The following is a 115,343-nucleotide window of genomic DNA, read 5'->3' on the forward strand; positions in this document are numbered from 1 at the left end:
TGCAAAAGCATCATTGGCCCTAAAAAAGTTGCTTTTGACTTTAAAAAATCACTTCAAAAATCAATTTTTTGAAATATCACTACCAAAAACCTGCTTTAAGTCTAATTCATTTTTTGTAACATTAAATGCCATTTAAAAACTGATAAAAAAAAGCTGCCCTCTTTTAGGACAGCTTCTTTTATTTTTGATATTCAATTCTTTACTTCTTAAAATGTGAAATAATGATTTGCGCCATCTCCTCGCCGATGCGTTCCTGGGCTTCGACGGTAGATGCTCCAATGTGGGGTGTAAGCGATACAGCGGGATGCATCAGCACGCGCATGGCCGGTGTAGGTTCGTTTTTAAATACGTCAAGCCCGGCATAGGCGAGCTTACCGCTGTCTAAGGCTTCGAGCAGCGCTTCCTCATCCACTATCCCACCGCGTGCAGCATTTACGATGGCAGCTTTGTCTTTCATTTTGGCTATTTGCTCGCGTCCTATAATGGGTTTATCAGCCGCCGGCACGTGAAGGCTGACGAAGTCGCTCTGAGCCAACAAACTGTCCATATCCACGATAGGCACTTTGATTGTAACTGACTGTCCGTCGCAGAAGTCCAACTTTATATCAACTGACTCAGTGTAATATGGATCTGAGGCAATCACTTTCATACCTACCCCAAGTGCAAGGCGTGCAAGTGACTGCCCAATGCGGCCAATTCCGATAATGCCCAATGTCTTACCGCGCAATTCACGGCCGTCGGAGTACTTCTTTTTCAACTCGTTAAAGCGGGTTTCTCCTTCGAGGGGCATCAGGCGGTTGCTGTCGTGTAGAAAGCGCACCATGCCATACAGATGCGCCATCACCAGTTCAGCCACTGAGTCGCTCGATGAGGCCGGCGTATTCACCACGGCAATGCCTTTGCTACGGGCATATTCCACATCGATATTGTCCATGCCCACGCCACCGCGGCCGATGAGCTTTAAACCAGGGCAGGCATCGATCAGGTCTTTGCGCACCTTGGTGGCTGAGCGCACTAGCAAGATTTCGATCTTATTTTCATTGATAAATTTTGGCAATGCCTCTTGGGCCACTTTATTGGTGATTACTTCAAAGCCGGCTGCTTCGAGCATGCGTATGCCGGCGGGATTCAATCCATCGTTTGCTAATATCTTCATACTTATCCTTTTACGCGTTCAAATTCTTTCATTACATCTACGAGCACTTGTACACTCTCCAGCGGCAGTGCGTTGTACATGCTCGCGCGATAGCCGCCTACGCTGCGATGGCCTCTGATGCCTGAGATACCAGCCTCCTTCCACATCTTGTCAAATTCGGGCTCCAGCTTTGGGTCGTGCAGTAAGAAGCAGGCATTCATCCAGCTGCGGTCTTCCTTAGCCACTGTGCCGTAAAAGAGCGGATTACGGTCGATCTCGCCGTACATCAGTTCAGCTTTTTTGCGGTTGAGTTCTTCAATCCAGGCCAAGCCGCCGTTGTTGATCAACCACTCCAAGGTGAGCATGCTCACATACACGGCAAACACCGGCGGGGTGTTGTACATGCTGTCTTTGCTGATGTGGGTGCGATAGTCCATCATGGCCGGTATGGCACGACCGGTTTTACCGAGGATTTCATCTTTAACCACCACCAGGGTTGTACCCGCAGGCCCCATGTTCTTCTGCGCTCCGGCATAAATGAGCGAAAACTTTGAAAAATCAATCCGTCGGCTGAAAATGTCAGACGACATATCGCACACCATCGGCACCGGGGAGTCGGGAAATTCCTTCATTTGGGTACCGTAGATAGTGTTGTTTGAGGTGCAGTGGAAGTAATCGGCATCTTCAGGTATGGTGTAGTCTTTGGGAATAAAGGTGTAGTTCTGTGCTTTTGAGCTGGCGATTACATCCACCTGACCAAAGAGTTTTGCTTCTTTGATGGCATTCGATGCCCAGGTGCCGGTATCGGTGTAAGCTGCCTTGCCGCCCTCGCGCAGCAGATTCTGCGCCACCATTACAAATTGCAGACTGGCTCCGCCTTGCAAAAAGAGAACAGAATACCCATCGGGCAGCTGCATCAGCTCTTTTACCAGCTGGCGCGCACGCTCCATTACGGCTTCAAAATTTTTACTTCGGTGTGAAATTTCGATGAGAGAGAGGTTGAGATTGTCAAAATTCAAAATTGCCTCCGATGCTTTCTGCAGCACCTCCTGGGGTAAAATGCTCGGACCGGCAGAGAAGTTGTGTACCTTAGCCATGTTACGTGTGTTTGAATGGGCTGTAAAAGTACTTTAATCTGTCAAACCTGTATTTTGAAATCATTAATCTTTTTCTCTTCAGCTGAAAAGTTTTATAACGATAGTACTTTTAACAGCCAATCATAAAAAATTTTCTTTTACATAAAAATTGTTATCAAAAACAACATGAAAGTGTGAATTTCGGTAGTATTTACAGATATAAAATTCAATACACATTTGCATTATAGACAAATACATGAGTACATTCGTGTTGTTTATAGATCGAATAAACTTTCGGATAAAAGATTATTTAAGTAGTGAATGATTCTATAAAAAAATTAAATATTAAACATGTTTTCGTGCATTTTTTCGGCAAACTAATTTGAGATTTTTTATTCTTTATGTCAAAGTAATTCGTAAAATTGTTTTACTTTTTGTGAAGACTATAAAACATTTGAAATCAGAAAAGTTAAATCAGATTTTTTGATATAGGTTTATATACAAATCATCCACTACATATATAAGTTTGAAACCGGAATCGATCTGGTCTTTTAATTCATTCCAGTCAGGATCATTTAGCCTGTTTGCATCACCATAAATCATCACATAATCGATTTGTCATTTATTTTCAGAATCTGGATTATGTTTCCATTCTATACCAGTAATAAAATTCCATTGATGTAAAAATAAATTTGGCAGGTTTGCATAATTTAAAAGAACCGGAAACCAATTAACTGTTGACTCGTAATTTTCCAATAAAATTAATGGTTTTGTGCATCCAATATAATTAGAAAAATGAATTTCCATCCAGTGATCCGAAAAGTTGATTGGGAGTACAATACTATTTTCTTCAATATGCTCTGATATGGCGTATAATGTCCTGGCATGCTTATCAAGCATCCATAAATCTTTATTGTAATGCTTTAGTTGAAGTAATATATGGGTAAACATTGCTATAACTATCAACACGGGATGAATCCAAGTCAATTTGACGCGCGACACAATCCATAAAAGCAAAAAAATAAAAAGTATCAAGGCGTATCGGTCTGACATCATACCAGCACTTGCTCCATTGGGTGTGAAAATATACAAAATAAACGTAATAAACAATGGAATAAGAAATACATCAGATAATTGTATACAAAATGTTTTTTTTACAATATTTTTTTCCAAATCAAATAAGATCATTACTATCAAAATGTAAAATATGATTTTAGTAAAAGTTTTTTCAAAATTATAATCAAATACTATTAAAGGTCTTGCATCAAAAATCCATTGAAGCAGTACAGCAACGGGATATCTCTCATCCGATGGATAAAATTGAACTGTGCTGTAAAACAAAAAAAACATAATCAATGTAGGAAGCGATAACAGAAGTAAAAGATCTAACTCTCTAAGTAATAAATGGTATAATGCCTTCAAGGATTGTTTTTTTCGATACGCTTGCAGAGTAAAATAAAAAGTAATCAATCCGCATGTAAGTCCTAAAAACGCATACATTAATACGTTTGTAAAATACATAAGTGTCAATAAAAAAAATATAAGCCATGATCCTGATTTAGCACCAGATGAATATCGTCGTATTCACAGTCCTTTTGTGAAAAAAAAGATTATAAAAGATATAGAAAAATTGTAAAATCCTAAATGGAACAAAAATGAGTACATAAAAGGAAATATCATGATGCTTAATGCCACACTCTTTGTATTGATCTGCTTGATTAAAAATCGAAATGATAAGGCCATTCCAATAACATAAAGACTAATTAATATTTTTTCTGCTAACCAAGCCGGCATAATAAAGTGTAAAACTGCCAAAAATGCATGACTTGTCCAGTTTGGAATCCAAAATTTGTTAATCATATAAAATTCACTGAGACTTTCGTTTTCTCTGAGCAAGTGAGCAATAATGTTGGCATTATACAAATGGGCAGGACCATCCATAGATGGAAAGAATTTTATTGTAAAGAGTAGTACGATATTAAAAACTAATATCAAGTAAAAAAATCGTACTTTGTACAATATTGAACAAACCGAATTGAATCTTTTTTATGTATTTTATCTGAATCATCAGAGTGTGATTTTATATAAAATAATTTTATGATATTCAATTTAAGAAAAATGAAAAAAATACATATATAAAACTGACCTTTATCAAATAGAAAATATAATTAATGTCATATTATCTATATTAACAAAAAGATTTGTTTTACAATCATTGCGAGATTGAAACAATTACTCATTTACATACAGAAGAAATTGTATAAAATCACCTATGTTTCAACTAAAAAATTAAGGCTATATATTTGCAATAAATGTATTGATATGCATTACTTTTTCCTTTTCCACGACACATCATACAACAAACCAATATTCACAAAATTAGAGCGATTGTAGTCGCTTGAATATTCCTCCATAGGTTGATAGACAAAATGAGCACCTACATACCAATTTTTATGCACCGGAACATACAAACCTGCCCATAGGTTGAAATAAATTTTTGGGATGGGGTCACAGTAACGATAAAGAATACAAGTGCGATTGTCTTCGTTGATCAATCTATCGTTAAGGACAGGCGATACGGTAAATCCCTGCACAAAGTGCATACTTGAGAATTTCGCCCTGAGACCAAATCCTACCGGATTTACCAACAAAATATTTCTCAAAGCCGAATTATTGTAGTCAATGAATTGCCGCATGCCAAAACCTATGGTAGCGAAAGGAATGGCATTGCCTCGTTGAGTCAATTCAAGATTGTACGCCATGAACAGATTTGTGTTGTTCAGGCGGTCGTTGAGGCTGGTTTGGAGATTGGCCCCGGCTGCAAAGTGCAAAAATCCCTTAACTGTAGCCAGCCCTTGTCCATGCGCTAAGCACCCAAATAAGAAGAACACGGCTTGTAGTAATCTTTTAGAAATCATAGACCAGCGAAGTTTTGAGATGGATATTTATCAATAAATTTTTGTTGTACGTTTCAAATTCAGAACTAATCATACTTCCTGCAGCAAATAGCCCGAAATTGATTGAGAAACCTTCTGACTTTTGATATTTTGACAAAGCATATGTACTTAAAAATCCCAATGAAATCTCATGCATAGAATCTCTATATGTAAAAGTATTAACTTCAATATCTATAACATTATTTCGAATGGAAGAAAACTTATGAAATCTGTAAAATCCACCTGTATATAATCTGAATCGGTTGATTCGCTTATTAATTGGAGTAAAAAGTCCTACAGCGCCAGACCAGGCATAATAAGTCACATCTACATTAATGCGTTGTATTTCATTAGAAATCACCTGATTAAAATAACCGGTATTATTAGCAACAAACCTATGGATGTTAGCCACCCATTTTACTTTAGATGAGATATGACGTTGGTACTCTATTCCATATCTAAATAGAAATTGGATTAATTCAAAATCATTGTTGTAGAGGTCGGTGTTACCAAGGCTGGGGGCTGTGTATAGACCAAGGTCACTGGTTATTCCAAAATGATTTTTAGCTTTTTGAGAATAAATACAATTAATATAAATCATAAAAATAATAAAAAAAATTTTGAATGTAATATTTTTCATCGAACAGTAAGTTTAAAAACATTTGAACCTGTTTTACTAAAAATTTTTAAAAGGTAAAAACCAACTGGAAGTTCATTATAAACAGTAATAAAATAAGTATTTAAATTAATTTTCTCTATCATAATTGGAATACATTTATTAGTTTATGACCATAATTCAATTTTTTCGACTTCCTCATAATCATTTAATTCTATATAGAGACTAGAATTAAAAGGATTCGGATAAATATACAAATTTTTCTCTGACAATACGGATGTTATATCATTATTATTTGGCAAATTAATTGAAAATTCACTTTGGTCTGAAAACTGATAAAATGATTCACATTCTGTGATTGAGAATTCCATAAAATTACCGTAGTAAATTTCTATATTTTCCATTTCAATATGATGATTAGATTTAACAATTTTTCCATATTTGTCATTACATATCTTAGTGGGATAACTAAACTTTAGCTCAACATTGCTACCATACAATAAAGAAGTGTTTTCACTTAAAAACTCTTCCCCGTTAATTGGTTTATCACATTCTACAAATTTAAAAATTTTTACGTAATCTACTTGTAATGTTGGTGCAGAATTTTTATTGAAAGGAAAATTTTGAATATCATATGGCGTGTTACTGTTTAATATAAAATCATAACCATCTTGAGAATGTCCTGGAAATGAATTAATGACATAAAAGTTAGACATCAAAGGTTGACAGGCAGGTAAACTTTGTCCATTTATTAACATTAATCTTGGGTAGTAGGCAATTTCATTATTATTAAAATACCAATAAATTCCATTTTTTAGCCAAATTGTAGAAATTTCATTAAATGTAAGAGATAAATCGCTATTAACATTTTTTTCCCATGATGAGCTACATTTTGTTCCCTGACAATTATTAAGATGTTTACTGTGAACTGATAAGGTCACAATTTTATTCTGTTTTAAGTTTTTACCAAAATAATTTTGTTTGGGAATTACTTCAAAAATATCAACTTCATTATCACATGAAGAAAAATACCATGCAGCTGGAAAAGTTGCGTTCTCCATTGATGGAATTTTAAATCTAATTTTAATGTATGTTAAGGGATTAAATTTTAATGAAGAGTGTATAGCTTCACTTGTATATTCAAAAAATCTAGTTGTTAAACAATCATCATAATTACCATTTTGATCAAACCCTCCAATACAATAATTTCCAGGGGACCATATAGTCTTTATATTAAGATATCCATTTTCAACTTTTATATTATAATCTTGATGAATAGATGAAGCAAGATGATTCATTACTCTTCCCCATGGATAGCCCTTTTTCCATATTTGAGGCGATAATTCTTTTTGAAAATTTTCATCCAGAAATAAAACTAAGCCACTTTGCGGACATTGTGGTGCACCGGTACCCATAATACCTTGCACTATTTTACAATTTTGTGAATTTCCATATATAAAATTTAAAATAAAATGAAGAAGAAATAAATATTTATATGGAAAAATAAATTGTTTCATTTATTTAATATTTTTAATTTTTTATTAAGCTCGATAACTCTTAATGTTAACTCTTCAATCTGCCGCAGCAGTAAGGCGTTCATTTAAGCCAGGTCAATGCCTTTTTCTCGTACTTCAGCCTCTGATGGGATGCCCGGCAGGTGTTTGTGAGTCTTTACGTAATTTTCCAGTTCTTCGATTGGCATCAGCCGGTAATCAGGCTCAAATACATCATCGGCCCAGCCATTTTGAGCAGCTATATCCACGCGGATGCGTTCCGTCCGAATGCTGCCCTGTACGTAGAGCCGATAGTCTTCGAAGAAAGCACCGTTCAACGAGGGGCCCAGATAAAGATAGCCATTGTTGGTAAGTCGGAATACTTCGCCCATATAAGTCTTTACACTGAGTGCAAAATCCTCATTTCTCCAGGAATCATTTTTAAATGCGCAGGCCGTAGGTTTTGCCTGATGTATTGGCAGGTACGTTCCACGTTTTGATGTGCAGAGTAGTCTGTGGGTCCGTGGTGTTGAGTCCAAGAGGACCTCCGTTTCCAAAAAAGAGAGCACCCGGCTGATTGTCCTGAGGCTTATGCCAGTTCAGTCCGTGGTGAGACAGACTGATGAAATTTGTGGCAGATAATCCGATTCGCAGACTGTCATTTATATGCTGCATACGATAGCTGCTACCCGTTACGGCACCGCTTCCATCAATTTTAAAAACATCCTGAGGAAATTGATGGATTGATCCTAATAGATGAAACTTTCTTACCCGAAAGACATCTTGAGCTACTATTGGCTCACCAAGCGGGCCCTCACCGGAATTAGTCCAGATATCGAGGCCCTTAAATGATTGAGGATTGGAGGTATTACCACGGGCATCTATGGTGAACTTCCAGTCACTTTGAGGAGTAACTCCAATGGCTAAATTTGAGTTTGGCGACTGGATGATGGAGGTAGTTGGTGAATAGAAGGCTCCGGCTGGATGTTGAGCATTCAAGGAAAAGCAACAAACTGATGAAAGAAGACCAACTAAGAAATTTTTAATCTCCTCCCCCCCCGTAGGAAGCAATTTTTTCGAGAAATAACTCATGTTTTTTCATGTTGAATAAATTTAATATTACAAAAATAATTATAATAATTTATTATCAAAATTAAAATTTAAACTTTACCATAATTTAATTTTTGACATTTTATTTATTCTATACCGTTGATAATTAGAGTGTAGAGATTTTTTGCATAAGCATTAACATCAGATTGATACATCAAATTTTTCTATAAAAGAAATCTGCAAAAAATGGGAATGGGAATTCAAGTCGCATTTTCGTCTGATCAGAAGCTTCTAATGAGCATGTATTTACATTTTTTTCTCAAGTGCAAGATTTCATGGTGGGGGAATACACTAAATGTAAAGTACTTTAAACCTTATATGTCAAATTAGATACAATTATGTCCTAAAGTGTTTGCCAACATGTGTCCATTATTACACTGTAAAAATTCCCCTACACTGTAAAAATTCCCCTCACCGGCTCTCTATATTTGCCCACCGGAAACGACTGAAGCCCCTATGAAACCATACGAGGATCCAAATCTCTTTGAAAATACCCAAAAAGCCTTCGAATACCGCACCGATGCAGAGCTGAGGCGGGCCCGCTGGCTCTTTAAGCTCATTGAAAATCCTAAAACCGTGGCATGGGGGAAAAAGATGCTCGCCATAGCCGACAAGGTAAAATTGCCCTATCAATGGGCTGTAAAAGCTACAGTGTTTCGGCAGTTTTGCGGTGGTGAAACCATGCAGGAGTGCATCGCTACTATTGATCGACTTTATAAATATGGTGTAAAATCGATTCTCGACTATTCCGTAGAAGGCAAGGAGTCGGAAGACGACTTCGAACACACCTGTCTGAAAATCATTGAGATTATCCGCTTTTCCAAAGACAAACCCGCTATACCCTTTGCCGTATTTAAGATGACCGGCATGGGACGCTTCGACCTGCTGGAGCGCGTCAGCTCAGGCCACCCTCTCACTGCCTCAGAGCAGCGCGAGTGGGATCGCGTTAAAGCCCGCGTACACTCCATCTGCAGCGAAGCTGCAGCCTGCGATGTACCTGTGATGATCGATGCCGAAGAGAGCTGGATTCAGCCCGCCATTGACGCTCTGGCTGAGGAAATGATGTGGGAATTTAACATCCATAAACCCCTGGTGTACACTACCCTGCAGATGTATCGGCACGACCGCTTTGCCTACCTGAAAGACTTACTCCTTCGCGCCAGAGAGCGGCAGCGCTACATAGGAGTGAAAATTGTGCGCGGTGCCTATATGGAAAAGGAACGCGAACGCGCCCGACAGCTCGGCTATCCCGACCCCATTCAGCCCGACAAGGCCGCCTCTGACCGCGACTACGACTACGCTCTGCGCCTGGTGGTGGACAATCTCAACACATTTGGCCTGGTAGCCGGAACGCACAACGAAGAGTCGTGCCGCACCCTGATGCGTGCCATGGATGACTACCGCGTGCCCAATGACGACCCGCGCATCTACTTCTCTCAACTCTACGGCATGAGCGACCACCTGAGCTTTAACCTCTCTGCCCTCGGCTACAACGTAGTGAAGTACGTACCCTTCGGACCCGTGCGCGACGTACTGCCTTATCTCATTCGCCGTGCCGAAGAAAACACCTCTGTCGCCGGCCAGACTGGTCGCGAACTCTCCCTCATCCAAAAAGAACTCAAACGCCGGAATGCATGATCAACGGTAAAAAAATCGTAGTCGTACTGCCTGCCTACAATGCAGCCAAAACCCTCGAAATGACCTATCGTGAGATACCCTTTGACCTGGTGGACGAAGTCGTACTCGTGGATGACTGCTCACACGACGAAACCATACGTGTAGGCCGCGAATTGGGCATACGACACATCATACGCCACGATGTGAATCTTGGCTACGGAGGCAACCAAAAAACCTGCTACCGCAAGGCCCTCGAGCTCGGCGCTGATATCGTAGTGATGCTCCACCCCGACTATCAATACACCCCCAAGCTCATCCCCTCGATGTGCTACCTCATCGCACATGACCTCTACGACTGTGTACTCGGCTCGCGCATCCTCAGCAAAGGCGCTCTGGCTGGTGGCATGCCCTGGTACAAGTATGTGGCCAATCGCATCCTTACTTTCATCCAAAACGTACTTGTTAACCACAAACTCTCAGAATACCACACCGGCTACCGCGCCTTCAGCCGCCAGGTTCTCACCTCCGTCAACCTCGATTACAATTCAAACAATTTCGTGTTCGACAATCAGATGCTCTCCCAGATTATCTACAAGGGCTTTCGAATCGGTGAAGTGAGCTGTCCAACTAAGTATTTCGACGACGCCTCCTCTATCAATCTGAAAAACAGTGCCATTTACGGACTCGGCGTTTTAGCTGTATCCTTCAAGCACTTCTTCTGTAAACTGGGAATTATCCAATCCCGGATGTACGAATAATCTTTTTGTTTTATGAATTATCGGAATAAGGAAGTTACAGCTGAGTTATTCCGTGCCATTTATTCGCTGCTATCCTTTACACGCTGATATTAAACGATTTAATTGATTTTTTAAAATATCGTTACATTTTTTTTCCAGTGACCTTCATCACAATTTAAACTTTTGATTCAAGAGAATTTTAAAGAAAAATTTAGGGATTATGGACACGGAAATTCTTGCGAGGATTCAATTTGCTTTCACAGTTGCATTCCACTACATCTATCCACCTTTGAGCATTGGTCTCGGTCTATTACTGGTCATTTTCGAAGGTCTTTACTTGAAAACCGGCGATAAACACTACGAAATTCTTACCCGCTTTTGGCTGAAGATATTCGCCATCACCTTTGCCATTGGCGTAGCTACAGGCATCATCATGGAGTTTGAATTTGGCACCAATTGGTCGGTGTATTCGCGGTATGTGGGCGATATTTTCGGCAGTGCTCTGGCTGCTGAGGGGTTGTTTGCCTTTGCGCTAGAAAGTACTTTTCTAGGAATATTACTCTTCGGATGGCACAGGGTTTCGCCTCGCGTACATTTTATATCGACCATCGGTGTATTTCTAGGGTCGATGTTTTCTGCCATTTGGATTGTAGTGGCCAACAGCTGGCAGCAGACTCCAGCCGGTTACCACATTGTGGGCGAAGGTCTGGAAGCAAGAACGGAGATCACCGATTTTTGGGCGATGGTGTTCAATCCGTCGAGTGTCGATCGAATCATTCACGTATGGCAAGGAGCCTTTCTCGCAGGAGCTTTTATGGTACTTAGTGTACATGCCTATTATCTGCTTCAAGGTCGATATGTGAAAATATCTAAAAAAGCTTTTCGCATTTCACTTGTCGTAGCTACCCTATTTTCATTCACTCAACTATTGTCAGGCCACAGTTCAGCTGAAGGGGTTACAGTAAATCAACCAGCTAAATTAGCTGCCATGGAAGGGCATTTTGAGGCTGAGGCTCCAGCCGATTTGTATCTTTTTGGCTGGGTGGACAAAGAGAAGCAAAAGACTTATGGCCTGGCAATACCTGGCGGCTTGTCGTTTCTGATTCATCAAGATTTTAAAAAGCCGGTTAATGGTCTTAATGCCTTCCCTGAAGATCAGCGCCCACCTCAGGTAAATGCAGTTTTCCAATTTTATCACATTATGATTGGCATCGGAATGCTGCTGATCGCTCTTACGGCTTTTGGCTCGTGGATGCTTTGGAAAGGTAGAATTTTCGAGATGCGTTGGCTCTTGTGGATATTTACAATTGCAGTGATTCTGCCTCAAATTGCCAATCAGGCAGGCTGGTTTGCTGCTGAAATGGGGCGCCAGCCTTGGGTAGTGTACGGACTACTGCGCACCTCCGAGGCCTTCTCAAAGGAAGTGGAGGCAAATCAAATCTTGTTTTCGATTATTCTATTCTTCGTAGTGTATGCCATTTTGTTTGCGCTCTTTTTGTATTTTCTGAACAAAAAGATTCAGAAAGGACCTGAAAAAGAGGCTGAAAATGTATTTAAGCTGGTTTAAAACACAAGTTTTATGGAGACTTTTTTGGGCATTGATTATCCTACATGGTGGTTTCTGGTAATCGGTTTACTCTTTTCAGGATATGCAATTCTCGAAGGCTTTGATTATGGAGCCGGTGCATGGCATTTGGTTTTCAAAGACGACTTAGAACGACGTATAGCCATCAATGCCATTGGCCCGCTTTGGGATGCCAATCAGGTATGGCTCATCATAGGTGCAGGGGCGCTCTTTGCGGGTTTTCCGGTGATGTACTCTATACTGCTGTCGGCCATGTACACGCCTTTTATGTTACTGCTATTCATGCTGGTATTGCGGACGGCTTGTATCAAATTCCGAAGTGCAGAGCCAGCCCGATGGTGGCGGCAGATGTGGGACGTACTGTATGCGGTATCAAATATTTCCATTTCCTTTTTGCTCGGTGTAGTGCTTGGCAACGTGTTGCAAGGTCTGCCCATCGGCGAAGACTTCTCCTTTGAAAACCGCGGATTTTTTCAGTTTTTAAATCCTTACTCCATCCTTACCGGTATCACTACGCTGGCACTTTTTATGAAACAAGGTGCTCTGTTTCTGCTCCTGAAATCAGAAGGAAATATGTATGAAAAAACTTCTAAACTCGTATGGAGCAGCATTATTTTCTTCGTGGTCAGTTTTTCGATCACCTCGCTCTATACGCTGATTTTTATTGAAGGTATTGTGGAAAAATTTCGCGAAAATCCGGTGTTTTTTGTACTTCCGATTTTATCGTTGCTTTCGATCGCTAATATTCCCCGATTAGTGCACAAAAAGAAATACTTTTATGCTTTTGTGTTTTCATCGCTTACAATGGCATTTCTGCTGATGCTGGTTGCCTTCTCGCTGTATCCGGTACTACTGATATCTACCAAAGACAGCCTGTACAACATAACCATTTATAACGCGGCTTCATCCATCAAATCGCTGAAAATTATGCTTACTTTCGTAGTAATTGGCACACCGCTCATTGCCTTGTATTTTGGCTTTTTGTACAGTACCTTTAGAGGTAAAGTAAAGCTGGACGATACGAGTTATTGATTTTTTTGAAATTAACATAACAAAATAGCCCAAAACAATAGAAGTCTTGGGCTATTTTCTTCTAAGATTAAACTCTATTGATTTTTTACAAAAACTTGCACTCTACTTAAGATTTTCCACGAGCGGCTTTAAGTGTATTTTTTAAAAGCGAAACAATTGTCATAGGACCTACACCTCCTGGCACGGGAGTGATGAAAGCGGCCTTCTGACTTACACCGTTGAAGTCTACATCCCCCACAATGCGATAGCCAGATTTTTTGGTTTTATCGACGATTCGCGTAATTCCGACGTCCACAACCACTACGCCGTCCTTCACCATATCAGCTGTTACAAAGTTTGGCCGTCCAACAGCTGCGATGAGTATATCGGCAGAGCGGATGATGTCGGTAAGGTTACGTGTATGGCTGTGGCAGAGGGTCACGGTACTGTTTCCTGGGTAAGTATTGCGAGCCATAAGCATGGCAATAGGCTGACCCACAATGTGGCTACGGCCCAGCACAACACAGTGCTTGCCACCGGTTTCAATGTTGTAGCGATCGAGCAGCTCAATGATGCCTGCGGGAGTAGCCGGTACAAAACCAGACATTCCCAATGCCATTCTACCTACATTCTCAGGATGAAAGCCATCAACGTCTTTATCGGGGCGGATTGCCAGTATTATTTTCTTTTCGTCAATCTGGACCGGAAGCGGAAGTTGAACGATAAATCCATCGATTTCGGGATCTTCGTTAAGCTTCTTTACTTCAGCAAGCAGTTCTCCTTCAGAAATGGTGTCAGAAAGTTTCACTAAAGTAGATTTAAAGCCCACCTCTTCGCAGGCTTTAATCTTGGCATTTACGTAAGTGACTGACGCACCGTTGTTGCCCACGAGCACAGCAGCAAGGTGTGGGCGTTTACCACCGTTTTTTACAATGTGCTCAACCTCTTCAGCAATTTCATTTCGAAGGTCCTGAGAAGTCTTTATACCATCGAGCAAAATCATGTAATACCAAATTAAGATCGCATACCTCGCATCATTCCGGCCAGACCTCTCGGACCACCTGACTGCATCATGCGCATTATTTTTTTCATATCTTCAAATTGTTTGATCAGCCGGTTTACTTCTGTTATGTCGCGGCCACTTCCTAAAGCGATGCGCTTTTTGCGCGAGCCATTGAGTATTTCCGGATTTCTGCGCTCCTGAGGGGTCATCGAGAGTATAATGGCTTCTACATGCTTAAAGGCATTTTCGTCGATATCAAAGTCCTTAATCATTTTGTTGACGCCGGGCAACATTCCCATAAGGTCTTTTACGTTGCCCATCTTTTTGATTTGCTGAATTTGATTGTAGAAGTCTTCGAAGTCAAATTTGTTAGTAGCAATTTTTTTATTGAGTTTGCGGGCTTCCTCTTCGTTGTATTGCTCCTGGGCACGTTCCACGAGCGATACCACATCGCCCATGCCAAGAATGCGGTCAGCCATGCGATCGGGGTGGAATACATCTAGTGCATCCACTTTTTCGCCAGTACCTACGAACTTGATGGGCTTATTGACCGTAGCCCGTATCGACAGTGCTGCACCACCACGCGTGTCACCGTCGAGCTTAGTGAGTACCACTCCGTCGTAGTCCAAAACATCGTTAAAGGCCTTAGCTGTATTCACTGCATCTTGACCCGTCATGGCATCTACCACGAAGAGGGTTTCCGAAGGCTTGACAGTCTTATGGATTTCTGCGATTTCGCGCATCATCTGTTCGTCGATCGAGAGGCGACCGGCCGTGTCGATGATTACAACGTTATGTCCCAGTCTTTTGGCCTCTTCAATGCCTTTTTGGGCAATTTCAACCGGATTCATATTCTCCGGAATCGAAAATACCGGAACATTGATTTGCTGGCCCAATACCTTGAGTTGATCGATGGCCGCAGGACGATAGACGTCAGCAGCTACGAGCATCGGGTTGCGTCCTTTTTTTCGCTTGATGTAGCTCGCGAGTTTTGCTGAGAAAGTCGTTTTACCTGAACCCTGAAGGCCTGCAATAAGTATTACTGCGGGTGCTCCTTGCAGATTGATGTCTGAAGCCTGGCCTCCCATTAGGGCAGCCATTTCATCGCGAACAATCTTAACCAGCAACTGACCTGGCTGCAGGGAAGTAAGCACTTTCTGGCCGAGTGCTTTTTCTTTGACTGTATTGGTGAATTCCTTGGCGATTTTAAAGTTGACGTCGGCGTCGAGCAGAGCTCTGCGCACTTCTTTGAGGGTGTCGGCTACGTTTACTTCAGTAATGCGACCGTGCCCTTTGAGTATATGAAAGGCTTTTTCGAGCTTATCGGTTAAATTTTCAAACATTTTTTTCCTTTAGGTTTTCGGTGTGCAAAGGTACTGCTTAGCAGCTATGATCGGGCATAAATGCGGTGAAAAGAGGGAATTGTTAAGAGGTTAAAAATCTGTTTCGGTGTTGCTGGTCTTTGATCTTTAACTTAAAAAATTACTCACCTCCTGGCCTTTTTTTTCTCTATTGCCTTCGGCGATCAAGTGGGGTAGATTTTTTCCGCGGAACTTTCAGAAATCAAGAAAAAATTGTATTGGTTTAAGTTTTTGTTAAAGTAAAAAAGCGGCTGGAGGCCGCTGCCGCGTGAGGGATAGTGGCGGATATGAGCTGTAGCAGGTGTGGCACTGCGGCACACAGCGCGAGGCTGGCTGACCCAGAGGGCAGACAACACAGCGCGATGTGCCGCCCACACCTGCAAGGCGAGTATGAGCCACTAGCCCGACCCAGGCGAAGGTGCCTTCCGGCCCCTTGCCTGGGGCACGCCCAAATAAAAAAGAAAAAAGAATGAAAATTACTCTTTTGCAGAGTTGAGGTATTCGATGGAAAAACCGACTTTTTTCAAATCTTGCCAAAAGGTGGGATAGCTTTTGGACACAACAGAAGGATTTTGAATAACTATGGGACTAAGGAGGGCTAATGGGGCAAATGCCATTGCCATGCGGTGGTCACCATAGGTATGAATCAGCTGATTTTGTTTGAGGTGTAATGACGAACGAATGGTTAATGAATGGGTATGGCTCTCAACCCTGGCTCCACAACGGGTAAGTTCGTTATGGAGGGCTAGCAGGCGGTCGGTTTCCTTGAGGGGCAGGGTGTCGAGGCCAGTGAGTGTACCACTTTGACCGATAGCTGCCAGAGCTACTGCCAGGGTTTGTGCTATGTCAGGTGTATCTCTAAGATCGAGCTGGAGTGATTGGTTTTGAGATTGTGTTTTTTTGAAGATACGAATGCCTGAGCCGAGGAATACGGTTTCTACGCCAAGCGCATCAAAATAGCCTCGCACGACTGAGTCGCCCTGCATGCTTGGAATTCTTAAGCCAGGCAGATAGATTTCGGCACGTTGGCTGAGCAAAGCCATTAAGTACCAATACGAAGCAGCTGACCAGTCTGGTTCTACCCGTACGACTGACTTTTTTGGACTCGATGGATACAAATGAATCTCGGGCAGCCGAACGTCGACCTTAAGGCCTACTTGCCAAAGGGTGGAGGCAGTGAGATAAATGTATGGAACCGATACTGGATAGCCCTGGATGTGAATTTTCAATCCCAGAGGTAAACTACAGCCAATGAGCATGAGCGCGGTGATAAACTGGCTGCTCGTAGAACCGTCGACGGTGACTAGTCCGCCGGTGAGCTGCGTACCTTTAATTTCGAGCGGTGGGAAGCCTTCCTTGCCGACGTACTGAATGTCGGCACCCAATTGGCGAAGTGCATCGACGAGCGGGCCAATAGGGCGCTCGAACATGCGATCAGAACCCGTTAATAGTACATGAGCCCCAGGAGTTGCAGCGTAATAAGCTGTTAAAAATCTGTAGGCTGTGCCGGCCATGCGACAATGGACTGAACCCAGTGACTGTTTACTTGTGAGGATTTGCTGGAGCAGCTGCGTGTCGTCGGCTGTAGATAAACCTTTGATTTTCAATGTATCTGGATAGATGGCTGACAGGATAAGCAAGCGATTAGACTCGCTCTTAGAACCGGGCAGTTCTATGCGGCCGCAGAGCTGACCTGTGGAGTGCCAAAGTCGAAGATATGAGCTGTTTTCGGGCGAAAGGTCCATTGTGGGGCAAATATCCCAATTCTTTGGCGGCAACAGGCTATTTTTGCCAAAATTCTACATTGAAATCTGGTATGAATCACATCACTGGCGAAGCACTTCAGACAGACTTTGAACTAAACAAAACAGAGGTGCTTAACGATTATGCCCTGGCAATAGAATCGCGCGAGGCAAGCCTCATCGGCCGCCGAGAAGTACTCACCGGCAAGGCCAAATTTGGCATTTTCGGCGACGGAAAAGAAGTAGCCCAGATTGCCTGGGCAAAGGCTTTTAAGCCGGGAGATTTTCGCTCGGGATATTACCGCGATCAGACGTTTATGATGGCTATCGGAGCCCTAACTACCCAGGAATTTTTCGCCAGTTTATATGCTGATACTGATTTAAACAATGAGCCTGCCTCCGGTGGCAGACAGATGAACGGGCACTTCGCCACCCGAAGTCTCGATGAAAACGGCCAGTGGAAAGAGCTGGTAAAAATGAAGAATTCGTCGGCCGACATATCGCCTACAGCTTCGCAAATGCCTCGCCTGGTGGGCCTAGCTCAGGCGAGCAAGGTGTATCGCCATATGGGCGAATGGGGTGAAAAAAACAAATTTTCGAACAACGGAAACGAAATTGCCTGGGGCACAATAGGTAACGCCTCTACAAGCGAAGGGCTTTTTTTCGAAGCTATCAACGCGGCTGGGGTATTGCAAATACCCATGGTCGTGAGCGTGTGGGACGATGACTACGGCATCTCTGTACACAGCGAATACCAAACGACTAAAGAAAGCATCAGTGAAATTCTCTCTGGCTTCCAGCGAGGTGAAAAGCCGGGTTATGAAATCTTTGTGGTAAAAGGATGGGACTACCCTGCCCTGATCGATACCTACAAAAAGGCTGAACACATCGCCCGTACCGAACATGTGCCTGTGCTGATTCACGTAGTGGAAATGACTCAGCCACAGGGGCATTCCACTTCAGGATCGCATGAGCGCTACAAGAGCAAGGAACGCCTGGAGTGGGAGCGCGAGTACGACTGCATTCGACAGATGCGCCTCTGGATAGAGCGAAATGGCATAGCTACTCCAGAAGAGCTCGACGAAATCGAAAAAAACGCTAAAAAAGCCGCCCGCGATGCCAAAAATCGCGCTTGGCAAAACTATCTGACGCCCATCGTAAATGAACGTGCTCACGCCATTGGACTACTACAACAATTGGCTGCAGTGTCGGCTGCAGGAGCCGAAATTACCTCGATGAGCGAACAACTCGGCAAGCTCACCGAGCCCCTGCGTCGTGACATACTTTCGACTGTGCGCAAGGCACTTCGCCTTACCATTCGCGAAAATTCTCCAGCACGCCAAGCGCTTGAAAGCTGGATAAAAACTTACACCGACACGTACCAACGTCGCTACAGCAGCCACCTCTACAGCGAGAGCCCTCTTTCAGCTCTGAACGTAAAGGAAGTAAAGCCGGTGTATTCAGACCAATCGCCCGAAGTGGACGCGCGTGTGGTACTGCGCGAAAACTTTGACCAATTGCTGGCCAATCGTCCGGAAGTGCTCATCTTCGGCGAAGACAGTGGAAAAATAGGCGATGTAAACCAAGGCCTTGAAGGACTGCAGGCCAAGCATGGCGAAATGCGTGTAGCCGATACTGGAATTCGCGAGGCAACCATTTTAGGTCAAGGAATTGGATTGGCCATGCGCGGCTTGCGACCAATAGCCGAGATTCAATACCTCGATTATCTACTCTATGCACTACAAATCATGAGCGATGATCTCGCTACCGTACAGTACCGTACGGTAGGTGGGCAGAAGGCTCCCGTAATTGTTCGTACAAGAGGTCACAGGCTTGAGGGCATCTGGCACTCAGGCTCACCCATGGGAGCCATCGTTCATTCGATGCGCGGCATTTACATCCTGGTACCACGAAACATGACCAAAGCAGCCGGATTCTACAACACGATGCTCGACAGCGATGATACTGCCCTGATAATTGAGTGCCTGAACGGCTATCGCCTCAAAGAGCGCATCCCTGACAACCTTTCTGACATCCGCACCCCAATCGGCGTGGTAGAAACCATACGCGAAGGAAAAGACGTAACAGTGGTAACCTACGGCTCAAACTGCCGCATAGCGATGGAAGCAGCCGAAGAGCTTACCCGCATTGGCATCGATATAGAAATAATTGACGTACAATCGCTCATACCCTTCGATCGAAACCACGACATCGTAAAAAGCCTCCAAAAGACCAACCGAATCATCTTCTTCGACGAAGATGTACCCGGTGGTGCCTCAGCCTACATGATGCAACAGGTTCTTGAAGTACAAGGCGGCTATCGCTGGCTCGATTCCGCACCTCGCACTCTTACCTCCAAAGATCATAGACCAGCCTACGGATCTGACGGAGACTACTTCAGCAAACCATCAGCCGACGACCTCTGCGACCTAGTTATTGAATTGGTGAAAGAAGCTGAACCTTATCGATTTGCATAGTTCATTATTTTCACGGCATGGTTATTAACCTATGGGAATCTGTTTCTTTGTTAAAAAAGCCTATGGTGCTTAATATCAAGCGATTACTTCTTACGGCCGCTGTAAAGCTGTTGCTAAGCCAAAGCGTTGCGGCTCAAGAAATTGTATATGAAAACAAAACGTACACCCCAAACGTCAAAACCATATTGCTTCATCCCGTAGGAAATGAAACGGGCTTCCCCGCAATCAGGCTCAATTCGGGCGATCGACTCATCTTGCGCTTCGACGATATGGACGAAGGAGTTAAAAACTACCAATATACCTTTGTACACTGCAATGCCGATTGGACTCCTTCCAGGCTTTCAAAAAATGAGTACCTCAATGGCATGACCGACAATTTCATACAGAATTACGAATTCTCCTTTAACACCTTTTACCCTTACACCCATTTCTATCTTACATTCCCCAACCAAAACGTTCAATTTAAGATATCAGGCAATTACCTACTGATTGTGTATGAAAACAGCATAAATAAACCCGTTTTAACACGCAGATTCATTGTATATGAAGAGGTTACAAACGTCGGAATGGAAGTTCGCCGTCCCACGGACGTTCGCTATAACAACACACATCAGGAGGTGGACATCTACCTCAACCACGCCGGCTACATAATTCCTGATCCCTACGTAGATTTAAATCTCACCATACTCCAAAACCAACGCTGGGACAATGCCCTGACCACCCTTAAACCTCTTTTTGTGCAGCAAGGCCGTATCATTTACAATTATGACAACGGCGAAAACCTCTTTCAGGCCGGCAATGAGTTTCGAGTTTTCGACATGAAAAATCTACAAGTACTCGGCATCGGAATGATGAAAACCGAACTCGACCAAAACAACTGGAATGTCTATCTCTTCCGCGAATCTCCCCGCCGAGCCGACCGCTACGTCTTCTGGCAAGACATCAATGGACAGTATGTCATTCGTCGTCAAAACTCCAGCAACCCACATACCGAGAGCGATTACGCATGGGTCGATTTTCAATTGATAGTTCCCACACCCTTTGCCGAAGGTGACATCTTTGTTTGGGGCCAGCTTTCTGATTGGCAACTCCTGCCTGAATACCGCATGAACTACGACTACGAAAAACGCGCCTATACTGCTAAAATCCTACTAAAACAAGGCTATTACAATTACTTGTACGCCCTCCAGACCGACAATGGTCAGGCTGATCTTATGCCTATCGAAGGCAGCTATTGGGAAACCGAAAACGAATACACCGCCATTTTTTATCACCGCGAGATAGGTATCCGATACGACCGCGTTATCGGATTTGCCCGACTCTCTTCACGACGCTAATACTTACACTTCACGATGGCAAAATTGCTGCGCATACATCCCGACAATCCTCAACCTCGCCTCATCTCCGAGGTTGTCCAAGCCCTACAGGAGGGAGCCGTCATTATATATCCTACCGACACCGTGTACTCATTTGGCTGCGACCTGCGCAAGCAAAAAGCCATCGAACACATTGCTCGCCTCAAGAGCATAAAGCCCGAAAAAGCCGATTTTTCCATCATCTTCGACGATCTGAGCCGCCTCTCAGAATTTACCCGTTCTGTCGATAATCCCACCTACAAGCTCCTTCGCCGGGCATTGCCGGGTCCTTATACCTTCATCCTTGATGCCTCAAACGCCATCCCTCGCTACTTTAAGCACAACAAAAAAACCGTCGGTATCCGCATTCCCGATCACACCATACCTCGTACCCTTGTGCGCGAACTCGACTTTCCCATTATAGCCAGCAGCGTACACGACGAGGAAGACGACATCCAGGAATACTTCACCGACCCTGAACTCATTTACGAACGCTACAAAAACGAAGTAGATTACGTCATCGATGGCGGCATTGGTCAGCTCTATGCCTCTACTGTGATCGACCTAACCGGAGGCCAGCCAGAGGTATTACGCGAAGGCATTGGCCCCCTCGACATCCTTTGACATTACTCCTTTTTTCAAACAGTTTTTTATCTAGGTGTGCTCTTCTTCAAGGCTCAGTTTGCACTTTCGCCGAGGTCAGGTTTATCCAACCAAATCAGCTCTTGCTGATATCGTCTGTGACTTTCCGCTCATATTCGCTACTATCCCTCACGCGGCAGCGGCCTCCATCCACTATTTAAAACTTTAACTTTAACTACAACTAAAACTTTTTCTGCACCAATCTGTGAGTTCTGCCGGAGTTTTTCACACTTTTTACGCTGTTAAACAATCAAAAACAAAAGTTTTACACAAATATTGGTACAAACCGAACAGACGCGTACATTTGCAGCTCGTTTTTGACAGCGTTCTTTATACGATTGGTGAGGTGGGTGAGAGGCTTAAACCAACAGTTTGCTAAACTGTCGTACCCGATAGGGTACCGGGGGTTCGAATCCCCCCCTCACCGCTTTGGTTTTCTTTCTTAAATTTTGGAAATTTCCTGTTTTTGAATTTCTGAGTATTTCTCTTTCAAAAAGCGTTCAGCAGCTTCTTTATCGTTCGGTATCAATCCATCTAAAATCGCGTCTTTTAGGCTGTCTTTGAGAATTCCCACAATTTTAGAAGGCTTAAGGCCAAACATTTGCATGATGTCGTCGCCCGAAAGAGGTGGCTGCCAGTTGCGCAAGCGATCTTTTTCTTCGATTTCAAAAAATTTCTGTCGAAGCTGTGCGTAGTTGTCGAGGAACTTTTGTTTTTTGATCGGATTCTTGGTGGTTATATCCGACTCACATAAGATCATCAAGTCGTCGATGTCTTCCCCAGCCTCAAAAAGCAGTCGTCTTATGGCCGAGTCGGTAGTATTATCCAAAGTAAGTGCGGCAGGTCTTGAGCTCAGTGCCACGAGCTTTTGAACATACGAAAGCGGTTGTCCGAGTGGCCACTTCATTCGCTCAAAGATTTTTTTGACCATTCGGCTACCCACCAATTCATGTCCATGAAAGGTCCACCCTAGCTCCGGATCGAGCTTTTTTGTCACTGGTTTTCCTATATCGTGTAGTAAGGCAGCATAGCGAAGCCATAGATTGGTGGAGCGCTTTGCCACGTTGTCCACCACCTCAAGCGTGTGGTAGAAGTTTTCTTTGTGATTATGGCCATCTACCTCATCTACCCCGTGCAGCGCATGTACCTCAGGCAAGATGAGTTTCATCAATCCGGTTTCAAACATCAGTGCCAAACCCACAGATGGCCTGGGAGCTAGCATGATTTTGTGAAGCTCATCGCTTATGCGCTCGCGCGACACAATTTTGATTCGGTGTGCCTGTGTCTGTATGCCTTCAAATGTCTTGGGATCTATCTTAAACTGCAATTGAGCCGCAAAGCGCACTGCACGCATCATGCGCAGCGGATCATCAGAAAAAGTCAACTCCGGATCTAAAGGCGTTTTAATAATGCCAAGGCTCAAATGAGCAATCCCTCCAAACGGATCTACCAATTGCCCTCTGTTTTCACCATTTAGCGCTATTGCAAGGGCATTAATGGTAAAATCACGGCGATTCTGATCATCTTGCAACGTTCCTTCCTCCACAATCGGCTTACGCGAATCTCGGCTGTACGATTCTTTTCGAGCTCCTACAAATTCGACTTGAAGGTTTCGGAAGGGAACCATCGCCGTTCCAAAATTTTTAAAAACCACCAAATCGTCAGAGCGGCCAATAGCTGTCGCAAAACGCTCAGCCAAAGCTATTCCGCTCCCCACACACACTATGTCAATGTCAGATGGCAGTGGCCTTTTGAGTAAAAAATCTCTCACATATCCACCTATTACATATGCAGGTACTCGCAATTCGTCTGCGCATTTAGCCACAATGTCAAATACTTCAAGCTCTATGGCATCGCTTAAATCCATCTGTAATATTTAACCTCGCAAAAATACAGCCCCTCTACCAAGTAGCTTCTTCCACTACTCTGCTCCGATTTCATGCAAATGAAGTATCGCTGAAATTATTTGTTGCACTGACATTTGATAAAAATCAAATCAATATGCGAATCTTCTTCGCTGCAGTTCTCAGCGTCATCGCCTACCATGCTGTAAATGCTCAGTCAGCAAATCTGCCAAAGTTTGAAACAGGAAGTCGCAAAAAGTGCTTTGTGTATAATCCTTCCGCTGGCGATTCACTGATTTACGAGGTTCAGACTGATGCTGGCGAAACATATCTATTTAAAATCTTTTTAAAACAGTATGACCCCTTTGATGAAAATTCCGATCAATACTGTACTGTAATGGATTGGATATCTACATCTTCCAAAGGTGGTAAGGGAAGCATTTACGTCTCATGCAATGCACTGAGCGATGCCGATAAATATGTTAACTTCTTTTTCCCAGGCATCACAATGTTGAAATCTAATATGTCTGCCATATTTCTCTCCCGAAAGTCATACCACGAGCGATCAGAACAAACTATTTACATTGATCAAAAACCCGTTACACTTTTCGAATTATTTGGAAATCCCGCCATGGATGTAACAGTGAGAAACAAAAAAAAGAAATACACGCTAGAGGCTTACAAACTCGTTGACAACGAAAGTTTTAATTACATTGATCCTTCGTATGCTTCGCATCATGAGATATGGGTGCAAGCTAACTCGCGCAGCCCACTAATTGTGTACATGAAGCTGCCCCAATTTACCCTTACCTTAAAAGAAATCAAGTGAAAAAGCTGTCTTTAATCATTGCAACTATTTGGCTAACAACCTCTTGCAACAAATATCGAGAAAGTCAATATCAATGTGGCATTCTTCAACTTACACTTCCGGAGGGCTGGTCATTTGATTTTGTAAACAATGATTTTACCACTTTATCTATGGTTGATAGCTCCTGGAGCTTCTCTCCCAAATCATGGTCAGGAAACCGTGCTACAGGACAGGATGCCGGAGCAGAACTCTTCGTACTGATCGGAGATCTCAATACCAACAGCGCCCTGAAAAATTTAACTCAGACTTCTGAAACTTTTGAACGCGATCTTTTAGAACTGTTTTTCGACGAATATTCCAATCAATACGATGAAAATTTACTGGAACACCTGAGTGAACCTAAAGAAGTAAAATATTCCTCAGGAACATGGTATGTTTTTTCTAAAAAACAACAAAATACTTTTGAGGAAAAACCAAATGATTACTTGCTACAGTTATACATAAAGACTTTTGATGAAAAAGTGTATATGATTTTCATAAAAGATTTTGAAAAAAACTTCGAAATCAATCGAGAAAAATATTTCGATAAAATTTTAAATGCAATTAAGTTCGTTTAGTATGAAAGATATCTTGTTATTTTTTCTACTACTTAATGTCAACCTATATGCTCAATTAAGTGTGAATGCAGTAGGTAGTTATGTCTTTGGTACCGCTACATCTCGTTCTTTCGGTAGGTTTGCAGATATGATAAATGAAAATCCAGATGTAACAGATAAGTTGGGAAATTTTTGGTTTGCGCATGGCTTTGAAGTAGGGATAGAAATTCCTAATTTAGGCACAGTTTTACCCTTTAATTTTCACTACAGAAGACTTACATCTCATACAAGCTACTCCACTAATTCTGATGGAAAAGTCAATTTTGATTTAACGCTGAATCAATATTTAATTCCAATGATATTTGGAGGTGGTTTGGGTAGCAATTCTTCTATATTTTTACATGTGCCAATGGGATACAGCGCTTCTAGAATTGTACATACCGTTCAAAACACTCCTTCATTCAGAAGAGAATACTCTGGAGGTTATCCCGTTATGGGGATCGGGTTTTCGTTTTATACAGGAATACAACGACGCCTTGGTTTTTATTTTAAAATGTTCTGGATGGGACACATGATCCCCATCAAGGAGCTAAAAACAGAATTATTTGACGATTCTTTCTACGATGATCCGGATGCTGAACTTGATGACTATTACCTCAACTATATCTATAAAGGCAGAAACGAACACGTGCGTGCCGATTTTCGAGGTCTTACAATTAATCTCGGATTGGTGTATAGCCTATATCGTGATTAGGTAAACATACTTACGCCATTGAGGCGTTGCATTTGCTGCAAAGGCCATACACCAGGCAAACCATCTGCTCATTCTTAAAACCGGGCGGAAGCACTATCTTAGGCAAATCAATATCAGATAAACAAACCATTGAGTTGCAAACTCTACAGCTAAAATGAGGGTGCAGTTTATGACTTTGACCTTCTGCGGTCTTGAGCATGTACTTCACCGCCCCGGTAGCATCACGTAATTTTTCCACTAATCCAGCCTCCTCCAGATCAATCAATGCTCTGTACAGGGTAACCCTATGGCCCGTAAAATCTTCTGACTGAGATAAGTCGGAATAAGATATTCCGCTTTCATTGTCCATAATCTTCTGCAGCAGCACCTTGCGCCATTTGGTTACCTTCAAATTAGCCTTTCTAAGCAAGTCTTCAGCTGAAAGATTTTCTAAATGCATCATTGTTACATTTAAAGAAACGCATTTATATTTGCATCACTGTTGCATATAACTTTTAAAACAAAAGTATGATGAAGTCAAAAGTATTCAAATTTGCCTTACTGGCTGTCATAGTTTCAATTGCTGCTTGTGAAAAAGACGATCACGAGCACGACAAAAACGACAACATCCCGCCAACCATATCGATTATAAGACCGAATGAGTCGGCTTTCAGAGTTGGTGATACCGTCTTTATACAAATCAATGTTTTAGACAATGTTGAATTGCATGAAGTCGATGTATTTATTAACGATAAAGTAACAGGAGCTGAAAAATATAAGCTTCATCGACACAGCCACTCAAGAGAGGTAAACATCAATTCTTGGTGGATAGCTGAAGCAGGTGAAGGCCATGCTGACTATGTTCTAATAGTAACTGCTGAAGATGCTGCGGGCAATAAGGCCGAACGAACCCATGAATTTCACGTCGATTTATAAAAAAAGCTGCCGGACTGGCAGCTTTTTTTATTGATGCATGAGCGATTGCTCAAACTTCCAGGCTGAGCGAAGCATATCGACCAAAGAATATTTTGCCTTCCAGCCGAGCTTTTCATTAGCCAGACGCGTATCAGCATACACTGCTTCTACATCACCCGGCCTTCGATCTACAATTCGATAAGGTATGGCAATGCCAGTAGCTTCTTCAAAGGCCTTTACCATCTGCAATACCGAGTACCCTTCACCCGTTCCTAAATTGTAAACCTCAAACGACTTTTCCATCTTGCCCTGTAGCATGCGATTGAGCGCATAGATATGTGCATCGGCAATATCTACTACGTGTATGTAATCGCGAATGCAAGTGCCATCAGGCGTATTGTAGTCTCCCCCGAAGATTTTCAATTCTGGGCGTTTACCTATGGCTGTCTCTGTGATGTAGGGAACAAGGTGGTGTGGCGGCCCGTCTTGAAACTCGCCAATTATGCCGCTCTCGTGAGCACCTATGGGATTAAAATATCTTAGCGAAATCACATCCACAGCTCCGGTAGCAGCCGTATCGCGAAGAATTTCTTCTGACATTTTCTTCGTATTTCCATAGGGCGATTCCGCTGGTTTTACCGGAGCATCTTCGCTTACAGGCAATTTATCGGGATTTCCGTACACTGTGCATGAAGAACTGAACACCACATTCCGAATCTTGTAGGCGGCCATACATTCCAGTAAATTGATCGTACTTACCAAATTGTTGTAGTAGTATTTTAAAGGTTTTTCAACCGATTCATTTACTAGTAAAAAGGCCGCAAAGTGAATAGCCCCTTCCAAATCTGGATATTTTGTAAAAAGGGCATTCATCTCGTCCTTATTACACATCTCAACCTTTTCAAATACCACCGGCCGGCCGACAATCTTCTCGATGCGATCCTTCACCTCAATGGGCGACTCGCTGAGATTGTCAATAATTATTGGCTCAAATCCATGCTCTATAAGCTGCACTGCCGTATGCGAACCGATATAGCCTAATCCGCCGGTTACAAGAATTTTTTTAGACATATTTATTCAAAATTTTCAGCCAAAATACACGTTACACAAAATACAAGGCTATGACAATGCTCAGACATGCCTCTTTTTAATTCGATTTACCAAAGCAATTTCCGTAAAAATAAATATCACCTCAATCATTGAGCTAAAAGAAGATTCAATGTCGATGACTCAAAAAAGTGGACAGAATAAATCTATTAAAATTCCATGTAGTGAGATTTCTGACAATAATCATAATAACACTTATGTTGCTACACATACTTTTACTTAAAAATTCTGGAACCTTAAAATCCAAATAAAATGATACAGATTCGAAAGAATATTGCTATTAGCGATACAGGATTTTTATTCGACCCATTTACAGGTGAATCTTATTCTCTTAATTCTACAGGATTAGAAATTTTACTCATGCTCAAAAACGGATATTCGCTTGAAGAAATCTCTCAAAAAATAACAGAGAAGTACGATATCGATTCAGAAACTTTTGAAAGATATTTTCAAGATTTTATTTCAACACTTCGCCTGTATCATTTGACAGAAAACGAGTGAAATGAGAAAATTAACTATTGGTCTATCTGGTTTAAACAACATCGATAGCCCAGGGCCTGGTATTCCTGTATTGAGAGGGTTAAGAGAATCTAAGTTATTTGAAGCCAGAATAGTAGGCATAGCGTACGAAAATCTGGAACCAGGCGCTTACATGCACGATTTAGTAGATAAAACATATAAAGTTCCCTACCCTTCTGATGGAGTTGAACCCCTGCTCGACAGAATAAAATACATTCAAGAAAGAGAGAAAATCGATGTATTTATTCCAAACTTCGATTCGGAGCTTTTCACCTTCATGAAATCCGAAAAAATCTTAAGAGATTTGGGAATAAAAACATTTTTACCTACATTACAACAATTTGAAGAAAGACATAAATCAAATTTACCAGAATTCGGAAAAAAATATAACGTAAATGTACCCTACAGCGAACCTATTACTTCAATACAAGAATTTTTAAAAATTAAAAATAAATTTGAGTTTCCAGTCGTAGTTAAAGGAAAATTTTACGACGCCTACATAGCCTATGATTTTGACCAGGTTGCAATGTATTTTAATAAAATAGCAGCTAAATGGGGATTGCCAATTGTTATTCAGGAATTTATAAAAGGAACAGAGGTAAACGTAGTAGCCTTAGGCGACGGACAGGGAACAACGATAGGTGCTGTACCCATGCGAAAAACCTACATCACCGACAAGGGAAAGGCTTGGGGTGGAATTACCCTCGACGATCCGGCCATGATGGAACTCACGCACAAAATCATTTCTCAAACGAAATGGAGGGGTGGGATGGAGCTAGAGCTCATCCGTACTGCCGACAACAAGCTCTATATGATCGAAATAAATCCCAGATTACCAGCATGGGTGTATCTGGCTGTTGCTGCAGGCCAAAATTTACCAGAAGCTCTTGTTCTTATGGCCCTTGGCGAAAAAGTCAAACCCTTTACCTCATACCAGGTTGGAAAAATGTTTATTCGGTATTCCTTCGATCTGATTACCGATTTAAGTGAATTTGAAAAATTAGCCACTACCGGCGAACTCTAAAACCCAAACAAATGGAAAAACAAGCCTTTGAAAGACCAATAATTCAAAAACTCAATGCAGGCTTACCGAGCAAATACGGCCTTGCCAGAAAATTAGAACCCATAAGCCACATCGATGGAGTGGCAATTAGCAGTATCATCAAGCAATATGGATCTCCTGTTTTTATCTTTTCAGAAAATACCATTCGCCGTACCTATAAAGACGCGTATCGAGCGTTCAGCTCGCGCTATCCTAAAGTACAATTCGCCTGGTCATATAAGACAAACTATCTGAATGCCATATGTCAAATCTTTCATCAAGAAGGCGCCTGGGCAGAAGTAGTTTCAGGGTTTGAGTACGACAAGGCAATCGCAAATGGAATTCCCAGCGAACTCATCATCTTCAATGGACCTGACAAAAGCCTTGAAGACCTTCGTAAAGCGATAATAAACGGTTCACTCATTCACATAGATCATTTCGATGAGCTCTATGATATCATTAAGCTCTCAAAAGAAATGAGCGAAAAGCCTCGAGTAGCGATTCGCGTGAATATGGATGTAGGCATCTATCCCAAATGGGACAGATTCGGCTTTAACTACGAAAATGGGGAAGCGTGGGATGCTCTCAACCGTATAATGGCATCAAAAAAACTTGAGCTCGTTGGCCTTCACACACATATCGGAACATACATCATGTCAACCGAGGCCTATAAAATAGCCGCCTCTAAACTCGCAAAACTTGCTGTAGATCTTGAGAAAAAATATGGATTAGCCATTCAATACATCGATATCGGAGGTGGTTTTGCCTCAAAAAATACTTTGAGAGGCTCCTACTATCCGGGCACAGATACCGCTCCATCGTTTGACGACTTCGCTGAGGCTATTACCTCAGCGCTTTTGAGCTCTGACATCAAACCTCAAAATTTGCCCTTGCTCATTTTGGAAACAGGCAGAGCACTCATTGACGAAGCAGGGTATTTAGCTGGAACAGTACTGGCCAACAAGAGATTATCTGACGGCAGACGGGCCACCATTATTGATGCAGGCGTGAATGTGCTCTTTACCGCTTTTTGGTATGAGCATGACATCCGTCCGGTAGAACCAATTTCTGAACAATCTGAAGACACTACTATTTATGGACCCTTGTGTATGAATATTGACGTGGTACGCTATAATGTGATGTTTCCATTGCTCAAAAAAGGAGATCATTATGTAATAAGACGCGTTGGCGCATACAACAATACTCAATGGCTCCAGTTTATCAACATGCGTCCTAATATTGTATTAATCGATAAATCTGGAAACTTACATTTAATTCGAAAAAAAGAAACACTGGATACTATTAATTCAATGGAAGTAATACCAGAGCATCTCAAAGAGAATTATTACCATAATATGGCCACTAAATGAAACTCATTAAGTGGTTTAGTGCTGCCGTACTAAATAGTTATGCTCAGTTGTTTTTTTCAAACAATAAGTGGTTTGGACTGATATTGCTGAGCATAACTTTTTTAGATTTTTATGTAGGTATTTTAGGTTTATTTTGTGTACTCACTACACTTGTTTTAGCCTATGTCCTTGGGATAAATCAATATAGCATAAGTCAAGGATTTTATGGCTTTAATTCACTTCTAGTTGGAATAGGTTTAGCCATCTATTTTAAACCAAGTATATCACTAGTTATTCTCATTTCCGCTGCTGGGATACTTACTCTATTTATTTCCTTATCATACGAAGGATTTTTAGCTAAGTATGGATTGCCATTTCTCAGCTTACCTTTTATAACAGTTTTTTGGCTTTTGCGATTATCAACAAGGCAGTTTCAGTCATTAGGTTTTAGCGATAGAGGAATATATGTTTTAAACGAATTGTATTCATTAGGAGGTAACAAATTAGTAAAAATATATGAATGGATAAACGCTTTTGATATACCCAGTGCGATAAAAGCATATTTATTATCTTTAGGAGCAATATTTTTTCAACAAAATGTTTTAGCAGGTTTTTTAGCATGCATTGGCCTTTTTCTTTACTCAAGAATTGCCTTTAGCCTTAGCATTATAGGGTTTTTAATTGCATATTTTTTCTATACGATTTTAGGCATACATTTCAATGAAGTATATTTCAGCTACATTGGTTTTAATTACATACTTACATCTATTGCATTAGGAGGCTTTTTTATCATTCCTAATGCAAGTTCCTATATCGCTCAAATCTTTATAATTCCAATTGTCGTTGTAGTAAGTATATCTCTGCAAGAAATTTTCAATTTATTTAATTTACCAGTGCATTCACTGCCATTTAATTTAGTTGTACTCACGGTGCTTTATGGACTGAAATTTCGTGAAGACAATAGAATAGGATTAAGTACAATCTTTTGGCAGCAAAACTCTCCTGAAAAAAACCTGTATTTTTTTAATAACTACACTGAGCGTTTTGGAAACGAATCGAGTTTTCCGATCTACCTCCCTTTTTATGGTGAATGGGTCGTAACTCAAGGGCACAATGGAGAGTACACCCACAAAGAGGATTGGAAATATGCCTGGGATTTTGAAATTATAGATGAGGATGGAAGAACTTACAAAAACAATGGACTTTTTGTAACAGACTACTATTGCTACGAAAAAAATATTTTAGCACCAGCCGATGGAATAATAGAGGATATAATTGATGATATTGAAGATAATCCTATAGGAATCAGAAATTTAGAAAATAACTGGGGAAATACAATAATAATTAAACACACCGAATTTCTTTATACTCAAATGAGCCACCTAAAAAAAGGAAGTATTACATGTTCAAAAGGACAATCTGTAAAAAGGGGTGATATTTTAGGAAAAGTAGGCAACTCCGGAAATTCACCTTATCCCCATCTTCACTTTCAAATTCAGTCAGCACCTTATGTAGGTTCTAAAACGATCAACTATCCACTGTCTTACGTTTATTTAAAAAATCAAAAAAAAGGAAAATTATTTCAAGTTATTATACCTGAAAAAGGAGATAAAATATCGTACTTAACTCCAAATTTAATTTTAAAAAAATCATTTCATTTTATTGTAGGTGAACAATTGACTTTTAAGGATGAATCCGGAAGAGATGTCTTATGGACTGTAAAGAGAGACTATTACACTCTCGTAAAATACATAGAATGTGAAAAAAGCAATTCGAAAGCATATTTTCGTTTAGATGATAATATGTTGCAATTTACGCATTTCGAAGGAGATAAAAAATCAATGCTGTATTACTTTTATTTAGCTTCATATAAGGTCAGTTTTGGTTTCACGAATAGATTAGAATTAAGCGATAAAATTCCAGTCAATATGGTTTTTAAGCCATATTCACTTTTAATACACGACTTTTTTGCACCTTTTATTCCTTTTTTACATTGCATTTACCATCTTTCATACCCAGATGTAAATACAGGATTAATAAGTAAGCCGATTAAATTAAAAAGCTCTATTGTCAAAACATTTTTTGGAAAAAAAGTTGATTCCATTGAATTTGAATTAGAAGAAGATCAAAGTGGAATTAAATATTTAAAAGTACATAATAAAAGATCTAAAAACGAAAAATGGGTAGTAAAAAGTTAATTTTTATTTTTATTCTGACGTTTTTTTTTAAGTATGGTCAATCACAAATAACCTTTAACATTAAAGAGATTGATAGAGTTACATATGAACTTTATACTCAAAAAAATTGGAATTCTCTTATTGATATTGGAAAGGAATCTCTGAGAAAAAATATTTCCTTTTACTACTTACATGTACGGATGGGTATAGCATACTTCAATAAAAATAATTTTCACAAAGCTATTTATCACTTCGATCAGGCTTTGAAAATATCAGATGAAGAAGAATATGTAAAAGAATATCTGTATTGGTCTTACCTATACTCAGGTAGATCTTCTGAAGCTGAATGGTTTTCAAAAAAATTGTCGAAAACATTTAAAGAAAACTATGAATTAAATGATGAAATAGCTATTAAAAACATTGATATTGCATACAATTTTACTCAAGGAAACTCAATTGAAAAAATCACTCATTCCATCAATAAAATTCAAAATAACCTAAATGGTTATTTATTTAGTCCTTTACAAATTGAGTCTTTTTACATTGGTTTATTGACTAAATTGACCTCTCGACTACGTATCTATCAGGCATATACTAATTTAAATTCAAACCAATTTCTTTATTTTCAAGCATCTAATCAAAACTACTCAAACGCAAATTTTAATACCAGGCTAAATCAATACTACATAAATACCAACATTTTAGTATCTAAATCTGTGTCCTTAACTGGGGGAATTCACTTTGTTCATTCAAGTGCGAAGTATACTACTCAGCTTACTGTAGATTCTAATGAAATACCTCTTTTACTGGAAGTTCCAACACATTCAAACGTCTTAGACATTATTGGTTTTATTTCATTTTACAAAAAATTTACTTACTTTACTTTTGGAACTTCTTACTACAAAGCTGGATTGAATAACGCCAAACAAGAACAAATTGATTTTAAATTACATATTTTTCCTTTCGGAAATTTAAATTTATACATAGTAAGCAATTTTTCAGTTCAGCAACAAGATTATGGCTTATCAACAATAAGGAAAAATTTGATTATTGACGAAAATATAGGTTTTAAAATTTCAAATAACTTTTGGGCAGAGATTTATGGATCTGTAGGCGATATGAGTAATTTTATAGTAAAGGAAGGAATGGTAATTTACAACCGGTCTGATGTAATAAATAATAGATTAGGAGCTAAACTTATTTTTGTACCTAATCCAAAGTGGTCGCTCACCATTGATTACACACGTTTGTCATGTACAAGCAACTTTATCGAATATCCCCAACAGAGAGAGACCAACGATAAATTTACTTATTTACATCATTCGATCACTGGAATTTTATCAATAAAACTATAATATTTTAACTATGAAAAAAGTAAATTTCCCTCTTCCTTTTACAACTGTAATCCTATTTTTTTCAATCATTTTTCCTTTAAATGGACAGGATCAAGTTATAAATGTTTTTAAAAAGAGCTATGAATACGAAAATAATGGTAATTATAAAGCGGCTATTGAACAATTAAATTCAGTATATGAAACAGAAAGTTATGAAATAAATCTCCGATTAGGTTGGCTGTATTATCAAAACGGAAATTTTAAAGAATCCATTGACTACTACCAAAAAGCAATAAACCTCAAACCTTATGCGATTGAGCCGAAATTAGGGGTAGTTCTTCCCTACTCTTCGATGGGAAAATGGGAGGCAGTATTAGAAATTTATCAAAAAATTTTAGATATTGATCCAAATAATTCACTTGTGAATTATCGGGTCGGTTTACTTTACTATAATAAAGGCAATTTTAATCAAGCAGAACGTTACATCGAAAAGGTTGTAAATCTATATCCATTTGATTACGATAGCTTGTTATTATTAGGTTGGATTAAATTAAAACTTCAAAAAAACAGAGAAGCAAAAGTTTTATTCCAAAAAGCACTTATGAATAGGCCTGGAGATGAATCGGCTTTAGAGGGCTTAAAGTACATTAAATGAGACTATTTTTAGTGTAAAAAAGCAAAAAAATAATTACTTTAAATCGCTTTTTATGTATTTTTATTTCAACGTTAAATCAGCTTAAAACGGCATACTCTTTTAAAAATTTACTATAGCTTCTTTTAATTGTCTTGTAAAAGGATGAACAGGATTTTCAGGCATTTTATCCGTCCATTCTTCTACGATTTCACCATTGTACATCACACATATCCGATTGCAGAAATATTCAGCAATGATGAGATTATGAGTTATGAATAAGTAGCTTACGTTTAGTGCATCTTTTAAGTCATTTAATAGATTGAGAACCTGCGCTTGTACGGATACATCGAGGGCAGACACACTCTCATCGAGAACTACAAGTGAAGGGCGTAAAATAAGAGCACGCGCGATAGCTATCCTCTGGCGCTGTCCACCTGAAAAGAGGTGTGGATATTCATTAAATCGCTCCACTGAAATACCTACCATATCAAGAATTTCTTGTGCCTTTTCTTTGGCTTCTACTGCTGATATGCCTTTCGCTAATAGGGGATCCATCACTTGCTTACCAATGGTGAGCATGGGATTTAGGCTGGAAAAAGGGTCTTGAAAAACAAGTTGGACAACATCAGCTCTGCGACCGGCCTGGTGAAATTGCACCTTACCTGCATCTACTTTTTCAATACCACATAAAATTCTTGCTAATGTTGTTTTTCCGCAACCTGATGGTCCGACAATACCCACCGTCTCTCCGGAAGTGATGGTGAGGTTTACATTTCGCAAGATGGGTGATTTCTTGTTACCTATTTGATATGACTTAGAGAGGTTTGAAATGGTAATGATGTTTTTATTTTTTTTCAAAAGTTCACTTTCCTTCAAAGTCTGCTTTTTAGAAACTTTTACAAGATCACTGTGAGACAGTAAAAAGTCTTCGACAGTAGGCAGTCGCTTTGGTTTGTATCCAGGCTTAGGCCTTGAAAGTAAAAGTGCCTGAGTATATGGATGAGTGGGTGATGTAAAAAGCTGGTCTTTAGGTTGAATTTCAATCATTTTGCCCTGCCGCATCACCAAAATTTGATCGCAAAGCTGACCAACCAGGTCTATATCATGACTTACAAAAATTAGGGAGGTACCCTCTTCATCACACAGTCGGCGAAGAAGGCGGATAATTTCTGCTTGTACGAGCAGGTCAAGAGCTGTGGTAGGTTCATCAGCTACGAGCAAATGTGGATTTTTAATCATCGCCATAGCAATTACCACTCGTTGACGCTGCCCTCCGCTGAGCTGATGCGGGTACTTGTAGTACGTGGCTTCAGGGTAGGAGATTTGAACTTTCTGCAGCCACTCGAGAGCTCGTTGTTGTTTTTCGTTTTTAGAAATTGGCAAGATTTCTAAAGCCTCGGCTATTTGATCACCTATTTGCATAGAGGGATTTAGAGCACTCATAGGTTCCTGGAAGACATAACCGATGTTCTTTGCTCGTTCAGATGAGGTCATTTTGTCCAGCTCCACCCATTTACCTGAAACTTCTTGAAAAACAAATGCATCGAATGAAATAGACAGTGAAGGTGGCAATAGACCCGAAATAGCTTTACAGATCAAAGACTTTCCTGAGCCGCTCTCTCCTACTATACCGAGTTTTTCGCCTCTTTTTAGGTATAAATCAACACCTTGCACTAAAACTGTGTCAGTTCTATTTGATCTGATTGTCAAATTTTTTATCTTAAGCAAGGGATGTACTTTTTTAAAAAAGTTTAAAGAATTATCAGGGTAAAAATCAGATAAAATTTGTTTATAAAAAAAGGTCACGTATTTTGTCTTACATCATATTCTAAAGGATGAAAAAATCAAAATACATCTTGTACGGGGCAATCGCTGTAGCACTTATTACCGTGTATATTTTTGGTGGATATATAATGCAAGAGCCAGAGCGGTTGCCTGTTTACAACCCTATTGACATCAATCCAGAGCTGGTAGATAGCGGTTTACAACGAGTAGGGAGGAATTTTCACACGGGTCCGTTTAAGGTAATCAATCATTTGGGCGATACGGTAACAGAGGAAACAGTGAAAAACCGCATTCGAGTTGTGAATTTCTTCTTTACTACGTGCCCCTCTATCTGTATCGATATGACGAGAGAGCTACGCAAAGTACAAGAGGCCTTCAGGGGCGATCAACGTATAGTCATTCTATCGCACACTGTAATGCCAGAAGTCGACAGCTTACCTGTTTTGCGAGAATATGCGCGCATGAATGAAATTGATTCATCGATTTGGTGGCTTGTGCGAGCTGATCAAGATGAAATTCAGCGCTTAGCGCGCAAGGTGTATTTTGTTGTAAAAAGTAGAGAGCACCGCGGGGACGATGACGATCACAGCTTTATACATACCGAAAATGTGGTTTTAGTTGACACAAAAGGTCGCCTTCGCGGGTTTTACGACGGCACCGATCCTGAAGATATGCAGCGACTCATTCGGCATATTCACATTCTATTTAAAGACGATACTCCAAAATATTAAAAACACATATCGTTTAAATAGCAAAAAAGGCAGAGGGTCACCTAAGTGCCTTCTGCCGATTTCCTTTTGAGTTTAATATGTGAATAACATTCAGTATTTGCGAATGTATTCTTTGAAGTCTCGATGCTCCTGTTTGTAAAGCTCTTCTTTTGGCAGAGACTTAAAGTATTCGTATGTGATTTTTAGGCCTTCTGCCCTACCCACTTTTGGCTCCCAACCGAGTATTTGCTTGGCCTTTGTAATATCAGGTCTTCGCTGCATAGGATCGTCTTTTGGCAGGGGTTTGAAAACAATCTTTTGATTGGTGCCGGTCAATTTTATGATTTCCTGAGCAAATTCAAGAATGGTAATTTCATCGGGATTACCAATATTAACTGGATAGGGATAGTCGCTAAGCAGCAAGCGATAGATGCCCTCAATGAGATCATCTACATAACAAAATGATCTTGTTTGACTACCATCGCCGAATACGGTAAGGTCTTCACCTCTTAGAGCTTGACCAATAAAGGCTGGTAAAACTCGACCATCATTTAAGCGCATACGAGGACCGTAAGTATTAAAAATGCGCACAATGCGCGTTTCAAGGCCGTGGTAGGTATGGTAGGCCATAGTCATTGCTTCTTGGAATCGCTTTGCCTCATCGTACACACCGCGAGGACCAATTGGATTTACGTTACCCCAGTACTCTTCCGTTTGAGGGTGCACTGTTGGATCACCATAAATCTCCGAAGTGCTGGCTATCAAAATTCTTGCGCGCTTTACCAAAGCCAATCCCAAACAATTGTGTACGCCAAGCGAACCAACTTTCAATGTTTGGATAGGGATCTTGAGATAATCTATAGGGCTGGCGGGAGAGGCAAAGTGAAGGATGTAATCCAGATGCCCAGGTACGTGAATGAATTTGGAAACATCGTGATGGTAAAACTCAAATTCCTTGTATTTGAAAAGGTGTTCGATGTTTCTCAGATCTCCGGTTATGAGGTTATCCATACCAACCACATCATAACCTTCTTTGATAAACCGATCACACAAATGCGAACCTAAAAAGCCCGCTGCACCGGTGATCAATACGCGCTTGTTCATGGTAATTTTTCGGGTAAAAGTAGTGGTTAGTTTACAATTTTTTTAATTCTAAAAAATAAAAAAACCCGCCAGGTGGCGGGCTTTTTTTTGGGATTATTTCTGTGAAGTAACTATGAGCTTTCTCACATATTCAGCTCCATCGACATTAGCTCTTACGATGTAGGTGCCATCTCTTAATGAGTTCAAATTGAGAGGCACATCTGCTCTACCTGCGTAATAGTAGTCGCCGAAGCTCATTATCATCTGACCAGCAAGATTGAAAACACTTACTGAAACATTACCCGACTTCGGCAGATAAATGGGCAGGTGTGCCAACTTATTAGCTGGATTAGGATAGAGCTCGCCAACTACAGGCACGTCGAGCACTTTTTCCTCAATTCCAATAAAGAATTCAGGTTTTTTATTGGATACTTTCAAGCAGAAGTCATCTATTGCCCAGCCAGGTGCAGTTACATTCTGATCACTGCCAAAGCGGAATCTGAAGATGGCTTTACCGGAGAATTGGAATCTAAAAGTTGCCTTTGCTTCAATCCAGCCGTTTGAATTACCCGTAAATCCAGGTTTGATAAGCTCTAAGCCTGTAATGTAGGGCTGATTGTACCAAGAGGATTGAGGTTTGAAATCACCTACTACCTTCCAGGTATTTCCACCGTCTTGAGAAACCTCAACAGTACCTCCGTCGTGAAACTTCTCTGTCACGAAATAGTGCATGAAGCTCATTTCATATGCCAGAGTTGAATCTACAATAAACACTGGTGTGAAAAGTGCAGAGCTATCGCGGTTTCGATAGTTTTGTGACAAACTGGTTATCCATGCTTTTGTGCCAGAGTGGGCACCTACGATGGGTGGATTGTTGGGTGTTCCAAATTCCCATATAGTAGTACCATTTCCGTAGGTGAAGGCATTGTATGTAGCCCAGGAAGGTTCATTTGGACCTTCGAAGTTGTTACAGAATGAAGAATCGGGAGCTTGGGCTATGTTGAGTTCTTGCAGTACTACAATGGTTTTGCAGAACTCATCGTCAGAGGTTAGGTTGTCTTGTTTTCCGTTAGGCAGTCTTGTCTCTGCACAAATGTTATGAGGTCCAGAGGTTGGATTTACCCAGGGCGATTGGTAGGTGTAATCGAAGGTTTGATTTACTTCAAGACCATTTCCCGGGAAAATTACCTTTTCCCAAGGGCCAACTGTTGTTCCAATTTTCACACGTACTTCACAACTATCGAGTCTCTTAGCACCTGTGTTTTGAATGGTTACAACGAATTGGTTGTTAATTCCCGGAACGATCAGAGGAGTAATTGTATTCACGTTGATAGGTGCAGCACTATTTTGCGGTGGTACGTAAATCTGGAAATTATCAATTGCCCAACCAGAACCTGTACCAGCTGCATTAGAGCGGAAGCGGAAGCGAAGGTTCAACGGCGCTATATTAAAGTTAAACATGTTGAGCGGGAAGGCACTGTTCATCCATCCTCCCGAGTTACCTGTAAAAGCAGGTTTGTTTCCGAAGAGTGCTGAGCTCGACGTACCAAAGTTTGGTGAAGTACAGTACCAGTTAACACCTAGATTTTGATTACATCCGCCAGAGGGAAGCTCACCGAGAACCTGCCAGCCCTGGGGTGTTTCATATTCTACAACTCCACCGTCGTCGTCGCTAAATTGGAAATTTTGAGCAAATCGAATTTCCGGGAAGCGTATTGTATCAAACCCAGTAAAAGATGGGAATCTCAAAATTTCTTCTGCATTATTTCGATATGGACGATTCGTTGAAGTCACCCAAGCGTTAGGAGCCGACTGTGCACTAGTGATGGCTGTTTTAGAAGGAGTACCCAACTCCCACTGGCGAAGCCCCCCTTGAGAGAAGATACCGTTTGATGACCAGTTGCAGTCGTCGAAATTTGTAAAGTAAGGCACTGAAATGCTTCCGAATCCGGTTACATCCTTACAGTATTCATTATTAAAAGTATTCACATCACCCGTTAAGTTGGTCGAAGCACAGATTTTGAACCTACCAGTTGGCCAAACCGGTGAGGTAGTAGGTGTAAACTGTACCGTCTGATTTGGTGCTAAGTTACCTGTCCATGTCGCATTGTAAGTAACGGGTGTACCCGCTCCTGTACCACAGTAAGGAGTAATGGTGTATGTTACAGGTATAGAAGTGAGTGTCTGCGTACCAAAATTTCGGATCGTAAATGTTGGCAACTGACCTGTACCTGATGGCACACCTAAACCTGGTGGTTGAATGTTTTCAATACCAGCATCGTTAGCTATTTTGTTGTAAACATTGAGATTATCAATAGCCACAAGAGTAGCTGAACCACTGTTTTTACGGTGTGCTTGTATTTGAATTCGAGCAAATTTGTTTGCAAAAGCTTGTAAGCTAAATTCTCTGTAAATCCAGTTGGAAACGTGATTAGTATGTGAATTAGCTCCTGTGTTTACAATTCTACCTCCAGCTGGTGTAATCCAGTTATTTCCACCGTCTTCGAGGAAACGGACAACCAATGAATCAACATCAGGGGCAAACATGTAGTAGTAAAAAGATACTACCGGATTGCTTATTCCGGTGAAATTCAAACACAGCGACTGAAGAGTGGCGGGGGAATTGAACTGCCAGTTTCCGCGGGCAAATAAATAGTTGCCATAATTTGAAAAGTCAGAAATCGGACCGGTACCTTCAATAGGATGGGGTAAACCTGTACCTACACCCCAAGCATATTGGCTAAACGATGTTCCAGTTGGATTTGGAATTCTCTCCCATACGGTCGTAGCTAAGGCACCGTAGTTGCCTGGTACTTGGAAGTTTCCGGGAGTATTTCCAGTGCCGTCAAAAGTCAAAGACAATGGGAAGGTGCTGTGGTTAGACGGGTGTAATATCTGGATGTCAAGAGTATCATTGGTTTTATCTACATCACCAGGTACGTTGGTCCACACTTTTATATTATATGTAGTATTTGGTGTGGAAAGGTTAGCCTTTGGTGCCAATGTGTAAACGATTTGTTGAGCTGTAATAAGATTTTGTTTAATCGTATCCCAAACAATAGGACCATTGTTGATTTGGAAAGCGATGGGAATTTGCTTTAGTGTATCACAACCGAGAGATTGTACTCTCACTTGAATATCTTCATTAGCTGTGTACCCACAGAAACCATTGACTGGCTTTAGAATTTCCATCAAACGCGCATCATCCGTAGTAGGATTGTAAATACGTAAATTGTCAATAGCAATATCCGATAATATACCCGGACCGCGAGTGGCAACAAAACGAAATTTCACAAACTTACCTGTGTAGGGTTTAATGTTAACTACAGCTCGAGTATATGGAGCTGATTTAGAGGCATGTTGTTGCCCTGTTACAGTAAATATTCCGTTTATCCAGTTAGATGTAGATCCTGAACTAGTGTCTATATCCACTCGTAAAGAGCCTATATTTTGACCAAACATGTGATAATAGAATTCCAGTGCTGTACATGAGTCCATAGGCAACTGGATACAAGGAGTTTCGAGAATGGTTTGTTGACCGGTTGTTCCTCTTTCACCCCAAGCATAAACATACCTCGAGCCATTTTGTGAACCTGATGGACCTGTACCTGGGTTTGGTGTGGCTTGATTGCCACCCATTATGGCCCATGCATAGTTGTTGGGCAATTGGTTGTTCGGCGGATTGACCGACCAATTTTGCCCAACTGCCGTCGGGAAGGTACCTCGATACGTGGTACCCGTACCTCCCACAGTACCAGGTACCCAATCGGCACTTTCAAAACTTTCAATCCAGGGGTTGGTGGCCGATGGATAAATGATATTTGGATTCACCGGGTTGCCTGGTTGCCAACCAGGAATGCACTTACCCGGAGGAGGTGGCATGATCCAGAAAGTGTAAAAGCCTACTGGAGCATTTGAGGGCATCCGAACCTCGTTCTTACAAGTGTCCTTACCTATTATATAGTAGTCAACTGTATCGCCGACATTCAAATTATAAATGGTATCTCTGAAAATACGATTAGTAACGGGCTGACCTGTTTGTGGTACCATAAATTTCAAAGTCCATGGACCTTTATTAATTCTGTAAAACAGTAAAGCTGAGTCAGCCCTTACGTTGTCTTGAATGCGAATTCCAATGGGATAGTTTCCAGGAGCAAATTGCCCAGCTAAAGGATGATTGTTGTAAGGCGGAGATACACCGAGAGAAAATGTTGCTGTTGGATTATATAATTCGCAGGAAGAAACTTCAACTTTTATATCATCAATAAACCAACCTGCTTTAAGTGCCCGGTTGGGATTACCATCGTTTCCGAATGGAAAAGCACAAACAAAGCGCAACTTAACTTGCGGAAATCCCGTAGTACCACAGGCAAGAGCTGAGATATCAAAAACTTCTTCAACCCACCAGTTATTGGTCGGAAAAGTATTGCCTGAAGGACCGTCCCAAATATTCGTGCTATTGTTAATATTGATTCCGTTGTATGAGAGATCATTGAAGTAGCCCAAGGATCTGTACGACAAGCTCTGACCCAGGTAAATTACATTACCTGGAACAGGTGGCGATGCATTTGGATCGTTAGGGACGAAGGTGGTCCATGTAGCCCCATTGTTTGTGGAAATTTGAATAAGTGCCCTATCAACGAAGAGAATTTTTGCTATGTGTTTGAATGTCAATCGAGCAAAAGTATTTCCAACAGTAGAAAAAGCATTGGTTTCAAAAAATATAGTATCTTGTGAACCGGCAACAGGCTTGGCCGTGTAAGAATTTGGACTTGAAACCTGTAGTTGGTTGTTTGTATTGAAAAGAAATAAAGGTCCAGCTGTACCTGTACCTGCTCCTTTATATGTAGTGCCTTTTATAGTTGCACTATCAAAGTTCTCAAAATAAACGGTATTGATGACAGGCTGGGAATGAACGGATAACGTCAGAAGAAATATGCTACTTAGTATGTGTTTTTTCATTTGCAGTGTTATACTTTTCCGAGAAACAAATATACACATTTACAAGAAAGTTAAAATATTTTGAAAGTGTGCACGAAAAAACAAAACCAAAACAACATTTAAAGTAGGGTTCTAACTGTTTAAAGAGTTTTTAAACAAAAGATTCACCAAGATCCCCTCTACTTCAGCGCGTATCATTACCTGTACCCATTTATTCTAGTCGTGTTTGACCATATCAATAAATCTTTAGAAGACAGAATAACCTAAAGATTCCTAATTCAGGAATAGAAGAATAACCAATAGATCGTAAGTCAGTAGAGTCAATTTTAAGTCTAGGATAGAATTAGAGAAAATCGCCTCGGATGTTTTTTTAAAACACCTTATCTTCTAAAAAATCCACTATTTGATATTTTATCCGAATAACACTTCCTGTCAAAGAAAATCTTTAAACATTGAATACGACAGTAGTTTAGCCTTTGAAGGATTATAGAAAGCCTTTTACTCTGAAAATTTTATTATTTGGAAAAAAAGACTGTAAAGCCACAAATTTTTAATAATTTGAATGAAAAAATTTTTAAGTATCGAAAATTATAGTAAAAAACATTCAAAAAGTATAAGATTTTTCTTAATAAAAACAACTTTTAGAAAATACTAATCGATGCCAGCCTATCGATAGCAAGAATCTATTACCTGAAAATGAGCAAGTCATTTATAAAAATATTTCTACAAAATAAAAATATTTAGTAAATTGATTTTTAAAAGTTTAAATTTAATTTATCCCATTAATATTTAAAATATAATTTTATTAAACTGATTTTTTACAAACGCAACTTTTATGTGATTAATATCACAAATCATTAAGACTTAAAACATATTTTTGACAAAAATTAACTAAAATGAGCACACATTATCAGATTCTTGTTGTAGGAGGCGGAAATGCTGGAATTTCGGCAGCAGCCCAGTTATTGAGAAAGAGATCTGGCTTGAAGATAGGAATTATCGAGCCATCTGACAAACATTACTACCAGCCGGCATGGACTTTGGTAGGCGGTGGTGCCTACAATATGAAGGATACCATCAGAGACCAAAAAGATTGCATGCCTAAAGGGGCCACTTGGATCAAAGATGCAGCAGATTCGTTTGACCCCAACAACAACTTAGTAAAGTGCACCTCTGGTGCTGAGTATACTTACGATGTACTGATACTCGCTCCTGGTATTCAGCTCGACTGGCACAAGATTAAAGGTGCGAAAGAGGCCTTGGGTAAAAATGGTGTAACCACCAACTACATGCCTCAGTATGCACCCTACACATGGGAAACCATCAAAAATTTCAAAGGAGGTAATGCTATTTTTACTAATCCAAACACTCCAATTAAGTGTGGTGGAGCTCCTCAAAAAATTATGTACCTTGCCTCTGATCACTTTAGAAAGAAGGGAATTCTCTCCAAAACCAACGTTCACTTCTATTCAGGAGGCGGTGTAATCTTCGGGGTAGAGAAATACGCTAAAACCCTTTTGGAAGTTGTAAAGCGCTATAACATTAACTTACATTTTAAACACAACTTAGTGGAGATCAAGGGAGATGAAAAGATAGCCATCTTCCAGGGCGTAGATGCCGAAGGCAAAACCATCACTGTTGAACAGCCTTTTGACATGATTCACGTAACTCCACCCCAGAGTGCACCCGATTTCATTAAGCGCAGCCCATTTGCCATTCCCGATACAGCTTGGCCAGCTGATACACCTTGTATACCTGGTCAATTTTCTAAAGATTTCCTTGGTTGGGTAGATGTGGACAAGTACACCTTACAGCACAACAAATATCCCAATGTATTCAGCTGTGGAGATGCCGCTAATACGCCAAATGCCAAGACCGGTGCAGCTATTCGCAAGCAAGTGCCAGTGATGGTTGAGAACATACTTGCTTTTATGGACAAAAAGAAAGCCGAAAGCAAATACAATGGCTACGGTTCTTGTCCGCTTGTAACAGGCTATGGCAAACTCGTATTAGCTGAATTCAATTACGAAAACCAACCCATTGAGACCTTCCCATTTGATCAGTCAAAAGAGCGATGGAGCATGTGGATGCTCAAAAAACACATATTGCCATGGCTCTACTGGAATAAGATTTTAAAGGGTACTGCATAATTCAGTAATTAATAATTCTTTCGGACCCGAATCGCGGCATCGAAAGCGCTCGATTCGGGTTTTTCTTTTTTTGTTCCACACGGAAATAAAGACAAAAGATGTTAGTTAATTTGTTGGTAAAAACGGGGGCATATTCCCATAATTCACATACTCTTTTGCCCTGTAAAACTTATATTTGCGAGTATTGCTTAATCTAAAAAAGAAATTCAGATAACTGAAAATGAGTGAAGTAAAAGATTACGGAGCCGCCAGTATTCAAATATTGGAAGGACTTGAGGCGGTACGCAAAAGACCGGCCATGTACATCGGCGATATTGGCACCAAAGGTTTACACCATCTCGTTTATGAAGTTGTAGATAATTCGATCGATGAAGCGCTGGCTGGTTATTGCAAAAACATAGAAGTCACTATTCACGAAGATAACTCAATCACAGTAAAAGACGATGGTAGGGGAATTCCGGTAGATATACACCCTAAGGAGGGTCGCTCTGCACTCGAAGTAGTTATGACTGTACTGCATGCCGGAGGTAAATTTGACAAAGAATCTTATAAGGTTTCCGGTGGTTTACACGGCGTTGGGGTGTCTTGCGTAAATGCGCTCTCAACACATTTAAAGGCTGAGGTACACAGAGGTGGAAAAGTATATCAACAAGAGTATTCCAGAGGTATTCCCTTATACGACGTAAAAGAAATCGGAGAATCAACCTATAGAGGTACCATTGTCACCTTCAAACCGGACGATACCATCTTTCACGATACAGTATATCAATACAGCATCCTTCAAGCGCGCTTGCGCGAATTGGCTTTTCTTAACAAAGGCATTCGTATAACCCTTACCGACGAGCGTGAACTCGATGAAAATGGCAATGTGCTCTCCGAAACGTTTTATTCCGAAGGAGGTCTTAGAGAATTTGTAGCTTTTATCGATGCCTCTCGGGAAAAATTAATTCCCGAACCAATTTACATGGAAGGCGAAAGAGCCGGAATACCCGTGGAAGTGGCCATGACATACAATACTTCCTTTTCTGAAAACATTTTTTCGTATGTAAACAACATCAATACCCATGAGGGAGGTACTCACCTGGCCGGATTCAGAAGGGCTCTGACGCGTACCTTGAAGAAATATGCCGACGACTCAGGAATCACTGCTAAAGAAAAGGTGGAAATTACCGGTGACGACTTCCGTGAAGGACTCACCGCCGTGATTTCGGTAAAAGTAATGGAGCCCCAGTTCGAAGGACAGACGAAAACCAAACTGGGCAACAACGAAGTAGCCGGCGCAGTAGATCAATTAGTGGGAGAAATGCTCACCAACTATCTGGAAGAGCACCCCAATGAAGCGAAAATGATCGTAAACAAAGTGGTGCTGGCTGCTAAGGCTCGAATTGCCGCCCGAAAAGCGCGCGAAATGGTTCAGCGCAAAAATGTACTGACCGGAACAGGTCTGCCCGGTAAACTCAGCGACTGCTCAGAGACAGATCCAGCAAAATGCGAACTCTTCCTCGTAGAGGGTGACTCGGCGGGCGGAACGGCCAAGCAAGGTAGAGATCGTCGCTTTCAAGCCATTATGCCGCTGAGAGGTAAAATCCTCAATGTGGAAAAGGCTATGAGTCATAAAGTATTTGAAAACGAAGAAATTAGAAATATTTTTACTGCTCTTGGCGTTTCTATTGGCACTGAAGAAGACTCTAAAGCGCTGAACCTAAGCAAACTGCGCTATCATAAAATCATTATCATGTGCGATGCCGATGTGGATGGCAGCCACATCTCAACTTTGATTATGACGTTCTTCTTCCGCTATATGAAGGAACTTATCGAACGCGGACATCTCTACATTGCCTCTCCCCCACTCTATTTGGTGAAAAAAGGCAATAAACAAGCCTATGCCTGGAATGAGGCTCAGCGCGACCAACTCGTTCGCGAATTAGGGGGCGATAAAGAGGGCAGCGTGACCATTCAGCGTTACAAGGGTCTCGGTGAAATGAATGCAGAACAACTGTGGGAAACAACCATGAACCCTGAACAACGTACACTAAAACAAGTAACCATTGAAAATGCAGCAGAAGCTGATCGAATCTTCTCGATGCTGATGGGCGACGATGTGCCCCCGCGCAGAGAATTCATCGAAAAGAATGCTCGATACGCCAAAATAGATGCTTAAAATGTATTTTACTTTGATTGTTGAACCCGGACTTTCGTCCGGGTTTTTTTGTGATAAAAATTATAATTTCACACCATTGGGTTCATCTACTTTTACTTTCTAAAATTCCCATAAAATGCATCACAAAGTAGAACTTTTCTGGAGAGGTGAAGAGACTTTTGATATTCATTTGCCTGATGGCAACACTCTTCTCGTTCAAACAGAATCTTTAGATACCTTTTCTTCAAAAGGATTACGCCCCAAACCCCTCATGCTCGCGTCTCTGGCCGGTTGTACAGCCATTGATGTGGTGATGCTCATGAAAAAAATGAGGCTTGAGGTCGACGCTTTCAAAATTTGTGTCATAGGAGAGCTCACTACAGAACACCCAAAATTCTACAGAAAAGTAGAAGTTCAATACCACTTTATTGGAGCAAATTTGGATGTAGAAAAACTCACTCGATGTGTGAAACTTTCAGAAGAAAAGTATTGCGGTGTGATGCATATGTTTAGACAATTTGCTCAGCTCGAAATTGATATCCATATGCACACTAAGGAAGTACAATCAGATAACCCGTCTAAACTCCTTTGATTTTTTAATCAGAAGCAATGAAAATAAAAAAAACCGCATCCATGGACGCGGTTTTTTTATTTTTTAGTCTCTATATTACAATCCTTTTAGTACTTCGGCCATACGCTTGCCGATTTCGGCTGGTGAGTCAACTACGTGAATACCACATTCGCGCATGATGGCCTTTTTAGCCTGGGCAGTATCGTCTTTGCCTCCTACGATAGCCCCGGCATGTCCCATGGTACGGCCTTTAGGTGCTGTTTCGCCGGCTATGAAGCCTACAACAGGCTTAGTGCCGTTTTCTTTTATCCACTCAGCTGCGAGTGCTTCGTAATTGCCACCGATTTCGCCGATCATTACTATGCCTTCAGTTTCTGGGTCGGCCATCAGCATTTTAACAGCTTCGCGGGTAGGTGTTCCGATTATTGGATCACCGCCAATACCTATAGCTGTGGTAATTCCCAATCCGGCCTTTACAATTTGATCAGCAGCTTCGTAAGTAAGAGTTCCTGATTTTGAAACAATACCGATTGTGCCTTTTTTAAACACAAAGCCCGGCATGATTCCCACTTTGGCCTCCTCTGCAGTGATAACGCCCGGACAATTCGGTCCGATCAACACGCAATCACGGCTTTTGATGTAATTCTTAGCTACTACCATATCCTTTACCGGAATGCCTTCAGTAATGGCTACTATCACTTTGATGCCAGCTTCAGCGGCCTCCATAATGGAATCGGCGGCAAAAGCGGGTGGCACAAAAATGATGGACACATCGGCTCCGGTTTCTCTTACTGCCTGCTCTACGGTGTTGAATACGGGGCGATCGAGGTGCTTTGTACCGCCTTTTCCCGGAGTGACACCACCAACTACTTGAGTGCCGTATTCAATCATTTGAGAGGCGTGAAAAGTACCTTCTTTACCGGTAAAACCTTGAACGATTACTCGCGAATGTTTATTGACCAATACACTCATTTCGACAGAATAGGAATGATTAAGTGGCAACAAATGTAGAAATGAAATAAGGTGGATTAAGATTCCGTATTTGTAAATTGTAAGAAAACAATTCCTTAAATACCCTAAAGATTGATTATCAATGTTTTAAAAAAATCAATTAACTTTCCTTTTGATTTTTTTGCTAAATTTATATATTTATGCAAAAAAAATATATATAAATGGTGTCAAAAATACAATCACCCTGTCCGAGATGCCAGTCAACTCAAGTGGTAAAAGCTGGAGTAGTATCTGAAAGACAGCGATATAAATGCAAATCGTGTGGGTATTACTACACAGTGGCTAAAATGGGTAAAACAATCGATGACTATTACATCATCAAAGGATTGCAACTCTATCTGGAAGGATTGAGCTATCGAGAAATCGAGCGCTTACTTGGGGTTAGTCATGTTACAGTTATGAATTGGGTCAAAAAGTATGGGGTAAAAAAGCTTGAAGACATACGTTATCACCCTTCATATAAAATTTTAAGTCACGCAGAGCTTAAAGATTTTATTGCAGAGAAGGAGAGCATTAAAGGGCATGGCTTAATCATTACAGAAGTTGGGGATAAGTTTATGGTAATAAAATGGGATCGCTTCAGAGATTGATGTATATTATTTACATTTTATATATGTTAAATGTAGTTTAAGAATTCGCCAGGGGTACTTTAGCCATAGAAAACACAAAACCCCTAACACCCAAAACACATGAAAGCACACAAACCCCTCAAAATCATCTTTTTTAGCATGATTCTGAGCCAAGCGGCCTACGGCCAGGGCTCAGAAGAGTACGGATCGGGACTCAAAATCAACATCGATCAAAGCGGTTCGAAGTATGTGCGCTTTATCATTTGGAATCAGATCTGGACCCGTGCTATGGAACTGAATCCGGGCTCAATGGTGAATGGCCAACCTACTACATGGCATTACGACCTGGGTATTCGTAGGGCTCGTATGCTTGCTTATGCTCAAATAAATCACCGCTTTCTCATTTTGACGCACTTCGGCATCAACAACCAAACTTTTATAAACGGTGGTGCTCCGATGGGAGGTATGACTGGTAACGGTGGTACATATACCAGCGGCAAAAAACCGGGTATCTTCTTCCACGATGTATGGAATGAATATGCTGTAATACCCACTGAAAATCCTACAACCAAAAAAGCCAACAAAAACTCCTTGTACATAGGAACAGGATTGCATTACTGGCACGGGGTATCGCGTATGACCAGCGCCAGTACTTTAAACTTCATGGCCGTAGATGCTCCGATCTTCAATTGGTTTACCATTGAATTTGCTGATCAATTTGCTCGCTATTTCGGTGCCTATGCTAAGGGCAAAGTGTTTGATCGCCTTGATTACCGCATTCATATATCTAAACCCTTTGCTACTACATTAGAACTGCCGCGCGCGACTAACGGTACACCTATTCTCGATAGAGCTGTAGAAAACAACTCTGGATCAAACAGCTGGATTAAGTCAGGCTATTTGATGTGGCAATTTCTTGATAAAGAATCAAACGTATTGCCCTTCACTGTGGGTACATATGTTGGAACGAAAAAAGTTTTTAATGTAGGTGCCGGCTTTCAAACAATGCCCAATGCTACGAAACACTACATACTAAGAGGCGAAGACACCGTAGAGCAGAGCAATACAGCTAACGTAGCAGGTGTAGATGTATTTCTTGACATGCCTTTTGGGGGTGCCTCCAATCAGGCCATCACGCTCTATTCGGTGCTGTACAATCACAACTGGGGACCCAATTATTACCGAACTGTGGGTATAATGAATGAAGCCTCTGTTTTAAAAGATCCAAACTACACCGGGCCCGTGAGCATCAATGGATTTGGCAACACCCGTCCACTTGTAGGAACGGGTCAGATTTGGTATACCCAAGTTGGATACTTGCTGCCAAAAAACATTTTGTCAAAAAAGCAAAAGCATTCATTTGATTCCAATGGGCAACCTATCTTAAACCACTACCCAAATACTAAAGCCAGTGTGGATAGACTTCAACTGTTTGGAGCTTACACTTTACACAACTTGCAGCGCATTGGCAATCCAGTACATTCTATTGACCTTGGCCTAAACTATTTCATTGCTGGTCATCATGCGAAAATCACGTTGCAATATTCTGCAAGACCCCACATTCCTGATGGTAACGGCAATCGTCAAGAGGGCTTTAAAAGCGAATTCATCCTTCAAACTCAAGTTTTTCTGTAACCCTTCAAAAACCCAAAACACATGAAAAAGAACGCAACACTCGAAAAGTACTGGAAAGAGAACATCAGTTACCTTTCCATTCTGCTTGTCATTTGGTTTACAGTGTCATACCTGCTGAGCATCGTCTTCGCAGATGCACTTAATGCCGTGCGGATCGGTGGCTTTAAACTTGGATTCTGGTTTGCACAGCAAGGATCGATCTACACCTTTATTGTGCTCATCTTCTTGTATGTGCGCAAAATGAATGAACTAGACAAAAAGTACGAAGTAAACGAAGACTAACCCTAAAACATTAAAGCCATGGATATTTTAACCTGGACCTACATCATCGTAGGAATCACTTTTGCCCTCTACATCGGTATAGCCATTTGGTCGAGGGCCGGATCTACCAAAGAATTTTACGTAGCCGGAGGCGGTGTTTCTCCCTTAGCCAATGGAATGGCTACCGCTGCTGACTGGATGAGTGCAGCCAGCTTCATCTCAATGGCCGGGATGATCAGCTTCATGGGATACGACGGCTCGGTGTATCTGATGGGCTGGACAGGAGGTTACGTATTGTTGGCACTACTACTTGCTCCTTACTTACGCAAATTTGGAAAATTCACAGTACCCGACTTTGTGGGTGATCGTTACTACTCACAAACTGCACGCCTGGTGGCAGTGGTGGCAGCCATATTTATTTCCTTTACCTATGTGGCTGGCCAAATGCGAGGTGTCGGCATTGTATTTAGCCGATTTTTGGAGGTAGATATCAATACCGGCGTAATCATAGGTATGGTGATTGTGCTCTTCTACGCTGTGCTCGGTGGTATGAAGGGCATCACGTACACACAGGTGGCACAGTACTGCGTTTTAATCTTCGCCTACATGGTGCCGGCAATATTTATAAGTCTTCAACTGACGGGCAACGTGCTTCCGCAGCTGGGATTCGGCAGCACGCTTTCAGACGGCACCTATCTGCTCGACAAGCTCGATGGACTGCTCACCGAATTGGGATTTAATGCCTATACCGACGGCAGCAAACCCATGATCGATGTGCTTTTCATCACTGCTGCTCTCATGGTAGGTACTGCCGGTTTGCCGCACGTGATTGTGCGCTTTTTCACCGTGCCCAAAGTGCGCGATGCACGCAAGTCTGCCGGATATGCCTTGGTATTCATAGCTATTTTGTACACCACAGCTCCAGCCATTGGTGCTTTTGGCATGTATAATATGATCAACAACATCAACGATAAGCCAGTCGATCAGCTTCCAGCTTGGGTGGGCAACTGGGGAAAAACTGGCCTGATTAAATATGAAGATAAGAATGGCGATGGCAAAGTGCAGTATCGCAAAGACCCCTCGTCCAACGAGCTCACCATCGATAAGGACATTATGGTGCTAGCCAATCCTGAAATTGCCCGTCTACCAAACTGGGTAGTTGGTCTGGTAGCCGCTGGAGGTCTTGCTGCAGCCTTAAGTACTGCCGCCGGCTTGCTTCTGGTGATTTCTACTGCCTTTAGTCGCGACCTTCTCAAGAATGCCATCGCTCCAAAGATCAGCGAAAAGAAGGAGTTGCTCTCAGCTCGTATTGCTTCCGTCTTTGCTGTGGTAATTGCCGGATATTTTGGCATCAATCCTCCAGGTTTTGTGGCTCAGGTAGTAGCCTTTGCCTTTGGTCTTGCTGCGTCTTCCTTCTTCCCGGTCATCATAATGGGCATCTTCTCTAAGCGCATGAACAAAGAAGGAGCAATTGCAGGAATGATCTCGGGTTTGGTGTTTACGCTCTCTTACATCGTTTATTTTAAATTCATCAATCCTGAAGCAAATACACCTGACAACTGGTTGTTTGGCATCTCTCCCGAAGGTATAGGCACTCTCGGTATGGTAATGAACTTTTTGGTGGCTTTTGTGGTCAGCAAGTTTACACCTGCTCCACCGCTACACATTCAAGAGCTGGTAGAAGATATTCGAATTCCCAAAGGTGCTGGTGAAGCTCATGCTCACTAAATAATTCGGGAAGCACAAGCTTGTGCTTCCCATTTTTTCTAAATACCTTTTTAATATGGACCGTTCAGAACGTAATTTTTACTTAATCCTTTTAGCCATAGGCGGATTTCTGCTTTGGAATTACCCATTAGTAACTTCAGCGATGAATATCGAGGAAGTATGGAAGAAAATGTTGTACTTTTTCGGTAGTTGGGTTGTAATCGTTTTTCTGACAATAAAATTGACTAAATCAAAAACCTCGGAATAATAGCGAGTCCATGAATACAGCTATTGTCATAGTCAGCATGGCCCTTTACTTAAGCTTGCTCTTTGGCATAGCTGCATTCATTGATCGTCGAAAGACACTTGCAGTCTTGCTCTCCTCCAGTCCATACATTTATTCGTTAAGCTTAGCCGTGTATTGCACCGGGTGGACATACTTCGGTTCCGTTGGCCGTGCTGCAAGTGGCAATTTAGATTTTTTGACCATTTACCTCGGCCCAACAATAATAGCTGTAACGATGCCTGTGGTGTACAAAAAGATGCTGAGAATAAGCAAATCACTAAAAATCAATACTGTATCTGATTTTATTACAACACGCTACGGCAAGGGAATAGCTACAGGAAATCTTGTGGCCCTCCTTACCGTACTCGGCATAGTGCCCTACATTGCTTTACAGATTCGGGCTATTTCTTTGGGCTACCAAGCCATAACGGCTTTTGATACCCCTACCCATACGAATCCATTGCCACTATTCCGCGATCCGGCCTTGTATCTAACCGCATTGCTCGGGCTGTTTACTGTCCTTTTCGCCACCCGTCGCATTGCTACATCAGAGAAGAATGCCGGTCTTGTTGTTACCATCGCATTTGAATCGCTTATTAAGCTCTTAGCCTTCTTACTTGTAGGTCTGGTTGTGACGTTTTATGCCTTCGAACCGGGAATCGACGGTCAGCTTAGCGATATAGAACGCTATTTTTCGAAAGCAAATGCAGAGCTTTCAACCGAATATTTCAGCTGGTTTGCCATGATGGTGTTTTCAGCATTGGCTTTTTTGATGCTGCCGCGCCAGTTTGAAATGGGCATTGTGGAAAACGACAATGAGGGCCAGTTACATAAAGCCGCATGGCTTTTTCCTCTTTACCTTTTGCTCATCAATCTTTTTGTAGTGCCCATAGCTGCCGCGGGCAACAAATGGTTACCCGATCAAAATTCTGAACTGTACATATTGGCCCTGCCTTTAAAATTTGATATGCCCGGATTAGCTCTTTTTACGTTTATCGGCGGTTTTTCGGCAGCTACAGGTATGATCATCGTAAGTACGGTTGCTCTAAGCCGTATGCTGAGCAACAACATTTTAATTCCCGCCTTTATCCGTCATGAAAGGTTAAAGCAACTCTTTCCTGCCGAAAATCGTATACCCATCTATACCCGCCGTATCTCAATCATGGCCATCCTCGCTTTGGCCTTTTTGTACTATCGATTTTTATCAGGTAAATACTCTCTGGTATCCATTGGACTAATCTCCTTTGCTGCAGTATCTCAGTTTGCAGTAAGTGCCATTGGAGGCATGTACTGGAAACAAGCCAATAAGCGAGGTGCCATAGGTGGTTTAATTGCCGGCTTTTTTATATGGTTTTACATCCTTCTGTTGCCCTCCTTCGTTTCGCCAGAGGGTATTAAAGCATTTGAAGCTGCTTTGGCTTCAATGGGTTTAAGCTTTCTATCGCCTTTACAGTTTATGGGAATGTCTGATGTTTCCCCCATAGGCATTGCATTTTTCTGGAGTATGTTGCTGAATGTGGGTCTCTTCGTAGTGCTTTCTCTGCGATATAAACCCGATTTATCAGAGGTTAATCAAGCAGAAATTTTTACACAGATTTTTAAATACGGTTCTGCTGTAGAGCAGTCGGTTGTATGGAAAGGCTCTGTAAAGGTGCGCGACGTAAGGCAGCTGCTGGAGCGCTTTTTAGGCAAGCATCAAACGGATGCAATTATCCGTCAGTTTGTGTACAGATACAACGATATTTCTATGATCGATGATTCACCAGCCGATGCTCGACTTGTGAATTATGCGGAGAAATCACTTGCAGCGGTAATCGGAAGCAGTTCAGCGCGACTGCTTATCAGCTCCATCGCAAGAGAAGAAAAAATTACCCTCGATGAAGTGGTAGAAATTTTAAAAGAATCACAAGAACTCATCAGACTGAATAAAGAACTAAGACGAGCCTCCGAACAACTGCAAAATGCCACTACCGAACTGCAAAAAGCCAATAAACGCCTGCGGGAACAAGACGAACGCAAAGACGAATTTCTATACACCGTTACGCACGAACTGCGCACACCCCTTACTGCTATAAAATCGCTGGTAGAAATATTATGCGATAATCAAGATTTGCCTGATGACGTAAGACAACAGTATCTGGTAACCATAAGTCGCGAAACAGACCGAATGAGCCGCCTCATCGCACAAGTATTAGACCTCGAAAACTTTGAAAGCGGAAAACACAAGCTGGAAATCGATAAATTTAATATTAGTGAGGTAATTCAAGAATGTATACACAGTTTAGAAGAAATTTTCAATCAGAAAAATATCGTTGTGCGCACTGATTTAGCACGTCTGCCCGAAATATGGGGCGACCGCGACCGAATCACTCAAGTAATCCTGAATTTGCTCAGCAATGCTATCAAATACTGTTCACCTGAAAAAGGTGAGATTTTAATATCTGGTTATGTAATTGACAATCAGATTAAAATCAATATTTCAGACAACGGACCGGGCGTAAAGCCAGAGCTTCGCCAAGTTATTTTTGAAAAATTTTATCAAGCTCCAAACCAGACCATACGGAAGCCTAAAGGCTCAGGTCTAGGATTAGCCATCAGTAAAAAGATCATTCAGCTGCATCGCGGACGCATTTGGGTAGAAGATTCAGACCAACTTTCCGGTGCTCGGTTTTGCATTACTTTACCTATTCATTATCAGCATCATGACTAATTCTGACATTAAAATACTGATAGTTGACGACGAACCAGCCATCATAATGTCACTTGACTTTCTGATTCGAAAGGCTGGTTATCAACTCTTTATTGCACGCAACGGCCAAGAAGCCCTTGATATAGCTGCTTCTGAACATCCACATATCGCAGTTCTCGACATTATGATGCCCGATGTAGATGGTTTCGAGGTATGCCGTCGCATCAAAGCACAACCTGACACCTCTGATGTACGCATCATTTTCTTATCTGCTAAAAGCAAGCAAGAAGACGTTGAGCGCGGATTGGCAATGGGAGCTGATTTTTACATCACCAAGCCCTTCTCAAACAAACATTTAATGGAAAAAATCAAGCTACTCGCCGACGCCATTCAACATAAACAAACTGAAGATCAAGATACTAACAAAAAACTTTAAGTATAACCCCAAAAACCCCCAACACCATGATGAACTTTCGAATATCATCGCCCGAACAGTATGAAGTAACCTACCGCCGTAGCGTAGAAGACCCTGAAGGCTTCTGGGATCAAATTGCAAAAGAATACCACTGGTTTGAACCCTGGCATAAAACCCTCGAATGGGAATTTTACACGCCTTCGGTCAAGTGGTTTATTGGAGGCAAAACAAACATCACGTACAACTGCCTAGACCGCCATTTGAAAAAGCGCGGCAACAAACTCGCCCTTATTTGGGAACCGAATGACCCAAAGGAAAAATTTGTGCGTCTTACGTATCGCGAACTGTATGAACGTGTAAATCAATATGCCAATGTGCTAAAGCGCAACGGAATAAAGAAAGGAGACCGCGTGGCAATTTACATGCCCATGATTCCTGAGCTGGCTATCGCTGTACTGGCTTGTGCGCGCATTGGTGCTGTGCATTCGGTTGTATTTGCTGGCTTCTCAGCAGTTTCACTAGCCGATAGAATTAAAGATGCCGGAGCAGTGGCCGTTCTCACCAGCGACGGGCTTAACCGCGGTGCCAAGCAAATACCAGTAAAACGTGTAGTGGACGAAGCAATCGCTATGGGATGCGACACCGTGAAACGTGTAATTGTAACCGAACGCCTTGGCTGGGCTGTAAATATGGTGGAAGGTCGCGATGTGTGGCTTCACGAAGAACTACAGCATGTTGGCAAAGAATGTCCTCCCGAACCTATGGATTCTGAAGACATGCTCTTTATCCTCTACACCTCAGGCTCTACTGGCAAGCCCAAGGGTGTGGTTCACACAGTAGGCGGATACATGGTGTATGCAGGTTATACCTTTCTGAACGCCTTTCAGTACGAAGAGTCAGACGTTTTCTGGTGCACAGCTGATGTAGGTTGGATTACAGGGCACACATACCTCATCTATGGCCCACTGCTCAACGGTGCAACTACCTTAATGTTTGAAGGTGTACCCACCTACCCCGATGCAGGTCGCTTTTGGCAAGTCATTGACAAATACGGCGTTAACATCTTTTACACTGCCCCCACAGCTATTCGATCGCTGATGGCAGCAGGGCTCGATCACGTACTTTCCTACTCGCTCGACTCCTTGCGCGTGCTCGGCTCTGTAGGAGAACCCATCAACGAAGAAGCCTGGAACTGGTACCATATTCACGTGGGCAAGGAGCGCTGCCCTGTAATTGATACCTGGTGGCAGACAGAAACCGGCGGCATCATGATATCGGCTCTTGCCGGCATTTCCAAACTCAAACCTGCCCATGCCGGACAACCCTTGCCCGGAATTCAGCCAGTGTTGCTCGATGCCGATGGACGCGAAATCGAAGGAAACGACGTAGAAGGTTACCTCTGCATCAAGCACCCATGGCCAAGTATGCTGCGTACTACCTTCGGAGACCACGAGCGCTGTCGTCAGACCTATTTCTCAGCTTTTAAAGGGTATTACTTTACCGGCGATGGTGCCCGTCGCGATGAAAATGGCCTCTATCGCATCATCGGCCGTGTAGACGATGTGATTAATGTAAGCGGACACCGATTTGGTACTGCTGAAATCGAAAATGCAATAAACCTATGCAAAAAAGTTGTAGAATCAGCTGTAGTAGGCTACCCACACGAAATCAAAGGCCAAGGCATCTACGCCTTTGTAGTTACAGCTGAGCCAGTAACAAATCCCGACCTGGTAGAAGCTGAAATCATCGAATCGGTAGTAGCGGCTATTGGCAAGATCGCCCGTCCAGACAAAATTCAATTTGTATCAGGCTTGCCTAAAACGCGCTCAGGCAAGATTATGCGTCGCATCCTGCGCAAGGTGGCCGAGGGTGACATCAGCAATTTGGGCGATACCACAACCCTACTCGATCCGGCAGTTGTCGACGAAATAATCGAAGGAGCAAAGACAGTGAAAGTAAGTCAATAAATCTTTATTACTGAATGAATATCAAATAATTAAAAATAAGGCCGTCGATAGTGGCGGCCTTTTCTCTTTTTAAACAGCGTTTAAATCTTCGAGCTGTCTGTTTAACTGTACTAGAGTTAAATTTTGATTTCAATTGAGAAATACCTTCAAATCAGGTATTTGAGAGAGCTCGTACACGATAGCTCGATTGATTTTTACTTTCATCTTAGAAAGGGTATGAACACTAATCCCCGAATTATCATCTTCGATAATAAAGCGCAAGGCCTTGTCTCCTGGATTTTTAGAAAGGGTTTTGTACACGCTCGCAATCACATCTTCTTCAAGACTTTCAGGATTGACATAGATGTTCAATCGCTGAGCCTTAGCGCTCAGTTCAGTTACAGGTTCGATGTTGGTAATATCGATGTAAGGTTGCCCGACTTGACCGTCGTTTCGTTGAAAAGGTGGTTTTATAAGTGCAGTAACCAGCACTACCTGAGCGTTTTGTACAAAGTGGCCAAATTTATTGTATGCCTGACTGCGCAATCTAAACGTATAGGTACCCTCGTAATCCATGAGTTCGAAACGACAGGTACGCTCGCCATTCCGGTCTTCGTCGAGAATGTAATTATTCACAATTCCAAGCACTCGTATTTCCTGGTTTACAAAATTTTCGAGCTCTGCCAGCGCTGCAGTGGTAGTGTTGGCAAAACTTTGAAATTCAATTCTGTAATCGTCTAAGGGATGCCCTGAAAGATACAGACCATTGATTTCAGCTTCGCGTTGTAAGGCATAGTAAGTAGACCATGGCTCTGCCGAAGGTATTGCAGGCTTTTGTATGCTCTCGCTCATCAGGTCGCCAAAGAGCGACATCTGCGCCTGCGCCATGGCATTTTTAAAGGATTGGCCGTACTTGAGAAGCGTTTCGATGAAAGACTTGCCGTCTCCTCCCTCAAAGAAAGTTGCTCTATGACATTCCGAAAAATCGTCGAAAGCCCCACCTAATGCCAGCGATTCCATCACCTTCTTGTTAATGGTGCGCTGATCTACCCTTTCTACAAAGTCAAAAATGGACTTAAAAGGCCCGCCTTTTTGGCGCTCTTCGATGATGTTTTGCGCGGCACCTTCGCCCACACCTTTCATTCCGGCGAGTCCAAAGCGTATTTCGCCGTTGGCGTTCACTGAGAAGTTCATATCACTTTCGTTCACGCTCGGGCCGAGAATGGGAATTTTATGCCGGCGACAGTCTTCCATGTAAAAGCTTATGGTCTTAACGTCGTTTTGATAATGTGTAATGGTGGAAGCCATAAACTCTGCCGGATAGTGTGCCTTCAGATAGGCAGTTTGCACTGCGAGCACCGCATAACACGTAGCATGCGATTTGTTGAACGCGTAAGAGGCAAAAGCCTCCCAGTCAGTCCAGATTTTTTCCAATTTATCGATAGGAAAACCCTTGGCTGAGGCCTGGTCTATGAACTTAGGCTTCATCTTGTCGAGCACGGCTTTCTGCTTTTTACCCATTGCCTTGCGCAAGACGTCAGCCTCGCCCTTGGTGAAGCCAGCTAATTTTTGTGAAAGCAGCATCACCTGCTCTTGATACACGGTTACACCATAAGTCTCACGGAGATACTCCTCCATTTCTGGCAGATCGTACTCGATAGGCTTTCGGCCATGCTTGCGGTCGATAAAGTCAGGGATGTATTCCATCGGGCCGGGCCTATAAAGCGCTACCATCGCGATTATATCTTCGAAGGTAGTAGGTCGTAACTGTCGTAAATACTTCTGCATACCTGGCGATTCCAGCTGGAATACCCCGATTGTATCACCCGTTTGGAAAATACGCTCATATGTAATTGGGTCGTCGAGAGGAATTTGATCGGGATCGATGTCGATGCCGAAGCGCTTTTTAATCATCCTACATGCGTCTTTAATGATGGTTAGGGTCTTCAGCCCAAGGAAGTCCATCTTAAGCAGGCCGGCAGATTCCACAATGTTGTTGTCAAACTGGGTACACCACATGTCTGAATCTTTGGCGCGAGCTACCGGCACCAGATTTCGCACATCGGTAGGTGTAATGATGACTCCACAGGCATGAATACCTGTGTTTCGAAGAGCACCTTCGAGCTTCTCAGCCATGCGCAGCACTTTGCCTTCGAGCTTATCAGAGTTGTAGAGTTGTCGTATTTCCAAAGCGCCGGGCAGCTCGTTGCTTCGCAAGCGCTCTCGTAGGTCTTTTTCGTCGATTTTAAAGAGCTCACTCAAGGAAAGCGACGAAGGCACTTTTTTCGAAAGCGCATTGACCTCTGAGGGAGAAAGTCCCAGCACACGACCACAGTCGCGCACAGAGCTCTTGGCCGCCATTGTGCCATAAGTTATAATTTGGGCCACCTGATTGGCTCCATATTTATCCATTACGTATTTGATAACTTTTTCTCGGCCTTCGTCGTCGAAGTCCGTATCGATATCGGGCAAGCTCACGCGTTCCGGATTGAGAAAGCGCTCAAAAAGCAAGTTGTACTTAATGGGATCGACATTGGTAATGCCAATGCAATACGCCACTGCCGAACCGGCTGCCGAACCTCTACCCGGCCCCACAATTACTCCCATCTCACGTGCTGCCCTACAAAAGTCACTCACGATCAAAAAGTATCCAGGATAGCCGGTCTTTTCAATAGTTTCGAGCTCAAAGTCGAGCCTCTCGCGTATTTCGTCGGTCAAAACTGGATAGCGCTTCTTAGCTCCTTGGTAGGTCAAGTAGCGCAAGTAGCGATTTTCCCCGCGCTTTCCACCGTCTTTTTCGTCTTCCGGATCTTTGAATTCATCCGGTATTTCAAATTTAGGTAAAAGCACCTCGCGCTTTAGGTCGTAATTCTCTACTTTTTCGGCGATCTCAGCCAGGTTGTAAAGTGCCTCAGGCAGGTCAGCGTACAGTTCTGCCATCTCATCGGGTGTACGGAAATAATAGGAATTTACCGTGTAGCCGAAGCGAAAACCCCTCCCCTTGCCAATCGGGTTTGACACCAGATTTCCATCGCGCACACAAATGAGGGCATCGAGCAGTTCAAACTCATCTGGGTTCAAGTAAAAATTGTTGTTAGTGGCTACCACTTTTACACCGTGCTCGCGTGCCAATTCGAGCATTATTTGGTTTACGTGTTGCTCCTCCTCCAATCCATGGCGATTCAGCTGTATGTAAAAATCATCGCCAAACTGTTCCTTCCACCAGAGCAAAGCCTCTTCAGCAGCTTTTTTTCCTTGGCTTAATATCAGTTGAGGTATTTCGCCTTGTAGTGTCCCTGACAAGGCAATCAGATGCTCTTTATATAGCGAGATGTGTTTCTTATCAATTCGGGGATTGTAGTAAAAGCCTTCTGTGTTGGCTATCGACACCAACTTCGAAAGATTTGCATAGCCAGATTTGTTCTTAGCATAGAGCACAATACGCGGGTTTCGCTCGTGGTATGCTTTGGCAGTTATGTCGTTCACCAGTTCGAGCTCACAACCGATGATGCCTTTTATTTTCTGATCATCAGGCCTGCTGGTATTTATCTCTTTAAGTTTTGACATAAACTGAAATGCTGCCATCATATTCCCCGTGTCGGCTATTCCTACTGCGGGCAAATTCATCTCAGCTGCCTTTTGAACCAGATCGCTCACCTCAATGGTCGATGAGAGAATGGAAAACCGGGACTTGTTGAAGAGGTGAAAAAACCCTCCCAATTTTCCAGCATCCACGGTGGCTATAGTTTCTGGCTCAACTACCACAGGTGCTGTTGATACCTCTGCACTTGCCTTTTTCAGGCTCTGGTGCGTCAAGCCCCAAAGTGCAAAGGGTTGAGGCTTGTACTTTAAGAATTCATTTAAATACCCCTTTGGCTTATTCAGCTGAAGCTCAGAATAGTGTTTACGTCGAATTAGCTCGAAGAAGCAGCGAGCCGTAGCCTCTACATCGGCTGTAGCGTTGTGTGCCTCTGCAAAGGTTTCACCAAACAAGTAGGTGTACAGCTCTGTAAGGTTCGGAAATTTAAACTTCCCCCCCTTGCCGCCGGGCAATTTAGTGAGTAGAGCCGTTGCTTCATCGCAAGTATCTAGGCGCTTTTTAGAGGTGAGCAGCTCGTAGTTAAACCCATATCGGTAGAGCTCAGAGGCAATTACGTTGATGTCAAACTGAAGGTTGTGACCGGCAATTACATCTGCTTTTGCCAAAACGTCTAAAAACTTTTGGTACACTTCTAGGGCTGGCTTACCTACCCTTCGGGCTAATTCGGTAGAAATGCCGTGCACGCGCTCCGCATCGTAGGGCACCTCCCAGTCATCGGGATAGATAATTATGCCCTGGTGTTCCAGCAGATTGCCCCATTCGTCATGAAGCTGCCAAGCTATCTGCACTACACGCGGCCAATTGTCGAGCTGCGTAATTGGCGCGTCCCATCTTTTAGGAAATCCTGTGGTTTCGGTATCAAAAATGAGAAACATCTGAAAGTCAGTATTTTTTATATATAAAATTGAAAATCAATTATATCGATTAATATAAGACTTTCCCGCGTGAAGCGAGGTAAAGATTTTTCAACACCTGTTAAATCTGTTTTTTCATGAAAACGAAGCCAATACTTGCGATGAACTTTCAGGCCACATTTCGCACAAAAAACATTCAAATTCTTAGGATTATGAGCAACACAATATTTTAAAATTCATTCGAATACTTCAAGTGTATTAAAACATAAAAATCCTTTCTAACGCTTGAAGAGACTGTGCCTACCTTCCATTTTATGGCATTGTGTAATCTTTTATGAAAATGTAAATTACTTACGTTCAAAAGCCACCTTTTTTTAACTTCTCGCTAAAGATCGAAAATCCGTACCTGTGGGATTTTGAAACAGTTCCAAATCAAAATACCGCACAGCTGCGATCAAGTGGTCGAAAATATCAGCTTGTAGCGTTTCGTACTCGAGCAGGGCGGTATGTGTAGTAAAGCAATAAATCTCCAGAGGCAGACCATTTTCAGTAGGCTGCATATGCCGAACCAGTATTGGCTCAGCCGTTGATATATCGGGTTTACTTCGAATGTAGGCTAGGGCATACTGCCTGAATACACCGAGATTTGTCATTTGCCGGCCATTGATGGGGTGCGATGTATCGATGTTGTTTGCCTTGTTGTACTCTTCGATCAGTCGAAGTCGCTCTTCAATGTAAGGAGTTATGAGCTGAAAACGCTTAAAGCGCTCTATCATCTCCTGATTGCAGATTTTTACCGTATTCATATTGATGTAGAGGGAGCGCTTGATGCGACGAACACCGGCGCTCTGCATACCCCTCCAGTTTTTAAAACTGTCAGAAATAAAGGCATAGGTCGGAACAGTGGTAATTGTCTTATCCCAGTTCCTGATTTTTACTGTGGTCAGATTTATTTCAATAACTTCACCATCGGCTCCGTACTTATCTACCGTTACCCAATCGCCTACTTTCAATAGTTCGTTTGCCGATATCTGTATCGATGCTACCAGTCCTAAAATGGTGTCTTTAAACACCAAAAGCAGCACAGCCGTAAGAGCACCTAACTTCAGGAGGATGCTGTTGAAATCTGAACCAGTAATAATGGAAATCAGAACAATACCTCCTCCAATATAATTGATAATGGCAGCTACCTGCAGATAACTTTTTACGGGCTTGTCTTTGTATTTCTCAATGCCCATAAAGATCACTTCAAGTGCCCTCAGAAATCTGTGCACTACACTCACGATGAGCACCACTACGTAAATCTTGATGCTCGCCTCCACCACTTTGGTCATAAAGGCATAATTGCGCAGCAGCAGAGGCAGCGAGTAGTAGGCTATAATAGCCGGCACCAGATTCGCCAAACCATTAAAAACCCTCTTTTCAAGTAAAATATCGTCGAATTGCGTTTCGCTACGCGATACAATTCGGTGTAAAACGCGCAGCAGCAGCCGCTTGCTTATCAAATAGGCAAAGCCGGTAATAACAAACAGTATCCCTAAATCAATCAGCAGTATTACAAAATCAGCTACTTCGGGCGAGAGGTGTAATAAACGAGCCAAGCGGTCGGTTACAAAGTCCAATTCTTCGATATTCATAAACCATTCGGCTATGAGCATAGAGGTTCAATTTTTTTGTGCAAAGTTGCTTTACTTTGACTGGTCTATCGTTAAGAGAGCCTAAAATGAAAAAGGTTGTTTCAAAATCGCCCATCACGGTTGAAAAGCACACCATCACTTCAAAAAATCTTAAACGCGAGGTGCGCATCGATTTTTATGTACCTGAGCACAAAGGAACTCTTGGCTTACTGCTGATGAACGATGGACAGGATGCTGAAGCCTTGCATCTCAAAAGCGAATTAGAAACCTTTTTTCGCAACCACCCCCATAAAACACCTCTCACCGTAGGCATACACGCAGCTGACCGACTGCATGAATACGGCACCACTTACAGTGCTGATTACATGAAGCGAGGCAAAGGTGCTGGTGCCTATCATAAATTTATACTTAATGAACTGCTCCCCATGATCTACAATACCTTCGACATCACAAGCGACCGTTCAAAACGCGCTGTTATGGGCTTTTCGATGGGTGCACTGTCGGCTTTCGACCTTGTGTACCAAAATCCCAGTGTATTTGGTCTGGCAGGCTGTTTCAGCGGGTCTTTCTGGTGGCGTAAAAAGGCGTATTTCAGAGGTTTTGACGAAAAAAAAGACCGAATCATCCACCGCATGGTGCGCAAACAGGGTTACAAGCCCGGCCTTCGATTTTGGTTTATGGCAGGCACACGCGAGGAAGAAGATGACCGCAACAACAATGGGATAATCGATGTAATTGACGACCAGCTCGATCTCATTGCTCAACTCTGCTGCACAGGCTACAAACCCTATTACGATATCCACTATTTAGAAATAGAAGATGGCCAGCACAACCATGAGTCCTGGAAGTTGGGCATCCAGAACTTTTTAGAATGGGGATTTTGCAAAAGAAGAACGGAAGGTTACTTGCTCAAGAAATAGGCAATTACCAGAATTAGTACAATTGCACCAATGACAAGTAATTTCTCAGCCAATTCGTTTTCTTGAGTATCTGACGAGGCAGAGACATTTTTTGGACGCAGCCTTCCGATACTACTTCTGCGCTTTTTGTCTCTGGAATGCATAGTAGACTAAGTTTAAATTGCAACAAATTTACACAATTAATCAGTTAAAAACGAGATTTTGAAAATCTTTATTAAAAAGTTTTGAACAACTAATAGCTTAATTTCAAGAATATCAATAATTTAAAAACAATCTTTTTTATTGAAAATTTCCTTTATTTTGTTTTCACCACTTAAGTTTCAACCAAAATGCCCGAAAGAACCGGTGATAAAGTCATCTTTTCATTGCTGGAGGTGTGCAACAGCATAAAGAAAACACTCGATACACGCTACACATCTCGATTTTGGGTACGGGCTGAGCTCATGAAACTCAACTACTACAAATACAGCGGCCACGCATACCCCGATCTTGTGCAAAAAGACGATGGCAGAATAGTAGCACAGCTGAAAGGGATTATTTGGAAAAGCGATTTATTAAAAATTCAATCCGCCTTTCAACGCAATGTCAATCAACCTCTTACTGAAGGCATCGAAATACTATTTGAAGCCTCTATTACCTACGACGCCGTTCATGGTTTAAGCCTGCGCATACACCAAATCGACACCACATTTAGTCTAGGACTTATTGAAAAAGAAAAAATTCAAACCATCGAAAGGCTGAAAAACGAAGGCATTTTTGAGGCGAATAAAAACAAGTCAATACGCGAGTTACCAAAAAATGTGGCAATCATTTCCGTAGAAACCAGTAAGGGTTGGGCTGACTTCAGGCAAGTAATCGAACCTTACATATCCTATTACGGGCTTTTCTTCATGATGTTTCCCGCCTTACTTCAAGGCGAAGGTGCGGTAAGTTCCATTCGCGAACAGTTGCGAAGGATTCAAAGCGTAGCAAAAGAGTTCGACATGGTCATGATCATTCGCGGGGGCGGTGGCGAAGCAGGCCTGTCTTGCTACAATAATTACGACCTCTGCCACGACATTGCAACATTCCCTATTCCCGTGCTTACCGGTATAGGCCATTCCACTAACCTCACTGTGGCTGAAATGGTAGCTTATTACAATGCCATTACGCCCACTGCCCTTGCCGAGTATTATCTAAACATTTTTAAAACCCGAGAATCCGAATTGGTCTGGACGGCTGACAGTATCAGTAAATACACTTCATTACATATCCAACAGCAGAAGAACCATCTCAACAATCTGTTGACACACCTAAAGAATTCCAGCACCCGACAACTTTCATCGATGAAGTCAGCCATCGAACAAACCGTTGAAAACATGCATCTATCAACTCAACAAGTTTTTCAATGGCATACATCAACTCTAACCGAAGCCATCGAAAAAATCCAAAAAAATTTCGTCGCCTACGTATCTAACCAGCAAAAGGAGTTACAAACCATAACGCGAATTATTCGCATTCAACATCCAGAAAACATTTTAAAAAAAGGCTATGCGTACCTTTTGGCCGGAGAAACAGCCATCAAAAGCGTTTCTCAATTATTTAAAAACCAAGAAATAACCCTTGTATTAAAAGACGGTAGAGCTTTAGGCAAGATTCTACACGTCGAAAAAAACACGACAAATGAGCAAGAAAAAGAAGAAACAAGAACCGATAATTGACTACACTGAACTCAAAGAAAAAATACTGAGAACACTCAGCATAGAAGCCGGCAGGCCTCTGAATCACAGACAAATTAGCGCCAGGATTGGCATTACCTCAAAAAACGTCAGGCAGCATATAAGACAATGCCTCGACGAGATGGTAGGAGAAAAGCTCATCGAATCACCTGCCGATGGCAAGTACTTATATCGTCCAAAAGCTCACACTGTTACTGGAGTTATTGAAATAACTTCAGCTGGCCACGCCTATTTAATTCCCGACCCAGAACCCGATGGATCACGAAGTCGCGACATATTTATCCATCGCGATAGCCTTAACCACGCCTTCAACGGCGACAGAGTAGAAGTAGCCATATATGCTTACCTAAAAAAAGGATTGCCACACGGTGAAGTGGTCTCAATAGTCGAGCGAGCCAAAAAAGAATTTGTAGGTACCTATGTAGCAGCCGGAAAAAAATATGGCTTCGTAGTGCCCGACAACAAAAAAGTCTACACCGATTTTTACATCGTCGAAGAGTTCCGAAATGGAGCTCAAGACGGCGACAAAGTCGTTGTTCAGCTCACCGATTGGCCTGAGCTGGCAACAAGTCCATTTGGCAAGATTGTAAAAGTACTCGGCCAGCCGGGTGATCACGAAACAGAAATTCACGCAATTCTCGCTGAATTTGACCTACCTTACGAATTTCCTCCAGATGTAGAGCGCGAGGCTGAGCAAATTCCCGAAACACTGGACCCAAAAGAAATCGCTCGCCGAAAAGACATGCGTGGCATCACCACCTTTACGATCGACCCCACCGATGCTAAAGACTTCGACGACGCCCTCTCGCTTCGCAAGCTCGACAACGGACGTTGGGAAGTAGGAGTGCACATAGCCGATGTCACCTACTACGTAAAACCCGGCTCCAGACTCGACGAGGAGGCCTACCGCAGAGGCACTTCAGTCTATTTAGTTGACCGCGTAGTGCCTATGCTTCCGGAAAAGTTATCCAATTTCCTATGCTCCCTTCGCCCAAACGAAGACAAATTTTGTTTTTCTGCCATTTTCGAAATGGATGAAAACGGACAAGTTTTTTCAAAGTGGTTTGGCCGGACGATAATACATTCAAACCGAAGATTTACCTACGAAGAAGCTGAAGAAATCCTCAAAACTGGCAAAGGGGATTTTTCTGCTGAACTAGCCACACTAAATCAGATTGCCAAAAAGCTGAGAGCAGCTCGCTTTAAGGCAGGCTCTATCGGCTTCGACAAATCGGAAATAAAATTCCAATTAGACGATAAAGGTAACCCTACCGGCGTGTATCAAAAATCTATTGGTGACAGCAATCATCTAATAGAGGAATTTATGCTATTAGCCAATAAATACGTGGCGATGGAAGTCGGTCGCACTCCTGAAGGCAAAGCATCAGGCAGAACGATGGTATATCGCGTACACGACGATCCAGACCCTGACAAACTCCTTGAACTTCAAAATTTTGTGTCCAAATTTGGTTACAGACTCAATATTTCGAGCAGACGGCAAATAACTAATACCATGAACGCCATGCTCGAAGCAGTGAAAGGAAAACCAGAACAAAATCTGATCGAAACCTTAGCCATTCGATCAATGGCAAAGGCTGTTTACAGCACAAAAAACAGAGGCCACTACGGGCTGGGCTTCGAATATTACACGCACTTTACCTCACCCATACGCCGATATCCCGATGTAATGGTGCATCGAATACTGCAAATGCACCTCGAGGGTCGTGAAGCCAAAAACCGCAACGAATGGGAAGAGCGCTGCAAACACGCTTCGCTTCGCGAAAAACTCGCAACTGATGCCGAACGAGCCTCAATAAAATATATGATGACAAAATACCTTATGGACAAGATGGGCCAGGTATTCGAGGGTGTAATCTCAGGTGTTACAGAATGGGGCGTGTATGTCGAATTGGTCGATAACAAATGTGAAGGAATGATCCGAATTGGCGATTTTAAAAACGACTACTACATTTTTGACGAAGAAAATTATCAGATCATAGGTTCCCGAAAAGGAAAAAAATACCAACTTGGAGACAGAGTGCGCGTAAAAGTGAAGAAAGCAGATTTGCAACGAAAACAAATCGATTTTTCACTTATTGAGTAAATTTTTTAGTTACTTTCGCCAAAAATTATAAATTCATGGACTCTAAAAAGCTTGAACTTGCTACTCTAATCACAGGATCTATAGCTATTTTATTAGCAATTTATTTTGGTTTTATAGCTGCATCAGCTCTCTCTTCCTCTAAAATTATTAATTACATTTTTGCCTTAGCATTTTTTGTCTTTATTGCATACAATTACATCAAATCAACCGAATATGAGAAGATAAAAAAACAACTCATTGATGAAATATCAGAATTAAACAATCGAATCGAATCATTGACAGCCGATCTTAATAAAAAAACTGCAGAAATCGAAAATTTAAACGCCGATCTTTCAGACAGAGATAAGAAAATCGCTGAAGTAGAAAACGAAAACAAAAAATTACAACAAAAAGTAGAAAATTTAGAAGAAAAAATTCAAGAGCTCAGCAAAAGAATTGATAATCCCACCGTGTAGTGGTAGAGCTAATCATAGCCGCAGTAATCTTGGGGATCACCTTGAGTTTTATGGTGGGTCCTGTTTTTGTTTTATTGATTGAAACGAGTATTTACAGTGGTGCAGCTAAAGCACTCGCTTTTAATTCTGGTGTATTGCTTTCTGACATATTTCTAATTGCCCTTGCTTCATATGGAAGCGAGCAACTGCTAAGCGATATTACTGGTAATAACTACATCTATGTAGCTGGGGGAGCAATTATATTTTTTTATGCAGTATTATCTTTTCTAAAAAAAAGAAAAATCGCTGTTCAAAAAATAGAAATACAGAGCAGTTATTCGAAAAATATTCTAAAGGGTTTTTTAATAAACTTTATGAATGTTGGAGTTTTAGCATATTGGATGACCAGTATCGTACTTGTAGGCAACAGATATGACTATCAATCTGAAAAAATGCTGATGTATTTTTCTGTCACTTTAGGTACATATTTTAGTGTAGATTTAATAAAAATTATATTTGCCCGAAAGATGAGAAAATACCTCGATCATTCCCACATGAAAAAGCTAAATACCATAGTGAGCATCGTCTTGGGTATCTTTGGTATCTCTCTTATTCTAAAGGGCTTACTCCTCAAATAAGCCAATAGATCCCCCCACCCAAGTTTTGTTTTTATTGTATTTCACGCCGATCATCTCGCCCTTACTTAGACGCATAAGGTTGATCATCGGTTTTGGTTTTTCCTCCTCATCAGGCCAAACGTAGAGAATGCGAAATTCAGCTTTTGACTTTTGAACATCACTCGGATCAGCAATGATTTCAGCATAAGTCACTTTTTCCTGGAGCACATAGTTGTCTTTCTGATGATCAGGTATGGACACAATGTCTTCAGGTGTTACGTTAAATATTACTCCACTGCCTGAGAAGCTAAATAGCGGTTTCAAAACAAAGGCCTCTAAGTTTGAGGGAATTTCTTTTACTTCAGATAACTTAATGCATTTAGGAGAAAATTTGGAATCAATATGTGGCAACAGAAGTTTAGAAATCTTAAAAAACCAATTCGGATGCGTGATCCATTCTACATCGTACTCTTTAGTAAAGTCGAGTGAATATTTCAGATCTTTTCTTTGATCTAATTCATCGAAAATAATGCGGTTATATATACGCTTTATCTCTATTTCTTTGCCATTTTTTTCATAATAGAGTTTGTTGCCTTTTACAAGGATTTTCGAAAGACATATATACTCTATTCCAAGTACTTTTTTTGTAACAATAAAATCAATAGCAGTATTTTGTTTTTCAGGTTCTATTTCGAGTAAAATGACATTTTCAGGTGCAGAATCTCCAAGAATAATTTGTTTTAAAGTGTCGTAATATTCAACTTCACCTGCCTTACAAAAAAAAGGAGTCAGATGACGAGGTAGATCGTAATGCTCCAAATAGTGGTGATAGAGCCATGGCTGGTAGTAAAATAAGGAAGGAAAACCCTGTAGCTCAATGAGTTTAGGAATAATTTCTCCTTCCTGAGAAAGAGTAATACCAAAATCGATGGCTATAAAGTGAGGGCGTTTTTCATTGCCGGGCACAATCTTATTTTCAGGAATAATTCCTTCTGCTATTTTATTCAAATCAAGAGATAGGACTTGATGGAGTATTTCTTCAGCTGCCGTCAGAAAGATTTCTTTTTCTTTCTTCGAAAAAAAAACGGGTGATTCCGCTACTCTGAAGGGGATAGAATAATCAAATTCTTTGTTAAGCTTTTGCAAAAATTTTTGATAGGAAGCTTCTGAAAATTTTTCATTAAATGCTTGTCTATATTTGAGGTACATGGGCAGAAGAATTTTTTTCTTTTATTTGATGTGCTTCATTCAGAAAATTCATTAACACTGTATTGCGAGTAAGAAGAATTTTATCAGAGTCATTTATGCTCTTTAGCATATCATAGTACTTATCTTCTCCATACGTGTCGATAATGAATTTTTTCTTTTCCGGATTGTGAAGGTAGTTCAGCATACCTTCTACATTAGCTTCCGGATGAAATTGAGTGCCAAAGATGTATTCATCGAAGCGCATGCACATTACAGCGCGCTCCAGTTTCACATGAGGTCGCAACTTTTCAATACAGAGTATCTTGCTGCCCATCAGATTGAGGGCCACCTCGTTGGGCTCTGTGATTTGGTAATCGCGGCTATCCACAGCCCAGAAAGGATCGGGCAACTGTACTAAGTAACGGTCCATTTTACCATCTGTAGTTTTGTGAATGGGAAATATTCCGAACGAGGTGGATTTGCGCTTTGACAATTTTCCAAGCCCGTAATGGCGTACAAAAATTTGAAAGCTGTGACAGATCAAAAACAACAACTTTGGTTGATCAGGATTTCTCCGGTTGTGTGCTCTAAGTTGTTCTATAAAGTCAAAATAGGCCTTTTCCCATTCGCTGCCCTCGCTGTCGATTGGGCTACCAGGGCCGCCTGTCGATATATAAGCATCGTAATTTAAGCCTGGTACTAGGGCCGATCCTCGTGTATCGTATTCTACAACGATTGGATGAAGGTTTCGCCGTTCACAGAATTCGGTAATAATGCTGTGAATGCCTTTTTTGCCCTGATTAGGTTCACCCAAATACATATCGAGTATCGCGACTCGAAAAATTGACTTCATTTAGCAAACTTTAAAGTGAAACGGGTCTTTTTCGGGTAGTGCGCTGCTCAATGCGCTTCTCATAATGAGCCCCCTGATAAATGCGCTGTACAAAAATTCCTGGAGTATGGATAAAGTTGGGATCTAGAGCACCAACCGGCACTAACTCCTCCACCTCAGCCACGGTTATTTTGCCAGCCATTGCCATAACATGGTTAAAATTTAAGGCTGTTCCCTTATAAATAAGATTACCCGCCGTATCACCTTTCCAAGCCTTTACAAAAGCAAAATCGGCCTCAAAGGCATATTCTAAAATATGTGGTTTACCGTTAAAAATTCTTACCTCTTTCCCTTCAGCTACTTCAGTGCCGTATCCGGCAGGAGTGTAAAAAGCAGGAATACCTGCCCCAGCTGCCCTACACCTCTCGGCTAAGGTGCCCTGCGGAATAAGCTCTACCTCCAGTTCACCGCTCAGCATTTGACGTTCGAACTCCTCATTTTCGCCCACATACGACGATATCATCTTTTTGATCTGTCTGGTCTTCAGAAGCAAGCCCAATCCAAAATCATCTACACCAGCATTGTTGCTAATACATGTGAGGTTTTTAATTCCAGCTCTCCGTATAGCGGCTATGCTGTTTTCCGGAATTCCGCACAACCCGAAACCACCAAACATTACCGTCATACCATCTTTTAGACCTTGTATGGCTTCGTCTGCGTCTTTTACCGTTTTGTTAATCATTTTTTAAATGAATTTATTTGGCAAAAGTAGAATTTAATTTGGAAGCATAAAACAAATCAACGGAGGTGACTTCATTGAATTTCTCCAATTTAAAATACTGATAATCAAATTTATACATACATTCTTTTCCTCTTTTGAAGAATTGTTCTCAGTTTTCAAAATTTAGCTCATCTGTATTGAGAAAGATAGAATTCAGAATTCCTATCTCTTAAAAATTCTAATACTTTTGAGCCGCTTTAAATAGCCTGACACCTATGGAAATCATTGCATCGTTAGTCACACTTACTGTTCTCGAAATCGTACTAGGCATTGATAATATAATCTTTATCAGTATTTTATCGTCGAAACTTCCTGTACATCAGCAGGCCAAAGCCAGAAGACTTGGGCTCACCCTTGCTATGGCCACTCGAATATTACTGCTACTGTCGCTGAGCTGGATGATGCGGCTTACTAAACCACTTTTCGAACTTCCATTTGATTTCATTCACCCAGAAACCAGAGAATTCTCAGGGCGTGACATAATTCTTTTGGCCGGTGGTCTTTTTCTCATTTACAAGAGCACCACCGAAATTCACCATAAACTCGAAGGTGGGTCTGATAGCCACACGACTTCGATTAAGGCCTTATCTTTTTCGTCGGTTATTGTTCAGATTTTATTGTTAGATATCGTTTTTTCGCTCGATAGTGTCATTACAGCTATCGGAATGGCCAATAAGGTATGGGTAATGGTAGCTGCTATCGTAATTGCTGTAGGTGTAATGATGATCTCTGCAGCGTCGATTAGCAATTTTGTCGAAAAGCATCCCACCATCAAAATTTTGGCACTTAGTTTCTTATTGCTGATAGGTGTCTCTCTACTCATGGAAAGTTTTGACCAAGGCATCCCAAAAGGTTACATCTATTTCGCAATGGCCTTTTCCGTATTTGTGGAAGTACTTAATCTTCGATTACTGAAAAAGCAGGTTCAGCAATAAACGTCAAGTAAACAAGCGAGTTATTCATAAATCTTCGCAAAGCGGTTGCCCTTGCTGTTGCGACCAGCGCGAAACATCCCTTCCGTATTGTAATCGTGATAAAGGTTACCCTTATCATCGATGGCGATCATACCTCCACTTCCGCCGAGATTTTTAATTTCTTCTAAAGTGCTTCGTATGGCTTTCGAAGCTTTCTGCCTTCCAAAACGCATTCGAGCAGCTACCTGGTAAGCTGCTGAGGTGCGAATAAAGTACTCGCCATGCCCAGTACAACTAACAGCAATTAAACCATTTTTGGCATATGTACCTGCACCTATGATGGGTGCATCGCCTATTCGGCCGAATTTTTTCATCAGCATTCCTCCCGTCGAAGTGCCTGCGGCAAGATTGCCATCTTTGTCGAGCGCTACGCATCCTACGGTGCCATATTTTTGGTTCTTGAGGGCTTCTTCCCATCTCGCTCGCATATCGTCAGTAATGAAGTATGAATTAGGAACACTGTCAAGTCCGATTGAAAAGATAAATTTTTCAGCACCTGCACCCGATAGCATTACGTGTTGGGTTTTGTCTTTTACCGCCTGGGCAGCCAATATCGGATTTTTAACATGCCTCAATCCACTCACTGCACCAGCTTTCTGATCATATCCCGTCATGATAGATGCATCTAATTCCGCTATACCTTCTTCGGTGAGTACAGCTCCTCTACCTGCATTAAACAAAGTATTATTTTCAAGCATCATCACTACGTGTATTACAACTTGCTCGGCCGATTCACCGCGCTGAAGCATCGAATACCCAGAATCTAAAGCTGCATTTAGTGCTGCTAAATACACGTTTACCTTTTCCGGATTATTTCTCAATGCCATGTAGCCAGCTCCGCCATGCAGTACGAGTCCAAAGTTTTGAATTTGACCGAAAAGATTTAAAAAGCTAAACAGCATGGCAGCATTAATGACATTTTTTAGCATAAAAGTATTTTTTTATTTTTGTACTAAAAAGCAAAACTATGGAGCAGGATAAAAATTTCAAATCGCTGAAAGAATTCTACCCATTTTACCTCACAGAGCATCAAAATCCCACCTGCAGATTATTACATTTTATTGGTACCGGATTGGTATTTATAAGCTTCTTTATGTTTTTATATACATTTAATTGGATCTATTTTGCCATTATCCCCGTATTAGGATATGGATTTGCATGGGTCGGACATTTCTTTTTTGAAAAAAATAAACCCGCCACTTTTAAATATCCAGGTTACAGTTTAGCATCTGATTTCATAATGTTTTTCGACATATTGACGGGAAAACAACCCATTAATCCCAAATAATATTTTCATTTGTATTTGACTAGAAGCACATAAGAAATCATGTCTGAAATACAGTTTACCAAGAAACTGCTGCGCTCTTACACCTTTTTTGCAGCAGTTTCAATAGCTATTTATACTCCTGTAATTTATTATTTGGGAATATATGAAGTAGCCTATCTAGCAGCATTGCTAGTGGTTCTTATGATTGTATCATATTTATTGACTTTTTACAATCAATTCAACTTATCTCGAATCATCTTTTTTGCCTCGATAGCTGGCGTAATTGTAGCATCTATTATAAGCAAAAAATACCTCAATGGAGTAAGTTTTTACATTTTTCCATTAATGGCATACACATTTGTGTTAACCTTTTCTCACGAAAAAGAATTTAGGCGATTAGTATCATTAATTGTATTTGTTGCTTTTCTCTTAATTATAGTTTTTTTGTCGTTTAAAGAGAATATTTTATTCACGTTAGAATACAAAATATTTTATCTTCTCAACTTTGTTTTAGCCTTTCTGCTTCTGAGTTATTTGCTCGGTATTATATCATATAAAAACATCAGAAGAGAAAAAGCGTTACAAGAAAATCAAGCCAATATTCAGACGATCATAGATACCATTCCACAGCTTGTAATTCAAGTAGATCGAGAGTATAGGATTAAATCATTAAACAACAGATTTGCCGCTATAGTCAAATCCCTATTTGATAAAAAAATTGCAGAAGGCGAAAGCATTTTAGAATTTACATTCGATACCGATACAGAGAGGGTAAAAAAAGCTATTGATTTGGCTTTCAATGGACAACAAACTATTGTAGAAAAAAGAATAAAGTTAAAAAACCACAATGACCTTTGGATTCAATTACATTACTTGCCTGTTACAGTACAAAATACTATTACCTCTGTTTTATTGATAGTTTCGGATCAAACAGAATATAAAAAACTGCTCATCAATGCTAACAAACTTGCTGATATTGTAGCGGAAAGTCCTATACCTATTTTTGAAATTAATACAAACGGACTCATTCTATATGCAAATTCAGAATGTGCAAATGAATTTGGATTAAATACAGGAAATTATGTTCCATCAAACTGGATGGATTTTATCATCACTGTATTTGATGATGAAGCATCGGAAACAGAAATAAAATTTAAGAATAAATTTTACCGTTTTATTGCAAAAAAAGATAAAGCAGGTGAAACACTCAGAATGTACGCTCTTGATATTACATTGATCAAGGAAAACAATTCATTGTTGGAGCAACAAAAATTGTTTTATGAAAGCCTTTTAGATGTAATACCCTCAGATGTAGTAGTGCTCGACAGTGATCTTAAGTATAGATTTGTTAATAAATATGCAATTAAAGACGATAGTAGAAGAAAATGGATAATAGGGAAATCAGATAAAGAGTATTTTGAACTTAGAAATTTTCCTCAGGAATTATACGAACAACGAAGAGAAAAATTGATGAAATCTATTGAAACCGGAAGGGAAATCGAGTGGACAGAAGAATTTACAATTAACGGAGAAAAAAAATACTTCCTCCGTAAAGTAAAACCATTCTATGAAGAAGGAAAAAATTCACTGTTATTACTAGGATATGGTACGGAAATAACTTCGCAAAAAATAGCAGAAAATGAAATAGAAAAACAAAAGAAACTATATCGTGAAATCTTAAACAATCTTCCGATTAGTGTCTTTCTTAAGAACCTTGAAGGCAAATATCTCTTCGGTAATACCCATACATTGAAATACATAGGTATAAGTGAAGATCAATTTGTAGGAAAAATCGATTACGATATTTATCCTTCGAATTTAGCAAGTGAATATCGAAAAACAGATATCGTAGCAATTGAACAAGGTGAGCATACCTTTGAAGAAAAACTCAATACCCCATGGGGAATTGAGTACATTTATGGAGGAAAAAAATTAATCCGCTTGGATGAAAAAGAAAGTTTAATTTTAGGATTCTCGATCGATGTAACTGATAAGATAAAATCCCAATTAGAACCAAAAAAACAAACTGAACTAATCGAGAAAATCCTTGATATAAGCCCGACGTTAATTTACATCAAGAGAGCAGACGGAAGTATCTACATGGCAAACAAAGCGACTGCGAAAATGTTTGGATACGATTCGCCAGATGTTATCATTAATAAAACTCCCGAAGATTTACATGTGAAAAAGGAAGAGTTAGCAATCTGGAAACTACATGATTTAAAAGTACTTGAATCGAATGAATTACATATTTTTGAAGAAACTTTTACTACTCCTGACAATCGTGTTTTATGGTATCTTACACACAAAATTCCTTTTAATATTGACGAAAATGAAAAATGCATCCTCGGAGTAGGTGTTGATATCACCCCTTTAAAAAATATTCAAGCCGATTTGCTTGAACTCAACAGAAAAGCTCGAGAAGCTGCCGACGCCAAAATGATGTTTCTCAGCAATATGAGTCATGAAATTCGTACACCCTTAAATGCTATTATAGGTTTCGGACAGCTATTGATGCAAGAAGAGCTTGACGACAAAGTACGAGAGTTTGCCAAGACTATCCTTTTTGCCGCTAAAAATTTACTGAGCCTAATAAACGACATTCTGGATTATTCGAAAATACAAGAAGGAAAATTTCCTGTAAATTTTGTTTCTTTCAATTTGAATAAGTTTATATCAAACATCGAATCTATTTTTAAATTAAAAGCTCGAGAGAAAAACATCTATTTCAAAATTGAAAAAGAATTTGATGAAAACATTATCATTCAATCGGATAGTACTATACTAAATCAAATTTTAAATAATCTTATATCCAACGCCATAAAGTTTACAAAAATTGGAGGAGTAAAAGTGATCATTTCAGTAAAAGATAAGAATTTAAACATAGAAGTTCATGATACAGGCATTGGCATTTCAGAAGATTTTAAAAACAAAATTTTCAATACTTTTGAACAAGAGAATTCTCAAATTAGCAGAGAGTTTGGCGGTACAGGTTTAGGGCTTGCTATTACAAAAAAATTCGTCGAACTACTAAGTGGAGAAATTTACTTTGAATCTACACAAGGAGTTGGAACTATTTTCTATGTAAAAATTCCGGTTAATGTCATAAAATTCAATGCAGAGGATCAGAGGAAAAATTCAATTGAAGAAGAGAGAAATCAGATTTTAGAATATTCAGAAAATCACAAAAATTACACCATCTTAATAGTAGAAGACAATATCGTAAATCAGCGATTACTTGTAAACATATTGGAGCGATTGGGATTCAATTACGATGTGGCAAACAATGGCTCTGAAGCTGTTATTAAAGTAAACCTGAAGAAATATGATTTGATTTTGATGGATTTACACACGCCGGAGGTGGATGGCTTCAGAGCAACTGAACTTATTCGGCTGAGTTCGGGAAATGCGACTTCGAGCAATGTGCCTATCATAGCTGTTACGGCCGATGTATTGCCTGAAACCTTAGAGCGCTGTGAAGCCATTGGCTTCAATTCATTTCTGAAAAAGCCTATGGAGTTCTATCAACTGTACGCCATTCTAAAAAAACTCGTTGAAGGCAACTTTTCCTAATAGTGAAAGAAATATTTTTGTCGCGATTTTTAAAGTGTTGAATGAAGCGAATAGCGGTTTTTGCCTCAGGGAGTGGTAGCAATGCTGAGAAGATTGCAAAGCATTTTACTGACAGTGAAATAGGTAGAGTTACTCTCGTCTGCACGAATAATAAAAAAGCCGGAGTAATTGACAGGATGAAAAAACTGGGAATTCCAGTTTACATTTTCACGCAAGAAGACCTCGAGAACGGAAACGTATTGTCTCGATTGCGCTCAGCAAAAATTGACTTTATTGCCCTTGCTGGTTTTTTAAAGAAAATTCCGTCAGATATTTTAAAAGCATATGAACGCAAGATAGTGAACATACACCCTGCATTGTTGCCTGACTACGGAGGTGAAGGCATGTACGGCATGCGTGTACACGAGGCCGTCGTAGAAAACGGCGAGGAAGAAACCGGCATCACGATTCACTACGTTAACGAAGAATACGACGACGGAGAGATTATTTTTCAAGCTACTGTAGATATTGATCCTGAAGATACACCAGAAGAAGTTGCCTATAAAGTGCAACAGCTTGAACACTCGCACTATCCGGGCGTAATTGAATCCTTACTGCAAGAGTTGGATGACTGATCGCTATCAGCCTGTCATTAAGATTTACACCGATGGCGCTTGCTCGGGTAACCCAGGTCCGGGTGCCTATGTGGCGATTTTGACCTTTAAGGACAAAGAAAAAATCCTTTCGCGACACTTTCGGCTTACCACCAACAATCGAATGGAACTCATGGCTGTAATCGATGCACTTAAAGCGATCAAAACTGAAGGTCGGCCGATTGAAATCTATTCTGACTCGAAGTATGTTGTGGATGCCGTTAACAAGCATTGGCTTACCAACTGGAAGCGCAATGGCTGGAAAAAGGTTAAAAATGTGGATCTTTGGCTAGAATTTGACAAAGTCTATCAAAAGTTTAAGCCTAAACTGTTTTGGGTTAAAGGCCACAACAATCATCACTACAACGAACTCTGCGACCGCATGGCGGTGGAAGCACTCTCTAAACCAAATCCGGAAACAGATGTTATGTTCGAAAAATCGTTAGAGAATTCCGGATTTTTATGATGCAACGCCTGTTTCTTTTCTTTTTGTTGCCGCTTCCGCTTTTATTTCATGCTCAATACACACCATCAGAAGTTGATTTTTGGCGAGTAAAAACCACTAGGCAAAACATGCTGATACTTGGTGGCTGGGCACTGGGCAACATTGGTTTGGGCATAGCCGGCATGAGTACTACTACCGGCAGCACCTACTACTTCCACCAGATGAATACTGCCTGGAATGTTGTAAATGTAGGAATTGCAACTGCCGGATATTTTTTTACAAAGCCGCAGATTAGCTCTACAACTGGCTCTGTGGCAAATTCCCTCATTGACCTTGAAAATTCTCTGATGCTCAATACAGGTCTCGACGTTGCTTATATCACTGCAGGCATTGCTTTAATCGAACTTTCGAGGAACACTGCCTACAGCTCGCCCGATAGATTTCGTGGCTTTGGATTATCTCTCATACTTCAGGGTGCATTTTTAGGTGTTTTTGATGTTTATCAATATGTTATTTTTCACAAAAAGCGAAAGGTTTTTATTGAAAGTCGATTCACTTCTTTACAAATCGAACCAATTTTTAACGGCTTGGCTATTCGATTTTAAATCACTCAGATACAGGAAGTTCAATTTTTACCTTGTGTTTTTTGATGAGCTTGCGCAAATTGATAAGTGCGTAGCGCATTCGACCCAAGGCTGTATTGATACTTACTGTTGTGAGTTCGGCTATTTCTTTAAAGCTCAAATCCTCATAAATACGCATTTCAAGCACCTGTCTCTGATCGGGTGGAAGCATAGAGATGAGCTTTTTTAGGTCGGCCTCGGTTTGTTCACAGATCACTTGCGACTCCCAACTGGGCACTGTGGCTTTAATGCGGGTAAAAATCGATTTCTGGTCTGCAGTCTCAGTTACAAAATTGGTTTTGCTTGTCTTCCGAAAATGGTCGATAATGTAGTTATGCGAGATGCGCAATACCCAATTTATAAATTTTCCCTCTTCGTTGTACCGGCCGAGCTTCAATGTATTTATAACCTTTATGAATACATCTTGGAAAATGTCGTCGGCCAAATCATCGTCTTTCACTTTCGACAAGATGTATTGGTACACTTTCTTCTGATGGCGCGAAAGAAGATGTGCAAATGCACCCTCATTACCAGAAAGATACAATTCTATGAGTTGCTGATCGGTAAGATTGTGGTAAGCCATAACTACTTCATTTAAAGTGATTTAAAACCTAATAATTAGTATTAGAAGTAGTTTTTTTCGATAGGCTTACAGATTTTTGAATTTGTTTTCACAAATATAAAAGAACTATTAAACAATTCTGCAAATAGGCTTATTATACTTTTGCTTTCATTTTTACGCAGAAACGAATGACCGATAAATACGTACGGGAGGGCAAGGAGTTCATTACCATTCGTGGGGCCCGTATGCACAATCTGAAAAATGTATCTGTATCTATTCCGAGATCTCGATTTGTGGTTATAACAGGTGTATCAGGCAGTGGAAAATCATCACTAGCTTTTGATACGCTATATGCTGAGGGGCATAGACGCTATGTAGAGAGCCTTTCGTCGTACGCCCGTCAATTTACAGGTAAGCTAAGCAAGCCCGATGTGGATTTTATATCGGGTCTAGCCCCGGCTATTGCCATACAACAAAAAGTGACGAGCAGAAACTCCCGAAGTACAGTAGGAACCAGTACAGAGATTTATGACTATTTAAAGCTGTTGTTTGCTCGAATCGGTAAGACATATTCGCCTATCAGCGGAAAACTGGTAAAACGCCATACCGTATCAGATGTAGTTGATTACGTGACCTCGCTCGAAGAAGGAATGCGATTTTTACTTGCCTTCACCTACCAACCCGGGGAAGGAAGAAGCATTGCTGACGCACTTAAAATTTTGAAACAACAGGGGTATGTACGACTATTCGACGAAGGGAATGTTATTAAAATTGACGATTATGAACCTAAAAAAGAAAACCTCATAAAAATAGTAGTGGATAGAGGTACAACAGGGCCTGCTGACGAAGAAGAGCTAAGCCGCTTAGCTGATTCGGTACAAACGGCTTTTTTCGAAGGTAGGGGAAGCTGTGAATTAATTTTTCCCGACCACCCGGAATATAACCAGGTATTTTCCAATCAGTTTTCAGAAGACGGAATCCAATTTGAAGAGCCAACGGTACACCTTTTTAGCTTCAATACGTCTTACGGTGCGTGCCCTACGTGTGAAGGCTGGGGCAGTGTAATCGGTATTGATGAAAGTCTGGTAATTCCGGATCAAAACCTATCGATCTTCGACGGATGTGTAGCCCCGTGGCGCACCGAAGGAATGCGCACCTGGCTGGCAGAGGTTATCAAAGGAGCGGAAAAAACCGGTCTTCCTATCCACAAACCTTACCGAATGCTTACTCCGGAGCAAAGAGACATGCTCTGGAAGGGGTCACGGTACTTCTCAGGAATTAATGACTTTTTTAAAGAGATTGAGTCTAATCTTCACAAAATTCAATACAGAGTTCTCCTTTCGCGCTACAGAGGGCGCACTACCTGCCCCGATTGCAAAGGAAGCAGACTTAGAAAAGAAGCTCACTATGTAAAAGTTCAGGGGTATTCTATTTCTCAACTAGCTGAAATGCAAGCCGATGAGCTTTTAAGGTTAATAAATTCTTGGACTTTTGAACCTCACGAAGCAAAAATCGCAGAAAGACTGTTGATAGAAATTACTTCAAGACTTCAGTATCTCTGCGATGTTGGCCTTGGATACTTAACATTAAATAGACGCAGCGACACTCTATCAGGTGGGGAGACGCAACGCATACAGCTGACTACCTCGCTTGGGAGTAGCTTGGTCGGATCTATGTACATACTCGACGAGCCCAGCATCGGGCTGCACAGCAGAGATACCGAAAGGCTGATCGGCATCTTAAAGCGCCTAAAAGCACTTGGTAACACCGTAATCGTAGTAGAGCACGACGAAGATGTGATGCTCGCCTCTGACTACCTGATCGATATGGGACCCGGAGCTGGAAGTTTTGGCGGTCAAGTAGTATTTGCCGGTGAACCCTCAGAATTGAAAAATGCAGACAGCCTCACGGCACAGTATCTGACCGGAAAATTGGAAATTGAAATCCCTAAAGTGCGTCGCAAGCCGCTTGATTTCATTGTCATTGAGGAAGCCTATCAAAACAATTTAAAATCTGTAACTGCTCGTTTGGCTGTAGGCTGCCTAAATGCGGTAACCGGTGTAAGCGGATCGGGAAAATCGACGCTCATCAACGAAATTCTTTATCCGGCTGTTTTGAGAGCCCTTGATCTTCCGGGCGAAAAGCCAGGTTTGCACAAAGCGGTTCACATCCCTAAAAAATTCATTAAAAAAGTAGAATTCGTCGATCAAAACCCCATCGGAAAATCTTCGCGCAGCAATCCGGTAACCTATATCAAGGCCTTTGACGGCATAAGAGAGCTTTTCGCCAATCAAAAGTTATCGATGATGCGAGGATATTCAGCACGGCATTTTTCGTTTAATGTGCCAGGCGGAAGGTGTGAGGCCTGTGAGGGTGAAGGAATTATTACTGTTGAAATGCAATTTATGGCTGATGTACACTTGGTGTGCGAAGAATGCAACGGGCAGCGCTACAAAAAGGATGTGCTCGAAGTTAAGGTTCAAGACAAGTCGATTTACGACGTGCTTGAAATGACCATCGACGATGCGTTTGACTTTTTCCGTTCTATTGGTGCAGACAGAATTGCCAATCAGCTAAAACCACTCATTGATGTAGGTCTGGGCTATGTAAAGCTGGGCCAGTCGGGCAGTACCCTAAGTGGTGGTGAAGCGCAGAGACTAAAATTGGCCACTTTTTTAGCACATGGAGGAAACAGCGAGCCCACGCTTTTTATCTTCGATGAGCCTACCACAGGGCTTCACTTTCACGATGTAAAAAAATTACTGGACGCTCTGAACGCCTTAATCGCTAAGGGCCACACCATTGTAGTCATTGAGCACCACCCCGACGTAATCAAATGCGCCGATTGGATTGTAGATCTCGGGCCTGAAGGAGGGACAGGAGGAGGTGAACTGCTGTTTGAAGGTACACCCGAAGAACTTCTGCAGTGCGAACGCTCATATACAGCGAAATATCTGGCCAAAAAGCTGATACCAGCAGGAGTTTAGTTCATACCTCATTGCTCGGTTTTACTCGTAAAGGTCACATGTACCTTTGTGCCTCATCACTAAACAGCCTTACTGGTGGTAACTTCTGTTTTTAGGTATTTTAAATATGGTTTTTACACGTTAACCTCGAAGTCAAAGCTAAGCGCGCTGATGCACACTCTGCGCCCACCAACGATGGAAAACACAGAGGCACCCAATCAAGCCACAGTGGAACGCGCTGTGCAGATGGCGGTGGATTGGCTTCTTAACAACCAGATGCAAGGAAAAGATGGCGGATTTGCAACCTATGACTTTGTCACCGGATGGACCTCTTCCTATCCTGAAACAACGGGATATATTGCCGAAACCCTCCTTAAATGGCCTCAACTCAGAAATAGCGAAAAGATAGTTATTTCGGCTCAGAAGGCACTCGATTGGCTTGTATCCATACAAAAACCATCAGGTGGCTGGGCCGGAGGCTACGTTAGTGAAAACAGGCCGGAAATCGTGTTTAACACCGGTCAGGTACTTCGTGGGCTACTTAAAGGGTACTTTTTTTTAAAAAAGACAGATTACCTCGATGCTGCTACAAGAGCGGCAGATTGGTTGGTGAAAATTCAGCACCCAGACGGATTCTGGGATAAACATGTGTATATGAATGCTGTACGAGTATATGATACTTATGTAGCTGCTCCTTTGTATGAATTGGGTGAATTAACCAACACAGCAAATTATAGGAAAGCAGCACTTAAAAATGCGATTTGGGTAGTTAAAAACAAGCAATTGCCAAATGGATGGCTTGTAGATGCAGACAATACCCTGAAGCACAACGACAAGCCAATTTTGCACACCATTGCTTACACACTGGACGGTCTTTTAGACGTAGCTATACAAAGTGGCAATGAAGAGATATTCCAAAGTGCAGTGTTGACAGCCTCTACTATCGCGCAAAAAGTAAAAGCTGAAAAAATACTGAAAGGTCGATACGATAAAAATTGGACAGGATACCGGAGCATCTGTAACACCGGTGTAGCACAGGTGGCTATTGTCTTTGCCAAACTTCATCAAAAAACTGGCGACACTCACTGGCAAGCTTCCTATAATTGTCTGATTAACTATCTGCTGCAACAACAACTGACACATCTGCGCAACCCTAGTTTAAAAGGGGCACTGACAGGTAGTACGCCGATTTGGGGACGCTATGAACCCTTTAGATTGCCAAACTGGGGAGTGAAGTATTTAATTGATGCCCTATTGTACAACAATTTAATAAACGGGTTAGAGCATGAGAGACCTGCTACGCGCACTTACCCCTGACTTTTTGCTTTCGATTTACAGAAAGTACAAAAAAGAAAAAGTACGTCAAACCCTTGCAAATAAGGCAAAAAAAGGAGATATAATCACAACAAAAGTGCTTATCGACCAGCTCAAAGCAATAGGCATAAAACAGGGAGACTCCGTATTGGTGCACAGTGCCATGAGCCGGCTGGGTTATTTAGAAAACGGACCTCGAACCCTGATAGATGCTCTGCTCGAAGTGATCGGCACGAATGGCAATATTTTGATGCCTACATCGCCAAACCCGGCACTTCAGCTCGATTATGTGCGCCAGCATCCGCACTTCGATGCACGCAACGATCCGTCGGCTATGGGTGCCATCACAGAGTACTTCAGAAAAATGCCCAATACCGTGCGCTCGCTTAGCCCCACGGAACCAGTAAGCGCATACGGACCGCTGTCTGTATGGCTTACCGAAGGCCACCGCGGCAGACCCACGCCCTACGACAGCTATTCGCCCTTTTATCGACTTACAGAGGTGGGCGGAAAAATCTTGTATGTGGGCGTCACCCTTGCTCAAGCAGGCACGAGCTTACACCTGCTGGAAGATGCAGTAGATGATTTTCCATATCCGGTGTATTATTCCCAAGAGTTTAACGTAAAAGTAACAGATTTAAAGGGAGACACCTACATACATCGAATTAAAGTTCACAATCCGGTTCAATCGGCCAAGAGACAATGCGATGCATTGATACCTATGTTTGTGGAAAAATCGGTAATGCAAAGAGTGCAATTGGGCGAAGCCCCCACCTTGCTGACAGATGCAGCAGGCATGTTTCGCGTAATGATGGAAGCATTTAAAACAAAAGGTATAACAATGTACACACCATATGGACGAGCCTAAAAAAAATCTCTTGCTTACCGGTGCCTCTGGCGGAATTGGTCGCGCAATCATCCCTGTATTGGCAGAGGCTGGGTACAAACTCTACCTGCAAGCAAATAGGCAAGCTGAAGCTTTAATGGAGTTTATAGACGAAAAAAAGATAGACGCTGTTGTAGTGCGCTTGTCGCTTCGCACGGCCGACGATGTACGAGCATTGCGAAAAAAAATCGCTGACCCGATACATGTGCTTGTGGCAAATGCGGGCATCAGTCGATCAGCACCAGCCCACAAGATGAAAGAACGCGATTGGCAAGAAACTTTGGATGTGAATTTGTCTGTTCCATTCTATTTGGCACAATCGTTCTTCTCTGATATGCGAGCGGCTGGTTTCGGCAGGGTGATTTTTGTATCGTCGGTCGTAGGCTCTACCATGGTGCGAGGCACTGCGGCTTATGCTGCCTCAAAGGCAGGCTTGATGGGCTTAGCGAGGGCATTGGCTGCTGATTGGGCTGCCTTTGGAATCACTGCAAATTGTATAGCCCCCGGCTACATGGATGCCGGAATGATCGAACAAATACCGGAAAATATCTTACCCTACTTTCGAGATAAGAGCGTGCAAGGCAGGCTTGGTCCGGCCGATGAGATCGGATATGCCATCGCCTACTTAGCTTCGGAAAAAAGCAGCTTCGTAACCGGACAAACACTGCACATTAACGGAGGAATTGTGTAAAGTCGAACAATAATCCTGGGCCAAGCCGGAGTGAGTTTGTCCTTTTTTATACTCGTTTCATTGAGCTTTTTTCGAATTAGACCCATTCAAAGCCGATAGGCTGAGGATAGCAGAATGGATTGCAACGTATAGCCACTGCTGATAAGCCGTAGCGAGGCTAATTGGCTCAGACGACTAATACTCTTGCTGCCATTTGTTGAAAGGCCCCAAAAGGCATACAGATTACCAAAAATAAAGGTGCTTTAAAGCTTTTAACACAGACAAACCAAAACATTATCATAAAGAAGGGATGGTTTAGACCTGTGGTGATGCTTCCAATTACAAGGCGAATATGAGTGGTGAGCCCGCCCCTTGGAGAAGGTGCTCAAAGCACATACCCGGGGAACAAGCTCTAAATAATAATGGTGTTAAAACCTTTTGCCTATAGGATATTCAAAAATGCTGAGTCAAGGGAATTGGCTATCTATCTTTACGCCGGTACACAGGTAGCTATGATATCGATACTGATACCGACCTACAACTACAATCCGACAACTACAGTACGCGAACTGCACAGCCAGTGTTTAGAGTTGGGCATCACCTTCGAAATATTGGTGGCTGACGACGACCCTGACTCTGAGATGACCTCAGCCTATGCTCAGCTGAACGAGCTGGAACATGTACACGCATCGATTAACCCCGTAAATCTGGGTAGAAGAGGCAATCGGGATTACCTGGCTTCGAAAGCTCGGTACGAATGGCTACTGTATTTAGACGAAGATGCAGTAATTACTCATCGGTCATTTGTAAAAAATTACATATCAAATCTGAGGCCTGGTGTGGTGATTTGTGGAGGGGTGGACTACTGTGCAACGCTACCAAAAACAGAGAAGAAGAAATTGCGCTATCGATATGGCCTGCGCAGCGAGGTAGTGGCTGCCGCTGACCGCAATTCTGCTCCCTACAGTTCGTTCATAACGTTTAACTTTTTAATTCCCAAAGAAATATACATCAAACTCCCAAAGCATACCGAAATCGTAGGCTATGGGCATGAGGACACAATGATGGGGTATGACTTGAAATACAACTTCGTGCCTGTTCTGCACATCGACAATGCCGCTTGCCACAGCCAAATCGACAGCAACAAAGTTTTTTTGGAGAAGACCAAAGAAGCCTTGCAAAATCTGTCGCGCATGATGGCATCGGGCAAGGTGGATGAGGAAGTGACCATGTACAAGGTATATGCGCGAGTGCGATCAACAGGGCTTCACGTGATTTTGAGGGTATTGTATTCGCTTTTCGGCAAAGAACTGGAGAGTCATATTTCGGATGGCCATCCCACGCTATGGATTTTTGACCTATATCGGCTAATGTACCTAAGCTACATACAGCCACAGATTACAACTCCCGGCGCATGGAGGTAAGGCCTGACTTTTCGGTGGTCATTGTTTCGTACAATGTATCTGCCTATCTGAAACTTTGTTTACACGCAGTTTTTAAGGCCATTGGTAAGCATACCGTAGAGGTCTGGGTGGTAGATAATGCCTCGACCGACGACTCCGTACAGATGGTGGCTGAGTGTTTTCCAGAGGTTAGACTTTTGGCAAACACAGAAAACGTCGGATTTTCAAAGGCCAATAACCAAGCGCTTCGATTGGCAAAGGGTCAATACTTGCTCTTGCTGAATCCGGATACGGTGGTGCCTGAAACAATTTTTGACACCTGTAAGCGTATCATGGAGGCACATCCAGAAGTGGGGGCTGCTGGAATTCGGATGCTCGACGGCGATGGTAGATACTTGCCCGAGAGTAAGCGAGGTATGCCTACACCTTGGGTTTCTCTAATTAAAATAAGCGGTATTTACAAGCTATTCCCTCGGTCGAAAGTATTTAATAAATATTATCTCGGGCATACCTCACCTCTTGAAAACCAGTATGTCGAAATTCTGGCAGGAGCCTTTATGCTGGTGCGTAGAGAAGTAGCTCAGCGCATTGGCTATTTACCAGAGGAATATTTTATGTATGGCGAAGATATAGATTTTTCATATCAATTACTTCAAAGTGGCTTTAAAAACTATTACATTGCAGAAGATAAAATTATCCATTTTAAGGGCGAAAGCACTAAAAAAGGCTCGCTCAATTATGTGTATATTTTTTATAAAGCAATGGCCATTTTTTCGGCTAAATATTTTGGAAAAGGAAATGCCTTTTTTTATCATGTTTTAATAAGTTTTGGAATAATACTTACAGCTTTTGGAGCTGCCTTAAAGCGCTTAATTCAAGCCATTGGAATTCCGTTCGTAGAACTATTTGCTTTTTATGCCGGATTTTGGTACATTCACGACTATTGGGAGAAGAATCACCGATTTATTTCCGGAGGAGAATATCCACCAGAATACGTTTATGGTATTTTACCGCTGTATTCGCTCGTATTAATGCTCAGTATTCACCTGTCAGGTGGGTATAAAAAAACTCAAAAACTTTCAGATGCTCTTAGAGGCTTAGGAATCGGTTTTTTGATCATAATTCTCTTTTACGGTTTGAGTCCTGAAAACTGGCGCTTTTCGCGTGCCATAATGGTCTTAGGTACTTTGTCAGCCTTGTTTTGGGTGCTTATTTTTAGAAATATTCTGAAATTTTTAAAAATCATTCAACCCGACCTCACAAAAAGAGATCAAGTAGCTTGGATTATTACAAACTCAGAACATGAGCTCGACATATGCTCTAAGCACTTCCGGAATACAGCTTATTTTAATGAAAAGGTACTAGAAACTTCGTTTGATTCTTATAAAATTTTATTATCGGCTTTCAGGCCTGATTACGTGCTCTTTGATTCAGAATCAATCTCTTTTTCGAAAGCTATTTCCTTGGCTGAGAGGCTTCAAGATACTTCCGTAAAAATGCTTTATAAAATTCCAAAAGAAGCTACATTTGTAGGTGATGAAGTAGTAATCAATCTTTCAGATAATATCATAAATAATGACCTTAATGATATCCCTCTACAAAAGCGATTTTTCGACTTTGTTTTTGTAGTTTTTATAGTTCCTGCATTTTTTCCCTTTTTGAAGAAAAAAATTACAATTAAGAGCAAGGACATCAAAGATATTTTAATGGGAAAATTACATTTAATAGGACATGGAGAAGCGCAAAAAAGCATTGTAAATTTATCAGATCACATTGTCAATTTAGGCATTTCAAATTACTCCTTCATTTCCACTGATTATTTTGCGCGATATTCACCTTTGAAGGATTTAAAAATCCTCAAAACGCTAAACCAAATTTACCAGAAAAATATTTTAGATTAAATTCTTGCCAAGTCCTTAAAACACGCTCGTGTCTTAATGTAGCATGAACTTTTGGATAACTTTGCAGCAATGTCGTTACGCGCCCGCATATCGAAATCGCTCAGAAATCGCTACCGTCTGGTAATCCTCAACGATGAAAACTTCGAGGAGCGCTTTTCCATCAAGCTCACGAAGCCCTTCGTTTTCACAGTAGTAGCGGGAGGCAGTTTGCTACTAGTGATTGCTACTACGTTTATTATCGCATTTACGCCTTTGCGAGAATACATTCCTGGATATTCGAGTACAGAGTTGAAGCGCCTTGCCATACAAAATGCTCGTCTTGCAGACTCACTACAGCAGCAGTTGGCTTACACCGATCAATATCTGAAAACAATTCGAGCGGTAATAAATGGCGAAATCGAGCTGAATAGGGACTCCGTAAACATTCGCCAACTGACTGAGGAAAACAAGAAAAAGATCGATCTGAGTATTGGCAAGCACGATAGCTTGCTTCGGTACGAAATTGAACAGGAGGAAATGTACAACCTCCAGCCCATTAGTAGAGAGCAATTTATAGCCGCTCTGCTATTGTTTAGGCCGGTAAAAGGAAGTGTCATTCAGGCTTTTGACTCTGAAAATAAACGCTATCACATCGAAATTGCCACAGGCAATGGGGAAGCGGTAAAATCGGTACTCGACGGCACAGTGATTTTCTCAGAATTTAACCCAACATGGAATCACATTGTAATCATTCAGCATGCCAACGATTTGATATCCGTGTATCGAAATCTTGCATTTCCACTGAAACGCAAGGGGCAAACTGTGCAAACGGGTGAAGTAATTTCATTTGTTGAAAGTTCTAAAGATGCAGATAGCCGACCCATTTTTGCCTTTGAATTGTGGCAAAAAGGCCAACCCATCAATCCTCAATTGTTCATTAACTTCTAACCCAGGCAAATGTCACTGAAATCAACACTTGCCCGACTTTATGCAGCCCATGTGGTGCGCTCTACCGAACGCTGGGCGTCCCACCCCCTGGAAGTTCAAATGCGCTGGCTTCATAAACTTGTTAATACAGCCAAACACACTCAATTCGGCAAAGACCACGACTTTACTAGCATCAAAAATTACGACGACTTCAAAAAGCGCGTACCCATCAACGACTACGAAGGGCTGAAGAACTATATTGAAAAAATAAAGGCCGGTCAATCAGATGTTTTATGGCCTGGCAAACCCCTTTATTTTGCCAAGACATCGGGTACAACATCAGGCACGAAGTACATCCCCATCAGTCGAGAATCTATGCCCTATCACATCGCTGGGGCGCGAAACATGCTCTTGCACTACATACACCGAAGCGGAAAGGTCGACTTTGTGGATGGCAAAATGATCTTCCTACAAGGTAGTCCAATATTATCAGATACTAATGGCATCAAAACCGGTCGTTTATCGGGCATTGTAGCCCACTATGTACCTGCCTATCTGCAGCGCAACCGCATGCCCTCGTGGGATACAAATTGCATCGAAGATTGGGAAGCCAAGGTAGAAGCCATCGTGCGCGAGACAGTAAAGGAAGATATGCGCCTCATTAGCGGCATACCCCCCTGGGTGCAGATGTATTTCGAGCGCCTGCTACACTACACTGGCAAAGCCACCGTAAGCGAAGTATTTCCAAATTTTTCACTCATGGTGATTGGCGGAGTGGCTTTTGAGCCATATCAAAAGATTTTTGATAAACTCATCGGCAAGACTATAGACACATTAGAGCTCTATCCAGCTTCCGAAGGATTCATTGCCTACCAGGATCAGCCTGACAATCGTGATCTTTTGCTTTTGCTCGACGGCGGAATATTCTTTGAATTCATTCCAGCTGACAAATTTTTTGAATCCAATCCTCCGAGATACCATATAGGCGAAGTAAAAACGGGAGTAAACTATGCTGTTATTCTAAATACCAACGCCGGACTGTGGGGCTACAACATAGGCGATACCATCGAGTTCACTTCGACCTCACCCTATCGCATACGCGTAACCGGTAGAATTAAGCACTTTATCTCGGCTTTTGGCGAGCACGTTATTGGTAGTGAAGTAGAATATGCTATAAATCAGGCTATTAAAGCACATGGTGGGCGCATTAACGAATTTACTGTGGCCCCGCAAGTTACCCCACCTGAAGGCGGACTTCCGTATCACGAGTGGTGGATTGAATTTGATGAAATGCCCGCTGACATGTCTGCATTCGCTCTTACACTTGACCAAGCCTTGCAAGACAAAAACGTGTACTACAAAGACCTCATCACTGGAAAAATCCTTCGCCCTGCAGTGATAAGAACACTTCCAAAAAACGCCTTTAACCAATACATGAAATCCATCGGCAAACTCGGAGGGCAGAATAAGCTACCTCGACTGTCGAACGATCGAAAAATAGCCGAACAGCTGGAAAAGTTTTTTTCGAATCAGCAGGTGGACTTGTAGTCGGCCCATAAATTTTACAATTTGCTCGAAGAAAATGGTATTTTTGTAGTATTTTAACTACATCAATTGTGGTTTAATCCTTTGAACGAGTGATTCATTACACTGTAATTACAAAAAAGTCAATAAAGAGTAAAGAATTTCAGAAGTTACAAAAGAAAGCTAATATTTTGTAAATCAAATATTTAAAAAAACAGATTAAAGAAATGCTTTATTTGCTTTGTAAAGCGAAACAAACATTCTACCTTTGCAACGAAGGTGAAAATCGAAGATGAATTCTCTGGAATTACTGGTTATTAAGCTGAAAAACAAAGCTTCAGAGGCATATAACCAATTAAATTACCTCAGAGATGAAAATTTTCGATTGAGAGCAGAGGTAGCTCGACTGAAGAAGCGCATTCAAGAATTACAAAGCGAAAATGCGCGGCTTCTAGAGCTCCAAAATTCCCTTCAAACAGATTTGGACCGAAGCGAACATTACCATTCTCTTCAGGCCAAATCAAAAATTAACGAATTAGTGCGGGAGATCGACAAATGCCTTGCACTGATAGAGCAATAAACTATGGACGTACAATCAGGAGAGTTCCTTAGAATAAAAGTACAAATTGCTGGGCGCTGGTATCCTCTCAAGATTAAGCGCTCAGATGAGCAGACTGTGCGCAATGCTGTAAAACTCATTGAAGACAGCTTGAGTGCACTCGAGCGTAGCTATGACGTGGCATCAAAGCAAGACCTGCTTGCCATGTGTGCCTTGCAGCTTGCCAACAAACTGCTTACTGCCGAGAAAAAACAGCAAGAAGAAGCTCAAAATCTCGAGTTTCAACTCTCTGAAATTTACTCCATGCTCGACTCAGGTGTGCAAGACATTCCGTCGGCCTAACGTTCTTTATATACCACATTGCCCGCACTGAAGAACTATGTGCTAAACTCAACAGAAAATCCGATAAGGAGCACAGCCTGGTGAGACTAAAGCAGGTCGCAACCTACCTGCTTAGTAGGTGAACCATTCAGGTTCCAGCGAAAGCTTGAAGCTACACCGGCATCCTAAACGTGTCTAACGGGGTTTAGACATCGCATTCAGTGCGGGTTTTTTTATTTTAAGTTATTTAAAGTTATGGAAATCGTAATTGCCCTATCCTCCCTTATCGCCGGTGTAGCAGCCGGATGGTTCATAAATAGCACAATTGCTAAAAAAAGATTACTCAAGAGAGGCTCTGCTATCATCCGCCAAGCTGAGCAAGAAGCTGAGGCCATTAAAAAAGAGAAAATTCTGCAGGCGAAAGAGAAATTTCTCGAACTGAAAGACCAACACGAAAAGGCTGTATCCCAGCGCGAGAAGAAAATACAGGAAACAGAACTAAAGACGCGTGAAAAAGAAGCCCGCGTAAATGCACAACTCGAAGAAGTCAATAGAAAAGAAAAGGAACTGGCCCGCAAACTGGAACAAATCGAGCGACAAACAGAAGCTCTGGAGCGCAAAAATCAGGAAGTAGAAAAACTGCGCCAGCAGCAAATCCACCAGCTGCAAGTCATCAGTGGGCTCACCGCCGAAGAGGCCAAAGCACAACTGATCGAAACGCTCAAAGACGAAGCTAAGAGCCAAGCGGCTGTTTACATTCAGAACACCTTAGAAGAGGCAAAAATGACCGCTGCCCAAGAGGCCCGCAAAGTAGTGATCAAAACCATCCAACGCATTGGCACTGAAGTAGCCATCGAAAATGCCGTATCGGTATTTAACATCGACAACGAAGAAGTAAAGGGCCGCATCATTGGTCGCGAAGGTCGGAACATTCGCGCCCTTGAGGCTGCCACTGGCGTAGAAATCATCGTAGATGATACTCCTGATGCCATCATCCTCTCCTGCTTCGACCCCATTAGACGAGAAATTGCCAGATTATCGCTGCACCGCCTGGTAACCGATGGTCGTATCCACCCAGCCCGCATCGAAGAAGTGGTGGCCAAGGTGACCAAACAAATAGAAGACGAAATCGCTGAAATAGGCAAGCGTACCGTAATCGACCTCGGTATTCACGGGTTGCATCCCGAACTGGTAAAAATCGTAGGCCGAATGAAGTACCGTTCGTCTTATGGTCAAAACTTACTACAACACTCACGCGAAGTGGCATACCTCTCAGCTGTAATGGCCGCTGAACTCGGTTTGAATCCTAAAATCGCCAAGCGCGCCGGTCTTCTGCACGACATCGGTAAGGTCCCCATGGAAGAAACCGATCTGCCGCACGCACTACTCGGCATGCAATGGGCAGAGAAATACGGCGAAAAACCCGATGTGTGCAACGCTATAGGTGCTCACCACGACGAAATAGAGATGACCTCTATTTATTCGCCCATCATTCAGGTGTGCGATGCTATTTCTGGTGCGCGACCCGGTGCACGTCGTCAGGTGATGGAGAGCTATCTACAGCGATTAAAAGACCTCGAAAATCTGGCAATGAGCTATGAAGGCGTCACAAAAGCCTATGCCATACAAGCCGGTAGAGAGTTGCGTGTAATGGTAGAAAGTGAAAAAATAAGTGATGCCCGCTCTCAAGAGCTCTCTTTCGAGCTTTCACAACGCATTCAAAACGAAATGACCTACCCTGGTCAAGTAAAAGTGACTGTAATTCGCGAAACAAGAGCTGTTAACATTGCTCGATAAGTCTATGCGACTGAGCTTTAGTCTTATTGCCGTTGGGATGCTGTTTGCATCCCAACTGTTCTGCCAGCATATTGTGGTCACTTCGCCAGATAAAGTCGAATTTTCTTTTGGCATCGATTCCTTCTTTTATGCGCGAAAGTGGACCACTGCCTCAGCCACTCCTGTCAAAAAAGATCAGACCACCTTTTTTGTGTTGCTGAAAAAAGACTCGGTTCTCCTACAAAAAAAGATTCCCTCCACGCCCGACAATCATCATTTTGTAATTGAAAAGGGAAAAAGCGGAGAATACACGCTATACTACCGCGGTATTTTAAATACCCTACCAGATTCTATTGAAATTTCTAAAGAAAAGACAAACGTCCATCTATCGAGTGTTCTAACCAATCGACCTGCTCTCGCTGCTCAAACTTCACCACCCTCACCTTCGCAAAACAGCGAAAGTTCACAACCTCAAAAAGCAGATACTGCCCAGCGACAAACGACTGAAATTTCTCCTCAAAATTTACATAGTAAACCTGACACTAGCGCCTTAGATAACCTACCAGCCGCTGATGAACCTCAGCCTTTTGATAAAACCGTAGAGGCAGTAAAAAAAGCAGAATTCGAATTTGAGCGTATGATGCTCATAAGAGAATATGTAGAAAAACGCAAAACAAATACCCAAGAACTCAAAGTATTAGCAAGACTGCTGACCTACGATTTGACCCGATTACAACTTTTAAGAGACTGCTATCCTAACACATTAGACAGAATAAACTATCGAGAACTCACTTCGGTATTCGATTTTGAAATCTCGAAACAATCTTTGTTAGAGTTTATCAACGAACATGAAAAATAAAAGATTTCTACTTATAGGGCTTTTTCTATTAATTACAGGCATCGTATTAGGCGCACTCGCTGCCCATGCTTTAAAAGCTCATTTGACTACTAACCAGCTTGAAAGTTTTAAAACTGGTGTTTTTTATCAACTGCTTCATGCCCTTTTGTTCATTTCCTTCGGATTGTACACAACTTCTGAAACTCAGAAGCCTAATATCGCATTAGGACTGTACCTCGCTCTTGTTGGTGTTCTGTTGTTTTCCTTGTCAATTTATTTTTTAAATCTTCAAAATCTCATAGGTATTTCCCTTCGATGGTTGGGGCCGGTCACACCAGTAGGTGGCGTATTGATGATCATTGGCTGGTCGGCAGTTTTCCTGAAGTTTTTTAAGATAAATTAAAATCTGAATGGCTATTTCTCATCTTCACGGCTAAGTTTCGAGCTTTGTTCAGTGTATTTTTACGCTCTTACTACCCTATACCTCTTGACACATGAAACAACTGCAGCTAAGTCTGCTATTTATTGCTATACAGCTGATCAGCTGTGATCATAAAATTCAAAAAACACAAGTAATGAATCCAATCACAGATCCACACTCTTTTTCCGATCTCTCGGGCACAAGGCTTACCCACCTCGATTGGAATGCAGAAATCGATTTCACCCATCGCAAAATAAAAGCCACAGCCACTTGGACGCTTGAATACCAGAAGGACACGCTTATTTTAGATGAAAACGGGCTGCGAATTCTCTCTGTAAAAGACCAAGACGGACATCTGCTGCCCTTCGAAGAGCACGAAGTGGATAGCATACGAGGTGGATGGATAAAAATAGTGCTCCATCCGAACGTCCAAAAAATAGCCATCGAATACGAAACGATGGAACATCCTGCCGCCTTGCAATGGCTAGAAGTGAACCAAACACTTGGCAAGCGCTATCCTATTCTCTTTACTCAGAGCCAGGCAATACTGGCGCGTTCGTGGCTTCCTTGTATGGATTCGCCCTCAATCCGTTTCACCTACAGCGCCCGGGTGAAAGTACCGCAAGGAATGCTTGCCCTGATGAGCGCTGAAAATCCAAAAGAAAAATCACCCGATGGGGTTTACACCTTCTCGATGAAGCAGCCGATTCCCTCCTATCTGATGGCGTTGGCTGTGGGTGATTTCGAATTCAGAGCCATAAGTGATCGCAGCGGCATATATGCCGAGCCAGAGTTAATCGATGCTGCCCAAAATGAATTTAGTGATGTAGAAAAAATGATCAGCGCTGCCGAAACGCTTTATGGCGCTTATTTATGGGATAGGTACGACCTACTTGTCTTACCTCCCTCATTTCCCTTCGGCGGTATGGAAAACCCAAGACTCACTTTCGTAACTCCTACCGTAATAGCCGGCGATAAATCCTTGGTATCGCTTATAGCCCATGAGCTTGCACACTCCTGGTCGGGCAATCTCGTAACCAATGCGACATGGAACGACTTCTGGCTTAACGAGGGATTTACCGTCTATTTTGAATTGCGAATCATGGAGCAACTCTACGGGGTAGAATATGCGGAAATGCTTGCCCAACTTTCATACAACGAGTTGTTGGAGGCTATTAATACCCTACCACCAGATGAAACTACTTTAAAGGCAAAACTCGATGGAAAAAATCCGGATGATGCTGTAGGCCCTATTGCCTATGAAAAGGGTTATTTCTTTTTGCGCACTGTTGAGAAAAAAGTAGGAAGAAAATTTTTTGACGAGTTTTTAAAAAAATACTTTGATGAACATAAATTCAAAAGCATTACCACAGAAGATTTTTTAGAATATCTAAAATCGAATCTTTTAAAGAAAAAAGAATGGGAAGAAATCAATGTAGAATCTTGGGTATATGAACCAGGATTACCGTCAACTATCGTAAAACCGAATTCTACCAAATTTTCGGCGATAGAAAGTACCGTTGTATCATTTCTAAAAACTAAAGTTGTACCAATCACTAGCCGATGGACTGCTTTAGAATATATTTATTTCTTGCAAAATCTCAAGGGCAAAATAGATGAAGAATTATGCAAAAAATTAGACAATCACTTTCGCTTTACGCATTCAAAAAATTCTGAAATACTAGCCATATGGTTTTTGCTTTGTATTGAAACCAATTACAGGCAAGCCTGGGATGCAATGAAACAATTTACCGTACAAACGGGAAGAAGAAAATTTGTCATACCTATCTATAGAGAATTAATAAAGAATAACCAAATTCAGTTGGCAAAATCCATCTTTCAAGAAGCAGCTAAAAACTACCATCCGATTACGTATAAGAGCGTAGCACAGCTTTTTGAAAATACACTATAAAGTGGCGAGACTTCTCTATCTATTTATTGGTTTAATAGCATACCTTTCGTCTATTGCCCAGACGCATAACCAAGTAGATGAAGAACCAGCCAATAAAGTATTATTTCGTACACTAAACAATGCCAATGAATTTGATAAAAAAATATCAAAAATAGATCTTCATTTTACAAAATCATCAGAGATATTTATTGACAATTATCCATCGAAAATTCCATTTTTAGGTGGAGTTCTATTGCCTAATATCTCTGATACAGGATTGGTGTATGTTCGATTGGCCGAAGGTATTATAAAACACGACAAATCTCTTCATAGAGAATTTATTTACAAACTTTCGGAATACGGAAAGGTGCATGATTATCCAATAATATCGGTTTCACAATACTTATTAAATCCTTATGACAGGTATGTTCAAATTCCCACTATTGAAGCCAACTTTTATTTACTTCCCTTTCAATGGAAGAATTTTAGAAGTTACCAATATTCGTTTGAAGGGAAAATAAAAAGTGATTCGGGTATTTTTTACCAATACTTTTTCTATCCAAAAAACCGATTTGGAAGTTTTTTTTCGGGCACTGTATTAATTGACTCTGCTACCAGTCAAATTGCAAAACTTCAATTAAAAGCGGAAAGCAATAACAAGCTAAATTTAGCAGATAGCCTGCTGATTGAAATTCATTGTAAAAAGATTAAAGACATCTATTTTCCTTTTTATTATTTATATACCTTTCACTACAGCATACAGCAGTATACAGGTCGACACGTCATACAAGTGTATGCTGAAAAGTTAGCAGAGCATTTCGAACACAAATTTCAAAAATTCACAAAAATTGAAATACAAGATACGGCTGATTTTTTAGAAATTGAATTGACTCCAAAGCAAAGAATAATACGCGAGGAAGATATTACATATTATCTCAAAAAAGAACAGGGTTTTATTCAGGATTCCTTATTTAAATATGCAGTAAAACATCCATTTAAAACCATTCTAACTTCAGGATTAAATCTTCCAATACGTGGAGGTAAGAATTTAGTATTAGTTCAACCCTTTTGGCGAGGTTTTGGCTTTAATGCAGTAGAATCTTTTTACATGCGATTAGGTGCAAGTATTTCGAGCACAGATTTAAGCAAATTCACATATGGCGTTGAGGTACGGCCATCCATTACAATGGACTATCTGAGATGGAAACAATCTCTTGCCTGGAACTTCTTACATCAATACAACGGAAAGGGCGAAATCACTTTTGGAAATACCATATTTCAAATCAATGAAAACGATCCGATTTTGCCAATCATCAACTCTTTTTATTCACTTTTTTTGAATGAAAACTATGCCAGCTACTACGAAAAATCTTTTTTAAAGGGTGTTTTTAGTATATCGATTCAGTCATTTGATATCCGCCTTTTAGCTGAATATTCTCATCGATCATCGCTTAACAATGCCTTGGATCGCAGTCCCTTTTGGAAATCAGGTGCTTTTTTGCCAAATAACCCTGATCATCCACCGGCGATTACAGCAAATGGATTTGCAAATCACTATGGAATGACACTCGATGTGGACATTAGCTGGCAGCCGGGTCGATATTATTTAGATGTGAATAGACGCAAAACTCCTTTAAAATCAGAAAGTCCCACCTATTTTCTCAACTACCGAAAAGGGATAAAAGCGCTCAACTCGCAGGTTGATTTTGACCAAATTACTCTTGGTTTGCAGCTCAAAAGGCGAATATCCAGATATGGCGTGAGTACTTTAGATGTGCAATACGGGCGTTTTGTTCGCAAAAGCAATGTGCCTTTTGTTGATTTTAAACATTTTAACGGCATTCAAACACTCTTTTTGCAGCCCACCACTGACCGGTGGAGCGATATCAGACAGTTTCGTACGCTGAGGTATTACGATTTTAGCACGGATGAGTACTTTTTTGAGCTTCACTACATCCATCGATTTGGCGGAGCGTTGTTTAATAACTGGAAGAGCTTCAGCCGGCTGAATATTCACACCGTAGCCGGGCTTAACTTACTCTCCACCGAGACAGAAAATATCTATTTTGAGCCATTTTTAGGTTTCGAAAATCTTTTTAAAATCTTCAAAATTCAGTTGGCCTACGGAATGGAAAATTGGCAAAAAAGCCGAGTGACGTTGCGACTCGGCTTTAATTTCAATATTGGTATTTATAAGAAATACCGAAGAATATAAATATCGATCACTTGGGTTTCATTATTCAGCTGCTGCATCTGCGAGCATCTGGTCGATGAGATATTTGTACGGACCTTCTCTGCCAATAAGATTGGCTTTTTCGATCAGCGAGCGCGCTTGAGTCTCTTCTTCGTGTTGCTCTTGTACGTACCACTGGAGAAACTGCAAGGCGCCATAGTCGCCAGCAGCCGTTGCAGCGCTTACCAAGGCATTGACAGATTTTGTCACATTGAGTTCGTTGTGATAGAAAGCCTGTAAAACGTCGAAAATGCCTTCAATTTTTTGTTCTTGATTTTTAGACGGTTCGATCACTACCTTACCTTCTCGCTCGAGCAGGTAGTGCACGAGCTTGAGCATATGGCCACGCTCCTCGTCGCTTTGCTTAAAAAAGAATTTCGATGCCCCGTCGAAACCATTTGAAGCACACCAAACAGCGAGTTTTAAATAGTCAGTAGAGGCTGCATTTTCAACTGTAATTTGTTGATTGAACAGTTTTTCGAGTGATTCTACTATCATGGTTTTTCAATTTTAAGTTTAGTCAAATAAATATTTATCGCTACCGTCTGACAGACGACTGCTGCTTCGCACACCATTCGGCTCGATGTAGCGCTTCTGAACCGCTTCATCGGCCGATGGTTGCCTTATGAAAAGTACCCGGCCTGAGAAATGCAAGTCTTTACCGGCCATGGAGTGGTTAAAATCTACAACAATTGAATTTGGCAAAACCTCGGTAACTACACCCGTAAGTGGATTTTCAGAAGGGCTGAATTGAAACTGAACGTAATCGCCCTTTTCGTACACGCGGTTTGGGAAGTATTCTGTTTCAGGTAATTCACTTAAATTGATTTCCCGGATCAGATCGGGTTTTATACGCCCGTAGGCCTCATCAGTAGTGAGGGTAAAGGAGAAACGCTCACCTTCTCTGAGTCCTCGAAGATTGTTTTCGAATGCCGGCAACATCACACCAGCGCCGAAGTAGAATTTCAAAGGCCAATTTTCACTCATTATCTCGAGTAAAGGGCCTTGTGGACCGCCTTCTCTCAATTCGTAACTGATCTCTACGATGGTATTATCAGCAATGGTCTCAGGTCTTAGGCTGTTCATGCTCATAATTAGACAGTATTTTATTTAGATTATTTTCGTGATTTATAAAATGATAATTGTCGAGCTTAGTGAGCAGTTCCATAAGTTGTTCGATTTCACTGTCTTGTAATGGGCCTGCAATAATTTCGTTTAATGGATAGAGTATTTTGAAGGCTTCGAGTACCTTTTCGCGTCCGTAAGGCGTAAGACCGATGCGAAGCGCGCGTCGGTCGTCTGAGTCGTTTATTTCCATCACGATACCTTTTGTAACAAGCCTTTTAATGGTAGCCATGCCGGTAGGTATTTCAATTACCTCACGGCTGAGCAATTCAGATTTGCGTGGTGTTTTTCCGTGCAAAAGGCTCGCAGCCAGGCCAAATTCTTCAGGTGTCGAAAATTCAGTGTATTTGAGCAATTCTTTGTTGTAAAAGCGAGCATAACGGCACATCTTGGCGAGCAGGTAGCCAAGTGATGAAAGTTTACCGGCATTCGAATGGATGTAGCGCAAGTGGATATCGTCAGTTTCTGAAGCATTGATGTACCTACCGAAGGCAGATAGGTTTTTATCTGTTTGTGAAGCATCGTCCCAGAATGCATCGAGCTTTTCAAGCACCTCTTTTATTAGGTCATATTTGGTCATCACATTTTATAATTTTATAATAAACTCGCTCAAACATTATTTCAATTTAATAGTATTTACTACAATAAAACATTAAACATGAAAAAGTTCACCGTACTTGTTGCTCAAATATTATTTTTAAGTTTTTTACATGCACAAACGGGCGTTGTTCGGGGTACTGTGACCGATGCTATTACCAATGAACCTCTCCCTTTTACAAATGTGGTAATAAAAGGATTAAACAAAGGTTCAACGACTAATGAAAAAGGTCAATATGAAATTACGGGTGTGCCGGTTGGACTTTACAATATTGAGGCCTCGTACATCGGCTACTTGCCAAAAACCGAATTTGAAGTGCAAGTGAGCCAGGCGCGGCCGGCAATTGTAAACTTTAAACTCAGGGAGAACACTGCCCAGATCGGCGAGGTGACCGTAACTGCTCAAAACAGTTTCAACCGTTCGCAAGAGAGCCCTGTCTCGCTCAACACTATTGGAATCAATGAAATACAGCGCAATCCTGGGGCTAATCAAGACATCTCACGCGTTATTCAGTCGCTGCCAGGTGTAGCCAGCACTCCAAATTTTAGAAACGACATCATCATACGCGGTGGCGCACCTAATGAAAACCGTTTTTACCTCGACGGCATTGAGATTCCGTCTATCAATCACTTTGGTACCCAAGGCAGTAGCGGAGGGCCGGTAGGTCTCATTAACGTGCAAACCATTAGAGAGGTTGACTTTTACACAGGCGCCTTTCCGGTAGAAAGGAGCAACGCCCTTTCGTCGGTAATGGACATCAAGCTAAAAGAGGGGAACGAAGAGAAATTGAAATACGTCTTTCAAGTAGGTGCGTCTGAAGCAGGTCTTACCGTAGATGGACCTTTAACAAACAACACAACTTTCATTGCCTCAGCCCGCAGGTCGTATTTGCAATTTCTCTTTTCGCTGCTCGAGCTGCCCTTCTTGCCCACATACAACGACTTTCAGTTTAAAACTCGAACCAAGCTAAGCGACAAGAGTCAGTTGGTGCTTTTGGGTCTAGGTGCCTTAGACTACGCTCCACTGAATCCAAATGCCAACAGCACCGAAGAGCAACGCTACATCCTTGCCTATTTGCCTGTTTTCAACCAGTGGAATTACTCCATCGGTGCACGTTATACCTACTTTGGCAAAAATTCATTTACCAACGTGGTACTAAGTCGGTTTATGCTCAACAACGAATCGTTTAAATACCCCGATAACAATGAGAATATGCAAAAACTCTTGGATTACCAAAGCCGGGAGATTGAAAACAAACTTCGCATAGAAAACGTGGCTCGCGTGGGTAAGCTTAAAGTAACCACTGGCGGACTTTTGGAGCAAGTAAAATATTCCACATCTACTACTGATCGCCGATTTGCCAATGGATTTGTGCTTGATTACGCCTCCGATCTGGTGCGCTACAAGTATGGCGCATTTGCACAAGTATCGGGCACAGCGCTGAAGGGCAGACTCGACTACTCAGCAGGAGTTCGCGCCGAAGGCCTTAACTTCAACGACCACATGAGCAATCCGCTCAATCAGTTTTCACCCCGTGTATCCCTTGCCTACAACCTCACCGACCGCTGGGCACTGAATGCCAACTGGGGAATTTATTACCAACTGCCCCCCTTCCCTACCCTTGGTTTTCGGGACAATGCCGGCAACCTCGTTAATACTGCGGCCCGCTACATCCGTTCTGATCACTACATCACAGGTATTTCATGGTTTCCAAGCACTACAGCCAAAGTAGCTGTTGAAGGATTTTTAAAGCAGTATTTCAATTACCCCTTCCTTTTGCGCGACAGTGTATCGCTCGCCAATCTGGGCAGTGACTTTGGCGTAATCGGCAACGCGCCGGCAACATTCGACAATCAGGGCAGAGCATATGGAGTAGAATTGAGTTACCAACAGAAACTCTATAAAGGTTTCTTTGGCATACTGGCCATTACTGCAGTGCGCAGCGAGTTTCAAGACAAAAACGGCATATACCGTCCATCAGCTTGGGACAACCGCCTTATAGCCACTGCCACGTTCGGAAAGAAATTTGGCCGTAATTGGGAAATCGGCTTCCAATACCAATACTTGGGCGGGGCACCTTACACGCCAATCGATACCATCAAATCGGGATTTATTCCTAACTTTCAGAACAATTCCTTTGGATTTCTGGACTTTTCCCGCATCAATTCCGAGCGCGTTGAAGGTTTTCATCGCCTGAACGCACGAATCGACAAAAAATGGTTTTTTGCTCGTTACAACTTAAATGTTTACTTCGACATTCAGAATGCCCTTGGCTTAGCTCCACAGGGTGCTCCGCGATTTGATGCGGTGCGCGATGAAAATGGTCAACCCATCGTCAATCCCAACGACCCAACCCGCTATCTAACGCGTCTTATTCCTAACAGTGCTACAGGTCCTGCTTTGCCGTCGATTGGGTTGATTGTAGAATTCTAATAAAGACATCACATCATCCACATTGAGCGGGTTTAGCTTGTATATTTTAAAGCTATTCCCGCTTTTTTTATGTTCATTCTTACTTTAAAGAAAAAATAAAAAAATTTTATTTATATAAACAATACTTTATTGTAAAAATAATCTTATGTTTTAAAATTTTAATTTATTTTTGAATTCAATAATTTGGAGATAATTATGAAACAATTCAGCAGATTATCGCCAGTTTTTTTGACAATATTTCTACTCTTTACAAAACTTTATGGTCAAACTTATACATGGACCGGTACCCTGAACAATCAACTAAGTAATGCACAAAACTGGACTCCACCTCGACTTTCACCATCTAACAACGATATTCTCATTTTTGCTGTGTCATCTTCCATCGCTCTTGACAGCATTCCATCGCCATACACTACGGGGAAAATTCTTATAGAATCAGGAGCCCAAGTTTCATTTTCATCTACATCTTCCGTTACATTAATCATTCAGGGTTCTACAGGCGAAGATTTGAGTGTTTGTTCGACCTGTAATTTGACCTTCTCCGGGAGTCCAACTATTACACTTCAAATAGACGCAGGAGCTACTGCTGAAATCAGCGGTGAAATTGTTTTTACCGGTGGAGGGCATCGACTATTGCCGTCAATCAATAATCAAGCTCAAATAGTATTTAAGAATGGAAGCTCCTTTCGGGCAGCATCGGGATTTACTGGCAATGCATTTGGAACATCAAATTCAACGCTGAATTCGGTAATTTTTCAAAACGGGTCTAGGTACATTTACGAATCAGGAGGTAATCCCTTTGGAGTAAGTGCTCCTAATTCGATCGTTGTTTTCCAACCAGGTAGTAGATTCGTGCAGCGTACCGGAGCAGCGCCTGCAATGGCTAATAGAAATTATGCTGACTTTGAGGTAGATATTACAAGCTCAACTACATATTATGGATCTTCACCGGTAAGTATCGACTCCTTGATCATCACCAACGGTACTGTGAATTTTAATTTACAAGCGGATAATCAGGTCAAAGGAAATATATTCATACAAACAGGCGCCACTTTAAACTTCAATCCACCCTCGAACGCTACATTGCGTTTCACCGGCACTAGTCCACAGCAATTGAATGGTACTGGAAATCTAACCTTTAATAATAATGTACTTCTGAGTTTTGAAAATACTTCTGGCATCACTATTAATAAAAATATTGCTGCATATCGGATAGAAGCTTCAACAGCAGTACCAGTTACCATCAACACTGGTCAGAATTTATCTATTTATACTTCATTTGATTCACAAGGAAATTTGATAATTAACGGCACAATAACTTTAGAAGCCACTTCAGCAAGTGATTATGCTATGTTGAAGTGCACAGGTGCGATTTCGGGTATTGGTCAGGTGGTACAAAAACAGTTTCTCACCGAAGGTTGGAACATGTTGAGCCAATCCTTAACAGCATCAAGTGCTGCCTTTTTTGGATCAATTGGCACCGATGCCGGCCACCCAAACATCAAGAATTTTTACTCATGGAATGGTCAAAACTGGGTAAACATTCCTAACAATCTTGCAGCCATCACAGCTGGAACGGGTTATTTTGGATTTGTGGGGCAGTATGGAATATATTCATCTTCAGGTGTACGTTCGTTTACTGGATTGCCGCTTACCTCAGTGAGTGTGCCTACCTTAACCCATCAAACAGCTGACACTGTTGTAAACTTTACTCTCTCTAACAATCCAACGGACCGAACCGGTTGGAATCTGGTCGGCAATCCACTCACCTGTGCGCTCGACTTCAGCACATTAAACCGAACCAACGTGGCAAATGCCTTTTACATCTACGATCACAACGGCGGAAATCCTATCTACAGGTATTACAGCGGAGGCGGTATTAATGACCCTTATATAGCACCGATGCAAGCTTTCTGGATTAAAACCACAGCTCTACCGGCCAGCTTGCACTCCGGACCTATTACTATGACCAATGGAATAATACCCACAACTGCTCCTATTCGTTATAAACCTCTATCTACTGGTGTAGAGGACTACTTTATCTTACGTGCTTATCAAACTTCGGATTCTTCAAAATCAGACGTAGTTGTTCTTTCCATTCACCAAAATGCTACTGATGGATACGATGAAGAGTGGGATGCTTTAAAACTTAAAAACGGAGGAGCAAATCCAAATATGTATTGTGTTTCAGGTACAGCAGCATTAGCCGTAAATACATTTTCTTTACCCAACACAATAAATCAAAAAGATTTCGATATCTATTTCCAATCAAACTTGCATCTAACACAGTATTACATTACACATGACAATTCAAAACTCACCCATTCATATGACATTTACTTAATTGATAAAAAAACTGGAAATATTCACGACTTAAATGCTGGTCCCTATTACTTCACATTTGATACTGCCTACATCGATCGTTTTATTTTCAGAATTAGCCCTAAAGCACTTTCAAATAAAGAACAGATCGATTTTACGAAAAACCTTCAGGTCTTTTTCGAAAATCGCAAAATCAATGTATTATCAAAAGAAATTTCAGTTAATGCACGGATAAAAGTTATAAATGCTACAGGTCAAATTATTATGGATCATCAAATCTATTTAACTAAAAATGAAAAAACTACCGTAGAGCTAAATCCAACTATTGCTGCGGGAGTTTATTCTGTCATTTTTGAAGCATCTAATGGAAGAATTTTTAAAAAATTTATAATCTTGTAATGGGTTAAATTAAAATTGAAAAAGAAGAACGATAATAACTCAGCAAAATGAATGTTACTTGACACTTACTTTTTTGAAAAATTTTTCAAGTAGTATAGCATCGCTTGCCTGTCGTTTTCGAAAGTAAGCAGATTAATGGAACTTTCTGATACAGAAAGTGGTAACAGTTGAAGGATTTCGTTGTTTCTAATTTCAAACGATTGTTTAGGATATACTCTGTAATAGATTGGTATAACCGAAATTTCCGGATCGAAAACGGAGATTATCGGTTTTTCATACACATAGAATTGCTCAGCATCATACAGCTCCAGACCTAACTCTTCGCTTAGCTCGCGATGCAGAGCATCAAAAATACCTTCTCCCCACTGCATTCCACCACCTGGAAATTTAACCATTTCAACGCCTTTATAAAATTCTCTGGTAGCAAGGATATGATTGGCTGAATCTAAATCGATGATGGCATACACGCGAATGGAAAATCTCTTACCCATAAAACAAAAATAGCCGGCTGTTTGAAACAACCGGCTAAAATTAGGAACAAGATTTTGTTATCTCATGATGGTAATGGTACCGTTATACTTTTCTTGACCTACAATTAGGTCGTAGAAATACACCCCGTCAGGTACCGGTTCGCCTGTGTTTCTTCGTCGGCCATTCCAGCAGGCAGCGGGATTCGCATCATCGCAGTTCTGATAATTTGGCGATTCGAAGACTACGTCGCCCCAGCGATTGAATATTTTGATTTGTGCTGACGGATGCGTATTGAGTTTTAAGATAATAAAAATATCATTCACCCCGTCACCGTTTGGTGTAAATACATTAGGGATTGTGATTTCTTCTGGACCAGTAGGAGGTGGTGGAGGTGGTGGTGTAGTGTCTTGCGGACAAGTGTCAGGTTTTACTAAATAAATGGTTTTTCGATAGGTGTGCCCTGAAAAACAATTGTCGTATATAAAGACCTCTACGGAATCTTTTTCAGCCCAGGTTTTAGACTCCCATAAGGTGTCATTGGTCTGGTATACTACACCGCGGTACGTCCAGTCTATAAAGTAGGGTGGGATACCTCCGCTGTCAGGTGCTGCATTGAGTACGTATTCAAAAGGCAATTCGCAGTAAAATAGAGTATCAGGCAACTTGCTTACATAAATGGGTTCATTGTCTATGATATAAAATGTGCGCGTTACTCCGGCAGTAAAACATCCGCTATCTGCCGTAGTGATGATTACAGTTTCAACTCCTTCTTTTATAGAATCAGCAAATGGATAAACAATCAGACCTTTTGCTGTATTACCTGGCTCGAATCGTATAGTTCCGTCCAATGAATCGTAATCTACCCCATTGATAGCTGTACCTGAAACATTATAATAAATAAAAGTAGTATCTGATGCCGGAAACTGGCTTACAAAATTCATCAGACCATAGTTGCAACCTTCGATCAAGGTACTGTCGTTGGGTGCATTAGGGAATGGATTTGATGTTTGCAGTTCAGGCTCAATACCTTTAAAGCTACCGGCCTCAAGGAAAACGGCAGAATTCAAAGCTCCATCCGTAACGTCAGCTATTGCCATTTTTATGGTATAGGTCTGAGCGCAGTTCACTTTGGTTTCAGCCGTAAGCGGCACAGTGAATCCTGGCATATTCACCGTAGTCATGGCTGCATTGTTGACAAAGTAAATAGAATGAGCGACAAAGTTTGGATTGGCAGCCAGACACGGAGCAGGGTTACCTGCACTTGGTACCCCACTGTTTACTGTATTGATGGCCACAGGAATGTTAGTGCCAGGAATAAGCGCAATGTTAATCGAGTTATTTGAAAAAGGACCCGAGATTCCGGGGCCGCTTACAAAGAATCCGAAAACATCATTAAACAATGAGCAGGTAAATCCAGGGTATTCTCGCGATGCAAATACATAACGGAATTTGATTGAGTCACCCATCGGCACGAAATTGAAGGTGATGCGAACCAGGTTGTTAATTGAAGATGCAGGTAAACCCATTGATACCAAAAGAGCCTGTAAATCTGAGTCGCTTCCTCCTGCATTTCCTACCGGTGTGGCTGGTCCATTAGGAACCACGTGGTTAATACCACCAGTCGACATTACAACCCCGCTATCTAGACCAATATTAGAATTCACTCCATTGAAAAAACCAATACCTGAATTACCTACAGAGATAATATTGCTCACCTGTACTCCAGTACCTATAAGTACATTTTGAATCAGATTAGGTACAGGTGAGTACAATGGGGCTGCTTGGCTCACTGTGAGCTGGGCAAAAGTGGAGTGACTTAAAACTCCTGAAACTGCTAAAAAAAGTCCAAGAAGTTTTTTCATTTTGCTTTATCGAATTAGATGAATTGTGCCAGAGCGTTCTTCTTTTACGTCGTTTTTTAACGATATTAAAATCTTATACAAATATAGACCTTGAGGGGCGTCCTGACCTATATATTTTCCGTCCCAAGATTTGGTAATATCATCTGACTCAAAGACCATCTGCCCCCAGCGGTTGAATATCTGAATTTGATATCCTTCAATACCCTCAGCTATCACTTGAAACACGTCGTTTTTACCATCGCCGTTAGGCGTGAAGCTATTAGGAATGTAAATGAGAAAGTCTCTTTGAACATTAATGTTTCTACGTAAGGTGTCCTGGCAACCAAATTCATTAGAAACTACCAGTGTTATTGTGTAAGAGCCAGGTGCTGAATAAATGTGTTTCGGATTGGGAAGAATGGAAGTTTTTCCATCACCAAAGTCCCAAGAGTAGGAGGTGGCATTTTTACTGTTATTAAACATCTGTACCGCTAACTCTACAAAACTTATCTGCTCGGCTCTGAAGGCAGCTTCAGGCTCTGGATAGACATATACTATGGTGGAATCTACTTTAATATTACCACATGCATCAGTTACTGTGAAATAATAAACTGTTGTATCGCTGGGTTGCACCGTCATTCGGGTATCTTGTGGAAACCCACCTTGCCAGCCATAGGTAAAAGGAGGTTTATCTCCTGTGAAATTTGCTTCTATTTGAATTTTTTCACCCTGGCAAATGCCGTAGTCGAGTGTTTCAATATTAATTTGGTTATCCATATTGGCATATAGGGTCTTCGATAGCAAGAGTGTATCAGAGTAACAGGAATCAGTAACATAATAATATAAAGTCGTATCATGAAGTACAACAAAAAACCGGGACTTATTGGTGTCGTTGTCAAACCACCAACCAAAAGTACTTCCTTCACCACCAGTCATTAATACTTCCAACTGGATAGAATCACCTGGACAATACACCGTATCATAGCCGCTTTTGTTAAGAATTCCGGCGTTCATAGGCTTAGGATCGCGAATCCAAATACGTACGGTATCAAGTGGGTATTGGTAGCAAGGGCTCCACGCGTAATAGGTGTTGAATGACAAGAGACGGGGTTGTTGGGGTATTTTATTGTTGATAGGTGTTACCCAGAGAGTATCATACACCTTGCCAGCTGCTATTACAAATGAATCAGGAAGAGCCACATAATCGGTTCCTGCCACTGCAGTTCCGCCTGTGTTAAATTTTATGGTGAGGGGTATTTGTGTGTTAAAAGTACGCTTAAAAACGATTGGAAATGCCCCGCAACTCTCACTAATAGTGTCACCTTTGTTAAGATATCCCGGGCTGTTGCCTGTATGGTACATTTCCAGTTTTGGAACTTTAAAACTATTAGCTCGTAAAAACACGGCAGAATTTAGAGCATTGTCGCTTACGTTTGCGATGGCGAGTTTGATTCTGTAATAATTTCCACATTGTACAGATGCCACAGCCTTAAGTGGTTTGGTTGCGCCATTGTATGAAGTACCCGTAGGGGCATTATTGAAATAGATGCTATGAGCAACAAAGTTAGGGTTTGCAGCCAGGCATATCGATGCGCTGCCACCGCCAGTAGGCGCACCTCCGTTTAATGTGTTAATTGCTACCGGAATGTTTGTACCGGGTATTAAAGCAATGTTTTGTGTAGTAACCTGATTAGCCGGGGTGCCGTTGATTCCAGGACCTGTCAGAAAAAATCCGAATACATCATTGAAGGCCGTACATGTAAAGCTTTGATATTCTTTGGAGGCAAAAACATATTCAAATTCCAACGAATCTGCATAACTAATAAAATCAAATTCAATACGAGCAATGCTAAACAGACCACCAGAGATGCCCATCTGCTGTTGTAAGGCCTGTAGCTGAGCATCAGTCATCGGACCTCCGGGTCCAGTAGCATTACCCCCGACCAACGCATCTGTAGCTGGGGCAGTAACCATGATTATACCGGTATCGATTCCAATATTTGTATTTACACCATTAAAAGCACCAATCTGGTTAGTGTTTGGCCACTGAGGCTGCGGACCAAACCAAAAAACAATCATAGAGTCCTGGACGAAAATATTTTTAACCAGCCACATGCCATTCTGGTACTGGCCGGTATTGTTCACCACGAGCTGAGCGCTGATACTCAATAAAAAAGAACAAAAAACGGCCGTTAGAGTAGCTTTTTTTATCATTCAAACGAATGTTAAATCAATGAGTAAAAATACTCAATGATTGAAAAAAAGTAATCGACGCTTTTGAAAATATCAATATTTGTTCGTCGAACGTCCTTTAATATCACTTATGAATTATGATAGAGCATAAGACCGGATTGATTTACCAATATCGAAAGCCAAGTCTTAAAACGGCTAGGGGCGCCATTTTCATGGTTCATGGTTATGGCAGTCATGAGCTTGATTTATTTTCCTTTGCTGATGAGCTGCCGGGCGATGTACACATCTACTCCCTTAGAGCCCCTTATCGCCTTCTATGGGGCGGGTACTGCTGGTACAACATTGATTTTTCAGCAGATGGCCGAGTCATCGGTCAGAATCTGGAGGAAGCCCATACTTCGAAAGAACTTATCCACACCTTCATCCAAAACACCATGAAGGATACAGGCCTCCAGCCGGGCAATGCTATACTGATGGGCTTCAGCCAGGGAGCCATTCTCGGCTATGCGGTAGCCCTCACCTACCCCGAATCCCTGAGTGCCCTCGTAGCTATGAGCGGGTACATCAATAATCAGCTACTCCCCGAAAGTATGCCCTATGAACGACTGAAACACCTCGAAATCCTAATAACCCATGGCACTGAAGACCCCATTATACCCTTCGATTGGGCAAAAAGGAGTGCTGATTTTTTGGAAAGAAACAACTTATCACACAGATTTTATGGCTATCACGCTGGCCATGGTATTGATAGTCAATCATTTTTTGAAATAAAAAAATTTGTTAGTCAAAAAATTTCAAGCTTTTAAATTTTATTTAATTTTGTGATAACCTAATATAAACTTATCAAAAATGAAGAGAACTTTACTACTTTCAGCAATCATGGTTGTTACAGTTTCAGTAGCACAAAACAAAGTAATCCCTGAGACCATTGAATATCCACCCATTAAAGGTTTTGTGGATGCAGGTTTGTGGGGACCATATCAACAAACAGCATCTAAAGTTGCAAACCTCGGGATTTCCATCGGTGATGGAGGTAATGCGTATGGAATTATGTTCGACGCCAAAACCTATGTATGGGCGTTGCCTTCTTTAAACTCTGTCGGTATGGTTCATCGCTCAAATCCGGCAATCACTAACGACGTATCGACTGGATCACTTCGATATGGATATTCTACAAACAGAGGACTGACATGGAATATGAATCAAGGACCTCTGTGGAACCCAACGCCCTCCACAGAGGTAGCTCGTTATCCACAAGGTGTATTGTTTAATCCGACGGGAAATACCAACCCTGATAGTTTGTATGTGGCTTTTTACGCACCAGTACTTGATAACTCAAATTCGAGCTGGGGAGGAATCGTAGTTGGTAGTTCAAGAGTATCAGGAAACGCTAACTTGAACACTCAACGTTTCAGCTCATTTACATCTAGCCCCTCATTTGCTGTTCAAGTACCGAATGATTTTACAGCTGTAAATGCTACCCAGAAAGTATTCGGAATTGCAGAAAAACGAATAGGTACCGCATATGATGACACATTAATACTTACCGTAGGAACTTGGAACAACGCCACAAAATCATTTACTTGGACAAATCAATTCATCCATTGCCCAATGGGAGCTGATTCTTCAGGAGCCAAACAAATAGCAGACGTGAAAATTGCATTTGGCCCAAATGGTCAAGTGGGATATCTCGGTATTATTGGCTACTCACAAGATACTAATTTCGCCCCTGTAATGGCATTTCATCCGCTTTACATGAAAACAATTGACGGCGGACAAACTTGGACCGGTCCTTTCCCAATTAACTTACAAACTCTTCAATTTTCACATGGTTTGACTGGTAGCGTTCTCGCATCTATGCAAGCATATGGTGCCGCTAACAACTGGACCATAAATCACATTTCAACCGCTTTCAATATCGATGTAGCAGTAGATGCGAATAACAACCCGCACTTTGCGGTAAATATCAACCCTGCTGCTGTATCTACTATTACAAGTACAGGTGGATCAGGTAGTCCATTCTCCATTTATTCTGCTTTCAACTATGCCGTTGATATCTATTCACCCAATGGAGGTAATACTTGGTCAGCCATTTTCTTAGATACTCTGGATTTTTTTAGGGGTCTTTATGGATCTGGTGCTAACCTTGCAGAAGACAATAGAATTCAAATAGCCAGAACTGAAGATGGACAATACCTTGTAGTTACTTGGGGCGATACAGATTTTAACCTTTGGGGTAATCCAACTGGTGGCAATGTGTTCCCTGATGTGAAAGCAAGGGGCTTCAGAGTACAAGGCAATTCTATTACACTTTATCCCATTATTAACTTCATGGATCAAGCAGTTGACTTTAAAGGTGCTGGTCATCAACACTGTTTAAGCCACTTCTTAATTGACTCTACCAATTTGACTCAGCCAAGATTGAGAGTTCCTGTAGTAGTTCAAGAATATCAAAACGGGGACATCAGTAATGACTTGCTTCCAGTTATTTACAAGTATTTCAATTTCTCTTATCAATTGACTACGAGCAATACTAGCCAGAATGAATATGCAAATGCTCTTTCAAATGTGAGAATATTTCCTAACCCTACAAATGGAAATACAGCACTTACTGTGCTGTTTGAAAATGCTCATGCCGGAAACTACTCGCTCGAAATCTGCGATATCGCCGGTAAAATTGTAAAATCTCAATCTCTGGGCTTTGTGGGCGAAGGCAAGCAGCGTGTAGAAATTTTGA

General features: G+C 41.5%; 91 protein-coding genes and 1 tRNA gene (1 of these 92 running past the window's edge). 59 read left to right on the top strand and 33 right to left on the bottom strand.

All coding sequences use genetic code 11. From position 1 onward, the window contains the following. Nucleotides 1–199: 199 nt before the first annotated feature. The 9 genes from EIP89_RS05120 to EIP89_RS05160 all read right to left on the bottom strand — a co-directional run bounded on the left by EIP89_RS05120 (nt 200) and on the right by EIP89_RS05160 (nt 8,348). Nucleotides 200–1,156 carry a D-2-hydroxyacid dehydrogenase gene (locus EIP89_RS05120; RefSeq protein ID WP_124397591.1) on the bottom strand — a complete coding sequence of 319 codons (957 nt, stop codon included), beginning with the start codon at nt 1,154–1,156 and terminating at the stop codon, nt 200–202. A 2-nt stretch (nt 1,157–1,158) separates the two neighbouring features. Next, complete coding sequence (serC, locus tag EIP89_RS05125; protein ID WP_124397592.1) at nt 1,159–2,232, bottom strand: 3-phosphoserine/phosphohydroxythreonine transaminase; 1,074 nt, start codon at nt 2,230–2,232, stop codon at nt 1,159–1,161. Nucleotides 2,233–2,829: 597 nt separating this feature from the next. After that, nucleotides 2,830–3,711, bottom strand: a complete 882-nt coding sequence (locus EIP89_RS05130; RefSeq protein WP_124397593.1) for a hypothetical protein — start codon at nt 3,709–3,711, stop codon at nt 2,830–2,832. An 84-nt stretch (nt 3,712–3,795) separates the two neighbouring features. After that, nucleotides 3,796–4,152 (bottom strand): hypothetical protein, encoded by a 357-nt coding sequence (locus tag EIP89_RS05135; RefSeq protein WP_124397594.1) that lies wholly within the window; start codon nt 4,150–4,152, stop codon nt 3,796–3,798. 386 nt (nt 4,153–4,538) lie between these two features. Further along, the gene (locus tag EIP89_RS05140; RefSeq protein WP_124397595.1) at nt 4,539–5,129 is read right to left on the bottom strand and encodes a hypothetical protein; all 591 of its coding nucleotides are present in this window, start codon (nt 5,127–5,129) and stop codon (nt 4,539–4,541) included. After that, entirely contained in the window at nt 5,119–5,787 is a 669-nt protein-coding gene (locus tag EIP89_RS05145) for a hypothetical protein (protein WP_124397596.1), read from the bottom strand. The genes EIP89_RS05140 and EIP89_RS05145 overlap by 11 nt, the downstream gene beginning before the upstream one ends. Before the next feature lie 143 nt (nt 5,788–5,930). Further along, a complete protein-coding gene (locus tag EIP89_RS05150) occupies nt 5,931–7,280 on the bottom strand; it encodes a LamG domain-containing protein (RefSeq protein ID WP_124397597.1) in 1,350 nt (449 codons plus the stop codon). An 83-nt stretch (nt 7,281–7,363) separates the two neighbouring features. Then, nucleotides 7,364–7,648 carry a hypothetical protein gene (locus EIP89_RS05155; protein WP_124397598.1) on the bottom strand — a complete coding sequence of 95 codons (285 nt, stop codon included), beginning with the start codon at nt 7,646–7,648 and terminating at the stop codon, nt 7,364–7,366. A 49-nt stretch (nt 7,649–7,697) separates the two neighbouring features. After that, nucleotides 7,698–8,348: a hypothetical protein gene (locus EIP89_RS05160; protein ID WP_124397599.1), complete on the bottom strand. Its 651-nt coding sequence runs from the start codon at nt 8,346–8,348 to the stop codon at nt 7,698–7,700. 474 nt (nt 8,349–8,822) lie between these two features. On the opposite strand from EIP89_RS05160, the gene EIP89_RS05165 reads away from it, so the two are divergent. The 4 genes from EIP89_RS05165 to cydB all read left to right on the top strand — a co-directional run bounded on the left by EIP89_RS05165 (nt 8,823) and on the right by cydB (nt 13,337). Further along, nucleotides 8,823–10,004 carry a proline dehydrogenase family protein gene (locus tag EIP89_RS05165; RefSeq protein WP_124397600.1) on the top strand — a complete coding sequence of 394 codons (1,182 nt, stop codon included), beginning with the start codon at nt 8,823–8,825 and terminating at the stop codon, nt 10,002–10,004. Continuing rightward, complete coding sequence (locus EIP89_RS05170) at nt 10,001–10,741, top strand: glycosyltransferase family 2 protein (protein ID WP_124397601.1); 741 nt, start codon at nt 10,001–10,003, stop codon at nt 10,739–10,741. Before EIP89_RS05165 ends, EIP89_RS05170 begins: the two co-directional genes overlap by 4 nt. Before the next feature lie 199 nt (nt 10,742–10,940). Further along, nucleotides 10,941–12,287: a cytochrome ubiquinol oxidase subunit I gene (locus EIP89_RS05175; protein ID WP_124397602.1), complete on the top strand. Its 1,347-nt coding sequence runs from the start codon at nt 10,941–10,943 to the stop codon at nt 12,285–12,287. Nucleotides 12,288–12,299: 12 nt separating this feature from the next. Beyond that, nucleotides 12,300–13,337, top strand: coding sequence for a cytochrome d ubiquinol oxidase subunit II (gene cydB / locus EIP89_RS05180; protein ID WP_124397603.1), 1,038 nt, complete (start codon nt 12,300–12,302; stop codon nt 13,335–13,337). Nucleotides 13,338–13,443: 106 nt separating this feature from the next. On the opposite strand, the gene EIP89_RS05185 is transcribed toward cydB, so the two are convergent. The 3 genes from EIP89_RS05185 to EIP89_RS05195 all read right to left on the bottom strand — a co-directional run bounded on the left by EIP89_RS05185 (nt 13,444) and on the right by EIP89_RS05195 (nt 17,425). Further along, nucleotides 13,444–14,319: a bifunctional 5,10-methylenetetrahydrofolate dehydrogenase/5,10-methenyltetrahydrofolate cyclohydrolase gene (locus EIP89_RS05185; protein ID WP_124397604.1), complete on the bottom strand. Its 876-nt coding sequence runs from the start codon at nt 14,317–14,319 to the stop codon at nt 13,444–13,446. 11 nt (nt 14,320–14,330) lie between these two features. Further along, on the bottom strand, nt 14,331–15,662 hold the full coding sequence (gene ffh / locus EIP89_RS05190; RefSeq protein ID WP_124397605.1) for a signal recognition particle protein: 1,332 nt from the start codon (nt 15,660–15,662) through the stop codon (nt 14,331–14,333). A gap of 494 nt (nt 15,663–16,156) precedes the next feature. Further along, on the bottom strand, nt 16,157–17,425 hold the full coding sequence (locus EIP89_RS05195) for a 3-phosphoshikimate 1-carboxyvinyltransferase (RefSeq protein WP_148086788.1): 1,269 nt from the start codon (nt 17,423–17,425) through the stop codon (nt 16,157–16,159). 71 nt (nt 17,426–17,496) lie between these two features. Between EIP89_RS05195 and EIP89_RS05200 the strand changes: the two genes are divergently transcribed. The 4 genes from EIP89_RS05200 to EIP89_RS05215 all read left to right on the top strand — a co-directional run bounded on the left by EIP89_RS05200 (nt 17,497) and on the right by EIP89_RS05215 (nt 22,323). Continuing rightward, on the top strand, nt 17,497–19,899 hold the full coding sequence (locus tag EIP89_RS05200; protein ID WP_124397607.1) for an alpha-ketoacid dehydrogenase subunit alpha/beta: 2,403 nt from the start codon (nt 17,497–17,499) through the stop codon (nt 19,897–19,899). 62 nt (nt 19,900–19,961) lie between these two features. Next, the gene (locus EIP89_RS05205; RefSeq protein WP_160160524.1) at nt 19,962–21,236 is read left to right on the top strand and encodes a type IX secretion system plug protein; all 1,275 of its coding nucleotides are present in this window, start codon (nt 19,962–19,964) and stop codon (nt 21,234–21,236) included. A 15-nt stretch (nt 21,237–21,251) separates the two neighbouring features. Beyond that, nucleotides 21,252–21,878: an L-threonylcarbamoyladenylate synthase gene (locus EIP89_RS05210; RefSeq protein WP_124397609.1), complete on the top strand. Its 627-nt coding sequence runs from the start codon at nt 21,252–21,254 to the stop codon at nt 21,876–21,878. 358 nt (nt 21,879–22,236) lie between these two features. Continuing rightward, nucleotides 22,237–22,323: transfer RNA gene (locus EIP89_RS05215), tRNA-Ser, on the top strand. A 15-nt stretch (nt 22,324–22,338) separates the two neighbouring features. Here EIP89_RS05215 and EIP89_RS05220 read toward each other — a convergent pair. Continuing rightward, on the bottom strand, nt 22,339–23,763 hold the full coding sequence (locus EIP89_RS05220) for a CCA tRNA nucleotidyltransferase (protein ID WP_124397610.1): 1,425 nt from the start codon (nt 23,761–23,763) through the stop codon (nt 22,339–22,341). 134 nt (nt 23,764–23,897) lie between these two features. Here EIP89_RS05220 and EIP89_RS05225 point away from each other — a divergent pair, with 134 nt between their 5' ends. The 3 genes from EIP89_RS05225 to EIP89_RS05235 are packed head-to-tail and all read left to right on the top strand — an operon-like array spanning nt 23,898 to nt 25,898. Then, nucleotides 23,898–24,569, top strand: a complete 672-nt coding sequence (locus EIP89_RS05225; protein WP_124397611.1) for a hypothetical protein — start codon at nt 23,898–23,900, stop codon at nt 24,567–24,569. After that, nucleotides 24,566–25,165 carry a hypothetical protein gene (locus EIP89_RS05230; RefSeq protein WP_124397612.1) on the top strand — a complete coding sequence of 200 codons (600 nt, stop codon included), beginning with the start codon at nt 24,566–24,568 and terminating at the stop codon, nt 25,163–25,165. The genes EIP89_RS05225 and EIP89_RS05230 overlap by 4 nt, the downstream gene beginning before the upstream one ends. A 1-nt stretch (nt 25,166) precedes the next feature. Then, a complete protein-coding gene (locus EIP89_RS05235; protein ID WP_124397613.1) occupies nt 25,167–25,898 on the top strand; it encodes a hypothetical protein in 732 nt (243 codons plus the stop codon). A gap of 10 nt (nt 25,899–25,908) precedes the next feature. On the opposite strand, the gene EIP89_RS05240 is transcribed toward EIP89_RS05235, so the two are convergent. After that, the gene (locus EIP89_RS05240) at nt 25,909–26,340 is read right to left on the bottom strand and encodes a Fur family transcriptional regulator (protein ID WP_124397614.1); all 432 of its coding nucleotides are present in this window, start codon (nt 26,338–26,340) and stop codon (nt 25,909–25,911) included. Nucleotides 26,341–26,405: 65 nt separating this feature from the next. Between EIP89_RS05240 and EIP89_RS05245 the strand changes: the two genes are divergently transcribed. Next, a complete protein-coding gene (locus EIP89_RS05245; RefSeq protein ID WP_160160525.1) occupies nt 26,406–26,813 on the top strand; it encodes an Ig-like domain-containing protein in 408 nt (135 codons plus the stop codon). Between the two features lie 27 nt (nt 26,814–26,840). Here the strand turns inward: EIP89_RS05245 and galE are convergent, their stop codons facing one another. Beyond that, the gene (gene galE, locus EIP89_RS05250; protein WP_124397616.1) at nt 26,841–27,863 is read right to left on the bottom strand and encodes a UDP-glucose 4-epimerase GalE; all 1,023 of its coding nucleotides are present in this window, start codon (nt 27,861–27,863) and stop codon (nt 26,841–26,843) included. A 288-nt stretch (nt 27,864–28,151) separates the two neighbouring features. Between galE and EIP89_RS05255 the strand changes: the two genes are divergently transcribed. Genes EIP89_RS05255 through EIP89_RS05280 form a run of 6 tightly spaced genes read left to right on the top strand, consistent with a single transcriptional unit; the run spans nt 28,152 to nt 34,975 of the window. Continuing rightward, nucleotides 28,152–28,400, top strand: coding sequence for an HPr-rel-A system PqqD family peptide chaperone (locus tag EIP89_RS05255; RefSeq protein ID WP_124397617.1), 249 nt, complete (start codon nt 28,152–28,154; stop codon nt 28,398–28,400). 1 nt (nt 28,401) lies between these two features. Then, a complete protein-coding gene (locus EIP89_RS05260) occupies nt 28,402–29,442 on the top strand; it encodes an ATP-grasp domain-containing protein (protein WP_124397618.1) in 1,041 nt (346 codons plus the stop codon). An 11-nt stretch (nt 29,443–29,453) separates the two neighbouring features. Continuing rightward, entirely contained in the window at nt 29,454–30,830 is a 1,377-nt protein-coding gene (locus EIP89_RS05265) for an alanine racemase (protein ID WP_124397619.1), read from the top strand. Continuing rightward, a complete protein-coding gene (locus EIP89_RS05270) occupies nt 30,827–33,007 on the top strand; it encodes an urea transporter (RefSeq protein WP_124397620.1) in 2,181 nt (726 codons plus the stop codon). The genes EIP89_RS05265 and EIP89_RS05270 overlap by 4 nt, the downstream gene beginning before the upstream one ends. Beyond that, nucleotides 32,989–34,341, top strand: a complete 1,353-nt coding sequence (locus EIP89_RS05275; RefSeq protein ID WP_124397621.1) for a tetratricopeptide repeat protein — start codon at nt 32,989–32,991, stop codon at nt 34,339–34,341. Before EIP89_RS05270 ends, EIP89_RS05275 begins: the two co-directional genes overlap by 19 nt. Before the next feature lie 10 nt (nt 34,342–34,351). Next, entirely contained in the window at nt 34,352–34,975 is a 624-nt protein-coding gene (locus EIP89_RS05280; protein WP_124397622.1) for a tetratricopeptide repeat protein, read from the top strand. A gap of 99 nt (nt 34,976–35,074) precedes the next feature. On the opposite strand, the gene EIP89_RS05285 is transcribed toward EIP89_RS05280, so the two are convergent. Continuing rightward, nucleotides 35,075–36,664 (bottom strand): ABC transporter ATP-binding protein, encoded by a 1,590-nt coding sequence (locus EIP89_RS05285; RefSeq protein ID WP_160160526.1) that lies wholly within the window; start codon nt 36,662–36,664, stop codon nt 35,075–35,077. A gap of 125 nt (nt 36,665–36,789) precedes the next feature. On the opposite strand from EIP89_RS05285, the gene EIP89_RS05290 reads away from it, so the two are divergent. Then, nucleotides 36,790–37,470: an SCO family protein gene (locus EIP89_RS05290; protein WP_124397624.1), complete on the top strand. Its 681-nt coding sequence runs from the start codon at nt 36,790–36,792 to the stop codon at nt 37,468–37,470. Between the two features lie 90 nt (nt 37,471–37,560). Here EIP89_RS05290 and EIP89_RS05295 read toward each other — a convergent pair whose 3' ends face one another. Together EIP89_RS05295 and EIP89_RS05300 are read right to left on the bottom strand one after the other, a co-directional pair. Continuing rightward, entirely contained in the window at nt 37,561–38,553 is a 993-nt protein-coding gene (locus EIP89_RS05295) for a UDP-glucuronic acid decarboxylase family protein (RefSeq protein WP_124397625.1), read from the bottom strand. Nucleotides 38,554–38,646: 93 nt separating this feature from the next. Further along, nucleotides 38,647–43,494, bottom strand: a complete 4,848-nt coding sequence (locus tag EIP89_RS05300; protein WP_160160527.1) for a T9SS type A sorting domain-containing protein — start codon at nt 43,492–43,494, stop codon at nt 38,647–38,649. Between the two features lie 875 nt (nt 43,495–44,369). On the opposite strand from EIP89_RS05300, the gene EIP89_RS05305 reads away from it, so the two are divergent. From EIP89_RS05305 to EIP89_RS05315, 3 genes are all read left to right on the top strand, one after another. Beyond that, complete coding sequence (locus tag EIP89_RS05305; protein ID WP_124397627.1) at nt 44,370–45,623, top strand: NAD(P)/FAD-dependent oxidoreductase; 1,254 nt, start codon at nt 44,370–44,372, stop codon at nt 45,621–45,623. Between the two features lie 220 nt (nt 45,624–45,843). Further along, entirely contained in the window at nt 45,844–47,784 is a 1,941-nt protein-coding gene (gene gyrB / locus EIP89_RS05310; protein ID WP_124397628.1) for a DNA topoisomerase (ATP-hydrolyzing) subunit B, read from the top strand. 115 nt (nt 47,785–47,899) lie between these two features. Further along, nucleotides 47,900–48,355: an OsmC family protein gene (locus EIP89_RS05315; RefSeq protein WP_124397629.1), complete on the top strand. Its 456-nt coding sequence runs from the start codon at nt 47,900–47,902 to the stop codon at nt 48,353–48,355. A 75-nt stretch (nt 48,356–48,430) separates the two neighbouring features. Here the strand turns inward: EIP89_RS05315 and sucD are convergent, their stop codons facing one another. After that, nucleotides 48,431–49,306 (bottom strand): succinate--CoA ligase subunit alpha, encoded by an 876-nt coding sequence (gene sucD / locus EIP89_RS05320; RefSeq protein ID WP_124397630.1) that lies wholly within the window; start codon nt 49,304–49,306, stop codon nt 48,431–48,433. A 200-nt stretch (nt 49,307–49,506) separates the two neighbouring features. Here sucD and EIP89_RS05325 point away from each other — a divergent pair, with 200 nt between their 5' ends. From EIP89_RS05325 to acs, 7 genes are all read left to right on the top strand, one after another. Beyond that, the gene (locus tag EIP89_RS05325; RefSeq protein ID WP_124397679.1) at nt 49,507–49,935 is read left to right on the top strand and encodes an IS1/IS1595 family N-terminal zinc-binding domain-containing protein; all 429 of its coding nucleotides are present in this window, start codon (nt 49,507–49,509) and stop codon (nt 49,933–49,935) included. Nucleotides 49,936–50,034: 99 nt separating this feature from the next. Continuing rightward, a complete protein-coding gene (locus EIP89_RS05330) occupies nt 50,035–51,549 on the top strand; it encodes a porin (RefSeq protein WP_245966103.1) in 1,515 nt (504 codons plus the stop codon). A 21-nt stretch (nt 51,550–51,570) separates the two neighbouring features. Beyond that, entirely contained in the window at nt 51,571–51,831 is a 261-nt protein-coding gene (locus EIP89_RS05335) for a DUF4212 domain-containing protein (protein WP_124397631.1), read from the top strand. 18 nt (nt 51,832–51,849) lie between these two features. Next, the gene (locus tag EIP89_RS05340) at nt 51,850–53,538 is read left to right on the top strand and encodes a sodium:solute symporter family protein (RefSeq protein WP_124397632.1); all 1,689 of its coding nucleotides are present in this window, start codon (nt 51,850–51,852) and stop codon (nt 53,536–53,538) included. Between the two features lie 257 nt (nt 53,539–53,795). Further along, nucleotides 53,796–56,513 (top strand): sensor histidine kinase, encoded by a 2,718-nt coding sequence (locus EIP89_RS05345; RefSeq protein ID WP_124397633.1) that lies wholly within the window; start codon nt 53,796–53,798, stop codon nt 56,511–56,513. Further along, nucleotides 56,506–56,928 carry a response regulator transcription factor gene (locus EIP89_RS05350; RefSeq protein WP_124397634.1) on the top strand — a complete coding sequence of 141 codons (423 nt, stop codon included), beginning with the start codon at nt 56,506–56,508 and terminating at the stop codon, nt 56,926–56,928. Before EIP89_RS05345 ends, EIP89_RS05350 begins: the two co-directional genes overlap by 8 nt. Nucleotides 56,929–56,954: 26 nt before the next feature. Next, entirely contained in the window at nt 56,955–58,874 is a 1,920-nt protein-coding gene (gene acs, locus EIP89_RS05355) for an acetate--CoA ligase (protein ID WP_124397635.1), read from the top strand. A gap of 129 nt (nt 58,875–59,003) precedes the next feature. Here acs and dnaE read toward each other — a convergent pair whose 3' ends face one another. After that, nucleotides 59,004–63,329, bottom strand: coding sequence for a DNA polymerase III subunit alpha (dnaE, locus tag EIP89_RS05360; protein WP_124397636.1), 4,326 nt, complete (start codon nt 63,327–63,329; stop codon nt 59,004–59,006). 353 nt (nt 63,330–63,682) lie between these two features. Further along, entirely contained in the window at nt 63,683–64,966 is a 1,284-nt protein-coding gene (locus tag EIP89_RS05365; RefSeq protein WP_124397637.1) for a mechanosensitive ion channel family protein, read from the bottom strand. A 65-nt stretch (nt 64,967–65,031) separates the two neighbouring features. Here EIP89_RS05365 and EIP89_RS05370 point away from each other — a divergent pair, with 65 nt between their 5' ends. Beyond that, nucleotides 65,032–65,865 carry an alpha/beta hydrolase gene (locus EIP89_RS05370; protein ID WP_124397638.1) on the top strand — a complete coding sequence of 278 codons (834 nt, stop codon included), beginning with the start codon at nt 65,032–65,034 and terminating at the stop codon, nt 65,863–65,865. On the opposite strand, the gene EIP89_RS11465 is transcribed toward EIP89_RS05370, so the two are convergent. Then, on the bottom strand, nt 65,847–66,008 hold the full coding sequence (locus EIP89_RS11465; RefSeq protein ID WP_160160528.1) for a hypothetical protein: 162 nt from the start codon (nt 66,006–66,008) through the stop codon (nt 65,847–65,849). The genes EIP89_RS05370 and EIP89_RS11465 overlap by 19 nt on opposite strands. A 186-nt stretch (nt 66,009–66,194) precedes the next feature. Here EIP89_RS11465 and xseA point away from each other — a divergent pair, with 186 nt between their 5' ends. Genes xseA through EIP89_RS05390 form a run of 4 tightly spaced genes read left to right on the top strand, consistent with a single transcriptional unit; the run spans nt 66,195 to nt 70,759 of the window. Then, nucleotides 66,195–67,565 (top strand): exodeoxyribonuclease VII large subunit, encoded by a 1,371-nt coding sequence (gene xseA / locus EIP89_RS05375; RefSeq protein WP_124397639.1) that lies wholly within the window; start codon nt 66,195–66,197, stop codon nt 67,563–67,565. Next, the gene (gene rnr / locus EIP89_RS05380) at nt 67,528–69,687 is read left to right on the top strand and encodes a ribonuclease R (protein WP_124397640.1); all 2,160 of its coding nucleotides are present in this window, start codon (nt 67,528–67,530) and stop codon (nt 69,685–69,687) included. The genes xseA and rnr overlap by 38 nt, the downstream gene beginning before the upstream one ends. Nucleotides 69,688–69,722: 35 nt before the next feature. Further along, nucleotides 69,723–70,142 carry a coiled-coil domain-containing protein gene (locus EIP89_RS05385; RefSeq protein ID WP_124397641.1) on the top strand — a complete coding sequence of 140 codons (420 nt, stop codon included), beginning with the start codon at nt 69,723–69,725 and terminating at the stop codon, nt 70,140–70,142. Continuing rightward, entirely contained in the window at nt 70,142–70,759 is a 618-nt protein-coding gene (locus tag EIP89_RS05390; protein ID WP_124397642.1) for a LysE family translocator, read from the top strand. Before EIP89_RS05385 ends, EIP89_RS05390 begins: the two co-directional genes overlap by 1 nt. Here the strand turns inward: EIP89_RS05390 and EIP89_RS05395 are convergent. From EIP89_RS05395 to EIP89_RS05405, 3 genes are read right to left on the bottom strand one after another with little or no spacing between them, the layout of a single operon-like run. Further along, a complete protein-coding gene (locus tag EIP89_RS05395) occupies nt 70,745–71,947 on the bottom strand; it encodes a hypothetical protein (protein WP_124397643.1) in 1,203 nt (400 codons plus the stop codon). The two genes, EIP89_RS05390 and EIP89_RS05395, sit on opposite strands and share 15 nt — an antisense overlap. Further along, on the bottom strand, nt 71,931–72,779 hold the full coding sequence (locus EIP89_RS05400; protein ID WP_124397644.1) for a type 1 glutamine amidotransferase: 849 nt from the start codon (nt 72,777–72,779) through the stop codon (nt 71,931–71,933). The genes EIP89_RS05395 and EIP89_RS05400 overlap by 17 nt, the downstream gene beginning before the upstream one ends. A gap of 10 nt (nt 72,780–72,789) precedes the next feature. Continuing rightward, on the bottom strand, nt 72,790–73,500 hold the full coding sequence (locus EIP89_RS05405; protein ID WP_124397645.1) for a CoA transferase subunit A: 711 nt from the start codon (nt 73,498–73,500) through the stop codon (nt 72,790–72,792). 254 nt (nt 73,501–73,754) lie between these two features. Here EIP89_RS05405 and EIP89_RS05410 point away from each other — a divergent pair, with 254 nt between their 5' ends. Continuing rightward, nucleotides 73,755–74,474, top strand: coding sequence for a TerC family protein (locus EIP89_RS05410; protein WP_124397646.1), 720 nt, complete (start codon nt 73,755–73,757; stop codon nt 74,472–74,474). 20 nt (nt 74,475–74,494) lie between these two features. On the opposite strand, the gene EIP89_RS05415 is transcribed toward EIP89_RS05410, so the two are convergent. Further along, nucleotides 74,495–75,442, bottom strand: coding sequence for an isoaspartyl peptidase/L-asparaginase family protein (locus tag EIP89_RS05415; protein ID WP_124397647.1), 948 nt, complete (start codon nt 75,440–75,442; stop codon nt 74,495–74,497). Nucleotides 75,443–75,480: 38 nt separating this feature from the next. Between EIP89_RS05415 and EIP89_RS05420 the strand changes: the two genes are divergently transcribed. From EIP89_RS05420 to EIP89_RS05440, 5 genes are all read left to right on the top strand, one after another. Next, nucleotides 75,481–75,801: an Mpo1-like protein gene (locus tag EIP89_RS05420; protein ID WP_124397648.1), complete on the top strand. Its 321-nt coding sequence runs from the start codon at nt 75,481–75,483 to the stop codon at nt 75,799–75,801. Between the two features lie 39 nt (nt 75,802–75,840). Next, on the top strand, nt 75,841–79,353 hold the full coding sequence (locus tag EIP89_RS05425; RefSeq protein WP_124397649.1) for a PAS domain-containing protein: 3,513 nt from the start codon (nt 75,841–75,843) through the stop codon (nt 79,351–79,353). Nucleotides 79,354–79,394: 41 nt separating this feature from the next. Further along, on the top strand, nt 79,395–79,967 hold the full coding sequence (gene purN / locus EIP89_RS05430; RefSeq protein WP_124397650.1) for a phosphoribosylglycinamide formyltransferase: 573 nt from the start codon (nt 79,395–79,397) through the stop codon (nt 79,965–79,967). Further along, the gene (gene rnhA, locus EIP89_RS05435; RefSeq protein ID WP_124397651.1) at nt 79,960–80,451 is read left to right on the top strand and encodes a ribonuclease HI; all 492 of its coding nucleotides are present in this window, start codon (nt 79,960–79,962) and stop codon (nt 80,449–80,451) included. Before purN ends, rnhA begins: the two co-directional genes overlap by 8 nt. A gap of 107 nt (nt 80,452–80,558) precedes the next feature. After that, nucleotides 80,559–81,035: a DUF6992 family protein gene (locus EIP89_RS05440; RefSeq protein WP_124397652.1), complete on the top strand. Its 477-nt coding sequence runs from the start codon at nt 80,559–80,561 to the stop codon at nt 81,033–81,035. A gap of 1 nt (nt 81,036) precedes the next feature. Here the strand turns inward: EIP89_RS05440 and EIP89_RS05445 are convergent, their stop codons facing one another. Further along, nucleotides 81,037–81,636 (bottom strand): RNA polymerase sigma factor, encoded by a 600-nt coding sequence (locus tag EIP89_RS05445; RefSeq protein ID WP_124397653.1) that lies wholly within the window; start codon nt 81,634–81,636, stop codon nt 81,037–81,039. Between the two features lie 167 nt (nt 81,637–81,803). Between EIP89_RS05445 and uvrA the strand changes: the two genes are divergently transcribed. The 15 genes from uvrA to EIP89_RS05520 all read left to right on the top strand — a co-directional run bounded on the left by uvrA (nt 81,804) and on the right by EIP89_RS05520 (nt 101,206). After that, nucleotides 81,804–84,602 (top strand): excinuclease ABC subunit UvrA, encoded by a 2,799-nt coding sequence (gene uvrA / locus EIP89_RS05450; protein WP_124397654.1) that lies wholly within the window; start codon nt 81,804–81,806, stop codon nt 84,600–84,602. Between the two features lie 150 nt (nt 84,603–84,752). Continuing rightward, nucleotides 84,753–85,898, top strand: coding sequence for a prenyltransferase/squalene oxidase repeat-containing protein (locus tag EIP89_RS05455; protein ID WP_124397655.1), 1,146 nt, complete (start codon nt 84,753–84,755; stop codon nt 85,896–85,898). After that, nucleotides 85,867–86,763, top strand: a complete 897-nt coding sequence (locus EIP89_RS05460; protein ID WP_124397656.1) for an AAC(3) family N-acetyltransferase — start codon at nt 85,867–85,869, stop codon at nt 86,761–86,763. Before EIP89_RS05455 ends, EIP89_RS05460 begins: the two co-directional genes overlap by 32 nt. After that, nucleotides 86,750–87,472, top strand: coding sequence for an SDR family oxidoreductase (locus EIP89_RS05465; protein WP_124397657.1), 723 nt, complete (start codon nt 86,750–86,752; stop codon nt 87,470–87,472). Before EIP89_RS05460 ends, EIP89_RS05465 begins: the two co-directional genes overlap by 14 nt. Before the next feature lie 401 nt (nt 87,473–87,873). Further along, nucleotides 87,874–88,875: a glycosyltransferase gene (locus EIP89_RS05470; RefSeq protein WP_124397658.1), complete on the top strand. Its 1,002-nt coding sequence runs from the start codon at nt 87,874–87,876 to the stop codon at nt 88,873–88,875. Continuing rightward, on the top strand, nt 88,866–90,755 hold the full coding sequence (locus EIP89_RS05475) for a glycosyltransferase family 2 protein (protein ID WP_124397659.1): 1,890 nt from the start codon (nt 88,866–88,868) through the stop codon (nt 90,753–90,755). The genes EIP89_RS05470 and EIP89_RS05475 overlap by 10 nt, the downstream gene beginning before the upstream one ends. A 69-nt stretch (nt 90,756–90,824) precedes the next feature. Further along, nucleotides 90,825–91,682, top strand: a complete 858-nt coding sequence (locus EIP89_RS05480) for a murein hydrolase activator EnvC family protein (RefSeq protein ID WP_124397660.1) — start codon at nt 90,825–90,827, stop codon at nt 91,680–91,682. A 9-nt stretch (nt 91,683–91,691) separates the two neighbouring features. Further along, the gene (locus tag EIP89_RS05485) at nt 91,692–93,209 is read left to right on the top strand and encodes a GH3 auxin-responsive promoter family protein (RefSeq protein ID WP_124397661.1); all 1,518 of its coding nucleotides are present in this window, start codon (nt 91,692–91,694) and stop codon (nt 93,207–93,209) included. A gap of 268 nt (nt 93,210–93,477) precedes the next feature. Next, nucleotides 93,478–93,765, top strand: coding sequence for a hypothetical protein (locus EIP89_RS05490; protein WP_124397662.1), 288 nt, complete (start codon nt 93,478–93,480; stop codon nt 93,763–93,765). Between the two features lie 3 nt (nt 93,766–93,768). Beyond that, entirely contained in the window at nt 93,769–94,086 is a 318-nt protein-coding gene (locus EIP89_RS05495) for a cell division protein ZapA (RefSeq protein WP_124397663.1), read from the top strand. A gap of 234 nt (nt 94,087–94,320) precedes the next feature. After that, on the top strand, nt 94,321–95,862 hold the full coding sequence (gene rny, locus EIP89_RS05500) for a ribonuclease Y (RefSeq protein WP_124397664.1): 1,542 nt from the start codon (nt 94,321–94,323) through the stop codon (nt 95,860–95,862). Beyond that, nucleotides 95,852–96,700, top strand: coding sequence for a proline and serine-rich protein 1 family protein (locus EIP89_RS05505; protein WP_124397665.1), 849 nt, complete (start codon nt 95,852–95,854; stop codon nt 96,698–96,700). The genes rny and EIP89_RS05505 overlap by 11 nt, the downstream gene beginning before the upstream one ends. Next, nucleotides 96,690–97,082, top strand: coding sequence for a DUF423 domain-containing protein (locus EIP89_RS05510; protein WP_124397666.1), 393 nt, complete (start codon nt 96,690–96,692; stop codon nt 97,080–97,082). The genes EIP89_RS05505 and EIP89_RS05510 overlap by 11 nt, the downstream gene beginning before the upstream one ends. Nucleotides 97,083–97,254: 172 nt before the next feature. Beyond that, nucleotides 97,255–99,012 (top strand): M1 family metallopeptidase, encoded by a 1,758-nt coding sequence (locus EIP89_RS05515; protein ID WP_160160529.1) that lies wholly within the window; start codon nt 97,255–97,257, stop codon nt 99,010–99,012. A 1-nt stretch (nt 99,013) separates the two neighbouring features. Continuing rightward, nucleotides 99,014–101,206 carry a DUF5686 family protein gene (locus EIP89_RS05520; protein ID WP_124397668.1) on the top strand — a complete coding sequence of 731 codons (2,193 nt, stop codon included), beginning with the start codon at nt 99,014–99,016 and terminating at the stop codon, nt 101,204–101,206. A gap of 21 nt (nt 101,207–101,227) precedes the next feature. Here EIP89_RS05520 and EIP89_RS05525 read toward each other — a convergent pair whose 3' ends face one another. The 3 genes from EIP89_RS05525 to EIP89_RS05535 are packed head-to-tail and all read right to left on the bottom strand — an operon-like array spanning nt 101,228 to nt 102,929. After that, a complete protein-coding gene (locus EIP89_RS05525) occupies nt 101,228–101,722 on the bottom strand; it encodes a ferritin (protein WP_124397669.1) in 495 nt (164 codons plus the stop codon). Between the two features lie 18 nt (nt 101,723–101,740). After that, the gene (locus EIP89_RS05530; RefSeq protein WP_124397670.1) at nt 101,741–102,316 is read right to left on the bottom strand and encodes an FKBP-type peptidyl-prolyl cis-trans isomerase; all 576 of its coding nucleotides are present in this window, start codon (nt 102,314–102,316) and stop codon (nt 101,741–101,743) included. After that, nucleotides 102,291–102,929 carry a MarR family winged helix-turn-helix transcriptional regulator gene (locus EIP89_RS05535; protein WP_124397671.1) on the bottom strand — a complete coding sequence of 213 codons (639 nt, stop codon included), beginning with the start codon at nt 102,927–102,929 and terminating at the stop codon, nt 102,291–102,293. Before EIP89_RS05535 ends, EIP89_RS05530 begins: the two co-directional genes overlap by 26 nt. 78 nt (nt 102,930–103,007) lie before the next feature. Here EIP89_RS05535 and EIP89_RS05540 point away from each other — a divergent pair, with 78 nt between their 5' ends. Together EIP89_RS05540 and EIP89_RS05545 are read left to right on the top strand one after the other, a co-directional pair. Next, on the top strand, nt 103,008–105,380 hold the full coding sequence (locus EIP89_RS05540) for a TonB-dependent receptor (protein WP_124397672.1): 2,373 nt from the start codon (nt 103,008–103,010) through the stop codon (nt 105,378–105,380). A 195-nt stretch (nt 105,381–105,575) separates the two neighbouring features. After that, the gene (locus EIP89_RS05545) at nt 105,576–108,101 is read left to right on the top strand and encodes a T9SS type A sorting domain-containing protein (protein ID WP_124397673.1); all 2,526 of its coding nucleotides are present in this window, start codon (nt 105,576–105,578) and stop codon (nt 108,099–108,101) included. A 65-nt stretch (nt 108,102–108,166) separates the two neighbouring features. Here EIP89_RS05545 and EIP89_RS05550 read toward each other — a convergent pair whose 3' ends face one another. Genes EIP89_RS05550 through EIP89_RS05560 form a run of 3 tightly spaced genes read right to left on the bottom strand, consistent with a single transcriptional unit; the run spans nt 108,167 to nt 112,627 of the window. After that, the gene (locus EIP89_RS05550) at nt 108,167–108,592 is read right to left on the bottom strand and encodes an NUDIX domain-containing protein (protein WP_124397674.1); all 426 of its coding nucleotides are present in this window, start codon (nt 108,590–108,592) and stop codon (nt 108,167–108,169) included. A 57-nt stretch (nt 108,593–108,649) separates the two neighbouring features. Next, nucleotides 108,650–110,434: a choice-of-anchor L domain-containing protein gene (locus EIP89_RS05555; RefSeq protein ID WP_124397675.1), complete on the bottom strand. Its 1,785-nt coding sequence runs from the start codon at nt 110,432–110,434 to the stop codon at nt 108,650–108,652. 6 nt (nt 110,435–110,440) lie between these two features. Beyond that, nucleotides 110,441–112,627, bottom strand: a complete 2,187-nt coding sequence (locus tag EIP89_RS05560; RefSeq protein ID WP_124397676.1) for a choice-of-anchor L domain-containing protein — start codon at nt 112,625–112,627, stop codon at nt 110,441–110,443. A 116-nt stretch (nt 112,628–112,743) separates the two neighbouring features. Here EIP89_RS05560 and EIP89_RS05565 point away from each other — a divergent pair, with 116 nt between their 5' ends. Together EIP89_RS05565 and EIP89_RS05570 are read left to right on the top strand one after the other, a co-directional pair. Next, nucleotides 112,744–113,412, top strand: a complete 669-nt coding sequence (locus EIP89_RS05565; RefSeq protein ID WP_124397677.1) for an alpha/beta hydrolase — start codon at nt 112,744–112,746, stop codon at nt 113,410–113,412. 43 nt (nt 113,413–113,455) lie between these two features. Further along, nucleotides 113,456–115,343: the 5' portion of a T9SS type A sorting domain-containing protein gene (locus EIP89_RS05570; protein ID WP_124397678.1), read on the top strand. The gene runs 83 nt beyond the window's last position; the window shows 1,888 of its 1,971 coding nt (coding positions 1–1,888); it begins with the start codon at nt 113,456–113,458; the stop codon falls past the right edge of the window.

The organism is Thermaurantimonas aggregans (assembly GCF_003851885.1).
Lineage (GTDB): Bacteria > Bacteroidota > Bacteroidia > Flavobacteriales > Schleiferiaceae > Thermaurantimonas > Thermaurantimonas aggregans.

Excerpts from the sequence above, each read along its gene's own strand:
- EIP89_RS05325 (WP_124397679.1), top strand. The coding sequence starts at position 49,507 with ATGGTGTCAAAAATACAATCACCCTGTCCGAGATGCCAGTCAACTCAA.
- acs (WP_124397635.1), top strand. The coding sequence starts at position 56,955 with ATGATGAACTTTCGAATATCATCGCCCGAACAGTATGAAGTAACCTAC.
- dnaE (WP_124397636.1), bottom strand. The coding sequence starts at position 63,329 with ATGTTTCTCATTTTTGATACCGAAACCACAGGATTTCCTAAAAGATGG.
- EIP89_RS05460 (WP_124397656.1), top strand. The coding sequence starts at position 85,867 with ATGAGAGACCTGCTACGCGCACTTACCCCTGACTTTTTGCTTTCGATT.
- EIP89_RS05465 (WP_124397657.1), top strand. The coding sequence starts at position 86,750 with ATGGACGAGCCTAAAAAAAATCTCTTGCTTACCGGTGCCTCTGGCGGA.
- EIP89_RS05315 (WP_124397629.1), top strand. The coding sequence starts at position 47,900 with ATGCATCACAAAGTAGAACTTTTCTGGAGAGGTGAAGAGACTTTTGAT.
- EIP89_RS05130 (WP_124397593.1), bottom strand. The coding sequence starts at position 3,711 with ATGTATGCGTTTTTAGGACTTACATGCGGATTGATTACTTTTTATTTT.
- xseA (WP_124397639.1), top strand. The coding sequence starts at position 66,195 with ATGCCCGAAAGAACCGGTGATAAAGTCATCTTTTCATTGCTGGAGGTG.
- EIP89_RS05120 (WP_124397591.1), bottom strand. The coding sequence starts at position 1,156 with ATGAAGATATTAGCAAACGATGGATTGAATCCCGCCGGCATACGCATG.
- EIP89_RS05170 (WP_124397601.1), top strand. The coding sequence starts at position 10,001 with ATGATCAACGGTAAAAAAATCGTAGTCGTACTGCCTGCCTACAATGCA.
- EIP89_RS05225 (WP_124397611.1), top strand. The coding sequence starts at position 23,898 with ATGCGAATCTTCTTCGCTGCAGTTCTCAGCGTCATCGCCTACCATGCT.
- EIP89_RS05340 (WP_124397632.1), top strand. The coding sequence starts at position 51,850 with ATGGATATTTTAACCTGGACCTACATCATCGTAGGAATCACTTTTGCC.
- EIP89_RS05475 (WP_124397659.1), top strand. The coding sequence starts at position 88,866 with ATGGAGGTAAGGCCTGACTTTTCGGTGGTCATTGTTTCGTACAATGTA.
- gyrB (WP_124397628.1), top strand. The coding sequence starts at position 45,844 with ATGAGTGAAGTAAAAGATTACGGAGCCGCCAGTATTCAAATATTGGAA.
- cydB (WP_124397603.1), top strand. The coding sequence starts at position 12,300 with ATGGAGACTTTTTTGGGCATTGATTATCCTACATGGTGGTTTCTGGTA.
- EIP89_RS05165 (WP_124397600.1), top strand. The coding sequence starts at position 8,823 with ATGAAACCATACGAGGATCCAAATCTCTTTGAAAATACCCAAAAAGCC.
- EIP89_RS05440 (WP_124397652.1), top strand. The coding sequence starts at position 80,559 with ATGCTGATACTTGGTGGCTGGGCACTGGGCAACATTGGTTTGGGCATA.
- EIP89_RS05220 (WP_124397610.1), bottom strand. The coding sequence starts at position 23,763 with ATGGATTTAAGCGATGCCATAGAGCTTGAAGTATTTGACATTGTGGCT.
- galE (WP_124397616.1), bottom strand. The coding sequence starts at position 27,863 with ATGTCTAAAAAAATTCTTGTAACCGGCGGATTAGGCTATATCGGTTCG.
- EIP89_RS05515 (WP_160160529.1), top strand. The coding sequence starts at position 97,255 with ATGAATCCAATCACAGATCCACACTCTTTTTCCGATCTCTCGGGCACA.
- purN (WP_124397650.1), top strand. The coding sequence starts at position 79,395 with ATGAAGCGAATAGCGGTTTTTGCCTCAGGGAGTGGTAGCAATGCTGAG.
- EIP89_RS05210 (WP_124397609.1), top strand. The coding sequence starts at position 21,252 with ATGGCAAAATTGCTGCGCATACATCCCGACAATCCTCAACCTCGCCTC.
- EIP89_RS05425 (WP_124397649.1), top strand. The coding sequence starts at position 75,841 with ATGTCTGAAATACAGTTTACCAAGAAACTGCTGCGCTCTTACACCTTT.
- EIP89_RS05405 (WP_124397645.1), bottom strand. The coding sequence starts at position 73,500 with ATGATTAACAAAACGGTAAAAGACGCAGACGAAGCCATACAAGGTCTA.
- EIP89_RS05335 (WP_124397631.1), top strand. The coding sequence starts at position 51,571 with ATGAAAAAGAACGCAACACTCGAAAAGTACTGGAAAGAGAACATCAGT.
- EIP89_RS05200 (WP_124397607.1), top strand. The coding sequence starts at position 17,497 with ATGAATCACATCACTGGCGAAGCACTTCAGACAGACTTTGAACTAAAC.
- EIP89_RS05260 (WP_124397618.1), top strand. The coding sequence starts at position 28,402 with ATGAGAAAATTAACTATTGGTCTATCTGGTTTAAACAACATCGATAGC.
- EIP89_RS05245 (WP_160160525.1), top strand. The coding sequence starts at position 26,406 with ATGATGAAGTCAAAAGTATTCAAATTTGCCTTACTGGCTGTCATAGTT.
- serC (WP_124397592.1), bottom strand. The coding sequence starts at position 2,232 with ATGGCTAAGGTACACAACTTCTCTGCCGGTCCGAGCATTTTACCCCAG.
- EIP89_RS05530 (WP_124397670.1), bottom strand. The coding sequence starts at position 102,316 with ATGAGCATGAACAGCCTAAGACCTGAGACCATTGCTGATAATACCATC.
- EIP89_RS05300 (WP_160160527.1), bottom strand. The coding sequence starts at position 43,494 with ATGAAAAAACACATACTAAGTAGCATATTTCTTCTGACGTTATCCGTT.
- EIP89_RS05155 (WP_124397598.1), bottom strand. The coding sequence starts at position 7,648 with ATGGGCGAAGTATTCCGACTTACCAACAATGGCTATCTTTATCTGGGC.
- EIP89_RS05240 (WP_124397614.1), bottom strand. The coding sequence starts at position 26,340 with ATGATGCATTTAGAAAATCTTTCAGCTGAAGACTTGCTTAGAAAGGCT.
- EIP89_RS05550 (WP_124397674.1), bottom strand. The coding sequence starts at position 108,592 with ATGGGTAAGAGATTTTCCATTCGCGTGTATGCCATCATCGATTTAGAT.
- sucD (WP_124397630.1), bottom strand. The coding sequence starts at position 49,306 with ATGAGTGTATTGGTCAATAAACATTCGCGAGTAATCGTTCAAGGTTTT.
- EIP89_RS05480 (WP_124397660.1), top strand. The coding sequence starts at position 90,825 with ATGTCGTTACGCGCCCGCATATCGAAATCGCTCAGAAATCGCTACCGT.
- EIP89_RS05395 (WP_124397643.1), bottom strand. The coding sequence starts at position 71,947 with ATGTACCTCAAATATAGACAAGCATTTAATGAAAAATTTTCAGAAGCT.
- EIP89_RS05490 (WP_124397662.1), top strand. The coding sequence starts at position 93,478 with ATGAATTCTCTGGAATTACTGGTTATTAAGCTGAAAAACAAAGCTTCA.
- EIP89_RS05305 (WP_124397627.1), top strand. The coding sequence starts at position 44,370 with ATGAGCACACATTATCAGATTCTTGTTGTAGGAGGCGGAAATGCTGGA.
- EIP89_RS05410 (WP_124397646.1), top strand. The coding sequence starts at position 73,755 with ATGGAAATCATTGCATCGTTAGTCACACTTACTGTTCTCGAAATCGTA.
- EIP89_RS05525 (WP_124397669.1), bottom strand. The coding sequence starts at position 101,722 with ATGATAGTAGAATCACTCGAAAAACTGTTCAATCAACAAATTACAGTT.
- EIP89_RS05545 (WP_124397673.1), top strand. The coding sequence starts at position 105,576 with ATGAAACAATTCAGCAGATTATCGCCAGTTTTTTTGACAATATTTCTA.
- EIP89_RS05445 (WP_124397653.1), bottom strand. The coding sequence starts at position 81,636 with ATGGCTTACCACAATCTTACCGATCAGCAACTCATAGAATTGTATCTT.
- EIP89_RS05370 (WP_124397638.1), top strand. The coding sequence starts at position 65,032 with ATGAAAAAGGTTGTTTCAAAATCGCCCATCACGGTTGAAAAGCACACC.
- EIP89_RS05330 (WP_245966103.1), top strand. The coding sequence starts at position 50,035 with ATGAAAGCACACAAACCCCTCAAAATCATCTTTTTTAGCATGATTCTG.
- EIP89_RS11465 (WP_160160528.1), bottom strand. The coding sequence starts at position 66,008 with ATGCATTCCAGAGACAAAAAGCGCAGAAGTAGTATCGGAAGGCTGCGT.
- EIP89_RS05470 (WP_124397658.1), top strand. The coding sequence starts at position 87,874 with ATGGTGTTAAAACCTTTTGCCTATAGGATATTCAAAAATGCTGAGTCA.
- EIP89_RS05280 (WP_124397622.1), top strand. The coding sequence starts at position 34,352 with ATGAAAAAAGTAAATTTCCCTCTTCCTTTTACAACTGTAATCCTATTT.
- EIP89_RS05140 (WP_124397595.1), bottom strand. The coding sequence starts at position 5,129 with ATGATTTCTAAAAGATTACTACAAGCCGTGTTCTTCTTATTTGGGTGC.
- EIP89_RS05495 (WP_124397663.1), top strand. The coding sequence starts at position 93,769 with ATGGACGTACAATCAGGAGAGTTCCTTAGAATAAAAGTACAAATTGCT.
- EIP89_RS05135 (WP_124397594.1), bottom strand. The coding sequence starts at position 4,152 with ATGGATGGTCCTGCCCATTTGTATAATGCCAACATTATTGCTCACTTG.
- EIP89_RS05295 (WP_124397625.1), bottom strand. The coding sequence starts at position 38,553 with ATGAACAAGCGCGTATTGATCACCGGTGCAGCGGGCTTTTTAGGTTCG.
- EIP89_RS05510 (WP_124397666.1), top strand. The coding sequence starts at position 96,690 with ATGAAAAATAAAAGATTTCTACTTATAGGGCTTTTTCTATTAATTACA.
- EIP89_RS05275 (WP_124397621.1), top strand. The coding sequence starts at position 32,989 with ATGGGTAGTAAAAAGTTAATTTTTATTTTTATTCTGACGTTTTTTTTT.
- EIP89_RS05485 (WP_124397661.1), top strand. The coding sequence starts at position 91,692 with ATGTCACTGAAATCAACACTTGCCCGACTTTATGCAGCCCATGTGGTG.
- EIP89_RS05345 (WP_124397633.1), top strand. The coding sequence starts at position 53,796 with ATGAATACAGCTATTGTCATAGTCAGCATGGCCCTTTACTTAAGCTTG.
- uvrA (WP_124397654.1), top strand. The coding sequence starts at position 81,804 with ATGACCGATAAATACGTACGGGAGGGCAAGGAGTTCATTACCATTCGT.
- EIP89_RS05255 (WP_124397617.1), top strand. The coding sequence starts at position 28,152 with ATGATACAGATTCGAAAGAATATTGCTATTAGCGATACAGGATTTTTA.
- EIP89_RS05235 (WP_124397613.1), top strand. The coding sequence starts at position 25,167 with ATGAAAGATATCTTGTTATTTTTTCTACTACTTAATGTCAACCTATAT.
- EIP89_RS05205 (WP_160160524.1), top strand. The coding sequence starts at position 19,962 with ATGGTGCTTAATATCAAGCGATTACTTCTTACGGCCGCTGTAAAGCTG.
- EIP89_RS05150 (WP_124397597.1), bottom strand. The coding sequence starts at position 7,280 with ATGAAACAATTTATTTTTCCATATAAATATTTATTTCTTCTTCATTTT.
- EIP89_RS05145 (WP_124397596.1), bottom strand. The coding sequence starts at position 5,787 with ATGAAAAATATTACATTCAAAATTTTTTTTATTATTTTTATGATTTAT.
- EIP89_RS05420 (WP_124397648.1), top strand. The coding sequence starts at position 75,481 with ATGGAGCAGGATAAAAATTTCAAATCGCTGAAAGAATTCTACCCATTT.
- rnr (WP_124397640.1), top strand. The coding sequence starts at position 67,528 with ATGAGCAAGAAAAAGAAGAAACAAGAACCGATAATTGACTACACTGAA.
- EIP89_RS05455 (WP_124397655.1), top strand. The coding sequence starts at position 84,753 with ATGCACACTCTGCGCCCACCAACGATGGAAAACACAGAGGCACCCAAT.
- rnhA (WP_124397651.1), top strand. The coding sequence starts at position 79,960 with ATGACTGATCGCTATCAGCCTGTCATTAAGATTTACACCGATGGCGCT.
- ffh (WP_124397605.1), bottom strand. The coding sequence starts at position 15,662 with ATGTTTGAAAATTTAACCGATAAGCTCGAAAAAGCCTTTCATATACTC.
- EIP89_RS05175 (WP_124397602.1), top strand. The coding sequence starts at position 10,941 with ATGGACACGGAAATTCTTGCGAGGATTCAATTTGCTTTCACAGTTGCA.
- EIP89_RS05555 (WP_124397675.1), bottom strand. The coding sequence starts at position 110,434 with ATGAAAAAACTTCTTGGACTTTTTTTAGCAGTTTCAGGAGTTTTAAGT.
- EIP89_RS05195 (WP_148086788.1), bottom strand. The coding sequence starts at position 17,425 with ATGGACCTTTCGCCCGAAAACAGCTCATATCTTCGACTTTGGCACTCC.
- EIP89_RS05560 (WP_124397676.1), bottom strand. The coding sequence starts at position 112,627 with ATGATAAAAAAAGCTACTCTAACGGCCGTTTTTTGTTCTTTTTTATTG.
- rny (WP_124397664.1), top strand. The coding sequence starts at position 94,321 with ATGGAAATCGTAATTGCCCTATCCTCCCTTATCGCCGGTGTAGCAGCC.
- EIP89_RS05365 (WP_124397637.1), bottom strand. The coding sequence starts at position 64,966 with ATGCTCATAGCCGAATGGTTTATGAATATCGAAGAATTGGACTTTGTA.
- EIP89_RS05385 (WP_124397641.1), top strand. The coding sequence starts at position 69,723 with ATGGACTCTAAAAAGCTTGAACTTGCTACTCTAATCACAGGATCTATA.
- EIP89_RS05415 (WP_124397647.1), bottom strand. The coding sequence starts at position 75,442 with ATGCTAAAAAATGTCATTAATGCTGCCATGCTGTTTAGCTTTTTAAAT.
- EIP89_RS05290 (WP_124397624.1), top strand. The coding sequence starts at position 36,790 with ATGAAAAAATCAAAATACATCTTGTACGGGGCAATCGCTGTAGCACTT.
- EIP89_RS05270 (WP_124397620.1), top strand. The coding sequence starts at position 30,827 with ATGAAACTCATTAAGTGGTTTAGTGCTGCCGTACTAAATAGTTATGCT.
- EIP89_RS05185 (WP_124397604.1), bottom strand. The coding sequence starts at position 14,319 with ATGATTTTGCTCGATGGTATAAAGACTTCTCAGGACCTTCGAAATGAA.
- EIP89_RS05540 (WP_124397672.1), top strand. The coding sequence starts at position 103,008 with ATGAAAAAGTTCACCGTACTTGTTGCTCAAATATTATTTTTAAGTTTT.
- EIP89_RS05350 (WP_124397634.1), top strand. The coding sequence starts at position 56,506 with ATGACTAATTCTGACATTAAAATACTGATAGTTGACGACGAACCAGCC.
- EIP89_RS05265 (WP_124397619.1), top strand. The coding sequence starts at position 29,454 with ATGGAAAAACAAGCCTTTGAAAGACCAATAATTCAAAAACTCAATGCA.
- EIP89_RS05160 (WP_124397599.1), bottom strand. The coding sequence starts at position 8,348 with ATGAGTTATTTCTCGAAAAAATTGCTTCCTACGGGGGGGGAGGAGATT.
- EIP89_RS05400 (WP_124397644.1), bottom strand. The coding sequence starts at position 72,779 with ATGAAGTCAATTTTTCGAGTCGCGATACTCGATATGTATTTGGGTGAA.
- EIP89_RS05565 (WP_124397677.1), top strand. The coding sequence starts at position 112,744 with ATGATAGAGCATAAGACCGGATTGATTTACCAATATCGAAAGCCAAGT.
- EIP89_RS05535 (WP_124397671.1), bottom strand. The coding sequence starts at position 102,929 with ATGACCAAATATGACCTAATAAAAGAGGTGCTTGAAAAGCTCGATGCA.